This is a genomic window from Bacillus cereus group sp. Bc010 (assembly GCF_027716745.1).
GTDB classification, from domain to species: domain Bacteria; phylum Bacillota; class Bacilli; order Bacillales; family Bacillaceae_G; genus Bacillus_A; species Bacillus_A pacificus.
In genome coordinates this window covers 57,672-173,014 of record NZ_JAQFUY010000003.1, presented here as the reverse complement: position 1 = coordinate 173,014, position 115,343 = coordinate 57,672, and the positions used below count along the sequence as shown (strand labels likewise).

The following is a 115,343-nucleotide window of genomic DNA, read 5'->3' as shown; positions in this document are numbered from 1 at the left end:
AAGTAAGGTTTTAAATGAGTTAGCGGCTCTAGAAAACCAAGAAAAACATACAAATGTCATGTCAACAAATGACATAGTAAATGAAATAGAAGGAAATTATGAACTGTGGGATAATAAACTAAATGAAATTTACAGTACATTAAAAAATACGATGTCCCCTGATGCATTTCAGTCATTAAAAACGAAACAAATTGCGTGGGTTAAAGAAAAGGAAAGTAAGGTTAAAGCAATTGGTACTGATACAAATAACGGGACGATGAGACGTATAGATGCTTCAGAAGAGAAATACAAGATGACAAAAGAAAGATGTTATGAATTAGTGAATGGGTATATGAACTAGTTGGAACGAATATAAAAATGCGTTGCTTATGAGCAACGCATTTTTATATTTAAGCTTTTAATTTCATTACAGTATCAGCATCCGGTGTAACATATACGGTTTGCTGATTGTCGTACGTAACAAAACCAAGTTTTGCACCACTCGGTTTTTTCACATGGCGTATTTTGGTGAAATCAACAGGTACAGAACTAGACTCTTTTGCTTTACTGTAATAAGCAGCAATTTTGGCAGCTTCTAGTAAAGTTTCTTCAGCAGGTTCTAAAGAACGAATGACAACGTGAGAACCAGGTATGTCTTTCGTATGTAACCAAATTTCATCACGACGGGCAAATTTCGTTGTTAAATAATCATTTTGCTTATTGTTTTTACCGACGAAAATCTCTGTGCCATCACTTGCTACATATTTATCTAATACTGGTTTAGTAGGCTTTTTCTTTCCGTTTTTCGTTTTACGATTGCGCATATAACCTTCTTCAGCTAATTCCTCACGAATTTCTTCAATATCTTTTGAAGAAGCAGCTTCCATTTGTTGAAGTAAGCTATCAAAATAAAGAATTTCTTCCTTTGTTTTTTCGATTTGTTCTTCTACAACAACAACTGAATTTTTCGCTTTTTGGTACTTTTGGAAATAGCGTTGTGCATTTTCAGATGGCGTTTTTAAAGGATCTAATGCGATCTTTACAGTTCCGCCATTTTCATCATAATAGTTAACGACTTCAATATCTTTATCGCCTTTTTTCAAAGCGTACATATTGGCTGTAAGTAGTTCGCCAAATAGTTGATATTTATCTGCTTTTCCAGCATCTTGTAATGTTTTTTCTAGTTTAATGAGTTTTTTCTCATTTTTATTTTTTTCGTTTTGCATAAAGCGCTCTAAATCATGAGCTTGTTGTTTTACACGGTCACGCTCTGCTTTTCCAAAAAAGAAACGGTCTAGCAATTCACTAACAGATGAGAATGTCTTGTCTTCTCCAGCTAAGTGCGCAAGAGGGAAAAGATAAAAGAATTCTTTCCCATTTGAAGTAGTCATTGTTGGTGAATATGTATGAGTTAATAATGGTTTTTGTATGGAGAAAAATGCGTTAGCTAATGCTTTTTCATTTACCATACCTGCTTTTTTCACTACTTCTTTTGCGAATAATGGTGATATTCCGGTAAAGGTTCCGACTAGCTGTTTATCCATGTTTCCAGATAGAAAGTCTAGCGGTCTAATAAATTCATCATTTGTTTCGATCTGAAGTGGGTTAATTTTATGTTGTGCCGGTGGTGCAATATATTCAGCTCCAGCGTATACAGTTCGATGTCGGTTTACTGCTAAGGAAACGTGTTTTAAGCTATCTAAAATATTGTTTGTTTTTGTATCTACTAAAATGATGTTACTATGTCGTCCCATAATTTCAATTACTAATGTTTTTAGCGATTCATCACCAATTTCATTTCTGCTACGAACGGTAATTTGAATAATACGCTCTAAATCAATTTGTTCAATTTTTTCAATAAATCCACCTTCTAAATGCTTACGAAGAAGCATACAGAACATTGGTGGAAGTGCAGGTGAATCATAATTTTGATTTGTTAAGTGTAAACGTGCATATGTCGGATGAGCGGAAAGAATCAGTTTTTGATTTTTTCCGTTTGCTCGAATATGTAATAAAATCTCGTATTTTGAAGGTTGGTATATCTTAGAAATTCTTCCTGTGTAAAGAGAATTTGCAATTTCATGCGTAATCGCTCTTGTAAATAATCCATCGAATGCCATAAAAACACTCCTTTCTAACTAAAAGTTAATTATAGCATTTTTTTGGACGAGGCTGAATAAGCTTTCAATAGAGTATGTCTGGAATCAGGAGGTCGATAGCAGGATGAACTGGTATGGAATGCGTGCACATGAAGTGGAAGAAAGAACGAATACAAATGTGAAGGTTGGACTTACAGAGAAAGAAGCAGAAGGGCGAATAAAAAAATTTGGTACAAATGAACTAGATGAAGCGAAAAGGCCTTCTGCACTAATGGTATTTTTGGCGCAATTTAAAGATTTTATGGTGCTTGTTTTGTTTGGTGCAACAATCGTTTCGGCTTTTTTAGGGGAATACATTGATTCTATTGCGATTGTGGCAATTGTTATTATCAATGGTATTCTCGGATTTTTTCAAGAAAGAAAGGCTGAAAAGTCATTGGAAGCTTTAAAAGAGCTAGCCGCCCCGCAAGTAACTGTACTGCGAAATGGAAAGTGGGTAAAGGCACCGTCTAAAGCACTCGTTTTAGGTGATATTATTAAATTTTCTAGTGGCGATCGTGTTGGAGCTGATGTACGTCTTGTTGAGGCGTCGAGTTTATATATTGAAGAATCGGCTTTGACAGGAGAGTCAGTACCCGTGCAGAAGAAAGTAGAAGCATTGCAAGGGCAAGATGTTTCAATTGGTGATCAAAAAAATATGGCTTTTATGGGTACGATGATTACACGAGGGTCTGGAACAGGAGTCGTTGTAGCAACGGGTATGAATACAGCGATGGGACAAATTGCAAATATGTTACAAAATGCAGAGCAGATGGAAACACCACTGCAAAGAAGATTAGAGCAACTCGGAAAAATATTAATTATTGTGGCTCTTGTTTTGACAGCGCTTGTCGTGTTAGCTGGTGTGTATCAAGGGAATGAAGTGTATCATATGTTTTTAGCGGGTGTGTCGCTAGCTGTTGCTGCTATTCCAGAAGGATTGCCAGCAATTGTTACAGTAGCCTTATCACTTGGTGTACAGCGTATGATAAAAAAGAGAGCAATTGTAAGAAAGTTACCAGCAGTAGAAACATTAGGTTGCGCTTCTGTTATATGCTCTGATAAAACAGGAACGATGACGCAAAACAAAATGATGGTAACACATATGTGGTCAGGTGGAGAGTTGTGGAAAGTGACAGGCCAAGGATATGAACCTAATGGCTCGTTTATGAAAGGTGAAAAAGAAATTAATCCAGCTAAGACGAAATCACTTTATCAACTACTTACATTTGGTTCGTTATGCAATAACGCAAATATTATTCAAAAGAAAAAGGCGTATGTATTAGATGGAGATCCAACTGAGGGAGCGCTTGTAGCTGCAGCAATGAAAGCGGGGATAACGCGTGAGGCGCTGAAAGGGAAATTTGAAATTATCCGTGAATTTCCGTTTGATTCAACTCGAAAAATGATGAGTGTTATTGTACGAGATCGAGAGGGTAAAAAGTTTGTCGTTACGAAGGGAGCACCAGATGTCCTTCTGCAAATGAGTCAAACGATTTTATGGGGGGATAAGCAGCAACCATTAAGTGAGTTGTATAGAAAAGAAGTACAGGCGGCTATTCATAGCTTAGGTAGTCAAGCACTTCGAACAATTGCAGTTGCTTTTAAGCCTTTAAAAGTAACAGACTCAATTGAACATGAAAGAGACGTTGAAAAAGATTTTATGTTAGTTGGAATACAAGGAATGATTGATCCGCCAAGACCAGAAGTAGAGCAGGCAGTAAAAGAGTGCAGAGAAGCTGGTATTCGAACGGTGATGATTACAGGTGATCATAAAGTGACTGCAATGGCGATTGCAGAACAATTAAGCATTTTACCACCAGGTGGACGCGTTGTTGAAGGGGTAGAACTCGCAACTATGGATGTAGAAGAATTAGAAAATGTTGTAGAAGATACGTATGTATTTGCTCGTGTATCACCAGAACATAAATTAAAAATTGTTAAGGCGTTGCAAAATAAAGGACATATAGTGGCGATGACAGGTGATGGAGTAAACGATGCTCCGGCTATAAAAACTGCGGATATTGGGATAGCGATGGGAATTACAGGGACAGATGTTGCAAAAGAAGCTTCTTCTCTCGTATTGCTGGACGATAATTTCGCTACGATAAAATCAGCAATTAAAGAAGGTAGAAATATATACGAGAACATACGTAAGTTTATTCGTTATTTATTAGCATCGAACGTTGGAGAAATTTTGGTCATGTTATTTGCAATGTTACTTGCACTACCGCTGCCGATGGTTCCAATTCAAATTTTATGGGTGAATTTAGTTACTGACGGTTTACCGGCGATGGCGTTAGGTTTGGATAAGGCCGAGGGAGACGTGATGAAGAGAACGCCGCGTCATCCGAAAGAAGGGGTATTTGCTAGAGGGCTTGCCTGGAAAATTATAAGTCGTGGCTTTCTAATTGGGGCAGTGACGCTAGTAGCATTTATTATTGCGTATAATCAACATCCAAATGAACTGAAATATGCACAAACTGTAGCGTTTGCAACATTGGTACTTGCTCAGCTGATTCATGTATTTGATTGCCGAAGTGAGCATTCTGTTTTCCACCGCAATCCGTTTGGAAATGTGTATTTAGTAGGAGCGGTTATCATTTCATTACTACTCATGCTAGTCGTTATATATTATCCACCGTTACAACCGATTTTTAGCACGATGCCAATACAAGCGAGAGATTGGTTGTTAATTGGAGGTTTATCGTCAATTCCGACCTTCTTATTAGTAGGCTCTTTATTAACAGGGAAAAAAGGGAAGAAGGAAAAGCCAATATTATATAAGAAGGGATTAAACTTGAAATAGTCAATGATATGAAAATGTGATATAATTTACAGAAGGTAGTAGAGCCTTGTCTCTATTACCTTTTTCATTGAGTTATTTCATGGCTTGGATGTGATAAAAAATGATTTGTAGTATGACAGGATTTGGAAGGTCGAAAGTAGAGAGTGATACTTTTCAAATTACAGTAGAAATGAAATCGGTGAACCATCGTTTTCTAGAGATGAGTATTCGACTACCGAAGCAAATGATGGTATTTGAAGACAAAATTCGTAAAATAATTGCACAGCAAGTTCGCCGTGGACGTATTGAAGTGTCTATTAGTATAGCGGGTGAAGGGCTTGTTGAAAGAAAATTAAGTGTGAATTGGTCGCTTCTTGAGCAGTACCAATCAATTATGGAAGATATAAAAGGAAAATTTCAATTACAAGATTCTATTACACTCGAGCAATTAATGGCAATGCCAGAAGTAACAGCGATTGAAGAGGTAGAAAACGTAAATGAACAATTTGAGAACAGTTTATATGAGGCTGTTCGCCAAGCTGCTCATATGTTAAAAACGATGAGAGATGGCGAAGGAGAACGATTACATAAAGATATAGCGTATCGCTTACAAGAGATTCACAATTGTGTAAATGCTATTATTCCGCATGCACCAATTGTTACACAAAAATATCGTGAACGATTAGAAAATCGCTTAAAGGAATTACATAATCAAGATCTAGATGAACAAAGATTGCTAACAGAAGTTGCAATCTTTGCTGAGCGTTGTGATATTCACGAAGAGTTAGTTCGTTTGCAAAGTCATTTAGAACAATTCCGTGAAACACTGCAGATTGAAGAGCCTGTTGGAAGGAAAATGGATTTCATCGTGCAAGAGATGCATAGAGAAATTAATACGATTGGTTCTAAGGCAAATGACTTAACAATTTCAAAATATGTTGTAGAAATGAAAAATAACCTTGAAAAAATTCGTGAACAAGTACAAAATATTGAGTAGCTTTCAAAAAATATATAAAGTTATACGTGGTGGAGAAATCGGATAGACTTACTAGGAGGCGCAAACTATGGCCATGCGGTTTTTAAATATTGGATACGGAAATATTGTATCTGCTCATCGAATTATTGCTATTGTAAGTCCGGAGTCAGCTCCTATTAAACGAACAGTACAGGAAGCACGCGAACATAATGCTTTGCTTGATGCTACGTATGGGAGAAAAACAAGGGCGGTTATTGTTATGGATGATGGGCATGTTGTATTAAGTCCAATTCAGCCAGAGACGATTGCACATCGTTTGAATAATAAAGAAGATTTAAGTGAGGAAGGGTAGGTTTTACATATTTATGAGAAGTAGAAGAGGATTGCTCATCGTTCTTTCAGGACCTTCTGGGGTTGGTAAAGGAACGGTTCGAAAAGAGCTGTTTAGTCATGAGGATACACGTTTTCAGTATTCCATTTCAGTAACGACACGTAAGCCGCGTGAAGGTGAAGTGGATGGTGTGGATTATTTCTTTAAAGAGAGAGAAGAATTTGAGGAAATGATTCGTAATGAAAAATTACTTGAGTGGGCTGAGTTCGTAGGTAATTATTACGGAACACCAATTGACTATGTTGAAAAAACATTACAAGAAGGAAAAGATGTATTCTTAGAAATTGAAGTGCAAGGAGCAATTCAAGTTAAGAAAGCTTTCCCAGAAGGTGTATTTATTTTCTTAGCACCTCCAAGTTTATCTGAACTAAAGAACCGAATTGTCGGTCGTGGTACAGAAACTGAAGATGTTATTGAAAATCGTTTAACGGTAGCGAAAGAAGAAATTGATATGATGGACGCTTACGACTACGTTGTAGAAAACGACCAAGTTGAACTAGCTTGTGAAAGAATTAAAGCAATTGTGGTTGGCGAACATTGCCGCCGCGAAAGAGTAGCAAAATATTATAAAGAAATGACGGAGGGTCTATAATTATGTTAAATCCATCAATTGATTCATTATTAACAAAAATCGATTCTAAATATACACTTGTAACAGTGGCTGCAAAACGTGCGCGCGAAATGCAACTTGCTAATAACTGTGTTGTAGAAAAACCAGTTTCTCATAAATGTGTAGGTAAAGCATTAGAAGAAATCGATATTGAAGCGTTAAGCTACGTACCAAGTGAAGATAAAGTAACTGAATAAGACTTTGTCTTCGACAATTTAAAACATAGACTTTATAATTTTCTATGTAACGGTAACAACCTATTTACAAGTAGGTTGTTATTTTTTTACGGTAGGGAAGAAATATTGATACTGATGAGCTGATAATCTTGTTTCAGTATGATAAGTTTGAAAAAGAAAGAGGACGAGCCATATGCTAAAAGGGAAAAAGATACTTTTATGTGTAACAGGAGGCATTGCGGTCTTTAAAGCGGCTGCGTTAACGAGTAAATTGACACAATCTGGTGCTATTGTAAAAGTAATGATGAGTGAGTCGGCAATGAAATTTGTTACACCTCTTACATTCCAAGCGCTTTCTCGCCATGATGTATATACGGATACATTCGATGAGAAAGACTCAGCTGTTATTGCTCATATCGATTTAGCAGATTGGGCAGATGTTGTACTTGTTGCACCTGCTACAGCCAATTGTATTGGAAAGTTAGCTAACGGTATTGCAGATGATATGATTACAACTACTTTGTTAGCTACTACAGCCCCAGTGTGGATTGCACCTGCTATGAATGTGCATATGTATGAAAATAAAATTGTTCAAAAAAATATGATGACGTTAAAAACGTTAGGGTATACATTTATTGAGCCCGGAGAAGGTTTTTTAGCGTGTGGTTATGTAGCGAAAGGAAGATTAGAAGAACCTGAAGCGATTATCGCACGGTTAGAAGAGGCTTTTTCAGAACAAAAACCATTACATGGAAAAAGAATATTAATAACTGCTGGTCCAACGCGTGAAAAGATTGATCCAGTTCGTTTTATGACCAATTTTTCTTCTGGAAAAATGGGATATGCGATTGCGGAAGTGGCAGCGAACTTAGGTGCTGACGTCATACTCGTTTCGGGACCGACAGCATTACATCCACCATTACATGTAACTACGGTGCAAGTGGAATCTGCGCAAGATATGTTAGAGGCGGTTATTCAACATTATGAAGACGTAGATGTTGTTATTAAAACAGCAGCAGTTGCAGATTATCGCCCGAAATACGTTCATGATAATAAAATGAAAAAGAAAAATGGCGATGCTGTAATTGAACTTGAGAGAACAGTAGATATTTTAAAAACGTTAGGTGAGATGAAGGACAAACAGTTACTTATCGGTTTTGCGGCTGAAACGACAAACGTAGAGGAATATGCAACGAAAAAGTTACGTGAGAAAAATGCGAATATGATTGTTGCAAACGACGTAAAGGCGCAAGGAGCTGGATTTGGTACAGATACGAACATTGTAACAATGTATAGAAAAGATGGAGAAGTTATAGAGTTGCCACTTTTAACGAAGAAAGAGGTTGCTCGTGAAATATTAAAGCAAATTGAAATGATGTTAGAAGATGATCGTCTATGAAATTTGCAAGTGTAATTGTTGATGTACCTGCACGTCAGACAGATCGACCATTTGATTATATTATCCCTAAAAAATGGGAAGATATTGTCCAGACAGGCATGCGTGTAGTAGTTCCGTTTGGCCCAAGGAAATTGCAAGGTTTTATTATTGGGATTAAAGATTCTGTTGAAGTAGAAAGTAAGAAGTTAAAGACAATCCATGAAATTTTAGATGTAACACCCGTTTTAAATGAAGAGTTGTTAAAGCTAGGGTATTGGCTTACAAGTGAAACGTTATGTTATATGATTTCAGCTTTTCAAGTTATGCTTCCAACGGCGATAAAAGCAACATATAAAAAACGTCTACAGCTTCGCAAACAAGAAGAAGTAGCACCTGAACTACTGTTTTTATTCCAGGACAGAGAAGCGATAGATTGGGAAGCGATTGAGACGCAACCACATCTATACCGCACGATTCAACAAGAAATTAAACATGGCACGATTGAAGTTGTTTATCAAGTAAAAGATAAAGTACAAAAGAAGAAACAAAGAGTCGTTCAACCGGAGTTGTCAGAAGATAAATTAGAATTAGCAGCATTTGAACTGAAAAGTAAAAAACAACAAGATGTCCTCTATTATTTTGTGGAAAATTATAAAAGTGTACCGTTGAAAGTAATAACAGAAGAGTTACAAATAACAGATGCTCCAATTAAAGCACTTGTTAAAAAGGGACTACTCTCAGAAAAGTATGTGGAAGTGTACCGAAATCCGTATGACGATGACGATTTTGAACAAACGAAACCATTCCCACTTACTGAGGAACAAAAGCAAGTTATTACACCGATTTTATCATCAATTACAAATGAAACTTACAATCCATTTTTACTATATGGTGTTACAGGAAGCGGAAAAACAGAAGTATATTTACAATCTATAGCAGCGGTGCTCGAGAAAGGAAAAGAAGCTATTGTACTTGTTCCTGAAATTGCACTAACGCCTCAGATGGTAGATCGTTTTAAAGGTAGATTTGGCTCACAAGTTGCAGTTCTTCATAGTGCGCTGTCTGTTGGAGAAAAATATGATGAATGGCGTAAGATTTTAAGAAAAGAAGTGAAAGTCGTAGTTGGTGCACGTTCAGCTGTATTTGCTCCTTTTGAAAATTTAGGGATTATTATTATTGATGAGGAACATGAATCGAGCTATAAGCAAGAAGATAATCCGAGGTATCATGCAAGGGATGTAGCTGTGTGGAGAGGACAATATCATAAATGCCCTATCGTTCTTGGTAGTGCAACACCGACGCTTGAATCGTTTGCAAGAGCGAAAAAAGGTGTGTATGAATTACTGACGATGGAAAAACGTATGAACGAACAAGCTTTACCGACAGTAGAGATTGTTGATATGCGTGAAGAACTTCGTGACGGGAATCGCTCCATGTTTTCAAAGGCGCTGCATGAAAAAATAGCAGATCGGTTAGAAAAGAAAGAACAAATGGTGCTCTTTTTAAATAGAAGAGGTCATTCTACATTTGTTATGTGCCGTGATTGCGGGTATGTTGTACAATGTCCGCATTGTGATATCTCGCTGACATATCATAAAATGAACCATCGTTTAAAATGCCATTATTGCAGTTACGAAGAAAATATGCCGACTGCGTGTCCTGCTTGTCAAAGTACATACATTCGTTTCTTTGGTACAGGTACGCAAAAGGTAGAAGAAGAAATTACAAAACTATTTCCAGAGGCACGAGTCATTCGAATGGATGTAGATACGACGAGTCGTAAAGGGATGCATGAGAAATTATTAAAGGCGTTCGGGGAAGAAAAAGCAGATATATTACTTGGAACACAAATGATTGCAAAAGGATTAGATTTTCCGAAAGTAACGCTTGTTGGTGTTTTAACTGCTGATACGATGCTTCATTTACCTGATTTCCGGGCGAGTGAAAAGACTTATCAGTTATTGACGCAAGTAAGTGGACGAGCAGGCCGACATGAATTGCCAGGGGAAGTTATCATTCAAACGTATACGCCAGAACATTATAGTATAGAGTTAGCAAAGAACCAACAATATGATGTGTTTTTTGACCAAGAAATGCAAATGAGGCGAACGAGACAATACCCACCTTATTACTATGTTGTACTTGTGACGGTATCTCATCCGGAATTATTAAAGGCAGTACAAGTGACGGAAAAAATTGTCGGTCATTTACGGACGCACTGTTCGCAGCAAACGATGGTGTTAGGACCGGTTGCTTCAGCAATTCCAAGGATAAAAGATAGATATCGTTATCAATGCATGATAAAATACAAACGGGAACCAAACTTAAAGAACGTGCTCAAAATGGTAAATGAACATTATCAAGCAGAAATGCAAAAAGAGCTACAAATCTCAATTGATTTTAATCCAACAATGTTAATGTAGCGGAGGGAAATATGGCAGTTTTAGAAATAGTAAAGCATCCAAATGAAGTGTTAGAAACACCGTGTGAAAGAGTAATTAACTTTGATAAAAAGTTAGTGAAATTGTTGAAAGATATGCATGAAACAATGTTAATTGCGGACGGAGTCGGTTTAGCTGCGCCTCAAGTAGGGGTAAGCTTGCAAGTGGCGGTAGTTGATATCGGTGATGATACTGGGAAAATTGAGTTAATCAATCCATCGATATTAGAAAAACGTGGTGAACAAGTAGGTCCCGAAGGCTGTTTAAGCTTCCCGGGACTTTATGGTGAAGTGGAACGTGCGGATTATATTAAAGTGCGTGCGCAAAATCGCAGAGGTAAAGTATTTTTATTAGAAGCAGAAGGGTTTTTAGCGCGTGCAATTCAACATGAAATCGATCATTTACACGGTGTGTTATTTACATCGAAAGTGACAAGATATTATGAGGAAAACGAATTAGAATAGGTATTAAAAGGAGCGGTTTTTAAATGATAAAAGTAGTATTTATGGGAACACCGGACTTTTCAGTGCCGGTGCTTCGTCGTCTTATTGAAGATGGCTATGATGTAATAGGTGTTGTGACGCAACCAGATCGTCCGGTAGGCAGAAAGAAAGTATTAACACCTACACCTGTTAAAGTGGAAGCAGAAAAACATGGTATTCCAGTGTTACAACCGTTAAGAATTCGTGAAAAAGACGAATATGAAAAAGTACTGGCATTAGAGCCGGATTTAATTGTAACAGCTGCGTTCGGTCAAATTGTACCAAATGAAATTTTAGAAGCACCGAAGTATGGATGTATTAACGTCCACGCTTCTTTACTTCCTGAACTTCGTGGTGGTGCACCAATCCATTATGCAATTATGGAAGGGAAAGAAAAAACAGGTATTACAATTATGTATATGGTAGAAAAATTGGATGCTGGTGATATTTTAACGCAAGTAGAAGTGGAAATTGAAGAGCGTGAAACGACAGGCTCGTTATTTGATAAGTTAAGTGAAGCAGGGGCACATCTTTTATCTAAAACAGTACCTTTACTAATTCAAGGTAAGTTAGAACCAATTAAACAAAGCGAGGAAGAAGTAACGTTTGCATATAATATAAAACGTGAGCAAGAGAAAATTGATTGGACAAAAACAGGTGAAGAAGTATACAATCACATTCGCGGATTGAATCCATGGCCAGTTGCTTATACAACTTTAGCAGGACAAGTTGTTAAAGTATGGTGGGGAGAAAAAGTACCTGTAACGAAATCAGCTGAAGCAGGTACGATTGTTGCAATTGAAGAAGATGGTTTCGTTGTAGCAACTGGTAATGAAACGGGTGTTAAAGTTACAGAATTGCAACCTTCTGGTAAAAAGCGTATGAGTTGTTCGCAATTTTTACGTGGCACAAAACCTGAAATTGGAACGAAGTTAGGAGAAAATGCATGAGACAAAATGTTCGTGAATTAGCTCTTGATGGTTTAATTCAAGTAGAAAAAAGTGGTGCATACAGTAACTTACTTTTAAATAATCTAATTGAAAAAAGTACAATTGATAGAAAAGATATTGGTTTATTAACTGAAATTGTATATGGAACAATTCAACGTCGTGACACATTAGATTATTATTTACAGCCTTTTTTAAAAAAGAAGGTTGAAGCGTGGGTAAGAGTATTGCTTCGCTTATCTTTATATCAAATGATTTATTTAGACCGAGTGCCCGAAAGAGCGGCTATTCATGAAGCAGTTGAGATTGCAAAGCGTCGCGGGCATAAAGGAATTGCTGGTATGGTGAACGGTGTATTACGTTCGATTCAAAGAGAAGGTGTACCTTCTGTAGATGAAATCAAAGATCCAGTAGAACGCTTGGCAATTGCAACAAGTCATCCAGTTTGGCTTGTCCAAGAATGGGCTTCAGAATATGGTTTAGAAACTGCTGAGAAAATGTGTGAAGTGAACATGTTACCGCCTGTACCAACAGCGCGTGTAAATGTTGATAAAATAACAGTAGAAGAAGCAATTACATTATTAGCTAGTGAAGGTATAGAAGCGAAGCGTGGCGATTTATCAGATGATGCAATTCAAATTGAAAAAGGAAATGTAGCGCACACAGATGCGTTTAAAAAAGGTTTTCTTTCTATTCAAGATGAAAGTTCTATGCTGGTAGCACGTGCCTTAGAACCAGATGAGGGAGATGTAGTTCTTGATAGTTGTGCTGCTCCAGGTGGAAAAACAACGCATATTGCAGAGCGATTAAAAGGAACTGGTCAAGTCATGTCCCTTGATTTACATGCGCACAAAGTACGTTTAATTAAACAACAAGCAGAGCGACTTGGTCTAGGAAATGTCGAAACAAAGGCATTAGATGCTAGAAAAGTACAAGAACACTTTGCAAATGAAACGTTTGATAAAATATTAGTAGATGCCCCATGTTCTGGATTTGGTGTAATTAGACGTAAGCCTGATATTAAGTTAGGTAAAGATAAAGGCGATAGTGAAAGATTATCGACGATTCAACTTGCAATACTAGAAAAAATCGCACCGTTATTAAAACAAGGTGGTCGCCTTGTTTATAGTACGTGTACAATTGAGAAAATAGAAAATGAACAAGTAATAGAACGATTTTTACAAGAGCATCCTGAGTTCGAGTGGGATACTACGATAAAAGAGCGTATGCCAGAAAAGCTAAGTCCGTATATTGATGAAGGTCAAGTACAAATTTTACCGCATTATTTTGCAACAGATGGCTTTTATATTGCTTGTTTAAGGAAGAAGGTGTAGCATCGTGGAAACGACTGTGAGAAAACAAAAGAAAAATTTAGAAACGAAAAAACCATCAATTTACTCTTTACAACTTCATGAAATGCAAGATTGGTTAAAGGAGCAAGGAGAACCAAAGTTCCGTGCTGGACAAATTTTTGATTGGTTATATAAAAAACGTGTAAAAAATTATGAGGATATGTCAAACCTTTCTAAAGGATTGCGTGAAAAATTGTCGAATTCCTTTGATATTACTACTTTAAATACGTTAGTAAAACAAACGTCTTCGGATGGAACAATTAAATTCTTATTCCAATTATATGATGGATATTCTATTGAAACGGTATTAATGCGACATGAATATGGAAATTCCATTTGTGTAACAACACAAGTAGGTTGTCGTATTGGGTGTACGTTCTGTGCTTCAACGCTTGGCGGTTTAAAGCGAAACTTAGAAGCTGGAGAAATTGTAGCACAAGTAGTAGAAGTGCAACGTGCACTTGATGAATCAGAAGAACGTGTAAGTTCTCTTGTCGTTATGGGAATTGGAGAACCATTTGATAACTACGATAATTTAATGGGATTCTTACGCATCATTAACCATGAAAAAGGACTTCATATTGGTGCGAGACATATGACAGTTTCGACAAGTGGAATCATCCCGAAAATTTATAAGTTCGCTGAAGAAGATTTACAAATTAATTTTGCGATTTCACTGCATGCTCCAAACTCAGAATTACGTTCAAAATTAATGCCGATTAACCGTGCTTATAAGCTACCAGATTTGATGGAAGCTATTAAATACTATGTAAATAGAACAGGGCGTCGTATTACTTTTGAATATGGACTATTTGGAGGCGAAAATGACCAAGTTGAGCACGCTGAAGAGCTTGCTGCGCTCTTGAAAGGTGTAAAATGTCATGTGAACTTAATTCCGGTAAACTACGTACCTGAACGTGATTATGTACGTACGCCACGTGAACAAATTTTCTTATTTGAAAAAACGTTAAAAGATCGTGGAGTAAATGTAACGATTCGCCGTGAACAAGGTCATGATATTGATGCAGCCTGCGGTCAGTTGCGTGCGAAGGAGCGCAAAGAAGAGACGAGGTGACGAGATGAAAGCCGTGTTTCTATCAGATAAAGGAAAAGTTCGTCAACATAATGAAGATAGTGCAGGAGTTTTTCACAATTTAGATGGAAATATTTTAGCGGTAGTAGCAGATGGAATGGGAGGTCATCGAGCTGGTGATGTAGCTAGCTCGATGACCATTCAATTATTCCATGATTATTGGAAGCAAACGCATAATATGAACGAGCCAAAAAAAGTAGAAGAGTGGTTACATACTAGCGTTGGGATTATTAATGAGCGTATATATGAATACTCTAAGCAACATGTAGAATGTAACGGGATGGGAACAACACTTATAATAGCGATTTGTACACCAAATTTTGTGACGATAGGTCATATAGGAGATAGTCGTTGTTATATGGTATCAGAGGGGGAAATCTCGCTTGTAACGGAAGATCACTCACTTGTCAATGAACTTGTGAGACATGGTGAAATTTCAAAAGAAGACGCAGAATATCACCCGAAAAAGAATGTTTTGTTAAGGGCATTAGGAACAGAAGAGAAAGTCGGATTAGATGTGAAAACATTAGTGCTAGAGGAAGATGATCAGTTACTTCTTTGCTCTGATGGACTATCTAACAAAGTTTCTATTGCTGATATGCAACAAGTTTTACAGTTAAATGAACAGCTAGAAACTAAGGGACAACGTCTCATTCAATTGGCGAATGATCGTGGCGGGGAAGATAATATCACCCTTGTTCTCATTGATTATGCGGGTTCGACAAACGAAAGTAGGTGAAGTGCAACGTGCTGATTGGAAAACGCTTAAATGACCGTTATAAGCTACTGAAAATGATTGGTGGCGGTGGAATGGCCAATGTGTATTTAGCTCATGATGATATACTAGGCCGAGATGTAGCGGTGAAAATATTAAGACTCGACTATTCAAATAACGAAGAGTTTATTAAACGTTTCCATCGAGAAGCGCAGTCTGTTACAACGTTGTCGCATCCAAATATTGTGAATATGTATGATGTCGGAGAAGAAGATGGTATATATTATCTTGTAATGGAGTATGTACCAGGACAAACATTGAAGCAATACATAATTGAGAGAGGGATGTTACCGATAGGAGAAGCTCTTGATATTATGGAGCAGTTAACATCCGCCATGGCACATGCCCATCATTTTGAAATTGTGCACCGCGATATTAAACCGCACAATATTTTAATTCGAGCTGATGGAGTAATAAAAGTAACAGATTTTGGAATTGCGACAGCTACAAGTGCAACAACAATTACACATACAAATTCAGTACTCGGTTCGGTGCATTATTTATCACCAGAACAAGCGCGCGGCGGGATAGCAAATAAACAATCAGATATTTATTCCCTAGGGATTGTTATGTTTGAGTTGTTAACAGGAAGACAACCGTTTTCTGGTGAATCTGCTGTTGCTATAGCTTTAAAACATTTACAAAGTGAAATTCCGTCTCCGAGAAGATGGAATGAACATATTCCGCAAAGTGTCGAAAATATTATATTAAAGGCAACTGCGAAAGATCCGTTTCATCGATATCAATCTGCCAATGCGATGAAACGAGATATTGAAACTGCGCTATATCCAGAGAGGATAAATGAGCAGCCATTTTACATACCGGAAGATATGGAAGCGACAAAAGCGATTCCGATTATTCAACAAGAACAATTATTCGAAAATGTTACTGATGAAACAATTGTTTTAACAGGAAGTAAAGTGGATGAACAGACAAGAAAAGAAGAAACGGATTTAAATAAGAAGAAAAAACGAAGTAATAAATGGCTCAAAATCTTAATTACAACATTTTTACTTTTAGCGATCGGAATAACGTTAGCCCTTACTGTTATTCCAGGATTCTTTATTCCAAAAGATGTAAAAGTCCCTGATGTGTCTGGTATGAAATATACGACTGCAGTAAATACATTAGTTGAAAAGGGTTTTGAGGTTACGGAACCTAATATTGTATATACAGATGATGTAGAGGTCGGTGGTGTTCTAAAAACAGACCCCGCGGCCGGAAGAGTCGTGAAAGAGAACTCTAAAATTACTATCTATCAATCGGGTGGGAAAAAGAAAAATAAGATGAGTGATCTCACAGGAAAAGATTTTGAGAGCATAAGGTCTGAATTAGAAGAAAAATATAAACAAGTTACAATAAATTATATTGAAAATGATAGACCAAAAGGTGAAATCGTTGAGCAAATTCCGACGCCGGATCAAATGGTAGTAGAGGCGGAACAAGACTTGAAAATTTGGGTAAGTAAGGGTCCATATCAAATTAGACCAGGTGACTTTTCAGGATGGACTGAAAATAGTGTCAATGGTTATTTGAATGAGAGGAAACTAACTCCAGATATAAAACGAGAGTATTCTGATACTGTTGATAAAGGACTTGTAATTTCGCAATCTCCAAAACCAGGAACGCCGTTAAAAGAAGGAGATAAAGTGACGATTGTCATCTCAGAAGGTCCTAAGCCGAAAGTAACGAAAACAGTGAAAGTAGATAATATTTCTATTCCGTATGAGTCTTCTATAATAGGTGAGAAAAAACCGCAAACGATAGAAATTTATAAAGAAGATATGCAACAAAAAATGGATAGACCAATTGAAACTAGAACAATTTCAGAGTCGGCAACTATTTCATTAGAATTTGTAATTCAAGAAGGTACAAAAGGACATTATAAAATTGTACGAGATGGTGTAACGATTATTGACAAAGAAGTACCATATCCAACTCAATAATAATGAATTCCATTTTCTTTTTAGAGAGAATGGAATGTATTACTTCTGCCTGTTATGCTGTCTACATATAGTGGACTGTATAACAGGCAAAAATATATGATTCAAAAAGATATAAAAGTGATACTGTTATAAATAATATTTTAAATTTGATGGTAGATTAAATATATTAATGTGTATATATGACGGGTTTTGAAATCTTTATTTAAAGAATGATAATCCATTCAATATGAATTACAGCTTCACTTTATACAGAATAAAGGAGAATTATATGCCAGAAGGAAAAATTGTAAAAGCTCTAAGTGGATTTTATTATGTGCAGCATGAAGAAGGGATTACACAATGTCGCGGGCGTGGTGTATTTAGAAAAAATAAAATTACACCACTGGTAGGAGACCAAGTTGTTTTTCAGGCTGATAATCCAAGTGAAGGATACGTGCTTGAAGTATTTGATCGAAAAAATGAACTTGTCAGGCCTCCTATTGCTAATGTTGATCAAGCAATTCTTGTTTTTTCAGCAGTAGAACCAGATTTTAATCCGGGACTGTTAGATCGATTTTTAGTGCTGATTGAATATCATAACATTAAGCCGATTATTTGCATTAGTAAGATGGATTTAGTGGATGAAAAAATGAGAGAGACTGTTGAATCTTATGCAAATGACTATCGTGAGATGGGATATGATGTATTATTTACTTCTATAAATACATCGGAAAGTATTGATATTTTAAAACCGTTCTTAGAAGGTTGTGTTTCCGTTGTTGCGGGACAATCTGGTGTTGGAAAATCTTCTATGCTTAACGTCTTACGTCCAGAATTAGAACTGAAAACGAATGATATTTCCTCACATTTAGGACGCGGGAAACATACGACAAGACACGTAGAATTAATTGCGATTGGAAGCGGACTAGTTGCAGATACACCTGGTTTTAGTTCACTCGATTTCATAGATATAGAGGTAGAAGATCTTACATATTGTTTTCCAGAGTTGAAAGAAGCGAGCCAATACTGTAAATTTAGAGGGTGTACACATCTTTCTGAACCGAAATGCGCTGTGAAGGCTGCGGTTGAAGAGGGGAAGATTACAGAATATCGTTATAAGAATTACAAACAATTTGTAGAAGAAATTAGAGAGAGAAAGCCGAGGTATTAGTTATGATTAAAATTGCACCATCGATCTTATCAGCAGATTTTTCAAAATTAGGGGAAGAGATTAAAGATGTAGAAAAAGGCGGAGCGGATTACATTCACGTCGATGTAATGGATGGACATTTCGTACCAAATATTACGATTGGACCATTAATTGTAGAAGCAATTCGTCCGATCACATCGTTACCGTTAGATGTACATTTAATGATTGAAAATCCTGATAACTATATCCCGACTTTCGCAAAAGCGGGAGCGGATATTATTACTGTTCATGTAGAGGCGTGCCCTCATTTACATCGTACAATTCAGTTAATTAAATCTCATGGCATTAAAGCAGGAGTTGTATTAAATCCGCATACGCCAGTTTCAGTGATTGAGCATGTATTAGAAGATATTGATATGGTATTACTTATGACAGTAAACCCTGGATTTGGTGGGCAGAAATTTATCCATTCTGTATTACCGAAAATTAAACAAGTTGCAGAAATGGTTAAAGAGCGCAATCTAGAAGTAGAAATTGAAGTTGATGGTGGTGTAAACGCTGAAACAGCAAGACTTTGTGTAGAAGCAGGAGCAAATGTACTTGTAGCTGGGTCAGCAGTATACAATCAAAAAGACCGCGGTGAAGCAATTCGTGTCATTCGTGGATAATGAATGAACGAGTCTTTATCCCAGTGAATCTTCTAGTGTAGTAAGTTTTCACTATTTATAAAGGATAGAGAAAAAATATGTAAAAAGGCAATCTACCGAATGGCAGATTGCCTTTTTACAATAGAAGGGGAAGGAAACATGATTATTCATATTTTAGCGGGAGGACCTGCGGAATATTGTGCAGATTTTTCTCCATATGAAAATGAGAAAGTAGTGTGGGCGGCAGTTGATAGAGGAGTATATCGTTTATTAAAAAGAGGTATTATTCCTGCTGTTGCGTTTGGAGATTATGACTCGGTTACTGAAGAAGAATTAGCATGGATGGGGCAACAAACAAATGATTTACATATTGTTCCTCGTGAAAAAGATCAAACGGATTTAGAAATTGCGATTAACTGGGCGTTAGAACAAAAGCCGGCACTCATTCGTATTTTTGGTGCTACTGGCGGAAGACTTGATCACGGTTTAGCGAATATACAAATGCTTTTAAAAGGATTAGAAGTAGGAATAGAGATGTGTATTGTAGACAATCAAAATGAAATAAGTGTAAAAAGAGTGGGTACACATATAATTGAAGAAAATAAAAATTTCCCTTATGTATCTTTTGTGCCTGTTACTGAAATAGTGGAAGGGATTACATTACTTGGTTTTAAATATCCTCTAACGAATAAAAAAATAGAGTGGGGATCAACACTTTGTATTAGTAATGAACTCGTTGAGGAAAAAGGTACTTTTTCATTTACTTCTGGCATATTAATGGTGATAAGAAGCACTGATTAAAGAAACAATTTTGCTCCTTACATCATATAGTGACCAAGTGGAGTAATGGGGATTAGGAGGGAAACCATGAGATTTTATACAATTAAGTTACCTAAATTTCTTGGTGGAATTGTTCGTGCCATGTTAAATACCTTCAAAAAAGATTAAAAAAAGCACCTATTACCGGTGCTTTTTCCATTGGTATAGTAAAAAAAGAGCCTAGAGGCTCTTTTTTTTATTATTAAACACGTTCGATTTTGCCAGATTTTAATGCTCTAGCAGAAACGTAAACACGTTGAACTTTTCCGTCGATGCGTACGCGAACTTTTTGAAGGTTAGCGCCCCACTTACGTTTTGTAGCGTTCATTGCGTGAGAACGAGAGTTACCAGAACGAGCTTTTCTTCCAGTAATAGCACAAACACGAGCCATTTATATTTCCCTCCCTTGATACCTTACCATACGTAATTTTTCAATGTTAGTCTTTTATGCGATGCTAAAAACACTACTATAATTTAACACAACTAAAAAGAGAATGCAACACTGTAGAAAAAAGAAATCAAGAAAAATTACTTGACACTATATGTCAATGAAGAAAAGTTGAAATCAAGAAAAATTGCTTGACATATTATAGTGATACATGTTGTATAATAACAATGGACTATTTTGCTCATCATAAAAAAGTGTAGTTTTCAACATAAAATATGAGAGTGAAAAAGAAAGAACGATGGAATTTTCTTTAAAAAGATTATATGATAGTAACTAAAGTAGTCTAACTCACTTTCACCATTTATGAAGGGGGAAAACGAGATGTCAATTGAAATTAAAACGAAGTACGGTCAAATTGATATTAGTACAGATGTAATTGCAACAATTGCTGGAGGTGCCGCGGTAGATTGCTACGGTATCGTAGGTATGGCATCAAAAAATCAGTTAAAAGATGGATTAACAGACATTTTACGAAAAGAAAATTTCACTAGAGGTGTTATTGTTCGTAAAGATGAAGATGAAGTACATATTGATATGTATATTATTGTGAGCTATGGTACGAAAATTTCAGAAGTAGCACATAACGTGCAGACGAAAGTGAAATATACATTAGATCAAACTGTAGGACTAGCAGTAGATTCTGTAAACATCTACGTACAAGGAGTTAAAGTAATAAACTTGTAATGTGCATTAAGGAGGAAAATCTGTGTCAATTCAAAAAATTGATGGAAAACGTTTATCACAAATGATCATTCAAGGAGCGAATAATTTAACAAATAATGTTCAGCTTGTTGATGCATTAAACGTATTTCCAGTTCCAGATGGCGATACCGGTACAAACATGAACTTATCTATGACTTCAGGCGCACGTGAAGTGAAAGCAAATCCTTCACAACATGCTGGTAAAGTCGGCGTAAGTTTAGCCAAAGGATTATTAATGGGAGCTCGTGGTAACTCTGGAGTTATTTTATCTCAGTTGTTCCGTGGTTTCTCGAAATCCATTGAACAAAAAGAAGAATTAACAACAGTTGATTTTGCTGCAGCTTTAGAAGCTGGAGTAGAGGCGGCTTACAAAGCGGTTATGAAACCGATTGAAGGAACGATTTTAACGGTTGCAAGAGAAACGGGTAAATATGCAGTAACAGTTGCGAAAAAACAGCGCGACTTTGTTTTGTTTATGGAAGACGTTGTGAAAGAAGCAAATGCATCGTTAAATCGTACGCCAGATTTATTACCTGTATTAAAACAAGTTGGCGTTGTAGATAGCGGTGGTAAAGGTCTTGTAGTAGTTTACGAAGGGTTTTTAGCTGACTTAAAAGGAGAAACGATTTCTTCTGATGCACCTGCCCAACCATCTATGAATGAAATGGTACGCGCAGAACATCACCGTAGTGTACAAAGCCAATTGAGTACAGAAGATATTAAGTATGGATATTGTACGGAGTTCATGGTGAAATTAGAAGCTGATAAAGTGAAAGAACATAATTTCTCTGAACAAAAATTCCGTGAAGATATTAGTGTGTATGGTGATTCACTACTAGTTGTATCTGATGATGAAATTGTAAAAGTTCATATTCATGCAGAGCATCCTGGAGACGCTATGAACTACGGACAACGTTACGGTAGTTTAATCAAGATTAAAGTAGAGAATATGCGTGAACAGCATACTGCTTTATTAGATGAGCCTGCTATGATGCCTGAGCCAACTAGCCAGCCTAAAGAGAAACAACCATATGGTATCGTAACTGTAGCTATGGGATCTGGTATTAAAACTTTATTTGAAAGCATTGGCGCGACGAAAGTTATCGAAGGTGGCCAAACGATGAATCCAAGTACTGAGGATATCGTGAAGGCGATTGAAGAAGCAAACGCTGAAAAAATCATTATTTTACCGAACAACGGGAATATCGTAATGGCAGCAGAACAAGCAGCGTCAGTTGTGGATCAAGAAGTGATTGTAGTTCGTTCAAAAACAGTTCCTCAAGGTATGGCTGCAATGTTAGCATTTAATCCAGTTGGAACGCTAGAGGAAAATGAAGAAAACATGAAAGAAGCTTTATCTCATGTGAAAACAGGTCAAATTACGTATGCTGTACGTGATACGGAAATTGATGGTGTGGCAATTCAAAAAGATGATTTCATGTGTATCGCAGATGGAAAAATCGTATCAACAAATGCTGAAAAAGTAGGAGCTGCGAAGCAATTACTGGAAGCACTAATTGATGAAGATTCTGAAATCGTAACGATTCTACAAGGTGAAGATGCAACTGATGAAGAAGTAGCTGAATTAGTTGAGTTTGTAGAAGAGAATTTTGAAGATGCAGAAGTAGAAGTACATGCTGGAAACCAACCGGTGTATTCTTTCATCTTCTCTGTAGAATAAGAAAAAAATTCGTTTTGAAAATAAATGGATTACTTACTTGCTAATGGATAATAAGTAGTAATATGAAGTTTATTACTAGTTTTTATTCAAAAGGCTAGCATATTGAAGATAAAAAAGAGCCTTGCTGCTAATAGTGAGGCTCTTTTCTTTCGTGTTGTTTATGAGGGATTTGAGTAGTTTCTCTTAGAATGCCTATGATAGAATATATATGGTGAAAGAGAGCGATTACAGATGTCAATCATGTTAATGGATAATGAATCAAAAAATAATGTGACGGAGCGTGAGAATCTTGAATGAAGTTGTACAAGTTCCTGTTACGGATGTAAAGGGAATCGGAGGAGAAACATCTGAATTACTACACGAGATGGGAATTTATACAGTTTCTCATCTATTAGAACATTTTCCGTACCGTTATGAAGACTATGCGATGAAAGATCTTGCAGAAGTAAAGCATGATGAACGTGTAACAGTTGAGGGAAAAGTTCATAGTGCTCCTTTACTGCAATATTACGGGAAGAAGAAGTCGCGTCTTACGGTTCGTGTCCTCGTAGGTCGTTATTTAATTACAGCTGTATGTTTTAATAGGCCGTACTATAAGCAGAAGTTAAATTTAGATGAAACGGTAACGATTACTGGAAAATGGGACCAGCATCGTCAAACGATTGCGGTATCAGAACTTCATTTTGGACCGGTTGTACGTCAACAAGAAGTGGAGCCTGTGTACTCAGTGAAAGGGAAACTTACAGTAAAACAGATGCGCCGTTTTATTGCACAAGCGTTAAAGGAGTATGGAGACTCTATAGTTGAAGTGTTACCAGATGGATTGCTAAGTCGGTATAAATTACTGCCACGTTATGAAGCGCTTCGGGCTTTGCATTTTCCATCGGGGCAGGAAGACTTGAAGCAAGCGCGTCGCCGGTTTGTATATGAAGAGTTTTTCTTATTTCAGTTGAAAATGCAAACGTTACGAAAAATGGAGAGGGAAAATTCGAAAGGGACGAAAAAAGAAATTCCTTCAGAAGAATTGCAAGAGTTTATCGATGCACTTCCGTTTCCATTAACTGGTGCGCAAAGCCGAGTTGTAGATGAAATTATGAAAGATATGACATCTCCTTATCGAATGAATCGTCTGTTGCAAGGTGATGTAGGTTCTGGTAAAACGGTGGTCGCTGCAATTGGTCTTTATGCAGCGAAATTAGCGCATTATCAAGGTGCTTTAATGGTTCCAACAGAAATTTTAGCAGAACAACATTATCAATCGCTCGCAGAGACGTTCTCGCACTTTGGTATGAAGGTTGAATTGTTAACAAGTTCAGTTAAAGGTGTGAGACGCCGAGAGATTTTGGCAAAATTAGAACAAGGAGAAATAGATATCCTTGTTGGAACACATGCTTTAATTCAAGATGAAGTTATCTTTCATAGGTTAGGTCTCGTGATTACTGATGAACAACATCGATTTGGCGTAGCGCAGCGACGAGTTTTACGTGAGAAAGGTGAAAGTCCAGACGTATTATTTATGACAGCGACCCCGATTCCACGTACGTTAGCAATTACTGCATTTGGAGAGATGGATGTTTCTATAATCGATGAGATGCCAGCTGGTAGAAAGGTAATTGAAACATACTGGGCAAAACATGACATGTTAGATCGTGTTCTCGGTTTTGTAGAGAAAGAGATAAAAAAAGGAAGACAAGCATATGTTATTTGTCCTCTAATTGAAGAATCTGAGAAACTTGATGTACAAAATGCAATCGACTTACATAGTATGCTGACTCATCATTATCAGGGGAAATGCCAAGTCGGATTAATGCATGGAAGATTATCATCTCAAGAAAAAGAAGAGATAATGGGGCAATTTAGTGAAAATAAAGTGCAAATTCTTGTGTCGACAACAGTTGTTGAGGTGGGTGTGAACGTACCGAATGCGACTGTAATGGTTATTTATGATGCAGAGCGTTTCGGTTTATCACAGCTTCATCAGCTAAGAGGACGTGTTGGGCGTGGTAGTGAACAATCGTATTGTTTATTAATAGCAGACCCTAAATCAGAAACAGGAAAAGAAAGAATGCGCATAATGACTGAAACAAATGATGGATTTGTATTGTCAGAAAAGGATTTAGAATTACGAGGTCCTGGAGATTTCTTTGGGAGTAAGCAAAGTGGTTTACCAGAATTCAAGGTTGCTGATATGGTACATGATTATCGGGCGCTAGAAACAGCTAGACAAGATGCGGCGTTACTAGTAGATTCAGAAGCGTTTTGGCATAATGATCAATATGCGTCGTTGCGTACGTATCTTGACGGGACAGGTGTGTTCCAGGGAGAGAAGCTCGATTAAAGGGAGGCAACAAAAGTTTTTGTTGCATTCTACTTTTAATGATTATATACTACTGTTAGTACCTAGTCATAAAAATGGATGGTGCGGTATGAAAAAAAGAAGAAGTAAAAAAGAAAGACAAGAATTATTACAACAAACGATAGAAACGAATCCTTTTATTACGGATGAAGATTTAGCAGAAAAATTTCAAGTGAGTATACAAACCGTACGTCTTGATCGTATGGAATTATCTATTCCTGAATTAAGAGAAAGAATTAAACATGTAGCTACAAAGCAACATGAAGAAGATGTGAAATCTTTACCGTTAGAAGAGGTTGTCGGAGAAATTATTGATATAGAATTAGATAGACATGCGATTTCTATTTTTGAAGTGAAGGTAGAACACGTATTTAAAAGAAATCAAATTGCCCGTGGGCATCATTTGTTTGCACAAGCAAACTCACTAGCTGTTGCAGTTATTGATGAAGAATTAGCTTTAACTGCAAAGTCTACCATTCGATACATTCGTCCTGTAAAATTAGGAGAGCGTGTTGTTGCAAAAGCGCGCGTGGAAGATGTAGAGAATGATAAAGGGCGGACGGTTGTCAAAGTGCGTAGCTTTGTTGGAGAAGAACTTGTTTTTACAGGCACTTTTGAAATGTATCGATCTAGTAATTATAGTGAGGAAGGTAACAACTTATGAAAATCGCAATAGATGCAATGGGCGGCGATCGTGCTCCAAAGGCTGTCGTACTAGGAGCAATGAAAGCTATTAAGGAATATTCTGATTTACATATTACGTTAGTGGGGAAAGAAGAGGAAATTCGTCAATACTTAACGAGTGAAGAACGAATTACTATACTTCATACAGACGAAAAAATTGAATCGACAGATGAACCAGTAAGAGCGGTTCGTCGAAAAAAACAAGCTTCAATGGTACTTGCGGCGCAGCAAGTGAAAGACGGTGTAGCGGATGCTTGTATATCAGCTGGTAGTACAGGAGCTTTAATGGCGGCTGGATTGTTTGTTGTAGGTCGTATGGAAGGAATTGAGCGACCAGCTTTATCCCCTACAATGCCAACTGTTGATGGAGAAGGTTTTGTTATGTTAGATGTTGGAGCGAACGTTGATGCAAAACCGATTCATTTATATCAATATGCAGTAATGGGATCTGTATATGCTGAGAAAGTAAGAGGAATTAAAAATCCTCGCGTTGGACTTTTAAACGTTGGAACAGAAGATGGTAAAGGTAACGAGCTTTCAAAACAAGTCTTTGCAATGCTTAAAGATGCCCCAATTAATTTCGTTGGGAACGTTGAATCAAGAGATTTATTGCAAGGTGTAGCAGATGTTGTTGTATGTGATGGTTTTACAGGGAATGTAGCACTGAAATCATTAGAAGGAACAGCACTTGCATTATTCTCTATGTTAAAAGAGCAGTTAATGAGTTCGTTTACGAGCAAATTAGCAGCAGCGGTATTAAAGCCAAAACTTATGGTATTAAAAGATAAAATGGATTATTCGGAGTATGGAGGAGCGGCATTATTTGGATTGAAGGCTCCTGTCATTAAGGCTCACGGTTCTTCCAATGACCAATCGATATTTAGTGCGATTCGTCAAACGAGAGAAATGGTAGCGAAAGAAGTTATTCCTACTATTTCAAGCGTAATGGAGAAAGAGCCACTCCAATAAGAGGAGGATTTGAAATGGGAAAACTAGCATTTCTTTTTCCGGGCCAAGGTTCACAGGCAGTTGGAATGGGTAAACAGTTAGCAGAGAATAATAAAGAGGTTGCAAATGTATTTGCAAAAGCAGATGAGGTGTTGCAAGACTCACTTTCAGAAGTGATTTTTGAAGGGCCGCAGGAAAAGCTTACGTTAACAACAAATGCGCAACCTGCTTTATTAACGACGAGTTTTGCTATTTTGACAGCTTTAAAAGAGTATGATATTACACCAGACTTTGTCGCAGGGCATAGTTTAGGTGAGTATAGCGCTCTTGTAGCAGCGGGTGCATTAACTTTTGAGGATGCAGTATATGCTGTAAGGAAACGTGGGGAATATATGGAAGAAGCTGTTCCTGGCGGAGAAGGTGCAATGGCGGCTATTTTAGGTGCTGATCCACATATGCTGAAACAAGTTACAGAAGAAGTAACAAGTGAAGGATATGCAGTACAAATTGCTAATATGAATAGTACGAAGCAAATTGTGATTTCTGGAACAAAGCAAGGAGTCGAGATTGCTTCTCAAAGAGCGAAAGAAAATGGTGCAAAGAGAGCAATTCCGCTTAAAGTAAGTGGACCGTTTCACTCTGCGCTTATGAAGCCAGCGGCGGAGAAATTCCAAAGTGTCTTAAATGAAATTACAATTCAAGATACGAATATTCCGGTAATCGCAAATGTAACAGCAGACGTTATTACAAGTGGTGCACATATTCAAGAAAAGTTAATCGAGCAGCTCTATTCGCCTGTCTTATGGTATCCATCCATTGAATATATGGTGAGTCAAGGGGTAGATACATTTATTGAGATTGGACCTGGGAAAGTACTTGCTGGACTTATGAAGTCAATTGATTCATCAGTGAAAGCATACGCGATATACGATGAAGAGACATTACAAGATACCATTTCGAATTTGAGAGGAGAAAGTTGATGTTAAAAGGGAAAGTAGCATTAGTAACGGGTGCTTCACGTGGAATTGGTCGTGCAATTGCGATTGATTTAGCAAAACAAGGGGCAAATGTTGTAGTAAATTATGCTGGTAACGAGCAAAAGGCAAATGAAGTAGTTGATGAAATAAAGAAATTAGGTTCGGATGCAATTGCAGTAAGAGCAGATGTTGCAAATGCTGAAGACGTTACAAATATGGTGAAACAAACTGTAGATGTATTTGGACAAGTTGATATTCTTGTAAATAATGCAGGTGTAACAAAAGATAATTTATTAATGCGTATGAAAGAAGAAGAATGGGATACAGTTATTAATACAAACCTAAAAGGTGTATTCTTATGTACAAAGGCAGTATCTCGATATATGATGCGTCAACGTCATGGACGTATTGTAAATATCGCTTCTGTTGTCGGAGTAACGGGAAACCCAGGACAAGCAAACTATGTTGCTGCTAAAGCGGGTGTAATCGGATTAACAAAAACATCAGCAAAAGAGCTAGCAAGCCGCAATATTACTGTAAATGCAATTGCTCCTGGATTTATTGCGACAGATATGACAGACGTATTAGATGAAAATATAAAAGCTGAAATGTTAAAATTAATTCCTGCGGCTCAGTTTGGTGAAGCGCAAGATATCGCAAATGCTGTAACGTTTTTTGCTTCTGATCAAAGCAAATATATTACAGGTCAAACGTTAAATGTTGATGGCGGTATGGTAATGTAATAAAAGAATCGATTTCAGCTAGTTTTTTTGGACAATATTTAATATAATATTTGAGGGGAGGTGAATGGAATGGCAGATGTTTTAGAGCGTGTAACAAAAATTATCGTTGATCGTTTAGGAGTAGAAGAAACAGAAGTAGTACCAGCTGCAAGCTTCAAGGAAGATTTAGGAGCAGACTCCCTAGATGTAGTAGAACTTGTAATGCAATTAGAAGACGAATTCGAAATGGAAATTTCTGATGAAGATGCTGAAAAGATTGCTACTGTTGGCGATGCTGTGACTTACATAGAGAGTCATCTATAATGCTTGAATGAAGTCCCGTTTTTTAGCGGGGCTTCTCGGCTTATATCTGGAGGGACCTATGCCGTACCGTAAATATAGAGAAAAAAAATACGAAACAAAATATCGTGAAGCGTTTAAAGTATTTCAAGAAAAAATAGGTATTACGTTTACAGATGAAAAATTATTGATTCAAGCATTTACGCATTCATCGTATGTGAATGAGCATCGAAAAAAACCGCATGAAGATAATGAGCGTCTCGAATTCCTTGGAGATGCAGTATTGGAACTTACTGTATCGCAGTATCTGTTTCAAAAATATCCGACAATGAGCGAAGGAGAGTTAACAAAACTACGTGCAGCTATTGTATGTGAACCATCTCTTGTTCGTTTTGCAAACGAGTTGTCATTTGGTAGCCTAGTTTTATTAGGAAAAGGTGAGGAAATGACAGGCGGACGTGAACGACCAGCTTTATTAGCGGATGTCTTTGAAGCGTTTATTGGTGCCCTTTATCTTGATCAAGGGCTAGAAACAGTATGGGGCTTCTTAAAAGAAATTGTATACCCTAAAATTAATGAAGGTGCTTTTTCTCATGTGATGGATTATAAGAGTCAATTACAAGAGTTGATTCAGCGTGATGGTAGTGGCAATATTGAGTATCAAATTTTGCAAGAAAAAGGACCGGCTCACAATCGAGAATTTGTGTCACGTGTTACGTTAAATAACGTGGCCTTAGGTCTTGGTAGTGGCAAGTCGAAAAAAGAAGCAGAGCAACAAGCTGCTGCAGAAGCGTTGAAAAAGTTAAAAGAACAACTATAAGGAATCCCCCTTTGAATGAGGGGGATTCCTTGTGCATAGAATGAAACTTTCTTTTCGTTTATAAATGTAAGGAAATGAAATCCGTATAATCGTTTGTTTTTGTATAAACAACATTTATAGCAACGGAGAATAGGAGGAAGGCCTTTCGTGTTTTTAAAAAGATTAGAAATAGCAGGATTTAAGTCTTTTGCTGAGCGTGTATCTGTCGATTTTGTCCCAGGTGTAACGTCTGTAGTAGGACCTAATGGAAGCGGGAAAAGTAATATTACTGATGCCATTCGTTGGGTACTTGGTGAACAATCGGCAAAATCATTACGTGGTGCAAAGATGGAAGATATTATTTTTGCAGGTAGTGATACGAGAAGAGCGGTTAATGTTGCTGAAGTAACATTAACTTTAAATAATGAAGATCAACGTTTACCGATTGAATATAATGAGGTGTGTGTAACGCGTCGTGTATCTCGTTCTGGTGATAGTGATTTTTATATTAATAAACAATCATGCAGGTTGAAAGATATTATCGATTTATTTATGGACTCTGGTATGGGAAGAGAAGCTTTTTCGATTATTAGCCAGGGGAAAGTTGAAGAAATTTTAAGTAGTAAATCAGAAGAACGTCGTGGTGTATTTGAAGAAGCGGCGGGAGTGTTGAAATACAAACTTCGTAAAAAGAAAGCTGAAGGTAAATTAGCAGACACACAAGAAAACTTAAATCGTGTACAAGATATAATTCACGAATTAAGTAGTCAAGTAGAACCTTTAGAAAGACAAGCTTCTATTGCAAAGGATTATCTCGAGAAAAAAGAAGAATTAGAGAAAGTAGAAGCGGCGCTTATTGTACATGAAATTGAAGAATTACATGAGAAATGGGAAGCGCTTCGAAATCAGTTTGGGCATAATAAAAACGAAGAAGCGAAAATGTCAACGCATTTACAAAAAGGTGAAGAAGAGCTAGAAGAATTACGAGGCCAATTACAAGCAGTAGATGAGTCTGTAGATTCCCTGCAAGAAGTACTTTTACTTTCTAGTAAAGAGCTAGAAAAGTTAGAAGGACAGCGTGAGCTATTAAAAGAGAGAAAGCAAAATGCAACGACGCATTGTGCACAACTCGAACAGTTAATTGTTGAATTAACAGAGAAAGCTACAAGTTATGATGGTGAGATTGAATCGAGTACAGAAGTATTGATGCAATTTGTAAATCATGTAAAAGAGTTGGAGACGAAATTGCATGACAATGAGCAATTACTTGCAACGTTTGCTGACAATTTAGAAGAGCAAATTGAGAATTTAAAAGGTGACTATATTGAACTTTTAAATCAACAAGCTAGTCATCGTAATGAGTTATCTATGATTGAAGAACAATCTAAACAACAAAACTCAAAAAATGAACGCCTTGATGAAGAAAATGCGAAATATGTAGAAATGCGTATGGAAATTACAGCGAAAAAGACAAAACTTGTGGAAAGTTATGAACAAGTAAAAGAAAAAGTAGCTGGAATCCTTTCGAATATACAAAAGACAGAAGCGGCACTTGGGAAATGCAAGGCGCAGTATAGTGAAAACGAAACAAAACTGTATCAAGCATATCAATTTGTACAACAGGCACGTTCTCGAAAAGAAATGCTAGAAGAGATGCAAGAGGACTACTCTGGTTTCTATCAAGGGGTACGTGAAGTATTAAAAGCTAGAGAAAATAGGTTGCAAGGTATTGAGGGTGCTGTTGCAGAACTGCTAACGGTACCGAAAGAATATGAAATTGCAATGGAAATTGCTCTAGGTGCAGCGATGCAGCATATAGTTGTACAAAAAGAAGAACATGCTCGTAATGCAATTGCGTTTTTAAAACAAAATAAACATGGACGAGCAACGTTTTTACCGCAAGCTGTTATTAAAGGTAGATCGTTATCATTTGAGCAATTACGTATTGTAAATCAGCACCCATCGTTTGTAGGTGTGGCAGCAGAACTCGTGCAATATAACAATAAATATGAAAATGTAGTTTCAAATTTATTAGGTACTGTTATTGTTGCAAAAGATTTACGCGGAGCGAATGAGTTGGCGAAACAATTGCAATACCGTTATCGCATTGTAACAATCGAAGGTGATGTAGTAAACCCTGGCGGTTCTATGACGGGTGGAGCGGTAAAACAGGCGAAATCATCTTTATTAGGACGTCAACGTGAACTAGAAGAGTGGACGAGTAAGTTAACTGATATGGAAGAGAAAACAACGAAGTTAGAAAACTTTGTTAAAGCAGTAAAACAAGAGATTCAAGAAAAAGAAGTGCAAATACGCGAACTAAGGCAAAGTGTAGAAGCAGAGCGTGTAGATGAACAGAAATTAAGAGAAGAAATTAGTCGCTTAGAATTAGAAGAACATCGTATTAATGATCGTTTATCTATTTACGATTTAGAGATTGAAGGGTTCTTGCAAGACCAAGTGAAAATGCAAGGCCGTAAAGAAGAGTTAGAAAAGATTTTGGCGACTCTTCAGGCAGAGATTACGGAATTAGATAGCAAAATCACAGCTTTAACAAAACAAAAAAGTGAGCAACATTCTTCGAAAGAAAAAGTTCAAAAAGAAATGACTGAGTTAAAAGTGTTAGCAGCTGAAAAGCAACAACGCTTATCTAATCAAAAAGAAAAAGTAGAACGATTGACGAAGGAAAAAGAAGAAACCGATGCAACGCTTGTCAAAACGAAAGAGGATTTAGCATTCTTAAAACAAGAAATGACATCGAATTCAAGTGGTGAAGAACAAATTACGAATATGATTGAGAAGAAAGCATATGATCGTAATCAAACTTCAGAGTTAATTCGCTCTCGTCGTGAACAACGTGTATCGTTACAAGAGAGAGTAGAACAGTTAGAGCGTAACCTGAAAGAAACAACAGGTAAACATAAATACATTCTTGAGATGTTGAAAGATCAAGAGGTAAAAATAAACCGACTTGATGTAGAGTTAGAAAATAGATTACAACATTTACGTGAAACATATACGATTTCATTTGAAGCGGCAAAACTGAAGTATACAATGGTGATGCCTGCTGAGGATGCACGTAAAAAGGTGAAACTAATTAAACTCTCCATCGAAGAGCTAGGTACAGTAAACTTAGGAGCAATTGATGAGTATGAGCGTGTGGCAGAGCGTCATACATTCTTACTAGAGCAAAAAGATGATCTAGAAGAAGCAAAAACGACATTGCACCAACTTATTACTGAAATGGATGAAGAAATGAAAAAACGCTTTTCTACTACGTTTGAAGGAATTCGAATGGAGTTTCAATCGGTGTTCTCTGAATTATTTGGAGGCGGTAGAGCGGATTTAGTTATGACGAATCCAGAGGACTTATTAAATACGGGTATTGATATCGTAGCGCAACCGCCAGGGAAGAAACTGCAAAACTTAGGTTTACTTTCAGGTGGAGAGCGTGCTTTAACGGCAATTGCGCTGCTATTTGGTATTTTAAAAGTGCGCCCAGTCCCATTCTGTGTATTAGATGAGGTAGAGGCTGCTCTTGATGAGGCAAACGTTGCCCGTTTTGCTCAGTATTTAAAGAAATTTAGTGATGAGACACAGTTTATTGTAATTACACATAGAAAAGGTACAATGGAAGAGTCTGACGTATTGTACGGTGTAACAATGCAAGAGTCAGGGGTATCTAAACTTGTTTCGGTTCGTTTAGATGATGGAGAAGAACTAGTTGCAAGCAAATAGAAAGGATGGGACAGTATGAGCTTTTTTAAAAAACTAAAAGAAAAAATTTCAAAACAAACAGATACGGTAACAGAGAAGTTTAAACAAGGATTAGAAAAAACGAGAAATTCGTTTGCAGATAAAGTAAATGATTTAGTCTTTCGTTACCGTAAAGTAGATGAAGATTTCTTCGAAGAATTAGAAGAAATTTTAATCGGTGCAGATGTTGGCGTTTCGACAGTGATGGAATTAATCGACCAGCTGAAAGAAGAAGTGCAACGCCGTAATATTCAAGATCCAAAAGAAGTACAAGCTGTTATTTCGGAAAAATTAATAGAAATTTATAAAGGTGACAGCGATTTTACTAATGAAATTAATGTGCAAAAGGATGGCTTGACAGTTGTTTTATTTGTTGGTGTGAATGGTGTAGGTAAAACGACAACAATTGGTAAGATGGCTCATAAGTTTAAATCAGAAGGTAAGTCTGTCTTATTAGCAGCAGGAGATACATTCCGTGCTGGAGCGATTGAACAATTAGAAGTATGGGGCGATCGCGTTGGGGTAGAAGTGATTAAACAAGGATCAGGGTCTGATCCAGCAGCGGTTATGTATGACGCTGTACAAGCTGCAAAAGCACGTAAAGTAGATGTATTACTATGTGATACAGCAGGACGTTTACAAAATAAAGTAAACTTAATGAAAGAGTTAGAGAAGGTAAAGCGTGTAATTGAGCGTGAAGTACCAGGAGCTCCTCATGAAGTATTGCTTGTTATTGATGCAACAACAGGACAAAACGGTTTAAGTCAAGCGAAAACATTCCGTGAAGCAACGAATGTGACTGGTATTGTTTTAACGAAGTTAGATGGAACTGCTAAAGGTGGTATTGTATTAGCAATTCGTAACGAAATGGATGTACCGGTGAAATTCGTTGGATTAGGAGAGCAAATGGATGATTTGCAACAGTTCGATCCAGAACAATATGTATATGGTTTATTTGCGAACTTAGTAGAAACAGAAGAAGTATAAGTGAAAGAAGCGGTATTTTCCGCTTCTTTTTCTATAAAAACATGCGATGTTAAGAAAAAAACTTGACACTCTTTTGTACTCCATGTAAACTAATTCATGTAAAGGGAAATCACTTAACAAAGGATGATCCAACATGCTCGAAAAAACAACGAGAATGAACTATTTATTTGATTTTTATCAATCGTTGTTAACGCAAAAACAAAGAAGTTATATGTCGCTTTATTATCTAGATGATTTATCTCTTGGTGAAATTGCGGAAGAATTTGATGTAAGTCGCCAAGCCGTGTATGATAACATTAAACGGACTGAAGCGATGCTTGAAGAATATGAAGAAAAATTAGTATTACTTCAAAAGTTTCAAGAGCGACAGCGACTTGTTGCAAAGCTAAAACAGCTAATCAGCGAAGAAGAGCATGTGAATGAAGAAATGAAACAAGTTGTTGAAGCTATCGAAAAATTAGATTAGGAGGGCGGCAATATGGCATTTGAAGGATTAGCCGACCGACTTCAACAGACGATGCAAAAAATCCGCGGCAAAGGAAAAGTTTCTGAAGCCGATGTGAAAGAAATGATGAGAGAAGTTCGTCTAGCTCTTTTAGAAGCGGACGTTAACTTTAAAGTAGTAAAAGATTTTGTAAAGCGTGTATCTGAACGTGCTGTCGGACAAGATGTAATGAAAAGTTTGACACCTGGACAACAAGTAATTAAAGTTGTACAGGAAGAACTTACAGAACTTATGGGCGGAGAGCAAAGCAAAATTGCTGTTGCTAATAAGCCACCGACTGTTATTATGATGGTTGGTCTGCAAGGTGCAGGTAAAACAACGACGACAGGTAAGCTTGCGAATTTGCTTCGTAAAAAGCATAATCGTAAACCAATGCTTGTTGCGGCGGATATTTACCGTCCTGCAGCGATTAAACAGCTTGAAACATTAGGGAAGCAATTGGACATGCCTGTATTCTCTTTAGGAGATCAAGTAAGTCCTGTTGAAATTGCGAAACAAGCGATTGCAAAAGCGAAAGAAGATCATCATGATTATGTTTTAATTGATACAGCAGGTCGCCTGCATATTGATGAAGAACTAATGGATGAATTAGCGAAAGTGAAAGAAGTTGCGAAACCGGATGAAATTTTCCTTGTTGTCGATGCGATGACAGGACAAGACGCGGTTAATGTTGCACAAAGTTTCCATGAACAGTTAGGTTTAACAGGGGTTGTATTAACGAAGCTGGATGGTGATACGCGCGGTGGTGCGGCATTGTCTATTAAAGCTGTTACAAATACGCCAATTAAATTTGCTGGTATGGGTGAAAAACTAGATGCACTTGAAGCGTTCCATCCAGAACGTATGGCATCCCGTATTTTAGGGATGGGAGACGTCTTAACATTAATTGAAAAAGCGCAAGCTACAGTTGATGAAGAGAAAGCAAAAGAACTTGAGCAAAAAATGCGTACGCTTTCGTTTACACTTGACGATTTCCTAGAACAACTTGGACAAGTGCGTCAACTTGGCCCGCTTGATGAATTGTTAGGAATGCTTCCTGGTGCAAATAAAATTAAAGGGCTGAAAAATGCACAAGTTGATGAAAAACAAATTGGGCATATTGAGGCAATTATTCGTTCTATGACTAAATTAGAGCGAGAACAACCGGAAATAATCAATGCTAGTCGCAAAAAACGCATTGCCAAAGGTAGCGGTACAACGGTACAAGAAATCAATCGTTTAATCAAGCAATTTGATGATATGAAAAAGATGATGAAAACGATGACTGGAATGCAAAAAGGTAAGAAAAAAGGACTAGGTGGATTGAAGTTTCCATTCATGTAAGGAAAAAAGATGGCTCTGTTAAGAAAAAATACTTTACAAAGCAATAGTCTTTTTGCTAATATAATTATCTGTGTGAAATAAATTCGGAGGTGCTTTATAAATGGCAGTTAAAATTCGTTTAAAACGTATGGGAGCTAAAAAAACTCCTTTCTATCGTGTAGTTGTTGCAGATTCTCGTTCTCCTCGTGACGGACGTTTCATTGAGGAAATCGGTACTTACAATCCGGTTGCTCAACCAGCTGAAGTTAAGATCAACGAAGAAGCAGCATTAAAATGGTTAGGAAATGGTGCTAAACCATCTGATACAGTTCGTAACTTATTCTCTAACCAAGGTATCATGGAGAAATTCCACTTATCTAAACAAGGTAAGTAATTGAGGCAATGACTATGAAGAAGTTAGTCGAGACGATTGTCAAGCCTCTTGTCGATTATCCTGAAGATGTAAAAGTTACACAGGAACTTTACAACGGAGAGATAAAGTATCGATTAACTGTACATCCTGAGGATGTTGGAAAAGTCATTGGAAAACAAGGGAAAGTTGCGAAAGCAATTCGAATGCTCTTGTATTCAGTGGGACATCACAATAGTGAAAAAGTAACACTGGAAATTCAATAAACGTAAAAAGGGCGAGGAGTTATTTCCTCTCCCTTTTTTAACATTTAAAGAGAAATTGCATGTTCCATATGTGAAATGGGGATGCTTAATTTATATAGAAACCAGGGGTGACATACTGTTTATGACAAAATGGTTTAACGTAGGGAAAATTGTAAATACTCATGGCGTAAAAGGAGAAATTCGTGTGGTTTCTCGTACTGATTTTCCAGAAGAGCGATATAAGGTAGGGAATACGTTATACATATCGAATGAAAAAGGTGGAGAGCCTTTCCCAGTAAAGATTACTTCTCATCGTCAACATAAAACATTTGATTTATTGACATTTGAAGGATATGGGAATGTAAATGAAGTAGAACAGTTTAAAGGTTCTCTTTTAAAAGTACCTGAAGATCAATTAGGCGAACTAGCTGAAGGCGAATACTACTATCATGAAATTATTGGTTGCAACGTTGTAACGGAAGAAGGAGAAGCGTTAGGGACAATAAAAGAAGTTTTATCTCCTGGTGCAAATGATGTTTGGGTAATTAAACGTCCAAAAGGTCAAGATCTGTTAATTCCTTATATTGATGATGTTGTACTTCAAGTTAACATTGAGAATAAATTAGTAACCATTCATGTAATGGAAGGGCTACTATAATGAAAATTGACATTTTAACTTTGTTTCCAGATATGTTTACAGGTGTGTTTGGATCTTCAATTTTAAAGAAAGCACAAGAAAAAGAAGCGGTAGAGCTCCGTGTTGTCAATTTCCGCGATTATACAACGAGTAAGCATAATAGTGTGGATGATTATCCGTATGGTGGCGGCGCTGGGATGGTGTTAACTCCTCAGCCTATTTTTGATGCTGTAGAAGATTTAACGAAAGAAACGGAGCGGAAGCCGCGAGTTGTCTTAATGTGTCCGCAAGGTGAAAGGTTTACTCAGAAGAAAGCGGAAGAGCTTGCAGAGGAAGAACATGTAATCTTTGTATGTGGGCATTATGAAGGATATGACGAACGAATTCGTGAACATCTCGTAACAGATGAGATTTCTATCGGTGACTATGTATTAACGGGTGGAGAGTTAGCCTCTATGGTTATAACTGATAGTGTCGTACGTCTCCTTCCAGGAGTACTAGGAAATCATGCTTCACAAGTCGAGGATTCGTTTAGTACAGGTTTATTAGAGCATCCTCATTATACACGTCCAGCTGATTTTCGTGGTATGAAAGTGCCAGATGTATTAATGTCGGGAAATCATAAAAATATTGATGAATGGCGACATAAAGAATCGTTGCGTCGTACGTACACGCGTAGACCGGATTTACTAGAAGAACGAGAATTGTCTAAGCAAGAAAAGAAGTGGCTAGAACAGATTAAAGAAGGCAAATAAGTGCTTGATATATTTTCTATTGCAACAGCCTTAGCAATATGCTATTATAACACTTGTGCTGCTGAAATCAGTAGCCGTATTAACGATGTTCCGCTGTAATTTATTTAGACTTTATAAGAGCATCTGTTTAAAGGAGAGAATTTAATATGCAACAATTAATCGCAGAAATTACAAAAGGCCAATTAAAAACTGACCTTCCTTCATTCCGTCCTGGAGACACTTTACGTGTACACGTAAAAGTAGTTGAGGGAACTCGTGAAAGAATTCAGCTTTTCGAAGGTGTTGTAATTAAACGTCGTGGTGGCGGAATCAGTGAAACATTCACAGTTCGTAAGATTTCTTACGGTGTAGGTGTAGAGCGTACATTCCCAGTTCACACGCCAAGAATCGCGAAAATCGAAGTACTTCGCCGTGGTAAAGTACGTCGTGCTAAGTTATACTACTTACGTAACCTTCGCGGTAAAAAAGCACGTATTAAAGAAATTCGATAAGACATGTATGGGAGCTTGTAAATGCACAAGCTCCCTTTTTCCAATCTATATAAAATTTTGATATAATACGATCAGCTTACATAATCGTGGAGGGGAAAAGCATGAAGAAAGAAAAGAGTTCACTTTGGGAATGGATCAAGGCAATTTTGATAGCTGTTGTATTAGCAGGTGTTATTAGACAGTTTTTCTTTGCGCCAATTCTCGTAGATGGAGTATCGATGGCGTCTACATTACATGATCGCGATCGAATGATTGTTAATAAAATTGGTTATCACATAGGAGATCCGAAACGATTTGATATTATTGTATTCCGAGCAACGGAAGATAAAGATTATATTAAGCGTATTATCGGCCTACCAGGCGATGAAATAGAGTATCGTAATGATAAACTATATGTTAACGGAAAGGCTTATGAGGAGCCGTATTTAGACAAGCAGAAAAAACAAATTGCTGACGGACCGCTTACATATGATTTCACTCTTGAAGAAATGACAGGGAAGAAAACTGTTCCAGAAGGTCAATTATTTGTTTTAGGCGATAATCGTCGTTTTAGTAAAGATAGCCGTTCGATTGGTACAATTTCAATGGACCAAGTGATTGGAAAGGCAAATATACTATATTGGCCGTTAAAAGATGCTCGTATTGTGAAATAAAAGAAAAAGAAGGTGGCAACATGGTAATTCAATGGTTCCCGGGACATATGGCAAAGGCTAGACGCCAAGTAACAGAAAAATTAAAGTTAATTGATGTTGTAATTGAGCTTGTAGATGCTCGATTACCTTTATCTTCTCGAAATCCGATGATCGATGAGATTATTACACATAAACCGAGGCTTGTTGTTTTAAATAAAGCGGATATGGCAGACGATCGTTTAACAAAGCAATGGATCGCATATTTTAAAGAAAAAGGCCATATGGCAATTTCAATTAACGCACAGGCTGGACAAGGCATGAAGGAAATTGCGGCGGCTTGTAAAGTGTTAGTGAAAGAGAAATTCGATAAAATGGTTGCAAAAGGTATTAGACCGAGAGCGATTCGTGCATTAATTGTAGGGATACCGAATGTTGGTAAATCTACGTTGATTAATAAGTTAGCGAAGAAAAATATTGCTAAAACAGGGGATCGTCCTGGTGTGACAACAGCTCAGCAATGGATTAAGGTTGGGAAAGAAATGGAGTTGTTAGATACGCCAGGTATTTTATGGCCTAAATTTGAAGACCAATTAGTTGGGTTACGTCTAGCTACGACTGGTGCAATTAAAGATTCTATTTTAAATCTACAAGACGTAGCTGTTTATGCGCTACGTTTTATGGAGAAACATTACCCAGACCGATTAAAAGAGCGCTATAATTTAAATGACATTCCAGAAGACATCGTGGAGTTATTTGATGCGATTGGAAAAAATAGAGGCTGTTTAATGGGCGGCGGAATGATTGATTATGATAAAACATCTGAACTTATACTTCGTGAGCTTCGTGGTGGCAAACTTGGGAAAATGACGTTTGAAACACCAGAAGAGTTTGCGGAGCAGACAGAAGATGCAGAAAAAGTAGAAGAAGTATAAGACGTGCGTTTGTACGTCTTTTCTTTTTTGTATATAAAGGGAGTGGCATGAATGCAAAAAGTGACTATTCAAGAGGCGGAACATCTACTACAAGAAATTATGAGTGAAGAGGACGACCGCTTTCAAATATTAATAAAAGATGAACGTAAAGGGGTACAAAAGCTCATTTCTAAGTGGTATAAACAAAAAGAGTTAGCGCAAAAGGAAAAAGAAAAATTTCTAGAAATGTCTAAGTATGAAAATGCGTTACGTGAAAAAGGTCTCACATATATCGCAGGTATAGATGAAGTAGGTCGTGGACCGTTAGCTGGGCCTGTTGTGACGGCAGCTGTCGTTCTTCCTGAGGATTTTTATATTCCAGGGTTAAATGACTCGAAAAAGTTGAGTGAAGCGAAACGTGAGCGTTTTTATGATGAAATTAAAGCGCAAGCAATTGCAATTGGAGTTGGAATTGTATCACCGCAAGTTATTGATGAAATAAATATTTATCAAGCGACGAAACAAGCGATGTTAGATGCTGTAGCGAATTTATCTTGTACACCACAATATTTATTAATTGATGCGATGAAACTCCCTACACCAATTCCGCAAACATCTATTATTAAAGGTGATGCAAAAAGTATTTCTATTTCAGCTGCATCTATTATTGCGAAAGTAACGAGAGATCGTATGATGAAAGAGCTTGGAGAAAAGTATCCTGCATATGGATTTGAACAACATATGGGATATGGCACAAAACAACATTTAGAAGCGATTGAAGCGCATGGCATATTAGAAGAACATCGAAAATCGTTCGCGCCAATTAAAGATATGATTCAAAAATAAGCTGCGAAAACGCAGCTTATTTTGTATTTTGACATATAAACATTACTATTTTCCAAAAAGAATAAAGCGATTTCAGTTTTCTGACACTTTATTGTAGACAGCGTGCCAATCATCTTATACAATGGCAATGTAATGTTTTTTAAACATTAAAAAACTTTTCGAGTAAAACAGGAAAACAGGGGAGGATGGGACCATGAATATCCATGAGTACCAAGGTAAGGCAGTCCTTAGAAGCTATGGGGTTAGCGTTCCGAACGGGAAGGTTGCATTTACAGTAGAAGAAGCTGTAGAAGCGGCGAAAGAATTAGGAACGGATGTATGTGTAGTGAAAGCACAAATTCACGCTGGTGGACGCGGCAAAGCTGGCGGAGTAAAAGTTGCAAAAAATTTAGATGAAGTTCGTACATATGCAGAGAGCATTTTAGGAACTACACTTGTGACACATCAAACAGGTCCTGAAGGTAAGGAAGTAAAACGCTTACTTATCGAAGAAGGTTGCGATATTAAAAAAGAATATTATGTAGGTCTTGTTTTAGACCGTGCAACTTCTCAAGTTGTTTTAATGGCTTCTGAAGAAGGCGGAACAGAAATTGAAGAAGTAGCAGAAAAAACACCTGAAAAAATCTTTAAAGAATATATTGATCCAGCAGTAGGCTTACAAGGCTTCCAAGCACGCCGAATTGCATTTAACATCAATATTCCAAAAGAGCTTGTAGGACAAGCTGTGAAGTTTATGATGGGCTTATACCGTGCTTTTATCGAAAAAGATTGCTCTATCGCAGAGATTAACCCACTTGTTACAACAGGTGATGGTAAAGTTATGGCATTAGATGCGAAATTAAACTTTGATTCTAATGCTTTATATCGCCATAAAGACATTTTAGAACTTCGTGACCTTGATGAAGAAGATGCAAAAGAAATCGAAGCTTCTAAATATGACTTAAACTACATTCCTTTAGATGGAAATATCGGTTGTATGGTTAATGGTGCAGGTTTAGCGATGGCTACTATGGATATCATTAAACATTACCATGGAGATCCAGCTAACTTTTTAGATGTTGGTGGCGGTGCGACAGCTGAAAAGGTTACAGAAGCATTCAAAATTATCCTTTCTGACAAAAATGTAAAAGGTATCTTCGTTAACATTTTTGGTGGCATTATGAAGTGTGATGTTATTGCAGAAGGTGTTATTGAAGCAACGAAACAAGTAGGTCTTGAATTGCCTTTAGTTGTACGTCTTGAAGGTACAAACGTAGAGTTAGGTAAGAAAATTTTAAATGAGTCTGGCTTAAATATTGTTGCAGCAGAATCTATGGCAGACGGTGCACAAAAAATTGTTTCACTAGTGGGCTAATAGAAAGCGGGGGAGAAAAATGAGCGTATTAGTTAATAAAGATACAAAAGTTATTGTTCAAGGTATTACAGGTTCTCAAGGGTTATTCCACACAAAGCAAATGATAGAATACGGTACGAAAATTGTCGGTGGTGTAACGCCAGGTAAAGGTGGCACTGATATTGAAGGTGTACCAGTATTTGATACTGTAGAAGATGCAGTGAAAGCAACAGGCGCAAACGCTTCAGTTGTATACGTTCCACCCGCTTTTGCGGCTGATGCAATTATGGAAGCAGTTGATGCAGAAATTGATTTAGTAGTATGTATTACTGAAGGAATTCCTGTATTAGATATGGTAAATGTAAAGAGATATATGGCTGGTAAACATACACGTTTACTTGGACCGAACTGCCCAGGTGTTATCACACCTGATGAATGTAAAATTGGTATTATGCCAGGATACATTCATAAAAAAGGTCATGTAGGTATCGTATCTCGCTCTGGTACATTAACGTATGAGGCTGTACATCAGTTAACACAAGAAGGTATTGGTCAATCTACGGCTGTAGGTATCGGCGGAGACCCTGTTAACGGTACAGACTTTATTGACGCGTTAAAAGCATTTAATGAAGATGAAGAAACACACGCTGTAATTATGATTGGTGAAATCGGTGGTACAGCGGAAGAAGAGGCAGCTGAATGGGTAAAAGCTAATATGACAAAACCTGTTGTAGGCTTCATTGGCGGCCAAACAGCGCCTGCTGGCAAACGTATGGGTCATGCTGGTGCAATCATTTCTGGCGGCAAAGGAACTGCTGCAGAAAAGATTAAAACGATGGAAGCTTGTGGTATTAAAGTAGCGGAAACTCCAGCAGTTATGGGTGAAACGCTAATCTCTGTCTTAAAAGAAAAAGGTCTATTTGAGACTTGTAAAAACTACTAATCTGTTGAAAGACACCTTCTTGCTTGAAGGTGTCTTTTTACAAACTTCTTGTTAACATAATAAAAATTATGGGTAAGGAGAATTGTGATGAAAAGAGAACGATTATTACATCTTCATTACTTGTTAGCAGACCATTGGAAGGCGATAGAGAGGCTATTACATGTCGATCCAGAATTGAAGGAAATATACAATTTTAATGCAAAACAAATTGAATGTTACACTGGAATATCCTCGAAAAAATCTTCAGAATTAGTAAATTTTCTTCAAAGTTCAAATCTCCCACAATATATATCTTATTTAGAGAAAAATCGATTCTTTTATATGACAATATGGGATGAAGATTATCCAAAATTATTACGTGAAATACAAGATCCTCCCTTTGTATTATATGGAAAAGGAGAGAAAGATTTTCTTAATAAAGCGAATAAATTAGCGGTTGTTGGAACAAGAGAACCGAATTTATATGGATATGAAAGTTTGAAATTTATTTTACATCCATTATTAGAAAAGGAATGGCTTGTTGTCAGTGGATTTGCAAGAGGGATAGATGCGATGTCTCATGAAATTACAGTAAGACGGCATTGCCCAACAATCGCGATACTAGGACATGGATTATCGTATATATATCCAAGAGAGAATCGATATTTATATGAAGTGTGGAATGAATATATATTGTTATTAACAGAGTATCCGCCGCACTATGCACCGAAAAAATGGTATTTTCCAAAAAGGAATCGGATTATTAGTGGCATAAGTAAAGGTGTTTTAGTTGTAGAAGCGAAATCGAGAAGTGGAACACTTATTACCGCAGACCTTGCTCTAGAGCAAAATAGAGAGGTATTTGCACTTCCTGGACCTATATTTATAGATAGTGCATCAGGAACAAATCATCTCATTCAACAAGGAGCGAAACTAGTAAGAAATGCAGAAGATATACTGGAAGAGATTTTAAATTAACCTTATATTTTTATGTTTTTATTAAACAATTATTGACAAATGGTAGATAGGCACTGTATGGTATATTCATTCTTGATTGACAAAAACAAGAGAAATCAATAAGATTAATGAAGACTTGAATCCACCTCTTAAGGAGGCACTAGCATGTCAGATTACCTCGTAATCGTGGAGTCGCCTTCTAAGGCGAAGACCATTGAGAAATATTTAGGGAAAAAATACAAAGTTGTCGCGTCTATGGGACACGTTCGCGATTTACCTAAAAGCCAAATGGGGATAGAAGTAAAGAACAACTTCACCCCGAAGTATATTACCATTCGTGGTAAAGGTCCCGTCTTAAAAGACTTAAAATCAGCAGCAAAAAAAGCAAAGAAAGTCTATCTCGCGGCCGATCCAGACCGCGAAGGGGAAGCTATTGCTTGGCATTTAGCCAATACGTTAAATGTGGACGTTGAATCAGATTGCCGAGTTGTGTTTAATGAGATTACAAAAGATGCAATAAAGGAATCCTTTAAACATCCTCGCGCGATTAACATGAATTTAGTAGATGCACAACAAGCAAGACGTATACTAGATCGTCTTGTTGGTTACAATATTAGTCCTTTATTATGGAAGAAAGTAAAAAAAGGATTAAGTGCAGGACGCGTACAATCTGTAGCAGTTCGTTTAATTATCGAACGTGAAAGAGAAATTCAAAGTTTCGAGCCTGAAGAATTCTGGACAATTAAGACAGAATTTGTGAAAGGGAAAGACACATTTGAAGCAAGCTTTTACGGTGTAGATGGTGAAAAGGTTCAATTAACGAATGAAACACAAGTGAATGAAATAATTGAACGGCTGAAAGATAATGCGTTCTCAGTTGAAAATGTAACGAGAAAAGAGCGAAAACGTAATCCGGCATTACCATTTACAACATCTTCCTTGCAACAAGAGGCGGCGCGTAAGTTAAACATGCGAGCAAAGAAAACGATGATGCTTGCGCAGCAATTGTATGAAGGAATTGATCTTGGAAAACAAGGAACTGTAGGTCTTATTACGTATATGAGAACTGATTCAACACGTATCTCAGAAACAGCTCAAACAGAGGCACGTACGTACATTACTGAGGCGTTTGGTACGGAATACATAGGAACAGAAAAGAAGAAAGAAACGAAGAAGTCGAACGCACAAGATGCGCATGAGGCAATTCGTCCTACTTCGGTAATGAGAAAGCCAGAGGAACTAAAGAGTTTCTTAAGTCGTGATCAACTTCGATTGTATAAATTGATTTGGGAGCGATTTGTTGCAAGTCAAATGGCGTCTGCTATAATGGATACTGTGACAGCGAGACTCATTAATAATAATGTTCAGTTCCGTGCAAGTGGATCGGTTGTAAAGTTCCCAGGATTTATGAAAGTGTATGTAGAGTCGAAAGATGATGGGGCTGAAGAAAAGGATAAGATGTTGCCACCTTTAGAAGTAGGGGAAACCGTATTTTCGAAGGATTTAGAACCGAAGCAACACTTTACACAACCTCCGCCGCGCTATACAGAGGCTCGTTTAGTAAGAACACTTGAAGAGCTTGGAATTGGAAGACCGTCGACTTACGTACCGACACTTGAAACGATTCAAAAACGTGGATATGTAGGTTTGGATAATAAACGCTTCGTTCCAACTGAACTAGGTGAAATAGTAATTGAACTTATTTTAGAGTTTTTCCCAGAAATTATTAACATTGAATTTACTGCTAACATGGAGCAAAGCCTCGATGAAGTAGAAGAAGGAAATGCGAATTGGGTAAAAATTGTTGATGATTTCTACGTAGGATTTGAACCGCGTTTAGAAAAAGCGGAAAAAGAAATGCGTGAAGTGGAAATTAAAGATGAACCAGCTGGGGAAGATTGTGAATTATGTAATCACCCAATGGTCTTTAAAATGGGTAAATACGGGAAATTTATGGCTTGCTCGAATTTCCCAGATTGTCGTAATACAAAACCGATTGTGAAAGAAATCGGTGTTACTTGTCCGAAATGTGATAAAGGTCAAATTATTGAGCGTCGTAGTAATAAAAAGAAACGTCTTTTCTATGGGTGCGGTACGTATCCAGAGTGTGACTTTGTATCTTGGGATAAGCCGATTGGCCGTAAATGTCCGAAGTGTGAAGGTATGCTAGTAGAGAAGAAGTTGAAAAAAGGCGTACAAGTACAATGTATTTCGTGTGATTATGAAGAAGAACAACAAATGTGAGCGTAACTGCTCACATTTTTTTCGGGAAGAAAAGGAAAGGTGATAAATATATGACAACACAAGTAGTAAATGTCATTGGCGCAGGTCTTGCAGGAAGTGAAGCAGCTTACCAAATTGCAAAACGTGGTGTCCAAGTAAGATTATACGAAATGAGACCGGTAAGGCAAACGCCAGCTCATCACACAGATAAATTTGCAGAATTAGTATGTAGTAACTCGCTTCGCGCAAACACATTAACAAATGCTGTTGGTGTTATTAAAGAAGAAATGCGTTTAATGGATTCTGTTATTATTCGTGCAGCTGATGAGTGTTCTGTACCAGCAGGAGGGGCTTTAGCGGTAGATCGTCATGAATTTGCGGCAAAAGTAACGGAATATGTGAAAAATCATCCGAACGTAACTGTGGTGAATGAAGAAATTACTAAAATTCCAGAAGGTCCTACTGTTATCGCGACAGGTCCACTTACGTCGCCTGATCTTTCTGCGCAATTAAAAGAATTAACGGGTGAAGACTACTTTTATTTCTATGATGCAGCAGCACCGATTGTTGAGAAAGACAGCATTGATATGAATAAAGTGTATTTAAAATCTCGTTACGATAAAGGTGAAGCGGCATATTTAAACTGTCCAATGACGGAAGAGGAATTTGACCGTTTTTACGAGGCTTTAATCGCTGCTGAAACAGTACCTTTAAAAGAATTTGAAAAAGAAATTTTCTTTGAAGGTTGTATGCCAGTAGAAGTTATGGCAAGTAGAGGAAGACAAACACTAGTATTTGGACCGATGAAACCTGTTGGATTAGAAGATCCGAAAACAGGGAAAACGCCATATGCTGTTGTTCAGTTACGCCAAGATGATGCAGCGGGAACGTTATACAATATCGTAGGTTTCCAAACGCATTTAAAATGGGGACCGCAAAAAGAAGTGTTACAGTTGATTCCAGGACTGGAAAACGCAGAGATTGTACGTTATGGTGTAATGCATCGTAATACGTTTATTAATTCACCTAACTTGCTTCGTCCAACATACCAATATAAACAACGTGATGATTTATTCTTCGCTGGTCAAATGACTGGAGTGGAGGGATATGTTGAATCAGCGGCTTCAGGATTGTTAGCAGGTATCAACGCTGCTCGACTTGTAAAAGGTGAAGAGCCGGTTGTATTACCACCTGTAACTGCGATGGGAAGTATGGCGAATTATATTACTGCGACAAATGCAAAAAACTTCCAACCGATGAATGCAAACTTCGGTCTGTTTGCACCGTTAGAGAAGAAAATTAAAAAGAAAGCAGAACGTAATGAAGCCTATGCAACACGCGCTTTAGAAACGATTCGAAATTTTGTAAATATTTAGTTAAATTTCTTGCAAAGGCTACTAAGTTGTGATACGATTTAGTAGCCTTTATTGAGGTGAATTGTGTGAATGTGAAGAAATTGTTACAATTATTCGTTGGATATTTACAAATTGAAAGAAATTATTCAAAATATACAATTGCAAGTTATCAAAATGATTTAGAACATTTTGTGCAATTTATGGAGCGAGAAGGCATATCCTCTTTTTTAGATATTACATACGCGGATGTTCGTTTGTACTTAACGACGTTGCACGATGAAAAGTTAGCCCGTAAATCTGTCGCAAGAAAAGTATCAAGCTTACGAAGTTTATATCGTTTTTTGATGCGTGAAGGTTATCGGAAAGATAATCCGTTTGCACTTGCGTCACTCCCCAAAAAAGAATTGTCAATCCCAAAGTTTTTATATGCTGAAGAATTAGAGGAATTATTTGAAGTTTCTGATGCGGGAACCCCGTTAGGTCAAAGGAATCAAGCTTTATTAGAGTTGATGTATGCGACCGGGATCCGTGTGAGTGAATGTGTCAATTTACAACTTACCGATATTGACTTTGCGGTGGGGACAATTTTAGTAATGGGAAAAGGAAAAAAACAAAGGTATATTCCGTTCGGGAGCTATGCACAAGATGCTTTAATTACTTATATAGAGAACGGGAGAAAACAGTTAGCCAAGAAAACTGAAGAACAATCTCATATGGTATTTTTAAATGCGAAAGGCACGCCGCTGACAAGTCGAGGAGTACGCTATGTATTAAATGAACTCATTAAGAAAGCTTCACTGACAATGCGTATAAGTCCTCATATGTTAAGGCATACATTTGCTACACATATGTTAGATGAAGGGGCAGATTTACGTACTGTACAGGAGCTACTCGGTCATGAAAATTTGTCTACGACACAAATTTATACGCATGTCTCTAAAGAAAGATTGCGTTCTGTCTACATGAAGCATCACCCACGGGCATAAATTGCTTTTAAAGCTATAAAAACATATAAAGGAGTTTTTTCTATGGGAAATTTCCACGCTACAACGATATTTGCAGTTCATCATAATGGAGAATGTGCAATGGCTGGAGATGGCCAGGTGACAATGGGAAATGCTGTTGTAATGAAACATACAGCTCGTAAGGTTCGTAAACTTTTTCAAGGGAAAGTTTTAGCTGGTTTTGCAGGTTCAGTTGCTGATGCATTTACTCTTTTTGAAATGTTTGAAGGGAAATTAGAAGAGTATAATGGAAACTTGCAGCGTGCTGCTGTTGAGATGGCGAAGCAATGGCGCGGTGACAAAATGTTACGTCAGCTAGAAGCGATGCTCATTGTCATGGATAAAACAACTATGCTCCTTGTTTCAGGTACGGGAGAAGTGATTGAACCGGATGATGGTATTTTAGCAATTGGATCTGGCGGAAATTATGCGCTTTCAGCAGGTCGTGCTTTAAAACAATATGCAAGTGAACATTTAACAGCGAAGCAAATTGCGAAAGCGAGTTTAGACATTGCAGGCGATATTTGTGTGTATACAAACCACAATATAATTGTGGAAGAATTGTAGAATCGTAAGGGAGGCATTTTATATGCATTTACATTTTACTCCGCGTCAAATTGTGGAAAAATTAGATCAATACATTATCGGTCAAAAAGATGCGAAGAAAGCGGTTGCTGTAGCTTTAAGAAATCGATACCGCCGAAGTAAATTAGCTGAAAATCTACGTGATGAAATTGTACCTAAAAATATTTTAATGATTGGACCGACAGGTGTTGGTAAAACAGAGGTAGCACGACGAATGGCGAAACTCGTTGGAGCACCTTTTATTAAGGTTGAAGCTACGAAATTTACAGAAGTTGGATATGTAGGTAGAGATGTAGAATCGATGGTACGTGACCTTGTGGAAACGTCAGTTCGCATTGTGAAAGAAGAAATGGTAGTAAAAGTACAAGACAAAGCAGAAGAACAAGCGAACCAACGTCTTGTTGAAATTTTAGTACCGAGTCCGGAGAAGCAATCTGGATTTAAAAACCCATTAGAAATGCTATTTGGTGGCGCTCAAAATTCGAATCAAACAACAGATTCACAGGAAGATGTTGAAATCGAAAAGAAACGTCAAGATGTGGAAAGAAAGCTTGCTGCAGGACTTCTTGAAGATGAAATTGTATCGATTGAAGTGACTGAACAACAGTCTTCCATGTTCGATATGCTGCAAGGAACTGGCATGGAACAAATGGGGATGAATTTCCAAGATGCATTAGGAAGTTTTATGCCGAAAAAAACAAAAAAACGTAAACTTTCTGTAAAAGAAGCAAGAAAAGTCTTGACAAATGAGGAAGCACAGCGCTTAATTGATATGGATGAAGTTACACAAGAGGCTGTTTATCGTGCTGAACAGCTCGGGATTATTTTTATCGATGAAATTGACAAAATTGCTGGTAAGCAGTCGAATAGTGTAGATGTATCACGTGAAGGTGTGCAACGTGACATTTTACCAATTGTAGAAGGATCAAATGTTGCGACAAAATACGGATCAGTAAAAACGGATTATATTTTATTCGTTGCAGCTGGAGCGTTTCATATGTCTAAACCGTCAGATTTGATTCCGGAATTACAAGGGAGATTTCCGATTCGAGTAGAATTAACAAAATTATCGACGGATGATTTTGTTAAAATATTAATCGAGCCTGACAATGCGTTAATTAAACAATATATTGCTTTATTAGCGACTGAAGGTATAGAAATTGAATTTTCAGACGAAGCTATTCGTAAGATTGCTGAGATTGCTTATCAAGTTAATCAGGATACAGATAATATTGGAGCAAGAAGACTTCATACGATTATGGAGAAGCTCCTTGAAGATTTATCGTTTGAAGCATCTGAAATTACGTTAGAGAAAATAACGATAACGCCTCAATACGTTGAGGAAAAATTAGCAACGATTGCTAAAAATAAAGATGTGAGCCAGTTTATTTTGTAATAGTGTCATCAGGTGACTCGCCCTAGTTTCCAAGTGATGAAAAAATATGTGAGTAACATGTAGGAGGAACTTTTGAAATGGAATTATTAGCAAAAACAAGAAAATTAAATGCGTTATTACAGAGCGCAGCAGGAAAGCCTGTAAACTTTAGAGAAATGTCTGACACAATGTGTGAAGTAATCGAAGCGAACGTATTCGTAGTAAGCCGTCGTGGTAAATTACTAGGTTATGCAATTCACCAACAAATCGAGAATGAGCGTATGAAACAAATGCTTGCAGAGCGTCAATTCCCAGAAGAGTATACACAAAGCTTATTCAACATTACAGAAACATCTTCAAACTTAGATGTAAACAGTGCTTACACAGCATTCCCAGTAGAAAATAAAGAATTATTTGGTCAAGGCTTAACTACAATCGTACCGATCGTTGGTGGCGGTGAGCGTCTAGGTACATTAGTTTTAGCTCGTCTTGGTCAAGAGTTCTTAGATGATGATTTAATTCTTGCTGAGTACAGCTCAACTGTTGTAGGTATGGAAATTTTACGTGAAAAAGCAGAAGAAATTGAAGAAGAAGCACGTAGCAAAGCTGTTGTTCAAATGGCGATCAGCTCATTATCTTACAGTGAGTTAGAAGCAATCGAGCACATCTTCGAAGAATTAAACGGAACAGAAGGTTTACTTGTTGCAAGTAAAATTGCTGACCGTGTAGGAATCACTCGTTCGGTAATCGTAAATGCACTTCGTAAATTAGAAAGTGCTGGTGTAATTGAGTCGCGTTCTTTAGGTATGAAAGGAACATACATTAAAGTATTAAACGACAAATTCTTACATGAACTTGCTAAATTAAAAACAAACTAATTTATAAAACTCTTCTCATTTTTTGAGGAGAGTTTTTTTGTATAACAGATTGATGTTGTTCGTACATAGCGTCATAATCGCATTTTTTTGAAAAGCCATGAATTGCATTTCACTTTTTGCTTAAAAGAAATGCAGGTTGGTAATACTAGAATTCGAGTATGAACAAAGAAAGTTTTACATTGTTCGCATTTTCGACTTGATTGTAATATTTCAGTATGATATAGTAAGCAGTGGTGTCAGTACAAAGTACACACGTTTACTGATTTAAGTGTTGGTGCTACGTTTGTAGTTTCGCTTAGAGATGAAGTAAACGGAGGATATCAAAAACCATTTAGGAGGAACTATATTATGTCAGTAATTTCTATGAAGCAATTGCTTGAAGCTGGTGTTCATTTCGGACATCAAACTCGTCGTTGGAACCCAAAAATGAAGCGTTACATTTTCACAGAGCGTAACGGTATCTACATCATCGACTTACAAAAAACTGTGAAAAAAGTTGAGGAAGCTTTCAAAGTTATGCGTGACATCGCTGCTGAAGGCGGAGACATCTTATTCGTAGGTACTAAAAAACAAGCACAAGAAGCTATTAAAGAAGAAGCAACTCGTGCTGGTATGTACTTCGTTAACCAACGTTGGTTAGGTGGAACTTTAACTAACTTCCAAACAATCCAAAAGCGTATCAAGCGTCTTAAAGACATCGAAAGAATGCAAGAAGATGGTACTTTCGAAGTACTACCTAAGAAAGAAGTTGTTCAACTTAAAAAAGAGTTAGAGCGTCTTGAGAAATTCTTAGGCGGTATTAAAGATATGAAAGGTCTTCCAAGTGCATTATTCGTAGTAGACCCTCGTAAAGAGCGTATTGCAGTTGCTGAAGCACGCAAATTACACATTCCAATCATCGGTATCGTTGATACAAACTGTGATCCAGACGAAATCGATCACGTTATCCCAGCGAACGATGATGCAATTCGTGCTGTAAAACTTCTTACATCTAAAATGGCAGACGCGATCCTTGAAGCAAAACAAGGTGAAGAAACTGTTACTGCGTAACAAAGTTGGAAAGGTGATAAGGGGTTCGGCCTTTTATCACCTTTTTTAAGGTATAAACACCTTTATAAAAGGTATAAATACATATTTTAGGAGGATGAAAAGTATGGCAATCACTGCACAAATGGTAAAAGAATTACGTGAAAAAACTGGCGCAGGTATGATGGACTGCAAAAAAGCTTTAACAGAAACTAACGGCGACATGGAGAAGGCAATTGACTTCTTACGTGAAAAAGGTATCGCGAAAGCTGCTAAAAAAGCAGACCGCATCGCTGCTGAAGGTTTAACTTTCATCGAAACAAACGGTAACGACGGTTTAATCTTAGAATTAAACTCTGAAACTGATTTCGTTGCGAAAAACGAAGGTTTCCAAACATTAATTAAAGAATTAGCTGCTCACTTATTAGCTAAGAAACCTGCTAACGTTGAAGAAGCTATGGCTCAAACAATGGAAAACGGTAAAAAAGTTGAAGAGCACATCAACGAAGCAATCGCTAAAATTGGTGAAAAGCTTACACTTCGTCGTTTCGAAATCGTATCAAAAACTGATGCAGATGCATTCGGTGCTTACCTACACATGGGTGGACGCATTGGTGTTCTAACAGTTCTTGAAGGTTCTACTGATGAAGCGGCTGCTAAAGACGTAGCAATGCACATCGCTGCAGTTAACCCTAAATACATCGATCGTGATGCTGTAACAGCTGAAGAAGTTGAGCATGAGCGTCAAGTATTAACACAACAAGCATTAAACGAAGGCAAGCCTGAAAAAATCGTTGCAAAAATGGTTGAAGGCCGTCTAGGCAAATTCTTCGAAGAGATTTGCTTACTTGACCAAGCATTCGTTAAAAACCCTGATATGAAAGTTCGTCAATTCGTTGAGTCTAAAGGCGCAACATTAAAAGGATTCGTTCGCTACGCTGTTGGTGAAGGTATCGAAAAACGCGAAGACAACTTTGCTGAAGAAGTAATGAACCAAGTAAAAGGTAGTAACTAATACAGATTAGGGAACACATTGTGTTCCCTTTTTTAAAATAAAGATGTAAGCAATTGGAGGTTCATTATGAGTAAACCGAAATATAATCGTGTCGTTTTAAAGCTGAGTGGAGAAGCTTTAGCTGGCGAGCAAGGATTTGGAATCAACCCAGCTGTTATTAAGTCAGTTGCGGAACAAGTGAAAGAAATTGCAGAACTAGATGTAGAGGTTGCTGTTGTTGTTGGCGGCGGTAACATTTGGCGTGGAAAAATTGGAAGTGAGATGGGCATGGATCGTGCAGGAGCGGATTACATGGGCATGTTAGCGACAGTTATGAATTCATTAGCTCTTCAAGATAGCTTGGAGAACATCGGAATTCAAACTCGCGTACAAACTTCAATTGAAATGCGTCAAGTGGCAGAGCCTTACATTCGTCGTAAAGCAGTTCGTCACTTAGAGAAAAAACGTGTTGTTATCTTCGCAGCAGGTACTGGTAACCCATACTTCTCTACAGATACAACGGCAGCATTACGTGCGGCGGAAATTGAAGCTGACGTAATTTTAATGGCGAAAAACAATGTGGATGGCGTATATAATGCAGATCCATCTATTGACCCAACAGCTACGAAATACGAAACACTTACTTACTTAGATGTATTAAAAGAAGGTTTAGGTGTAATGGATTCTACAGCTTCTTCTCTATGTATGGATAATGATATTCCATTAATTGTATTCTCAGTTATGGAAAAAGGGAATATTAAACGTGCCGTGTTAGGCGAAAATATCGGAACAGTTGTAAGGGGGAAATAAATATGGGACAACAAGTATTGAAGTCTGCAAATGAAAAAATGGAAAAAGCGGTTGCTGCTTATTCACGCGAATTAGCAACAGTTCGCGCTGGTCGTGCAAACGCGTCTGTATTAGATAAAGTACAAGTTGATTACTATGGTGCACCAACACCAGTTGTGCAATTAGCGAACATTACAGTTCCAGAAGCACGTTTACTTGTAATTCAACCGTATGATAAAACTTCTATCGGTGATATCGAAAAAGCAATTTTAAAAGCAGATTTAGGCTTAAACCCTTCTAATGATGGAACTGTAATTCGTATTGCATTCCCTGCATTAACAGAAGAGCGTCGTCGTGATCTTGTAAAAGTTGTGAAAAAATATGCTGAAGAAGCAAAAGTTGCTGTTCGTAACGTACGTCGTGACGGTAACGATGATCTTAAGAAGCTTGAAAAAGCTGGCGAGATTACAGAAGACGATTTAAGAGGATATACTGAAGATATCCAAAAAGAAACAGATAAATATATTGCAAAAGTTGACGAAATCGCAAAAAACAAAGAAAAAGAAATCATGGAAGTGTAATAGCGATACTTTCGCAAATATGACCCTCTTCTTAAGGGGGTCTTTTTACACTTTTAGGCATACGTCTGCTTGTTGGAGGGTATGAATGATGTTTAAAAACTTTCCTTTTTTTAAAGGTAAAAAGGACACATCGTTTGATCATCTCGTTGAAGAAGTGAAAAAAGGATACATCCCAGAACATATTGCCATCATTATGGATGGTAATGGAAGGTGGGCAAAGAGGAGAGCGATGCCTCGTATTGCGGGACATCATGAAGGCATGCAAGTTGTAAAGAAAATCACAAAATTTGCAAGCAAACTTAATGTGAAAGTATTAACTCTTTATGCTTTTTCAACTGAGAACTGGAAAAGACCGAAAAAGGAAGTTGATTATTTAATGAAGCTTCCAGAAGAATTTTTAGGTACATTTTTACCAGAATTGATTGAAGAGAACGTACAAGTCCGTGTAATAGGGCAACAAGATCGTCTTCCTACGCATACACGCAGAGCGATGGAGAAGGCCATGGAAGAGACGAAAGAGAATACGGGATTAATTCTGAATTTCGCGTTAAACTATGGAAGTCGAGATGAAATCGTTTCTGCTGTGCAACATATGATGAAAGATCGTGAGGAAGGAAAAGTTCGTGTTGAAGATGTAAGCGAAGAAATGCTTTCTTCCTACTTAATGACGAGTTCTTTACCTGACCCAGAGTTGTTAATCCGTACGAGCGGAGAGCTACGTATTAGTAATTTCATGTTATGGCAAATTGCATATTCGGAATTTTGGTTTACAGATGTGTATTGGCCAGATTTTACCGAGGAACATTTGCTAAATGCGATTACAGACTTTCAGCATAGAGGGCGCAGATTCGGAGGCGTGTAGAAAGAGAGGGTTTGGTAGTGAAACAGAGAATTATTACTGGAGTGGTTGCTGCCGCGCTATTCATTCCCATCGTAATTTACGGTGGCGTGCCTTTTACGGTTTTAGTGTATGCACTTGCTTCTATAGGTTTATATGAATTAATTCGTATGAATAAGCTTACGCTTATTTCAGTACCAACAGTTTTAGCTGCAGTATTATTATGGATTATTTTAATTCCAAGTAGTGCATCAGAACTGTTTACTTGGATTGGATTAGGTAAATTAGAAATCACATTTGTGATTGTTCTATTACTTTTATCATATACAGTCCTTTCTAAGAATACATTTACTTTTGACAATGCTTCATTTTTACTAATGGCAACAACATATGTTGCAATGGGATTCTTATATTTGAATGAAACGAGAATTTTAGGAATTAAATATGTGTTTTGCGCATTATTTGTTATATGGGCTACTGATTCAGGCGCATATTTCGTAGGAAAAGCATTAGGAAAAAGAAAGTTATGGCCAGAAATTAGTCCAAATAAAACGATTGAAGGTTCATTAGGCGGCATCGTTTGTGGAATTATTGTAGCGCTTGTTTACAACATGTTTTTCCCAGTGGAATCGAATGTAGTAATTTTAATTGTGCTGACAATTATCATTTCTATTTTTGGACAAATTGGTGATTTAGTACAATCTGCATTTAAACGTCATTATGGCGTAAAAGATTCAGGTACAATTTTACCTGGACATGGTGGTATATTAGATCGAACAGATAGTTGGTTATTCGTTTTACCAATTCTCTACTTCTTATTACAATACAATTAATAAATGAACGAGGGGTTGGAGTCATGAAAAACATTAGTTTATTAGGTGCAAGCGGATCAATTGGTACACAAACTTTAGATGTATTACGCTCGCACCCAGACCAATTCCGTCTCGTTGCTTTTTCTGTAGGGAAAAATATTGACTACGCAGTAAAAGTCATTCAAGAATTTTCTCCGCAAATTGTCTCTGTGCAAAGAGAGGAAGATGTTTTAAAATTACAAGCTGTCTCTGGTAATACAAAAATTGTATATGGTAGTGAAGGACTTTTAGAAGTAGCATTACATCCAGATGCGGAGATCGTAGTAAATGCTGTTGTAGGTAGCGTAGGGTTGTTACCAACACTTCGTGCAATTGAGGCGAAAAAAACAATTGGAATTGCAAACAAAGAAACGTTAGTAACTGCAGGGCATCTTGTAATGGAAGCAGCGCGAAAACATAATGTTTCGTTACTTCCAGTAGACAGTGAACATTCAGCTATTTTTCAATGCTTGAATGGTGAAAATGAAAAAAGAATTTCTCGACTAATTATAACGGCTTCTGGTGGAAGTTTCCGTGATAAAACGAGAGATGAATTGTATCATGTGACCGTAGAAGATGCGCTTCGACATCCAAACTGGTCAATGGGTTCGAAAATTACAATTGATTCTGCTACAATGATGAATAAGGGGCTAGAAGTAATTGAAGCACATTGGCTTTTTGGTATCCCTTACGAGCAAATCGATGTTGTTTTACATAAAGAAAGTATTATTCATTCTATGGTTGAATTTGAAGATCGTAGTGTGATGGCACAGCTTGGCTCACCTGATATGCGAGTACCAATTCAATACGCACTTACATATCCTGATCGATTGCCTCTTTCAGACACAAAGCAGTTAAATTTATGGGAAATGGGTACATTGCATTTTGAGAAAATGAACCAAGAACGTTTCCGTTGCTTGCGCTTTGCGTATGAAGCTGGAAAAACAGGTGGAAGTATGCCGGCTGTAATGAATGCAGCGAATGAAGTAGCTGTTGAAGCTTTTTTACAAAAGAGAATTGGTTTCTTAACAGTGGAAGACCTCATTGAAAAAGCAATGAACCATCACAATGTCATTGCACGTCCGAGCTTAGAGGAAATTCTGGAAATTGATGCAACCACAAGACGGTTTGTGATGGAACAAATTTAGCAAAGGTGGTATGGAATTGAATACAGCGATTGCCTTTATATTAATTTTCGGTGCACTCGTATTTTTCCATGAGCTAGGGCATCTATATTTCGCAAAAAGAGCAGGTATTTTATGCCGTGAGTTTGCGATTGGTTTTGGTCCGAAAATATTCTCATTTGAAAAGAATGAAACGGTGTATACGATTCGATTATTGCCCCTTGGTGGCTATGTAAGAATGGCTGGCGAGGATGCAGATACAGTTGAGTTAAAGCCTGGGAAAAAGGTTGGCCTTGTATTAAACGAAAAAGACGAAGTTGTAAAATTAGTTTTTGATGGATATGAAAAGTATCCAAATGTTCGCGTGATTGAAGTGGAACAAGCTGATTTAGAGCATAATTTAACAATTTCGGGTTATGAAGAGTACGAGGAAGAGCTTCAAACATTCCGAGTGAATGAAAAGGCTCGTATTATTACTGCCGGTGAAGAAATTCAAATTGCTCCGTATAATAGACAGTTTGGCTCTAAGAAATTAGGTCAACGTGCTTTAACGATCTTTGCGGGTCCTGCAATGAATTTCATTTTAGCATTTGTTATTTTTGTGATTCTTGGATTTGTACAAGGTGTTCCTGTTGACAAACCAATGGTCGGAAAAGTGATGGAGAATAGTGCGGCAGAGCAAGCTGGATTAAAAGAAAATGATACAATTCAAGCTATTGATGGGAAAAACACAAGTACATGGAAAGATGTTGTTACCATTGTACGTGAAAATCCGAATAAAGAAATTACGTTACAAGTAAAGCGTGATAGTGAACAGTTTAATGTGAAAGTAACGCCAACGCTTGATAAAGAAGGTAAAGAAGAAGTTGGTAGAATCGGTGTTTACTCTCCTGTAGAAAAAACAGTGATGGGTTCTATTAAATCAGGTTTTGAACAAACATACCAATGGACGAAACTAATTTTTGAGTCTCTTGTGAAATTAGTAACCGGCCAATTCTCTATTAATGAGTTGTCAGGTCCAGTAGGAATTTATAATCTAACAGATCAAGTTGTAGATTATGGATTTACGCGTGTATTAAGTTTAGCAGCCGTTTTAAGTATTAACCTTGGTTTATTTAACCTACTACCAGTTCCTGCTTTAGACGGTGGACGTTTGTTCTTCTTCTTAATTGAGGCGTTACGCGGGAAACCAATTGACCGTCAAAAAGAAGGAATGGTTCACTTTATTGGTTTTGCATTATTAATGTTACTTATGTTAGTAGTAACTTGGAATGACATTCGTAAGTTTTTCTTGTAAAATAAAGTGAAACTTATAATGAAATAGAGCTCGTAGAATAAAATCCCTCACCTAACTCGAGGTGAGGGGTTTTCCTGCGTATAAGAGTAAAATGAAGAGGTGCGAATAAATGAAACAAAGTATGGTATTTAGTCCTACATTACGTGAAGTTCCAGCTGATGCTGAAATTAAGAGTCATCAGTTATTACTTCGTGCAGGTTTTATGCGTCAAAATGCTTCTGGTATTTATAGCTTTTTACCATTTGGATTAAAAGTGCTACACAAAGTAGAACGAATCGTTCGAGAAGAAATGGAGCGCGCAGGTGCTGTAGAATTATTAATGCCAGCGATGCAAGCTGCAGAATTATGGCAAGAGTCAGGTCGTTGGTATTCTTACGGATCTGAATTAATGCGTATGAAAGATCGTAATGCTCGTGAATTTGCATTAGGAGCGACACATGAAGAAGTAATTACGGATCTTGTACGTGATGAAGTGAAATCATATAAAAAATTACCGTTAACATTATATCAAATTCAAACAAAATTCCGTGATGAACAAAGACCTCGTTTCGGTTTATTACGTGGAAGAGAGTTTCTAATGAAAGATGCATACTCTTTCCATGCTACACAAGAGAGCTTAGATGAAGTGTACGATCGCTTATACAAAGCATACTCTAACATTTTCGCTCGTTGTGGCTTGAATTTCCGTGCGGTTATTGCTGATTCAGGAGCAATGGGCGGAAAAGATACACATGAATTTATGGTATTATCTGATGTTGGTGAAGATACAATTGCATACTCTGATACATCTGATTATGCAGCGAACATCGAAATGGCTCCTGTTGTAGCTACGTATACGAAGAGTGACGAAGCAGAAAAAGCGCTTGAAAAAGTAGCAACACCAGACCAAAAAGCAATTGAAGAAGTATCTGCCTTCTTAAACATCGAAGCTGAAAAGTGCATTAAGTCTATGGTATTTAAAGTAGATGAGAAATTAGTAGTTGTACTTGTTCGTGGTGATCATGAAGTAAACGATGTAAAAGTGAAAAATGTATACGGTGCTTCCGTTGTTGAGCTTGCCTCTCATGAAGAAGTAAAAGAATTATTAAATTGTGAAGTTGGTTCATTAGGTCCAATTGGTGTAACAGGTGATATTGAAATTATTGCTGATCACGCTGTAGCATCGATTGTCAACGGATGTTCAGGAGCTAACGAAGAAGGGTTCCATTATGTAAATGTAAATCCAGAACGTGACTTTAAAGTAAGTCAATATACGGATTTACGATTCATTCAAGAAGGAGATCAATCTCCAGACGGAAACGGAACAATTCTTTTCGCACGCGGAATTGAAGTTGGTCATGTATTCAAATTAGGAACTCGTTATAGTGAAGCAATGAACGCAACATTCCTAGATGAAAACGGAAAAACACAACCACTTATTATGGGTTGTTACGGCATTGGTGTGTCTCGTACAGTGGCAGCAATTGCAGAGCAGTTTAATGATGAGAACGGTTTAGTTTGGCCAAAAGCTGTTGCACCGTTCCATGTGCATGTAATTCCAGTAAATATGAAATCTGATGCACAACGTGAAATGGGTGAAAACATCTATAACTCATTACAAGAGCAAGGATATGAAGTATTACTAGATGATCGTGCAGAACGTGCAGGCGTTAAATTTGCTGATGCTGATTTATTCGGCCTTCCAGTTCGCGTGACAGTTGGTAAAAAAGCAGACGAAGGTATTGTAGAAGTGAAAGTACGTGCTACAGGTGAGTCTGAAGAAGTGAAAGTAGAAGAGCTTCAAACATATATTGCTAATATTTTAAAATAAGAAGAGGTACCTCATAACGAGGTACCTTCTCTTTCTTTGTAAACGTATTTTGTAAAAGAAGAAGGGAGAAATCTTTCTTTGTAGTACGTTTCAATTTATAATAGCAAATGGAAGGAGAGTGCTTATGTCTTTAACAAATGAACAACAAGAGCGATTTCAAATTTTGCTCCAGCAGTTGCAAATACCAGAAGACCTTATAAATCAATATTTACAAGGCGGTGGCATTGAAAAGCTAGTTATTGATAAAGCGAATAAAAGTTGGCATTTTGACTTACAAGTGCCGCGTATTTTGCCTACAGAATTATATGAATTGCTAGAAACAAAGCTTAAGCAATCATTTTCTCATATTGCAAGAACAACATTTGCATTAGAAACAGAGAACAAACAATTTACTGAAGAAGAAGTGAGGGCGTATTGGCCACTTTGTACGGAACGAATTACATTTTCACCTATGTTTGCTTATTTAAAGAAGCAGCTTCCGCAGGTTAATGGAGTGAAGTTACTTATAAATGTGAATAATGAGCTGGAATCTACTGCTTTAAAGAAAAACGTTGCGAAACCAGTAGGGGATCAATACGAGGCTTTTGGATTCCCGCGTTTCCAGCTAGACACACATATACAGCAAAATACAGAAGAAATGCAAAAGTTTCGTGAGCAAACGCAGCAAGAGGACCGCGAGCGTGTTATACAAGCTATGGAAGAAATGGCGAAGAAGCAAGCTGAAGAAAGTAGCGTTGTGCATGAAGGACCGATCACACTCGGGTATCTTATTAAGCCAGATGAAGAGATTACACCGATGCGAGAAATTCAAGATGAAGAAAGAAGAAAAACAGTTCAAGGATATGTCTTCCATGTGGAAACGAAAGAGCTTCGTAGTGGACGTACGTTATTAACTTTAAAAATAACGGATTATACAGATTCGATTATGATCAAAATGTTCTCACGTGATAAAGAAGATATTCCAATGCTACAATCCTTGAAAAAAGGAATGTGGGTGAAGGCTCGTGGTTCTGTTCAAAATGATACATTTGTTCGAGATTTAGTAATGATTGCAAATGATATTAATGAAATAACAGGACCGTCTCGTAAAGATAAAGCACCAGAAGGCGAAAAACGTGTAGAGCTGCATCTTCACACGCCAATGAGTCAAATGGATGCTGTTACTCCAGTTTCTAAGCTTGTTGCTCAAGCAGGTAAATGGGGGCATGAGGCTATTGCCATTACAGACCATGCTGTTGCACAGTCATTCCCAGAAGCATATTCAGCTGGGAAAAAAGCCGGAATTAAAGTTATATATGGTGTGGAAGCAAACTTAGTGAATGACGGTGTACCAATAGCGTATAACGAAGCGCATCGTTTACTTGCAGAGGAAACGTATGTTGTTTTCGACGTTGAGACGACAGGTTTATCAGCTGTATATGATACAGTTATTGAGTTAGCTGCTGTAAAAGTAAAAGGCGGCGAAATTATTGGCCGCTTTGAATCTTTTGCAAATCCGCATCAACCATTATCGGCAACGATCATTGAATTAACAGGTATTACAGATGATATGTTAACCGACGCACCAGAAGTGGACGAAGTGTTTAAAAAGTTTGAAGAATGGATGGGCGACCATACACTTGTTGCTCATAACGCAAGCTTCGATATGGGCTTTATTAACGTAGGATTTAAAAAAGCTGGTTTAGAAAAAACAAAAAATCCAGTAATAGATACGTTAGAGCTTGCACGATTCTTATTCCCAGAAATGAAAAATCACCGTTTAAATACGTTGTGTAAAAAGATGGATATCGAATTAACGCAACATCACCGTGCAATTTATGATACAGAAGCAACGGGATATTTACTTGTAAAAATGTTAAAAGAGGTAATTGAAAAAGGTTTTGAATATCACGATCAATTAAACGATAGTATGGGACAAGGGGATGCATATAAACGCGGGCGTCCAAGTCATATGACATTACTTGCTACATCGGATGTTGGATTGAAAAATTTATATAAACTTGTTTCATATTCTCATTTAAATTACTTTTACCGTGTACCACGAGTACCAAGATCACTATTAAAAAAGTATCGTGAAGGTATTTTAGTAGGAACGGCTTGTGATAAAGGTGAAGTGTTTGAGGCGATGATGCAAAAAGCTCCTGAAGAGGTAGAAGAAATTGCGCAGTTCTACGATTACATTGAAGTAATGCCACCAGAAGTGTTACGTCATTTAGTAGAGCGTGAACTCGTTCGAGATGAGGGACAATTAAAAACAATCATTTCTAACTTAGTAAAACTAGGTGAGACGTTAGATAAACCAGTTGTTGCTACCGGAAACGTACATTATTTAGATCCAGAAGATGCAATGTATCGTAAAATTTTAGTAAGTTCACAGGGTGGAGCGAATCCGTTAAACCGACATTCATTACCACCTGTACATTTCCGTACAACGGATGAAATGTTAGAGTGTTTCTCATTTTTAGGTGAAGACGTAGCGAAAGAAATTGTCGTAACGAATACACAAAAGATTGCATCATTAATTGGTGATGTTCATCCAGTAAAAGATGATCTATATACACCGAAAATTGAAGGTGCAGATGATGAAACGCGTGATATGAGTTATAAAATGGCGCGTAGCATTTATGGTGAAGAGTTACCTGAAATAGTAGAAGCCCGTTTAGAAAAAGAATTAAAAAGTATTATTGGTCATGGATTCGCCGTAATCTATTTAATTTCACATAAACTTGTGAAAAAATCATTAGTAGACGGATATCTAGTAGGTTCGCGTGGATCGGTAGGTTCATCATTCGTTGCAACGATGATGGAAATTACAGAAGTAAACCCATTACCACCACATTATGTATGTCCGAAGTGTAAGCAATCAGAATTCTTTAATGATGGTTCTGTAGGGTCTGGTTTCGACTTACCGGATAAAGAATGTCCTACATGTAATGTTCCATACGTAAAAGATGGACATGATATTCCGTTCGAAACGTTCCTTGGATTTAAAGGAGATAAGGTACCCGATATCGATTTGAATTTCTCCGGGGAATATCAACCACGTGCCCATAACTATACGAAAGTACTGTTCGGTGAAGATTATGTATATCGTGCAGGAACGATTGGTACAGTTGCGGAAAAAACGGCTTATGGATATGTAAAAGGTTATGCGAACGATCATAACTTGACGATTCGAAATGCAGAAATTGATCGCTTAGTAGCAGGATGTACCGGTGTAAAACGTACAACAGGACAGCATCCAGGTGGTATTATCGTTGTGCCAGATTACATGGACATTTTTGATTTCTCACCGATACAGTATCCGGCAGATTCAATAGGGGCTGAGTGGAGAACGACACACTTTGACTTCCACTCGATTCATGATAATTTATTGAAACTTGATATACTAGGACACGATGATCCGACAGTTATTCGTATGTTACAAGATTTAAGTGGTATTGACCCGAAAACAATCCCAACGGATGATCCAGAAGTAATGAAAATTTTCTCAGGGCCAGAATCGTTAGGCGTAACGGAAGAACAAATTAACTGTAAAACAGGTACACTTGGTATACCAGAGTTTGGTACGAAATTCGTAAGACAGATGTTAGAAGAGACGAAACCGACGACATTCTCAGAGTTAGTCCAAATTTCTGGATTATCACATGGTACGGACGTATGGCTAGGTAATGCAAACGAATTAATTTATAACGGTACATGTACGCTGAGTGAAGTTATCGGTTGTCGTGATGACATCATGGTATATTTAATCTATCAAGGTTTAGACCCATCATTAGCCTTCAAAATCATGGAGTCAGTACGTAAAGGTAAAGGTGTACCAGAAGAATGGGAAGAGGACATGAAAAATAATAATGTACCAGGTTGGTATATTGATTCATGTAAGAAGATTAAGTACATGTTCCCTAAAGCCCATGCGGCTGCATACGTACTTATGGCCGTGCGTATTGCATACTTTAAAGTACATTTCGCGCTTCTATTCTATGCGGCATACTTTACCGTTCGTGCAGATGACTTTGACGTAGAAGCGATGGCGAAAGGTTCAGCATCTATACGTGCAAGAATTGATGAAATTGCGCAAAAAGGTTTAGATGCAGCGCCGAAAGAGAAGAGTTTATTAACGGTACTAGAAATGACACTTGAAATGTGTGAGCGTGGATACTCATTCCAAAAGGTTGATTTGTATCGTTCACATGCAACAGACTTTATTATTGATGGAGACTCATTAATTCCTCCATTTAATGCGGTACCTGGTCTTGGTACGAACGCAGCTTTAAGTATTGTGGAAGCTCGTAAAAATGGAGAATTCTTATCAAAGGAAGACTTGCAGCAGCGTAGTAAGGTTTCGAAAACAATTATTGAGTACTTAGATAGTCAAGGTTGTTTAGGTGATTTGCCGGATCAAAACCAGTTATCACTGTTCTAATAGGTAGGAAAAGTCTTTGCAAATCAACATTTGCTATGGTATACTATTAACCGAGATAACCATGTCATGTATATTGTGTGAAAAAAAGAGTGGGGAAACCCACTCTTTCGTGTTACTATCTACATTTTATTGATGTGGAGAGGTAAGAAATTTCTGTCGTATATACATATTTTGTTACAAGTTTTACTTCTTAAATTTGGTAATACTAAGACAGATATTCCCTGCTTAACGGCAGGGGCTTTTGTTAGCTAACGAGAAAGAATAAGATAGACCGTTCTATGGGCGGGGTCTTTTCTTGTAAATGGTACATGGCGGCAGGAAGGAGGCTGTTTATGGATAAGAAAGTCACAGAAGTTGTAGAAGCATTTGCGCAGCCAATCGTTGAAGAGTTAAATCTTGAACTTGTAGATGTAGAGTATGTGAAAGAAGGACAAGACTGGTTCTTACGCGTATTCATCGATTCTGAAAAGGGAGTCGACATTGAAGAATGCGGTGCGGTGAGTGAACGTTTAAGCGAAGCTTTAGATAAAGAGGATCCAATTCCTCATCTTTACTTTTTGGATGTGTCATCTCCTGGAGCAGAACGCCCATTAAAGAAAGAGAAAGACTTCCAGCAAGCGGTAGGAAAACAAGTGGCAATTAAAACATATGAGCCGATTGATGGTGAAAAGATGTTTGAAGGAAAAATGCTTTCCTACGATGGTACTACAATTACACTATTATTAACAATTAAAACACGTAAAAAAGAAATCCAAATTCCAATGGACAAAGTTGCAAATGCGCGACTTGCTGTTACGTTTTAGTTAGAAGGGGGATCTTCATGAGCACTGAGTTGTTAGATGCCTTGCTCGTATTAGAGTCAGAAAAAGGAATTAGTAAAGATATTATTATTGATGCGATTGAAGCAGCGTTAATCTCTGCTTATAAACGCAATTTTAACCAAGCACAAAACGTTCGTGTGAGCTTTAACCCACAAGTGGGAACAATCCAAGTTTTAGCACGTAAAGACGTTGTTGATAATGTGTTTGATCCACGTCTTGAAATTTCTGTTGAAGAAGCAAGACAAATTAATCCAAACTATCAAGATGGTGACGTACTAGAAATTGAGGTAACGCCAAAAGATTTCGGTCGTATTGCAGCACAAACTGCAAAACAAGTTGTAACACAACGAGTGCGTGAAGCAGAGCGTGGTGTTATTTACTCTGAGTTTAGTGATCGTGAAGAAGATATCATGGTTGGTATCGTACAACGTCAAGATGCTCGTTTCATCTATGTAAGCTTAGGGAAAGTAGAAGCTTTATTACCTGTAAGTGAGCAAATGCCGAACGAACAGTACAAACCACATGATCGTATTCGCGTATTCATTACGAAAGTAGAAAAAACAACAAAAGGACCACAAATTTACGTATCACGTACACATCCTGGTCTTTTAAAACGTTTATTCGAAATGGAAGTTCCTGAAATTTATGATGGAACGGTTGAAATTCGTTCTGTAGCACGTGAAGCAGGAGATCGTTCTAAAATCTCTGTACATGCAGAGAACATTGATGTGGATCCAGTAGGTTCTTGTGTAGGACCGAAAGGACAACGTGTACAACGCATTGTAGACGAACTAAAAGGTGAAAAGATTGACATCGTTCGCTGGTCAAATGATCCAGTAGAATATGTTGCCAATGCTTTAAGCCCATCACAAGTTGTTAAAGTGCTTGTAGATGAAGAAGAAAAAGCAACAACTGTTGTTGTTCCAGACCACCAACTGTCATTAGCTATCGGTAAACGTGGACAAAATGCACGTCTTGCAGCTAAATTAACAGGTTGGAAAATTGATATTAAGAGTGAGTCTGATGCGAAACAACTTGGAATTGTAACAGAAGAAGATAGCGTAGTCGCATTCGGATTCGATTCAGTTGAAGACGAAATCGAGTAGAGGTGATGAGTATGAGCAATCGAAAAGTTCCGTTACGAAAATGTGTTGCAACGCAAGAAATGAAATCAAAACGAGAGCTCGTTCGCATTGTTCGTTCCAAAGAGGGAGAAGTGTCTATTGATTTAACTGGAAAGAAATCAGGACGAGGTGCTTATTTATCAAAAGATAAAGAAAGCATTCTTCAAGCTCAAAAGAAAAATGTTTTGGAACATCATCTAAAAGCGAAAATCGACAGTTCTCTTTATGAAGAACTTCTTGAGCTTGTTGAGAAGGAGTCGAAATAAGTGTCCGATTGGAAATCGTTTTTAGGACTAGCAAACCGGGCTCGAAAAATTATTTCGGGTGAAGAACTCGTTTTAAAGGAAGTACGAAGTGGCAAAGCAAAACTTGTGTTGCTATCTGAAGATGCGTCAGTAAATACTACAAAGCGTATTACGGATAAAACGACGTACTACAACGTACCAATGAGAAAGGTCGAAAATCGACAACAATTAGGGCATGCGATTGGGAGAGATGAGCGAGTCGTTGTAGCTGTGTTAGATGAAGGCTTTGCGAAAAAGCTGCGTAGCATGCTCGATACAAATTACCGGGGGTGAAGGTATGAGTAAAATTCGAGTGCATGAATATGCGAAAAAACATAATATCTCAAGTAAAGATCTTATGACAAAACTAAAAGAAATGAATATCGAGGTTTCGAATCATATGACAATGTTAGACGATGAAGTAGTAAACAAATTAGATAATGAGTATCAAACTGAAAAACCTTCTGTTGCAGATGAGTTTGAAGTAGAAGAAAAAGTTGTTCGTAGTAAAAAGAACAGCAATAAGAAAAAGAAAAAAGGCAAAGGAAACGAAGACAAGCGTCAAGAGAACTTTGCTGGAAGACAACAAACACAAACTGTAGAAACACCAGATAAAATTACTTTCTCTGGAAGTCTTACAGTAGGTGATCTTGCTAAGAAATTAAGTAAAGAGCCATCTGAAATTATTAAAAAGCTCTTCATGCTTGGAATTATGGCAACAATTAACCAAGACTTAGATAAAGATACAATTGAGTTAATTGCTAACGACTACGGTATTGAAGTAGAAGAAGAAGTAATTGTAAGCGAAACTGAGTTTGAAACATTCATCGATGAGCAAGATGATGAAGAGAACTTAAAAGAGCGTCCAGCTGTAGTTACAATCATGGGACACGTTGACCATGGTAAAACAACATTGCTTGACTCTATCCGTAACTCTAAAGTAACTGCTGGTGAAGCGGGTGGAATTACTCAGCATATTGGTGCATACCAAGTTGAAGTAAATGACAAGAAAATTACATTCTTAGATACACCTGGTCACGCGGCGTTTACAACGATGCGTGCTCGTGGTGCACAAGTAACGGATATTACAATCCTTGTTGTTGCAGCTGATGACGGTGTTATGCCACAAACAGTTGAAGCAATTAACCATGCGAAAGCAGCAGGAGTACCAATTATTGTTGCTGTGAATAAAATGGATAAACCAGCTGCGAACCCTGATCGCGTAATGCAAGAACTAACAGAATATGAATTAGTTCCAGAAGCATGGGGCGGAGACACAATTTTCGTACCAATTTCTGCGATTCAAGGTGAAGGAATTGACAATTTACTAGAAATGATTCTTCTTGTAAGTGAAGTAGAAGAGTATAAAGCAAATCCAAACCGCTATGCAACTGGTACTGTAATTGAAGCCCAACTTGATAAAGGTAAAGGAACTATCGCGACATTACTTGTTCAAAACGGTACGCTTCGAGTAGGAGATCCAATCGTTGTTGGAACTACATTCGGTCGTGTTCGTGCAATGGTAAGTGATATTGGTCGTCGTGTAAAAGTTGCTGGTCCATCAACTCCTGTTGAAATTACAGGTTTAAACGAAGTACCACAAGCAGGAGATCGTTTCATGGCATTCGCTGATGAGAAGAAAGCTCGTCAAATCGGTGAATCACGTGCACAAGAAGCGCTACTTGCTCAACGTGGTGAGAAATCTAAATTAAGCCTTGAAGATTTATTCCAACAAATCCAAGAGGGCGATGTAAAAGAAATTAACTTAATTGTGAAAGCGGACGTACAAGGTTCTGTAGAAGCAATGGCAGCATCACTACGTAAAATTGATGTTGAAGGTGTTAAAGTTAAAATTATCCATACAGGCGTAGGTGCGATTACAGAATCTGATATTATTTTAGCTTCTGCATCTAATGCAATTGTAATTGGATTTAACGTACGCCCAGATGTAAATGCGAAGCGTACAGCTGAATTAGAGAACGTTGATATTCGTTTACACCGCATTATTTATAAAGTAATCGAAGAGATCGAAGCAGCGATGCAAGGTATGCTAGATCCAGAATTTGAAGAAAAAGTAATCGGTCAAGCAGAAGTACGTCAAACGTTTAAAGTAACAAAAGTTGGAACAATCGCAGGTTGTTACGTAACAGATGGTAAAATTACACGTGATAGCGGCGTGCGTATTATCCGTGATGGTGTGGTAATCTATGAAGGTCAACTTGATACGTTAAAACGTTTCAAAGACGACGTAAAAGAAGTTGCTCAAAACTATGAGTGTGGTATTACAATTGAGAAATACAACGATCTTAAAGAAGGGGACATCATTGAAGCGTACATTATGGAAGAAGTGAAGCGATGATTATCGCTTCTCTCTCATTCGAGTGTATGATTTACGATGTGCATTCTTTAAAAGAGAAACGAGCAATTTTGCAACGGGTGTTAACTCGTGTGAAACAGCGTTATAACGTAGCTGTTTCAGAAGTAGGGCATCAAGATGTATGGCAACGTACAGAAATTGCGATTGTTTCCGTATCCTCAAATCGTGTTATTTGTGAAAAAGAAATGAATCGTGTACTTGAGTATATCGATTCATTTCCTGAAATTGAACGTACGATAACACAATTGGAATGGTATTGAATGAGGTGAAGAGTTATGAAATTACGTGCAAACCGTGTAGGCGAGCAAATGAAAAAAGAATTAGGCGACATCATCAGTCGTAAAATTAAAGATCCACGTGTCGGATTTGTTACTGTAACAGATGTACAAGTGAGTGGAGATTTACAAATTGCTACAGTATATATTTCTGTTTTAGGTGATGAAGAACAGAAAGAAAGTACATTAAAAGGTTTAGCGAAGGCAAAAGGCTTCATTCGTTCAGAAATTGGCCAACGTATTCGTCTTCGTAAAACGCCTGAAATTTCCTTTGAATTTGATGAATCTATCGGATATGGTCATCGAATTGATACACTTTTACATGAAATTAATAAAGAAGGTAAACGTGAAGAATAATGGATAGACATTTGTCTATCCATTTTTTCAATGTAAAATAAGTTTTAGGTAATGATTATGAAAGAATTACGATGAGGTGAACATATATGGAAGGTGTAGTATTATTACATAAGCCAAAAGGCATGACATCACACGATTGTGTATTTAAATTAAGAAAGATATTGCGTGAAAAACGAATTGGTCATACAGGAACATTAGATCCAGATGTAACAGGAGTATTGCCTATTTGTGTTGGACGAGCAACGAAGATTGCACAATTTTTAACAAGTGAAACGAAAACATATGAAGGTGAAGTAACATTAGGGTTTTCAACAACAACTGAAGATGCTTCAGGTGAAGTTGTGGAAACGAAACATGTAGATCGTGTTATTACTCGTAAAGAAGTGGAAGAGGTTCTTGCCGCATTAACAGGTACGATTGAGCAAATGCCTCCGATGTTTTCGGCTGTAAAAGTTAACGGGAAAAAATTATATGAATATGCAAGAGCAGGACAAGAGGTTGAACGTCCAGTTCGTACAATTACAATTCATGAATTTGTATTACTAGATGACCGTGAAGTGTTTGAAGGAGAAAATATTTCATTCCGTTTCCGTGTAACGTGTAGTAAAGGCACATATGTAAGAACATTAGCGGTAATGATTGGTGAAAAACTTGGTTTTCCATCACATATGTCTCACCTTGTAAGAACGGCTTCAGGTGAATTTGTATTAGAAGATTGCATATCATTTGAAGAAATTGAAGAAAACGTGCAAAATGGAACAGTAGAGTCTATCTTCATTTCAATTGATGAAGCGTTAAGTAAGTTCCCGAAAATGGTTGTAGATGAAAAGCAAGCAGAAAAAATAAAAAATGGTATGTTCTTAAAAAATGAATTGCAAATAACGGCGCCATTTATAACAGTGTTTGATAAAAACGATCGTTGCCTTGCAATTTATGAGCACCATCCAAAACACCCTGGTATGCTAAAGCCGATGAAAGTACTTGTGAATAATCAAGAACTAAAGCTATAATGAATTATTGGAAGGATTATTACAGAAAAAGGTGAATTCAAGCGTGAAACTTATTCATTTAACTCATCCACATGAACAAAATAAATTAGAATTACCACCTACTGTAATGGCATTAGGATTTTTTGATGGCATTCATTTAGGACATCAATGTGTGATTCGAACTGCGAAACAAATAGCGGATGAACGAGGATATAAAAGTGCAGTGATGACATTTTATCCGCATCCATCTGCTGTTTTAGGTAAAAAGGAAGCGCATGCGGAGTATATTACACCAATGTGTGATAAAGAAAAAATAGTCGAGAGTTTAGGAATCGATATATTATATGTTGTTAAATTCGATGAATCATTTGCAGGCTTATTGCCACAACAATTTGTAGATGATTATATTATTGGTTTAAATGTAAAACATGTAGTAGCAGGATTTGATTATTCATATGGACGTTTAGGAAAAGGAAAGATGGAGACTTTACCATTTCATGCAAGAGGGGAGTTTACACAGACTGTGATTGAAAAAGTTGAATTTCAAGAAGAGAAAGTAAGTTCTACGGCATTACGAAAGTTAATTCGAAATGGCGAAATGGAGCAAATTCCATCTATTTTAGGTAGAGCATATACAGTAGGAGGAACGGTTGTACACGGTGATAAACGTGGACGTCAAATTGGTTTCCCAACAGCTAATGTAGGTTTAAGTGATGAGTATCTATTACCACCTGTAGGTGTTTATGCAGTGAGATTAAAAGTTCACGATGAATGGTACGATGGTGTATGTAATATTGGATATAAACCAACCTTTAAAGAAGATGAGCGCCAACTATCTATTGAAGTGCACTTACTTGAATTTAACAAAGACATATATGATCAAAATGTTACAGTAGAGTGGCATATGCGTATAAGAGAAGAGAAGAAATTCAATGGCATCGATGAGTTAGTTGAACAAATCGCTAAAGATAAGAAAACAGCACAAGAATATTTTGCGAACGAAAAGAATATACTTGCTTTTTCAAATGAAAAGTAGTATTCTATGTTATGTACTTTATGACAACCATTGCTTGGCATTGCGACTCACCGACGCTTGCTAGGTAATCGGGGGTTTAATTAATAGGAGGTGAAATAGGATGGCTTTAACACAAGAGCGTAAAAATGAAATCATTGCACAATTTAGAACTCATGAGACTGATACTGGTTCTCCAGAGGTTCAAATTGCTGTCCTAACGGAGCAAATTAACACTCTAAACGAGCACTTACGTACTCACAAGAAAGATCATCATTCACGTCGTGGTCTATTAAAGATGGTTGGTAAACGTCGTAACTTACTAACTTACCTTCGTAATAGCGATATCACACGTTACCGTGAATTAATCACAAAGCTTGGCTTACGTCGATAGTCAAAGAAGCGGGAATATTCCCGCTTTTTTGTTAGGTAAAAATATATCTTCTACTCTTTATAGCTTACTTCATTTTCGGTAATACTAGAGGTAGAATATTGTGATATACTATCCATTTACATAGAAGAATTGAATACTTTAAATTGAGAGGGGTACTTAAATGAGTCAAGAAAAGCAAGTCTTCTCGATAGATTTAGCTGGTCGCCAGCTAACAGTTGAAACAGGTCAGCTTGCAAAGCAAGCGAACGGAGCAGTATTAGTAAGATATGGCGATACAGCGGTTCTATCTACAGCAACTGCATCAAAAGAAGCAAAAAATGTAGATTTCTTCCCACTTACAGTAAACTATGAAGAGCGTTTATATGCAGTCGGAAAAATTCCTGGCGGTTTCATTAAACGTGAAGGTCGTCCAAGTGAAAAAGCAATTTTGGCAAGTCGTTTAATCGACCGTCCAATTCGTCCACTTTTCGCAGATGGTTTCCGTAACGAAGTACAAGTTGTCAGCATCGTAATGAGTGTTGATCAAGATTGTTCTTCTGAAATGGCAGCTATGCTTGGTTCTTCATTAGCGTTATCGATTTCAGACATTCCATTTGAAGGTCCGATCGCGGGTGCAACAGTTGGTCGTATTAACGGCGAATTCGTTATCAACCCAACAGTAGAACAGCAAGAACAAAGTGATATTCACCTTGTTGTAGCTGGTACGAAAGATGCAATTAACATGGTTGAAGCAGGAGCAGATCAAGTGCCTGAGGAAACAATGTTAGAAGCAATTATGTTTGGTCATGACGAAATTAAACGTCTAATTGCATTCCAAGAAGAGATTGTACAAGCTGTAGGTAAAGAGAAATCAGAAGTGAAACTTTATGAAGTTGACGCTGATCTTAACCAATCTGTACGTGAAATGGCTGAGAAGGATATGCATTCTGCAATTCAAGTACATGAGAAACATGCACGTGAAGATGCAATTAACGAAGTGAAAAAGCGTGTAATTGAGCATTACGAAGCGCAAGAAGCTGATGCTGATACATTAGGACAAGTAAATGAGATTTTATATAAAATTGTAAAAGAAGAAGTACGTCGTCTTATTACAGTTGAGAAAATCCGCCCAGATGGCCGTAAAGGTGACGAAATCCGTCCATTAGCATCAGAGGTTGGCATTTTATCTCGTACACACGGTTCTGGTTTATTCACACGTGGACAAACACAAGCATTAAGTATTTGTACATTAGGCGCATTAGGCGATGTGCAAATTTTAGATGGCCTTGGTGTAGAAGAATCAAAACGCTTTATGCACCATTACAATTTCCCATCATTTAGTGTTGGTGAAACAAGACCAATGCGTGGACCAGGTCGTCGTGAAATTGGTCACGGTGCACTAGGAGAACGTGCTCTTGAGCCTGTAATTCCGTCTGAAAAAGATTTCCCATACACAGTCCGTCTTGTATCTGAAGTATTAGAATCAAATGGTTCTACTTCACAAGCGAGTATTTGTGGTAGTACTTTAGCAATGATGGATGCTGGTGTTCCACTTAAAGCTCCAGTTGCAGGTATTGCAATGGGCCTAGTTAAATCAGGTGAGCATTACACAATTTTAACTGATATTCAAGGTATGGAAGATCATTTAGGTGATATGGACTTTAAAGTAGCAGGTACAGCACACGGTGTAACTGCACTACAAATGGACATTAAAATCGATGGTCTATCTCGTGAAATTTTAGAAGAGGCATTACAACAAGCGAAAGTTGGTCGTATGCACATTCTAGATCATATGTTATCTGTAATTGCAGAGCCACGCACTGAATTATCAGCGTACGCTCCAAAGATTATTACAATGACAATTAACCCAGATAAAATCCGTGACGTTATCGGACCAAGCGGTAAACAAATCAATAAAATTATTGAAGAAACTGGCGTTAAAATTGACATCGAGCAAGATGGTACAGTATTCATTTCTTCAATAAATCAAGAAATGAACGACAAAGCTAAGAAAATTATCGAGGATATCGTTCGCGAAGTACAAGTAGGGGAAATCTACGAAGGAAAAGTGAAACGTGTTGAGAAATTCGGTGCTTTCGTTGAATTATTCAGCGGTAAAGATGGATTAGTTCACATTTCTGAACTTGCACTTGAGCGTGTAGGTAAAGTAGAAGACGTTGTGAAAATCGGTGATGTAATTACAGTTAAAGTTATCGAGATTGACAAGCAAGGTCGCGTGAATTTATCTAGAAAAGTATTGCTAAAAGAAGAGCAAGAAAAAGAAGCTGCTAAAGAAGAAAACAAACAAGAGCAGCAATAAGTAAAAGCCAGTTTAACTGGCTTTTTTTGTTATGTAAAAATATGATTTGCATATATTTTTATGTCAGTATAGGTATAGTTTTCATTATAACGCTCAAATTAACAAAGATAAGAAGGAAAATGGTTTTTTATATAGTTAATGGGAGGGTTTATATGAAAACTCGTATATTGGCATACATATGTATATTCTTTTTATATGTCAGTGCAGGTTCTTATTCTGTTTTTGCACAGGATCACTTATATGAAGAAATTCAAAAGCATGCAAAACAATATGAGATTGCACCGCAAAATGCGATGATTGATAAGATATGGAAAGCAACACCAGGATATAATGGAAGACAAGTTGATATGGAAGCATCCTATAACAATATGAAGAAATTAAAGCAGTTTGATCAAAAACATCTTGAATTCAAGGAAGTATCACCGAGTGTCCACTTAGAAGATTTATCACCAGCACCAATTTATAGAGGTCATCCGGATAAAAAGATGGTCGGGTTAACAATAAATGTGGCATGGGGAAATGAGTATTTGCCTCGTATATTAGAAATATTGAAAAAACATGATGTGAAGGCGACCTTCTTTTTAGAAGGACGTTGGGTGAAAGAAAATTTACGATTTGCAAAAATGATTGTCGATGCAAAGCAAGAAGTTGGAAATCATTCTTACACACACCCTAATATGAAAACATTATCGTCTGATGAAATAAGAGATCAGTTACAAAAAACAAATCGAATGATCGAAGCAGCTACGAATCAAAAGGTAAGATGGTTTGCACCGCCGAGTGGAAGTTTTCGGGATGAAGTGGTGAAAATTGCAGATGATTTTCAAATGGGAACGATTATGTGGACTGTTGATACAATTGATTGGAAGCGACCTGAGCCAGGTGTACTATTGCAGAGAGTAATGAGAAAAATACATCCAGGTGCTATCGTATTAATGCATCCTACTTCGTCCACAACAGAAGCATTAGATACAATGATTACAAAATTGAAGGAACAAGGATATAAAGTAGGGAATATAACAGAATTACTGGATGAAAAACGTGTGGATTAAATACATTTGCATGACATTCATCCTTAAACTTGTTATCATTAAATAATAGCACTTATTTAGAGAAACTGGCATTAGGAGGAAAGTTTTTGATTAAAAAATATACTTGTAAAAATGGTGTAAGAATAGTTATGGAGAATATACCAACTGTAAGATCGGTTGCGATTGGTATTTGGATCCATGCAGGATCAAGAAATGAAAATGAAAAAAATAACGGGATTTCTCACTTTTTAGAGCATATGTTCTTTAAAGGAACAGAAACACGTAGTGCACGTGAAATTGCAGAATCATTTGATAGCATTGGCGGACAAGTGAATGCTTTTACTTCAAAAGAATACACTTGTTACTATGCAAAAGTGCTAGATGAGCATGCTAAATATGCTCTAGATGTATTAGCAGATATGTTCTTTAATTCAACATTTGATGAAGAAGAACTGAAAAAAGAGAAGAATGTCGTATGTGAAGAAATTAAAATGTACGAAGATGCTCCAGATGATATTGTGCATGATATGTTAACGAAAGCAACATATGAAACGCATCCGCTTGGATACCCTATTTTAGGAACAGAAGAAACGCTTAATACGTTTACAGGTGATACGCTACGTCAATATATTAAGGATCATTACACACCTGAAAATGTAGTTGTATCAATTGCAGGAAATATTGATGAAGCCTTTTTACAAACAGTAGAGCAATATTTCGGTAGTTATGAAGGAACGACAAACCGTGAACAAGTACATAGCCCAATTTTCCATTTTAATAAGGTAGCACGTAAAAAGGAAACAGAACAAGCTCATTTATGTTTAGGATATAAAGGCTTACAAATGGGACACGAAGATATTTATAACTTAATTGTATTAAATAACGTTTTAGGCGGTAGTATGAGTAGCCGTTTATTCCAAGAAGTACGTGAGCAACGCGGGTTAGCTTACTCAGTATTCTCTTACCATTCTTCTTATGAAGATACAGGTATGTTAACGCTGTATGGCGGAACAGGTAGCCAACAATTAGATACACTGTATGAAACAATGCAAGAAACATTAGAAACATTAAAAAATACAGGTATTACAGAAAAAGAGCTTATGAATAGTAAAGAGCAATTAAAAGGAAACTTAATGTTAAGTTTAGAAAGTACGAATAGTCGTATGAGCCGTAATGGTAAAAATGAATTGCTACTTCGTAAGCACCGTTCACTTGATGAGATTATTGAAAGTGTAAACACGGTAACAAAAGAAAATGTAGATGAGTTAATTCGTAACATGTTTACAGATGAATTTTCTGCAGCATTAATTAGTCCAGATGGAAAACTTCCAAAAGGAATAAAACTGTAATTACCATATATGATTTAAAAATAACCGTATCTCTTTTAAATGAGATACGGTTATTTTTTGTGGGTATATAGAATAGGTACTAATTATGGATAACTTAAATGAATAATTTGGGTAGGGGGAGAGAGTATGCGATTAAGTGAACTAAGTGGGAAAGAAATTGTTAATTTAGAAAGAGCAGAAAAAATGGGGGTTTTAGGCTATGTGGATTTAGAGATTGATGAGAAGGATGGACAAATACAGGCTCTTATTATACCTGCTGGGAAATGGGGAGGTTTTAAAAAGGAACCACAAGAAATAAGAGTCGCATGGAGTCAAATAAAAAAAGTGGGTCATGATATGATTCTTTGGGATATTACAAATCGTTCAAATTCGAAGTGAAAGATGGCCATTTTGGTCATCTTTTTTGTACATTTTACTCAGAGCAAAATCCAACATAATGTCTTTTCCTACGCCGAATTTTGAGGTGGGGCCTTCCTGCATACAAATAGGGGGATACATGATGGGTGCTTTTTGTTTTTCAATCACCTAAAACTCGTACATTACATATGATGTGGAGGAAAAAGAAAAAGTAGGCACTTTTCTTATAAATGACAGAAAAAGAAGGTGAATTAGGGAATGTTGACTGAGATGCATATTGCTGTCATAGGAGGAGATGCAAGACAGCTAGAAGTAATTCGCAAGCTCGTTGAATTGGATGCGAAACTTTCATTGATAGGGTTTGATCAGTTAGACCATGGCTTCACAGGGGCAGCAAAAGAAAGTATACAAAATTTAGATTTCACTTCTGTAGATGCAATTATTTTGCCAGTTGCAGGTACAAATGCCAAGGGAGAAGTAGATACTATTTTTTCAAATGAAAAAGTTTCTATAACGAAAGAACAAATTGAAAATACACCAGAACATTTTACTATATATTCAGGTATTGGTACGCCTTACTTGGAAAATCTCGTATCTACTACAAACCGTAAACTAATTAAATTATTTGATCGTGATGATGTGGCAATCTACAATTCTATACCAACTGTAGAAGGTACATTAATGATGGTAATTCAACATACCGACTATACAATTCATGGTTCTAATGTAATGGTTTTAGGATTTGGTAGAACAGGGATGAGCGTTGCCAGAGCATTTCAATCATTAGGAGCCCATGTCAAAGTTGGAGCAAGACGATCAGAACATATTGCACGTATTACAGAAATGATGTTTTCTCCTTTTCATATGCAGGACATTGAGAAAGAAGTAGGGGATATCGATATTGTCATTAATACAATTCCTCATCTCGTTGTGACAGCGAATGTCATTTCAAAAATGCCAGCTCATACGTTAGTAATTGATTTAGCTTCTAAACCAGGTGGTACCGACTTTAGATATGCGGAAAAAAGGGGAGTTAAAGCGCTGTTAGCACCTGGATTACCAGGTATTGTTGCTCCAAAAACAGCAGGACAAATTTTAGCGAACGTTCTTTCTCAGTTATTAGCAGAAGATGTAATCGCAAGAAAGGAGAATGGGGAATGAATTTAAAAGGGAAAAGAATAGGGTTTGGTTTTACTGGTTCACATTGTACGTACGAAGAAGTAATGCCTCATTTAGAAAAGTTAATTGCTGAGGGAGCTGAAGTGCGTCCAGTTGTTTCTTACACTGTTCAATCAACAAATACGAGATTTGGAGAAGGGGCAGAGTGGATTAAAAAGATTGAAGAAGTAACAGGTTTTAAAGCGATTAATTCAATCGTTGGCGCAGAACCGCTAGGACCTAAAATTCCACTAGATTGTATGGTAATTGCACCACTAACAGGAAATTCTATGAGTAAATTTGCTAATGCAATGACAGACTCTCCGGTATTAATGGCAGCGAAAGCGACGCTAAGAAATGGTAAGCCCGTCGTATTGGCTGTTTCGACGAATGATGCGTTGGGGCTTAATGGGGTAAATCTCATGCGCCTAATGGCTACAAAAAACATCTACTTCGTCCCATTCGGTCAAGATGCACCAGAGAAAAAACCAAATTCAATGGTAGCTCGCATGGAGTTACTGGAAGATACAGTATTAGAAGCGCTGCAAGGGAAGCAATTGCAACCGGTTGTCGTAGAAAAATTCAGATATATGAATTAAAAAACGAAAAAAAACGGACAATTTTCGATGAAACCATCATTCTTACTGTAGAATATGATAAAATTAACGTTATTAAGATTAGAAGGGGTATTGTATACTCCTTCTCATTCTAAGTTATAGAAGGATTGGTATCTAGAAAGGGGCATAGTGATGGAAAAGCAAAAAACTTTTCATGTCGCTGTAGTTGGAGCAACCGGCGCAGTTGGTGAACAAATGTTAAATACTTTAGAGAAACGAGAATTTCCAATTGGGAAGTTAACGTTACTTTCATCTAAACGATCTGCAGGTAAGAAACTTGTATTTAAAGGCGAAGAATTTACAGTTCAAGAGGCAACTCCTGAAAGTTTTGAAGGAGTAGATATCGCACTATTTAGTGCTGGTGGATCTGTATCAAAACAATTAGCGCCAGAAGCAGCAAAGCGCGGTGCGATTGTTGTTGATAATACAAGTGCATTCCGTATGACAGAAAACGTGCCACTTGTTGTACCTGAAGTAAATGAAAACGACTTAAAAGAACATAACGGTATTATTGCAAATCCAAACTGTTCTACAATTCAAATGGTAGTAGCTCTTGAGCCAGTTCGTCAGCAATATGGTTTAAAACGAGTAATCGTTTCCACATATCAAGCTGTATCAGGTGCTGGTGCGGCAGCGATTGAAGAACTTCATGAACAATCACAAGCAATCTTAAATGGTGAAGAAGTAAAGGCGAATGTTTTACCTGTATCAGGTGATAAGAAACATTTCCCGATTGCTTTCAACGCGATTCCACAGATTGATAAGTTCCAAGATAATGGATTTACATTTGAAGAAATGAAAATGATTAATGAAACGAAAAAAATTATGCATATGCCAGAGCTAGAAGTAGCGGCAACATGTGTACGTTTACCAGTTGTATCAGGTCACTCTGAGTCTGTTTACATTGAAGTAGAAAAAGAAGGCGTAACAGTAGAGGAATTAAAGAACTTACTTGCAAATGCGGAAGGTATCGTTCTGCAAGATAACCCAGAAGAGCAATTATATCCAATGCCAGCTACTGCAGTAGGTAAAAACGAAGTATTCGTTGGAAGAATTCGTAAAGATTTAAATAACGATAAAGGATTCCATCTTTGGGTCGTATCTGATAACTTATTAAAAGGCGCTGCATGGAATTCTGTTCAAATTGCAGAGCGCTTAGTAAAATTACAATTAGTGTAAACGGCTAAGAGAAGGTGCAAAATATGAAAATTATTGTTCAAAAATTTGGTGGCACATCTGTACGTGATGAAAATGGACGTAAGCATGCGCTTCATCATATAAAAAAATCGCTAGATGCGGGTTATAAAGTAGTGAGTGTCGTATCTGCTATGGGTCGTAAAGGTGAACCATATGCAACTGATACGTTGTTAAGTCTTGTAAATCAAGAGGAATCTCACATTTCTAATCGTGAGCAAGATTTATTATTATCATGCGGAGAATTAATCTCAGCAATCGTTTTCTCTAACATGTTAAATGAGAACGGTATAAAAGCAGCGGCATTAAATGGTGCACAAGCTGGTTTTGTAACAAATGATGATTTTACAAATGCTAAGATTATTGAAATGAATTGTGATCGTATACACGAAGAGCTAGAAAATGTAGATGTAATCGTTGTGACAGGATTCCAAGGACAAACGAAAAAAGGTGATACGACAACACTTGGACGCGGAGGTAGTGATACTTCAGCTTCAGCTTTAGGTGTTGCGCTTCATGCTGAATATATCGATATCTTCACAGATGTAGAAGGTGTGATGACTGCAGATCCTCGCATTGTAAAAGATGCACGTCACCTTCAAACTGTAACGTATAACGAAATTTGTAACATGGCATACCAAGGTGCAAAAGTCGTTCATCCACGTGCAGTTGAAATTGCGATGCATGCAAAAGTACCGCTTCGTGTACGTTCTACGTACTCTGATAGTGAAGGTACGCTTATTTCAGCATCTGACGGCGCTACAAAAGGCCGTGATGTAGAAGAACGTCCTGTTACAGGTATTGCACATGTATCAAATGTGACGCAAATTAAAGTACTTGCAAAAGAAACAGCATATGATTTGCAGCAGCATGTGTTTAAAGAAATGGCGAATGAAGGAATCAGTGTCGATTTAATTAACATTTCACCTACTGGGGTAGCTTATACGGTGAGTGATAATGTATCAAATCGTGCAGTTGAACTATTACAAAACCTTGGATATGAGCCAATTGTGACAGAGCATTGTGCGAAAGTATCTATTGTAGGAGCTGGAATGGCAGGATACCCAGGGGTTACTGCGAAAATCGTTACAGCTTTAGCTGAAAAAGGTATTCAAATTCTGCAATCAGCAGATAGCCATACGACAATTTGGGTTCTTGTAAAAGAAACTGATTTAGTGGAGGCTGTAAATGCATTACATAGTGCGTTTGAGCTTTCAAAAGAAAAGCAACTGGAACAATAAGGAGTGAGACCATGATAGATTTTGGGACAATTGCAACCGCGATGGTAACACCGTTTGATATAAACGGCAATATCGATTTTGCAAAGACAACGAAATTGGTAAATTATTTAATTGATAACGGTACAACAGCAATCGTGGTAGGAGGAACGACAGGAGAATCTCCTACATTAACTTCAGAAGAAAAAGTAGCGTTATATCGCCATGTCGTATCTGTTGTCGATAAAAGGGTGCCCGTAATCGCTGGAACAGGTAGCAATAATACGCATGCTTCTATTGACTTAACGAAAAAAGCAACAGAGGTTGGTGTTGATGCAGTAATGCTAGTAGCACCGTATTATAACAAACCGAGTCAAGAAGGAATGTATCAGCACTTTAAAGCAATTGCTGAAAGCACGCCACTTCCGGTTATGCTATATAACGTTCCAGGACGATCTATTGTACAAATCTCCGTTGATACAGTTGTTCGTTTATCAGAAATAGAAAACATTGTTGCGATTAAAGATGCAGGCGGCGATGTGTTAACAATGACAGAAATCATTGAAAAAACAGCGGACGACTTTGCAGTATACAGCGGTGATGACGGTTTAACGTTACCAGCTATGGCAGTTGGAGCGAAAGGTATCGTTTCTGTAGCATCTCATGTTATCGGAAATGAAATGCAAGAAATGATTGCAGCGTTCCAAGCAGGTGAATTTAAGAAGGCGCAAAAATTACATCAATTACTTGTAAGAGTAACGGATTCATTATTTATGGCGCCAAGCCCAACACCAGTAAAAACAGCATTACAAATGGTTGGATTAGATGTAGGTTCTGTACGTTTACCACTTCTTCCGTTAACAGAAGAAGAAAGAGTAACGTTACAATCTGTTATGCAATCTATCCCTCGTTAATAAAAATGACCTAGTGTAGAACTAGGTCATTTTTTATTTGTATGAAAGTCTTTTCCTCTCTTTTCTTATCTTATCTATATATGTTTTTATAAGATCATTAACTGGTCTTTCATTATATATTGCAACATGTAAAAGAAAATAATCGTAACCCTTTAAAAGAATTAAAAAGTCATAGTTATTATAGAATGAACACTTGTATAAACGTATTAAAATACCAATTCTATTTTTCGGATAAATTGCTTCAAATATGACGTAATTCATAAAAAAAACTTCATTTTATAAGTTTTTTGTTCAATTCTAGAAAAATAAGTCTTGAAAATCTATATTATGAAATGAATTTAGAGTATTTATAGCTATTTCTTCAAAACGATATGGGGTACGAAATCGGAGTAAATATAAAGGACATCAGTTCGATAAGTTTGTTGGGAATGCGTTCTTTTCCTTTTTCTTTCGCACGATTTAACTTGTGTTCTATTTCTTGTATCAGGTATAATATGGCTAAGTAGCTTAGTACGGGTATGCTTAGCAAAATTGGTAAAAATTATAATTTGATTACATTTTCATATCATATCGAATAAGATATTTGATTTATATAATGAAAGAGAGGTGAAACCTGGTTTAAAAAATAAACAAGGACATGATATCGCATAACGGTAAGGACATTCGTCTTGGACGGTGAATATATGGTGGTTGTAGAGTTTCCCCTGGTGTCTCTGCAATTTTAGTGAAATCAGTGTTTGAAAGATTTTTAAACCAGGCAACAACATGAAGAGAAAAGAGAATGAGTCTGTTAAAGTATTTGCTCTTGGTGGAGTAGGTGAAATCGGGAAAAACATGTACTGTGTTGAAATTGATTCTGAAATCTTTATTGTAGATGCAGGGTTAATGTTCCCGGGAGATGAAATGTTTGGAATTGATATCGTTATTCCTGATATTACATATTTAGTAGAAAACCAAGAGCGAGTAAAAGGTTTATTTATTACTCACGGTCATGAAGATCATATTGGTGGCATTGTTTACGTACTTCGTAAATTATCAATTCCAGTGTATGCAACGAAATTAACGGTAGGACTTATACAAGAAAAACTTGGCGAAGCGGGTATGTTAGGCCGTGTAGATTTAAAAACAATCGATTCAAATTCAACAGTAGAATTTAATACTACAACGGTGTCGTTCTTTGGAACAACACATAGTATTCCAGATTCTGTTGGTGTTTGTTTCCATACATCAAAAGGTGCAATCGTATATACGGGAGACTTTAAATTCGATCAAACTCCAATTGGAAATAGTGGAGCAGACCTTGGGAAAATGGCTCAAATCGGAAATGAAGGCGTTCTATGCTTATTATCTGATAGTACAAATGCTGAGCGTCCAGGCTATACAGGTTCTGAAAAAGAAGTTGGTGTAGAAATTTCTAAAGTGTTCTACGGTGCAGAAGGACGTATTATCGTTGCTTCATTTGCATCGAATGTACATCGTATTCAACAAGTATTTGATGCAGCTGCTGAAACAGGACGAAAAGTAGCGGTTGTAGGACGTAGTATGGTGAAAGTGGTAGATATCGCAAGACGTCTTGGTTATTTAGATGTTCCAGAAGGTATGGTTATTTCACTACAAGAAGTAGACAATTTCCCAGAGAAAAAGGTAGCTATTTTAACGACAGGTAGCCAAGGTGAACCGATGGCAGCCCTTTCTAGAATGGCAAAGCAAGCTCATAAACAAATTTCAATTCGTAAAGGTGATACGGTTATTATCGCGGCATCTCCAATTCCAGGTAATGAAATATCTGTATCGAAAATTATTGATTTGTTATTTAGAGCGGGAGCTGAAGTTGTTTATTACGGTGAAAGAAAAGTTCACGTTTCAGGTCACGGTAGCCAAGAAGAATTAAAATTAATGTTAAATTTAATGAAACCGAAATATTTTGTACCCGTACATGGTGAGTTCCGTATGCAAAAAGCACATGCATACTTAGCTGAAGATGTAGGTATTGCAAGAGAAAATATCTTTATTGTAGAAAAAGGCGATGTAATTGGTTTTGGTGACGATGAAGCGAACTTAGTTGGCAAAGTGCAAGCTGGCAATGTGTTAATTGATGGATTAGGTGTAGGTGATGTTGGTAATATCGTTCTTCGAGATAGAAAAATGTTATCTCAAGATGGAATATTAGTAGTTGTTGTAACACTGGGTAAAGATGAAAAGAAAATTATCTCTGGTCCAGAAATCATTTCACGTGGATTTGTATATGTACGTGAATCAGAAGCGTTAATTGACCGTTCTACAGAGATTGTACGTATGATTGTTGAGCAATCAATTAAAGAATATTCAATTGAATGGTCTATGTTAAAACAAAATATTCGTGAATTATTAGGACAGTTCTTGTACGAAGAGACGAAGAGAAAACCTATGATTTTACCGATTATTATGGAAGTATAAAAAAGATCACCTTTACGGGTGATCTTTTTTCTTTTTCACTCTATCGAATGAAATTTATAACTTAAGAAATACTAGTTATATACGAGTGAAAGGGGATGCGATATGACAGAACGTGATCGTTATACAAATGAAGAGAAAGAGGCTGAGCCGAAAGAAACCGGAAAAGAAGCTTCAATAGTGGAAAAAATTCAGCAGCTTGGACAAACGAATGTACCGCAAATGAATGAATCACGTATTCATTGTTTAACAATTGTTGGACAGGTGGAAGGTCATGTTCAGTTGCCACCGCAAAATAAAACAACGAAATATGAGCATATTATTCCGCAAATTGTTGCGATTGAACAAAATCCGAAAATTGAAGGCTTGCTTTTAGTGTTAAATACAGTTGGAGGTGACGTTGAAGCTGGGCTAGCAATTTCTGAGATGGTCGCTTCACTTTCAAAACCGACAGTATCTTTAGTTTTAGGTGGAGGGCATTCTATCGGTGTACCGATTGCCGTTTCTACAGACTATTCATTTATTGCAGAAACTGCGACGATGACAATTCATCCGATTCGTCTAACAGGTCTTGTTATAGGTGTGCCACAAACATTTGAGTATTTAGATAAAATGCAAGAAAGAGTCATTCGCTTTGTGACGAAGCATTCGAAAGTAACGGAAGATCGTTTTAAAGAGCTTATGTTTGCGAAAGGGAATTTGACGCGAGATATTGGTACGAATGTAATTGGTGGAGATGCAGTGAAGTATGGTCTTATAGATGATGTCGGTGGTATCGGAAATGCGATTCGAAAATTAAACGAATTAATAGATGGTCGCGCGGATGATCATGCAGAAGGGACAATGTTACAATGATTTTATATACAATTATGCCAGAGCAACTCGTGTATCCAGCCGATTATTCGCAATGTGAAAGTCAAAAAGTCGTAAATATAAATGGTGTTGAATTAATGGTTTCAGAAGAAGAACATGGGTATTATTCTATTGTACGCGTGTTAAGTACGGATCCGCTTCACTACTTAGAGTTTGAGCCGGGACAGAAAATAACCTTTTAGCAAAAAGAAGGATTTTGTTTAGAAGCTATGGTATAATATAAAAAACAAGACGGTTGAGCAGCCATGAGAGGGCTGCTTTCTTCTGTTTATTTAACATTTTACAAGAAGTGTAAAAATAGAAGATATAAAGACCTGAAAAAATAGAGAAAACAAACATATAAGCAGAGTTTTTTAGGAAGTTTTACTTATATGTAGATCACGAGGTGAAGAAATGGCAAAACAAAAGCAAAGAGGGACGAAGGCAAAGACAAGACGTACGATAAAGCCAACTTTGTATTATGAAATCGTCGGTTTAACTCTTTTTGCACTTTCAATCATTACGATTTTACAGCTAGGCGTTGTAGGAAAATCGTTTGTGTTATTTTTTCGCTTCTTCTTTGGTGAGTGGTACATAATTGGTGTGTTAGGTGTAATAGCTTTATCCGTTTCATTCGTTATAAAACGTGGATGGCCGAACCTTTTAAATAAACGGTTAATCGGTTTTTATTTAATAGTATTGGCGATATTAATGTTTAGTCATATTACATTATTTAACCTTCTTACGAAAGATGGAGCAGTGCAAAATACTTCTGTTATTGTAAGTACGAAAGATAATTTCTTTCTTGAAATGAAAAAAGGGCCAGATAGCGTTCATTTAGGTGGTGGCATGTTTGGTGCACTTATGTTCGCGACTTGTTACTTCTTATTTGACGAAGTAGGAGCTTATATTATTGGTATTATTTTAGTTATTCTCGGTATACTTTGTATAACAAATAAGCATATTGGAGAAGTGTTAGCTCCAGTTGGCAGAATTCTTAGAAGTCAATTTCAAGTGATGCAAGGGGACTATAAAGATTGGAGAGCCAAAAGAACGGCTGAACAAACAGAAAAGAAAAAAACAACAAGAAGCACAAGGAGCAAACGCGCTGCAGAACATGAAGAAATTATTGAGCCGATGGAAGAAATCTCAATTGATCCTCCGATTATTTCGAATTTCACTGAGAATTATCCTGTAAATGAAGAAGAGGATAAACGAATTGAAGTAGAGGAAGAAGAGTTAATCACTTCACCGTTTATTGAAGAGGCTCCACCAGTTGAAGAGCCGAAGAAAAAGCGTGGAGAAAAAATCGTTGAATCGCTAGAGGGGGAAACACAAGCACCTCCTATGCAATTTTCAAATGTAGAAAATAAAGATTACAAGCTTCCTGCGCTTGATATATTGAAATTTCCAAAGAATAAGCAAGTTACAAATGAAAATGCGGAAATTTATGAGAATGCTCGTAAATTAGAACGTACTTTCCAAAGTTTTGGAGTGAAAGCGAAAGTAACAAAAGTACATAGAGGTCCTGCAGTTACAAAATATGAAGTGTATCCTGATATGGGAGTAAAGGTAAGCAAAATCGTCGGTTTAAGTGATGATTTAGCACTTGCGTTAGCGGCGAAAGACATTCGTATTGAAGCGCCTATTCCCGGGAAATCAGCTGTAGGAATTGAAGTTCCGAACTCAGAAGTCTCTATGGTAACGCTTAGAGAAGTTCTTGATTCTAAAGCTAACAATCATCCGGAAGAGAAGTTGTTAATAGGTCTTGGACGAGATATTACAGGTGAAGCTGTATTAGCCCGTTTAAATAAAATGCCCCATTTGCTAGTGGCAGGTGCGACAGGTAGCGGGAAAAGTGTATGTATTAACGGTATTATTGTTAGTATTTTAATGCGTGCAAAACCACATGAAGTAAAATTAATGATGATTGATCCGAAAATGGTAGAGTTAAATGTATATAACGGTGTGCCTCATTTGTTAACACCAGTTGTAACGGATCCGAAAAAGGCATCGCAAGCATTGAAAAAAGTTGTGAGTGAAATGGAGCGCCGTTATGAATTATTTGCTCATAGTGGCACGCGAAATATTGAAGGATATAATGACTATATAAAAGAGCATAATAATCAATCAGAAGCGAAACAACCCGAATTACCTTATATTGTCGTAATTGTGGACGAGTTAGCAGATTTAATGATGGTTGCTTCATCGGATGTAGAGGATGCGATTATGCGTCTAGCGCAAATGGCTCGTGCTGCCGGTATTCATTTAATTATTGCAACGCAGCGTCCGTCAGTTGATGTCATTACGGGAGTTATTAAAGCAAATATTCCATCACGTATTGCATTCGCTGTATCTTCTCAAACAGACTCTCGTACAATTCTTGACGGCGGTGGTGCAGAGAAACTGCTAGGTCGTGGAGATATGCTATTTATACCAATTGGTGCATCGAAGCCCGTACGTGTACAAGGTGCGTTTTTATCAGATGATGAAGTTGAGAGAGTTGTAGAATATGTTATTGGTCAACAAAAAGCGCAATATCAAGAAGATATGATTCCGCAAGATGTTCCTGATACGAAGCAGGAAGTAGAAGATGAATTATATGATGAAGCAGTTCAGCTCGTAGTGGAAATGCAAACAGCATCGGTTTCTATGTTACAACGTAGGTTTAGAGTTGGTTATACACGTGCTGCCCGTTTAATTGATGCAATGGAAATGAATGGTGTAGTAGGTCCGTATGAAGGTAGTAAACCACGTGAAGTGCTCATTAATGATGTACAAGAAAAAAGTTCATAAAAAAAGCCTAATTGTTTTTACAATTAGGCTTTTTTATATGCTGGTTTTGTTATATACTATATTCAGCAATAAAGAAAGGGCTTACATTTAAGGCGATTCTTTAGAATACGAATACTTTGGTGTGGTTTTTTGTGAACGTTCGATATTTAATGTAGAAAATTGTTAAATTTTGTTGACACGTATGGGAGCAAGTGGTAAGATTACTTCGAAAAGAATCACTGCCTCATATAATCTTGGAGATAAGGTCCATAAGTTTCTACCTGGCAACCATGAATTGCTAGACTATGAGGGGAAAAGTGTGTAACAAAGGATGTAAGAGATCTTTGTGCCGAACTTTTTCTCGCTATGAGGAATGTTTGTGGTGCAAAGTTTTTTTTATGCAGTAAAGAGTGAAAATTTCATCTTAAAAAATTATTAATATTTATTCGACAATTATGCCTGTTTTTAGTATTTAGCAATTTTTATTATGTTGTAAGTTGAAAAAAGAGAAAAGAAGTCTTACATCAGAGGTCGAATAATTGAAATGCGGGGGAGTCTTATGTCAGTAAAATCCGATAGTCGTCACCTATATTTACGGGTGATTGATCACATCAAAGAAAAAATTAAAGATGGGGCTTACAAAGAAAGACAAAAGTTACCATCAGAGTTTGATTTAGCGAAAGAACTTGGCGTAAGTAGAGCGACTTTAAGGGAAGCGCTGCGTATTTTAGAAGAAGAAAATGTTGTCATTCGCAGACATGGTGTAGGAACATTTGTAAATGCAAAGCCGTTATTTTCTTCTGGGATTGAACAACTTTCTAGTATTACAGATATGATTTCTAGTGTGGGGAAAACACCAGGAACTATCTTTTTATCATCATCTACAACAAGTTTAACAGAGGAAGAAAAAGAGAAGTTTAATAGTGAAGATGGTTTTAATGCAGTGATGATTGAGCGTGTGCGTACAGCAGATGGGGAACCTGTTGTATATTGTATCGATAAACTTGCAAAAGAGATATTGCCAGATTTATCGGGATACAACGAAGAATCATTGCTTACAGTGATACATAACAATACGCACAAACGTATCACATACGCAGTTGCTCACATTGAGCCGATTGGCTATCATCCGAAAATCTCACCGATTTTGGAATGTGAACCGGAAACGGCACTGCTAGTGTTAAAACAAATGCACTATGATCAAAATGATGAGCCAATCTTATATTCTATCAATTATTTTAGAGCTGATAAGTTTAGCTTCCACGTATTAAGAAAACGTATGTAGGTGAGTTCCTTTTTAGGGAGGTGACAGCAAGAAGTTAGGGACAGCAGCGTATAAAAAAATAGACAAATCATTTCAGGAGGGGTTTCTAGTATGAAGAAAAAAACAGGTCTTTTATTATCATTAACATTAGCAGCAAGTGCGGTGTTAGGTGCATGTGGTAACTCGGATAAAGCGAGTAGCGACAAAAAAGAGTTTAAAGTTGGTATGGTTACAGATGTTGGGGGCGTTGATGACAAATCATTTAACCAATCAGCTTGGGAAGGTTTAACGAAGTTCGGTAAAGACAATGACTTAAAGAAAAATGAAGGATATCGTTATCTTCAATCTAGTAAAGATGCGGATTATATCCCGAATTTAACGAAATTTGCGAAAGATCATTATAACACAACATTTGGTATTGGTTACTTAATGGAAAAATCAATTGCAAAGGTAGCTGAACAATATCCAAAAGAGCAATTTGCGATTGTAGATACAGTTGTAGAGAAGCCGAACGTAACAAGTATTACATTTAAAGACCATGAAGGTTCATTCCTAGTTGGTGCTGTAGCAGCGATGACGACAAAATCAAATAAAGTTGGGTTTGTTGGTGGTGTAAAAAGCCCATTAATTACAAAATTTGAATCAGGCTTTAAAGCTGGTGCAAAAGCAGTAAATCCAAATATCGAAATCGTATCACAATATGCTGATGCGTTTGATAAACCAGAAAAAGGCTCTGTATTAGCTTCAGCAATGTACGGTGGTGGAGTTGACGTAATTTACCATGCTTCAGGTGCAACTGGTAACGGTGTATTCACAGAAGCGAAAAACCGTAAGAAAAAAGGTGAAAACGTTTGGGTAATCGGTGTTGACCGTGACCAAAATCAAGAAGGTATGCCTGAAAACGTAACTTTAACATCAATGGTAAAACGTGTTGATATTGCAGTAGCAAAAGTAGCACAAGAAGCGAAAGATGGTAAATTAAAAGGCGGTAAAGTAGAAGAATTCGGATTAAAAGATGACGGTGTTGGTATTGCGAAAACTACTGACAATGTGAAAAAAGTAAATCCAGAAATCTTAACAAAAGTAGAAGAGTTTGAGAAGAAAATCACTGACGGTGAAATTAAAGTCCCTGCAACTGACGAAGAATATAAAACATATGAAGCTTCTCTAAAGAAATAATAATAGAGAAATAGCAAAGGTTAGTTCGTAGAACTAACCTTTGCATATATATAAATACTTTTAATAGAGTGTAATTAGGGAGTGTTCCCTGCTAAAAGGAGGAACAAAATGGAATACGTAATTGAGATGAACAATATTACAAAAGTATTCCCAGGCATTGTAGCGAATGATGATATTACGCTGCAAGTAAAACAGGGAGAAATACATGCTTTACTTGGAGAAAATGGTGCAGGGAAATCCACATTGATGAATGTACTATTTGGTTTGTACCAACCAGAACAAGGTGAAATTAAAATTAAAGGAAAACCTGTAAAAATTACAAATCCGAATATAGCAAATGACCTTGGTATTGGGATGGTCCATCAGCATTTTATGCTTGTTCATAATTTTACAGTTACAGAGAATATTATTCTTGGAAATGAGCCGAAGAAAAACGGGAAAATTGCTGTTGAAGAGGCGGCAAAAGAAATTAAGCAATTATCTGAACAGTATGGTTTGGCTGTTGATCCACATGCGAAAATTGAGGATATTTCTGTTGGGATGCAGCAAAGGGTTGAAATATTAAAGACTCTTTATCGTGGTGCTGAGATTTTAATATTTGATGAGCCAACCGCGGTGTTAACTCATCAAGAAATTCATGAGTTGATTCAAATTATGAAAAAGCTTGTGCAAGAGGGGAAATCTATTATCCTTATTACACATAAGTTGAAAGAAATTATGGAAGTTTGCGATCGTTGTACAATTATTCGTAAAGGTAAGGGGATTGGTACTGTTGATGTAGCGGAAACGGATGAGCATAAACTTGCAGAGTTAATGGTCGGACGTCAAGTGAATTTTAAAACAGAAAAAATAGAAGCTAAACCAATGGAAGAAGTACTATCTATTGCAAACCTAATTGTTCATGATACGCGCAAGTTACCTGCTGTAAAAGGCCTTGACTTAACTGTTCGTGCAGGAGAAATCGTTGGGATTGCAGGGATTGATGGGAATGGTCAAAGTGAATTAATAGAGGCGATTACTGGTTTACGAAAAGTTGAGTCAGGTTCTATTGCAATTAAAGGAAAAGAAATAACGAATTGGCCTGTTCGAAGAATAACAGAAGAGGGGATTGGTCATATTCCTGAAGACCGTCATAAACACGGACTTGTTCTCGATTTTTCTGTTCGGGACAATATTGTTTTACAAACATACTATAAAAATCCATTTTCAAAGAAAGGGATTTTAAATTTTAGTAAAATTACAGAAAAAGCGAAAGCACTTATTGAACAGTTTGATGTACGTACACCTAGTGAACAAACGTTAGCTCGCGCTCTATCTGGTGGAAACCAACAAAAGGCAATTATTGCACGTGAGGTAGATCGTAATCCAGATTTATTAATTGCAGCACAGCCAACACGTGGTTTAGATGTAGGTGCGATTGAATTTATTCATAAAAAATTAATTGAGCAGAGAGATAATGGTAAGGCAGTATTACTTTTATCTTTAGAGCTGGATGAAATTTTAAATGTAAGTGATCGAGTGGCTGTTATATATGAAGGGAAAATTGTAGCGATTGTCGATGCGAAAGAAACAAATGAACAACAGCTTGGATTATTAATGGCCGGCGGGACAGGGAAAGAGAAGGTGAACACAAATGGCTAAAAAATTTTTAACAGAACGAACAATTAATATTTTAGTACCTGTGTTATCCGTAGTTTTCGGTTTACTTGTTGGTGCCATTGTAATGTTAGTTAGTGGATATGATCCAATTGTTGGATATGCCGCGCTTTGGGAAGGGATGGTTGGCAATCCACAAGCTATCGGTGAGACGTTGCGTACAATGATTCCGCTTGTATTAGCTGGTCTTTCAGTAGCATTTGCATTTCGTACAGGTCTTTTCAATATTGGAGTGGAAGGACAATTATTAGTTGGGTGGCTTGCTGCTGTTTGGTTTGGATATGCAGTGTCGTTACCAGCAATTTTGCATATTCCGTTATCTATTTTAGTGGCAGCAATTGTCGGCGGTTTATGGGGGGTTATACCTGGATATTTAAAAGGGAAACTTAAAGTAAATGAAGTAATTGTTACAATTATGATGAACTACATTGCACTTTATGTTACGTATGATCTTATTAAACGTTTTATCCACGAAGGTAATGAAAAATCTTATGACGTACAAGCAAGTGCTTCGTTAGCTTCTGATTGGTTATCTTCATTGACAGATGGATCTCGTTTACACTGGGGAATTGTTGTGGCTATTATCATTGCGATTGTAATGTGGTTCTTATTAGATAGAACAACGTTAGGGTATGAATTAAAATCGGTTGGTTTTAACCAAAATGCCTCTCAATACGCAGGAATGAAAGTATCGCGTAATGTTGTATTATCAATGACAATTGCTGGTGCTTTTGCAGGAATTGGTGGAGCTATGGAAGGATTAGGGACATTCCAAAGTATGACAGCAATGTCTTCGTTTACTGGTATTGGATTTGATGGGATTGCGGTAGCACTTTTAGGCGGAAATAATCCATTTGGTATACTATTAGCAGCTTTACTGTTTGGTGGTTTGAAAAGTGCAGCACCACAAATGAATTTCGAAGCAGATGTACCTTCGGAGTTAATTAACGTTATTATTGCATGTATTATTTTCTTTGTAGCGTGCAGTTATGTTTTACGCTGGGCACTTACACGCATGAGCAAGGAGGGGAAATAAATGAGCTTTTTAGATATTTTAGCCATTCTTGTGACGGGTACGTTATATACGGCAGCGCCACTTATTTTTACGGCGTTAGGTGGAGTGTTCAGTGAACGTTCTGGAGTTGTAAATATAGCGTTAGAAGGTTTAATGTTATTTGGTGCATTTATTGGTATTGTTACAACGTTATTAATGGGTGATACGTGGGGGTCGATGACTCCTTGGATTGCATTATTATTTGCAGCAATTGGTAGTGGATTGTTTGCACTTCTTCACGCAGTAGCATCCATTACATTCCGTGCAGATCAAGTAGTAAGCGGAGTAGCAATTAACTTCTTAGCACTTGGTTTAACAGTATTTGCGATTAAGAAAATCTTTGGCAAAGGACAAACTGATTTCATTCAATACCGCATTGAAAAAATCGATGTTCCGGGTCTTTCGGATATTCCGGTAATCGGAAAAATCTTTTTCTCTAATGTACCGTTAACATCATATATTGCTATTATTTTAGCGTTTGTCGTTTGGTATATCATTTATAAAACGCCGTTCGGTCTTCGTCTTCGTGCGGTTGGTGAGCATCCAATGGCAGCGGATACGATGGGGATTAACGTATATAAAATGCGTTATATTGCAGTTGCTATATCTGGAATGTTTGCAGGAGTTGGTGGAGCGGTCTTCGCTATGTCGATTTCTGGTAACTTCTCAGGTGCTACAATTACTGGACAAGGTTTCTTAGCGTTAGCAGCAATGATTTTCGGTAAATGGAATCCACTCGGTGCTCTTGGAGCGGCTCTGTTCTTCGGATTTGCTCAATCATTAGGAATAACAGGTGGTACAATTCCAGTACTAAAAGAAATTCCAAGTGTATTCTTAACGATATTACCGTATGTATTCACAATATTAGCGCTTGTTGGTTTTGTAGGTCGTTCTGAAGCTCCGAAAGCATTAGGAACTCCTTATGAAAAAGGAAAACGATAAGTATAAAAAAAGCTCGCACATTAGTGCGGGCTTTTTTACATAGACTATATTTAATACGGAATTTTACTATGTTCCTTACATATTACAGTTTTTAGAAAGGGCCTAATGTAAGTATAGTGAGGAAGAAAAGTTGATTTTTTATTTCTAAAAACTGTATATTGAAGAGGAATATTCCTATATACGTAAAGGAGGGCTATAAATGAAACTGATGGAACAACAGTTACATGAGCTAGGTGGTTTACGAGTACATATTATTCCAACTGATAAATATAAAACAAATACATTTGTATTTCGTTTGAAAGCACCTTTAAATGAGGAGACGGTGACAGAGCGTGCCCTATTGCCATACGTATTGCAAAGTGCGACAGAAAAGCTTCCTTCTGTAATTCGTCTTCGTCAATATTTAGAAGAATTATATGGATCTTCTTTGGCAGTAGATGTAAGTAAAAAAGGAGAAGACCATATCATCTCTATTTATGTAGACATTGCAAATGAAGTATATTTACATGATGCACCACCGTTATTTGAAAAAGCGCTTTCTATGTTATCTGATATCGTTTTGCATCCAGCGACAGAGGGGAATGGTTTTCTACCTTCTATCGTGGAAAGTGAAAAGAGAGCGCTCTTGCAACGAATTGAAGCGACTTATGATGATAAAATGCGTTATGCAAACGAGCGTTTAATTGAAGAAATGTGCAAAGTAGAACCGTATCGTTTAAGCGCAAATGGGAAAAAAGAGAGTGTTTCTTCTATTACAAATGAAAGTTTGTATCAATATTATCAAAAAGTGTTAGCAGAGGATGAAATGGATCTATACATTATTGGTGATATTTCAGAAAACGCAGTTGATCTTGTAAGTAAGTATTTTTCTATTTCAGCACGTCCTGTGAGGGAAAGAAATGTACTTCTTCATAAGAGAAATAATGAAGAAAAAGAAGTTGTGGAAAAACAAGAATTAAAACAAAGTAAATTACACATCGGTTATCGTACATTTATTACGTATAAAGACGAAGATTATTTTGCGCTGCAATTGTTCAATGGATTGTTTGGAGGATTTTCTCATTCGAAGTTATTCGTTAACGTTCGTGAAAAAAATAGTTTAGCGTACTACGCAGCATCTCGCTTTGAAAGTCATAAAGGTTTATTATTTGTCATGTCAGGAATCGAAGCGAAAAATTATGAAAAAGCGGTTGAGATTATTAAAGAGCAAATGCTTGCAATGCAAAATGGTGATTTTTCTGAAGAAGAGATGCATCAAACGAAAAGTGTTATTCGAAATCAAATATTAGAAGCAATTGATACACCGCGCGGATTTGTGGAAATGCTGTATCATGGTATTATTTCAGATCGTACGCGTCCGGTTGAAGAATGGCTTACAGGTATTGAAAGTGTGACGAAAGAAGAGATTGTGAAAGTTGCTAAAAATATTGAACTAGATACAATTTACTTTTTACAAGGAACGGAGGGAGAATAAATGGAGAAAATTGTTTATGAGCAATTAAAAGAGACACTCTATTATGAAAAACTTCCTAATGGATTAGATGTATATATTTTACCGAAGCAAGGATTTAATAAAACATTTGCAACGTTTACGACAAAATATGGTTCTGTGGATAATACATTCGTACCACTAGGTAAAGAAGAGATGATTCGTGTGCCGGATGGGATTGCTCATTTTCTTGAGCATAAATTATTTGAAAAAGAAGATCACGATGCGTTCCAATTGTTTAGTAAACAAGGGGCATCGGCAAATGCTTTCACATCATTCACAAGAACAGCTTACCTTTTTTCATGTACATCAAATGTAGAACAAAATTTAAATACATTGTTAAATTTCGTACAAGAGCCTTACTTTTCTGAAAAAACAGTTGAAAAAGAGAAGGGTATCATTGGGCAAGAAATTCAAATGTATCAAGATAATCCAGATTGGCGCTTATATTTTGGGTTAATTGATAGCTTGTTTGTAAAGCACCCGATTAAAATTGATATTGCGGGTACAATCGAGTCTATTAGTAAAATTACGAAAGACCTACTATATGAATGTTATGAAACGTTTTATCATCCAAGTAATATGTTAATGTTTGTTGTAGGTGCAATCGATCCAGAGAAAACGATGGATTTGATACGTGAAAATCAAGCGAAAAAAGATTATAAAAATCAACCGGAAATAGTACGTTCATTCGAAGAAGAACCAGATGAGGTAAATGAAAAGAAGAAAATTATTTCAATGCCTGTACAAACACCGAAATGTTTAGTTGGTATTAAAGCGACAAACTTAAAAGAAAAAGGAGAAGCCCTTTTAAAACAAGAAATTGCGCTTACGTTACTTTTAGATTATTTATTTGGGAAAAGTTCTGTTCATTACGAATCTTTATATAATGAAGGACTCATTGATGATTCGTTCTCGTATGATTATACGGAAGAGAATAACTTCGGTTTTGCAATGGTTGGCGGCGATACGAAGCAACCTGATGAACTGGAAGAGCGTTTGAAAGGTATTTTATTAAACACAAATTATGATCAATTAGATGAGGCGGCATTAGAACGAGTAAAGAAAAAGAAAATAGGTGGCTTTTTACGCTCCTTGAATTCACCAGAATATATTGCAAATCAATTTACACGATATGCGTTTAATGAATCGAGTCTGTTTGATGCATTGACTGTATTAGAAAGTTTAACGGTTCAAGATTTACAAGAAGTAGCAAAATTATTATTATCAGAAGAAAAAATGAGCGTTTGTCAAGTTTTACCGAAAAAATAAAAGGTTTCACAATAATACCCTCATCTTATCATTGATAAATTGTAAGATGAGGATATTATTTATTTGTGGGGAAAAGATTTTTTGAGATAAGAGAGGAATTGTATGAAAAAGTATGCATTAGTAACTGGAGGAAGCGGAGGGATTGGCTCTGCTATTTCGAAACAATTAATTCAAGATGGATATACAGTATATGTTCATTATAATAACAGTGAAGAGAAAGTGAATGAGTTGCAGAAAGAATGGGATGAAGTAATTCCTGTTCAAGCGAATTTAGCTTCTACTGATGGGGCAGAGCAATTGTGGAAACAAATTGAACATCCTCTTGATGTTATCGTATATGCAGCTGGGAAGAGTATATTTGGACTCGTAACAGATGTAACGAACGATGAATTGAATGATATGGTAGAACTTCAAGTGAAGAGTATCTATAAATTATTATCAATGGCACTGCCTTCAATGATTCAGCGGAGAAGTGGTAATATTGTACTTGTTTCGTCTATATGGGGACAAATTGGTGCATCATGTGAAGTGCTTTACTCGATGGTAAAAGGTGCGCAAAATTCATATGTGAAAGCTTTAGCAAAAGAAGTTTCATTAAGTGGAATAAGGGTGAACGCGGTGGCGCCAGGTGCAATTGAAACGGAAATGTTAAACGTATTTTCAGAAGAGGATAAGAATGAAATTGCAGAAGAGATTCCGTTAGGTAGGCTGGGATTGCCAGAAGAAGTAGCAAAAACAGTGTCGTTTCTTGTATCTCCAGGTGCATCTTATATAACGGGACAAATTATCGGAGTGAACGGCGGTTGGCATTGTTAAAAATTTCTTACATAAAAAATGAAAAACTGTACAAATTAAGCATGATTCTATTACTAAGTAGTGAGGTGCTTACACATGTCAGTTTTAGATAATTTTGATCAATGGAAGAGCTTTTTAGGAGAACGTTTAGAGCAAGCGCAAGGAAAAGGTCTTGATGGTGGTGCTGTATCAGATATGGCATTTCGTGTTGGTGACTATTTAGCGAATGAAGTAGAAGCACGCAACGATCAAGAGAAACTATTAGCTGAGCTTTGGAAAGTTGCTGACGAACAAGAGCAACATACAATCGCAAACTTAATGGTAAAGTTTGTACAACATAAGTAAAAAATAGAGAGGAGATTCTCCTCTCTATTTTTTTTTGTATAATAATTGAAAGGGATAGATTATACATTTAGCTTCCCTATTAAGGTGAAATCATATAATATAGTACGTAGGTGTAAAGTAAGCAAGGGGAGTGATCTTGGATGATTGAATGGTATTTTGAATATGAAATACATAAAAACCGACCTGGCTTGCTTGGTGACGTTTCTTCGTTAATCGGTATGCTCGGCATTAATATTGTCACAATTAATGGTGTAGATAATGCAAGGCGTGGATTACTCCTTATGTGTGATAATCAAGAGCAAATCTCTAGACTTGAATCAATTTTAAATACGATGGATAACATAACGGTAACGAAATATCGTCCGCCAAAGCTAAGAGATAAGCTAGCGGTTAGACATGGTAGGTACATACAACGAGATGCAGATGATAAGAAGACATTTCGGTTTGTGCGTGATGAATTAGGGTTACTTGTAGACTTTATGGCTGAAATAATGAAAAAAGAAGGCCATAAGCTAATTGGTATACGAGGAATGCCTCGTGTTGGAAAAACAGAATCCATTGTTGCCGCAAGTGTTTGTGCAAATAAAAGATGGTTATTTGTATCGTCTACTCTTATTAAGCAAACTGTTCGTAGTCAATTGATTGAAGATGAGTATAGCGACGACAATATTTTCATCTTAGATGGAATCGTGTCAACAAAGCGTGCTAACGAAAGGCATTGGCAGCTTGTTCGTGAAATTATGAGATTGCCTGCAACGAAAGTTGTGGAACATCCTGACGTATTTGTGAGTCAGTCAGAATACACATTGGATGATTTTGATTATATTATCGAGTTGCGTAACGATTATGATGAAGAGATTCAATATAATTTAGTAGATGAAATTGAGCAAGGTACGCAAAATAATTTCTCTATGTTTGACTTTTAAAGAAATATTGAGGTGTTAGTAGTGACAGAATTAGGACAAAAGCTGAAAGAAGCAAGAGGAACGAAAGGCTTGTCTATTGATCAGCTGCATGAGATTACAAAAATTCAAAAACGCCATTTAGTAGCGATTGAGGAAGGCAATTATGATGTATTGCCAGGAGCTTTTTATGCGCGTGCATTCATTAAACAATACGCAGATGCGGTTGGATTAAATGGAGAAGAACTGCTTGTGGAATATCAGAGTACGATACCGCAATCTGAAAAACGTGACGTTCCACAAGTATCAACTGGACAAAAAACGCAAGAAACAATGCAAAAGTCTTCATCATGGCCAATTGCAGATCATATGCCAAAAATCTTAGTTGCGCTGTTAGTTATTGCAATTGGAGTAGTAATTTGGTTTGTTTTCCAAGCGTTGACTGGAAAAGATGATGAGAAAGTTCCGAATGCTCAAAGCGAGAAAATTGAAGTTAAAAAAGCGGAAAACTCTCCGTTAGATACGAAAAAAGATGAAGTGAAAGCGGAAGAGCCGAAAAAAGAAGAACCGAAAAAAGAAGAGCCAAAGAAAGAAGAACAACCAGCGCAACAAACGGGACAACAAGAAATCAAAGTAATTGGGACAACTGGTAAGGAATCCACTTTGGAAATTCATAATAATAAAACGTTAGAACTAGAAATTACAACAAAAGGCGCAAGTTATGTAGGTATTAAAAATGAGGCAGGAAATGATATCTTTAGTGGAACAATAGAGGAAGGTCAAACTCAAAAATATGATTTATCAACAGCGAAAGTGGTAAACCTTAATATAGGAAGTGCACCGAATGTTGAATTTAAATTAAATGGCCAAGTCGTTACATTCCCGTTGAATCCAGAAGAGAATTATCATCAAAAATTCTTGATTAAAAATCTAGGGATAGAGCAACCTGCACAATAACAGTCATCGCTTCGATGACTTTTTTCAATGAACAAATGTTTTTGATATGATGGAGGAATAGCTGTGAATTTACCAAATAAAATTACAATATCTAGAATCTGCTTAATTCCAATTTTTATGGTAATTATGTTAGCGCCCTTTGATTGGGGTTCATACACAATTGGTGATGTTAATTTACCAATTCAACATTTAGTAGGAGCGCTTATCTTTATTGTTGCTTCGGCTACAGATTGGATTGATGGACATTACGCAAGAAAGTATAATCTTGTAACGAATTTAGGGAAGTTCCTTGACCCGTTAGCTGATAAATTACTTGTTTCAGCGGCACTTATCACGTTAGTTGAGATGCAATACGTACCTGCTTGGATCGTTATTGTCATTATAAGCCGTGAGTTTGCGGTAACTGGTTTACGTCTTGTACTTGCTGGAACAGGGGAAGTAGTTGCGGCAAATCAACTAGGGAAAATTAAGACGTGGACACAAATCATCGCGATTGCGGCATATTTATTACACGATGTGCCTTTAAATTTAATCCATATTCCAGTTGCTGATATTTTTATATGGATTGCATTAATTTTTACTGTTATTTCAGGATGGGATTATTTCTGGAAAAATAGAGCTGCTTTTGTAAACTCAAAATAGAAGTTTATGGGGGGAATTGGGATGAAAGCTGAAATTATTGCGGTTGGAACAGAATTATTACTTGGACAAATTGCAAATACAAACGCCCAGTTTTTATCTGAAAAGTTAGCTTCAATTGGCATTAATGTGTACTACCATACTGTAGTTGGAGATAATAACAAACGATTACAGCAGGCGATTGAAGTTGCAGAAGAGCGTGCGGACATGCTTATTTTTACAGGTGGATTAGGCCCGACAAAAGATGATTTGACGAAGGAAACAATTGCGTCTAGCTTAGGGGAAGAGCTTGTATATGACGAAAATGCATTAGCATTAATAAGCGATTATTTTAAGCGTACAGGTCGTGAGTTCACTGAAAATAATAAAAAGCAGGCACTCGTTTTGAATGGGGCAAATGTATTTGCAAATGATCACGGTATGGCACCTGGTATGGGGTTAAATAAGAACGGAAAAGTTTATATTTTATTACCAGGACCACCGAAAGAGATGAAGCCAATGTATGTAAGTTATGTAGAGCCTTTTTTACGTAACTTTACAACAGGAGAAAACATTTATTCTCGCGTGCTTCGCTTCTTCGGAATTGGAGAATCTCAATTAGAGGTGAAAGTTCAAGATTTAATTGATGGACAAACGAATCCGACAATTGCCCCGCTTGCCAATGATGGAGAAGTGACATTACGTTTAACTGCTAAACATCAAAATGTTGATGAAGCAGAGAAACTCATTCAGCATGTGGAAGATTTGATTTTAGAAAGAGTAGGAGAGTTTTTCTACGGGTATGACCAAGAGTTTCTGCATTATAAGGCGATAGAGTTATTGAAGAAAAAAGGATTAACTTTAGCGTGTGCGGAAAGTTTAACAGGTGGTCTCTTCGGTAATCAAGTAACAGAAAGTGCTGGTGTATCTTCCGTATTTAAAGGCGGTGTCATTTGTTATCATAATGATGTGAAGCAACATGTATTACATGTACCTGAGGAAGTGTTGTCTACTGACGGTGCAGTTAGTAAAGAATGTGCTCGTTATCTTGCTGAAAATGTTAAAGAATTATTAAAAGCGGATATCGGAATTAGTTTCACTGGGGTAGCAGGACCAGATGCTTCAGAACATAAAGAGCCGGGAACTGTATTTGTTGGATTGGCGATTAAAGATGAACCAACTGTAGTCTTTCCTCTAAATTTAAGCGGAAGTCGTCAACAAATTAGGGAACGCTCAGCAAAATATGGATTTTATCATTTGTATAAAAAGCTAGAAGAGATATAAGTCTCTTTTAGCTTTTTTTAATGGTTAAATGCGGTTATATTTAATGGAAAATAAAAAAATCGAATAAATGTTCGATTTTTGTTGGCAAATTGAATTGAAAATAGGTATAATAAGATTAGCAATTCAGTTAAGGAGGAATTTTGAATGAGTGATCGTCAAGCAGCGTTAGATATGGCGTTAAAACAAATAGAGAAGCAATTCGGTAAAGGTTCAATTATGAAATTAGGAGAACAAGCAGAGCGTAAAGTTTCTACGGTTTCTAGTGGTTCTTTAGCACTAGATGTGGCACTAGGAGTAGGCGGATACCCACGTGGCCGTATTATCGAAATTTACGGACCTGAAAGTTCAGGTAAAACAACAGTTTCATTACATGCAATTGCAGAAGTACAGCGCCAAGGTGGACAAGCGGCGTTCATCGATGCTGAGCATGCAATGGATCCTGTATATGCACAAAAATTAGGTGTTAACATCGATGAATTACTATTATCACAACCTGATACAGGGGAGCAAGGTTTAGAAATCGCAGAGGCACTTGTACGAAGTGGTGCGGTTGATATTATCGTAATTGACTCTGTAGCAGCTCTTGTACCAAAAGCTGAGATTGAAGGAGACATGGGTGACTCACACGTAGGTTTACAAGCTCGTCTAATGTCTCAAGCACTTCGTAAACTTTCAGGTGCAATTAATAAATCAAAAACAATCGCAATCTTTATTAACCAAATTCGTGAAAAAGTTGGGGTTATGTTCGGAAATCAACTACAAGTTGCTTAATCGTAAAGATTAAGGAGTTTACCATGGGTTTCCCTTGCTAGTGATAGCATGTTAAAAAACCTTGTGAACCTTATTGCCTAAGGGTGTAACTATTCATATAGTTGCTAACGGTGAAGCCCACCATTATTTAGGGTAATACCGTGCCAAGCTCCATAGTGATATGGGGAAGGTGTAGAGACTACCGAAAAGGACTTTTAGTTAACTGAGTAGGGTACGGCAGATGATAGGCTACTGCTGGAAGTGCAAGGCTCTCTGTAAAGAGATGAAGAGATAGTCCGGACTATAGAGATGGAAAATCTATAGATAGTGCCAGAAACAACTCCAGGTGGTCGTGCGTTGAAATTCTATTCAACTGTTCGTCTTGAAGTACGTCGTGCGGAGCAATTAAAACAAGGTAACGACATTGTTGGTAATAAAACAAAAGTAAAAGTAGTTAAAAATAAAGTGGCACCACCATTCCGTGTTGCGGAAGTTGATATTATGTACGGAGAAGGTATTTCAAGAGAAGGTGAAATCTTAGATATGGCTTCTGAACTTGATATCGTTCAAAAGAGTGGTGCTTGGTACTCTTATAATGAAGAACGCTTAGGACAAGGTCGTGAAAATTCGAAGCAGTTCTTAAAAGAAAATACGGATTTAAGAGAAGAAATTGCCTTCTTTATTCGTGAGCATCACGGAATTAGCGAAGATTCAGGTGCTGAAGATATGGAAGATCCAAGTCTTCTTGATTAAAGTGGGATAAAAGACACGGCTTCGTGTCTTTTATTTTTGTATCATTATGAAAGCGTTGTATATTGTTGGAGATAAAATATTTAATCCATCTAAAAGATTATGTGTACAGAGGGATATATGCGTGTTTTACATGAATAAACTGGAATTTACTAAGGTTTTCCAGGATAATATGCTCTCTGCTTTTTACATTCCTATATAAATTAGAGCTGAAGGTAAAGAAAGTAAAAGTAGACAACGCTTGACAATGAAAATTGCGATAGATACAATGAGAATGTATATTTTTTCTTATATACGAAACACTCTTCTCAAGAAGAGAAGTAATATTCGGAGTAAGATTTAAATCTTGCCGAAATAATAATATGACATTTTAATTGTGAAATGAAGAAAGTCCCTTAAAAAAGCGGGACGACGGTCTTTGCTGTATGTTGGTATTCAATGTACATGCCGACAGTCTTTTTTCATTCATAGCAAGGGGAGGTGAAATCATGAGTAGTACAGTTTGGATACTCATCTCCATTTTGCTTGCAACAGTCGGTGCAGTTGTTGGCTTTTTTGTTCGAAAGTCTATTGCTGAAGCGAAGATTAATGGTGCAGCCAATGAAGCGAAACGTATTCTAGACGAAGCGAATCGTGAGGCTGAAGCACTTAAGAAAGAAGCGCTTTTAGAAGCAAAGGATGAAATTCATACACTTCGTACAGAAGCTGAATTAGAAATTCGTGACCGTAGAAGCGAATTACAAAAACAAGAAAATCGTTTAATGCAAAAAGAAGAGAACCTTGATCGTAAAGACGAAACGCTCGATAAACGCGAGCTACAGTTAGAAAAGAAAGAGGAATCTCTTGTAGCGAGACAACAACAGATTGAAGAGTTGGAAAGCAAAGTGGGAGAGTTAGTTCAAAAGCAACAAACAGAATTAGAGCGCATTTCCAATCTGACACGCGAACAAGCGAAAGCAATTATTCTTGGTAAAGTAGAAAGTGAAGTTTCTCATGAAATTGCCGTAATGGTAAAAGAAAGTGAAGTTCGTGCGAAAGAAGAAGCAGATAAGAAAGCAAAAGAGATTTTATCTCTTGCAATGCAGAGATGTGCAGCTGATCATGTTGCTGAAACAACCGTTTCGGTTGTAAATCTTCCAAATGACGAAATGAAGGGACGTATTATCGGACGTGAAGGTCGAAATATTCGTACGTTAGAAACGTTAACAGGTATTGACCTAATTATCGATGATACACCAGAAGCGGTTATCCTATCTGGATTCGACCCAATTCGTCGTGAAACAGCTCGTATCGCTCTTGATAAACTAGTACAGGACGGACGTATTCACCCAGCGCGTATTGAAGAGATGGTCGAAAAATCAAGACGTGAAGTGGACGAGTATATTCGCGAAGTCGGAGAGCAAACAACATTTGAAGTGGGTGTTCACGGATTACATCCAGATTTAATTAAGATTTTAGGTCGTTTAAAATACCGTACAAGTTACGGGCAAAACGTCTTAAAACACTCTATGGAAGTGGCATATTTAACTGGACTTATGGCAGCAGAGCTTGGTGAGGATGAAAAACTAGCAAGACGTGCTGGTCTATTACATGATATCGGTAAAGCGATTGACCATGAAGTAGAAGGTAGCCACGTTGAAATTGGTGTTGAACTCGCAACGAAATATAAAGAGCATCCTGTAGTTATAAACAGTATTGCATCTCACCACGGAGACACAGAACCAACTTCTATCATTGCAGTTTTAGTTGCAGCAGCAGATGCATTATCAGCTGCAAGACCTGGAGCTCGTAGTGAAACACTTGAGAACTATATTCGTCGTCTTGAAAAGTTAGAAGAGATTTCAGAGTCTTATGAAGGCGTAGAAAAATCTTTCGCAATTCAAGCAGGACGAGAAGTTCGTATTCTGGTAAAACCAGATACAATTGATGATTTAGAAGCTCATCGTTTAGCTCGTGATATTCGAAAACGCATTGAAAATGAACTGGATTACCCAGGGCATATTAAAGTAACTGTTATTCGTGAAACACGTGCAGTGGAATACGCAAAATAAAGTGGTGAAACACCACTTTATTTTTTTGTGTTGGAATTGGTTAAAATAAAGGAAATTAGTTATACCTAGCATACAAGTGAAACAAACTTATAATAAATATATTGTAAGATAATTACTTGAAGCTATAGTAATAAAAAATGTAGTACATAGGAAGGGTAAGACATATGAGAATATTATTTGTTGGGGATGTAGTAGGATCTCCTGGTAGAGGTATGATTCAACAATACGTACCGGCATTAAAGAAGAAATATACACCTACAGTAACCATTATTAATGGAGAAAATGCAGCAGGTGGACGTGGAATTACGGAAAAAATATATCGAAACTTTTTAGAATGCGGAGCACAAGCGGTTACACTTGGAAATCACGCTTGGGATAACCGTGAAGTATTTGAATTTATTGATGATGCAAAATATCTTGCGAGACCAGCTAACTTCCCAGAAGGAACTCCAGGAAAAGGGCTTATTTTTGTGAACTGTAATGGAACAGAAGTTGCAGTTATTAACTTACAAGGACGTACGTTCCTTCCTCCAATTGATTGTCCATTCCGTAAAGTGGATGAATTAATTAACATTGCGAAAAAACGTACGAATATTATTTTTGTTGATTTCCATGCGGAAACTACAAGCGAAAAACAAGCGTTAGGTTGGTATGTAGATGGTCGTGCTACAGCGGTAGTAGGTACACATACGCATGTTCCTACAGCAGATAATCGCATTTTACCAAGCGGAACGGCATATATCACAGATGTTGGTATGACAGGGCCGTACGATGGAATTTTAGGTATGGACCGAGAAGCAGTATTGAAGAAGTTTTTAACAAACTTACCAGTACGATTTGAAGTGACAAATGGTAGAACACAATTAAGTGCAGTGCTAATTGATGTGGATCCTAATACAGGAAAAGCTAAGAAAATTGAGCGTATCTTAATTAATGATGATCAGCCATTTTTTGAGTAATTTCCATTAAAATTTAGATAAGTTATTATTTTTTAATTTTTTAGAAAAATTACAGAAATTTAGCAGGAATACGTGTCATTCCTCGTGAATATAAGTTAAAGTGAAATAATTGCTAATACTTTTTATAGAAACGAGGAGGAAACGCGGAATGGAAATATTAAAAGTTAAAGCAACGTCGGTCCCTAATTCTGTAGCTGGTGCACTTGCAGGTGTTATTCGCGAACGCGGAACAGCAGAAATTCAAGCCATTGGTGCAGGTGCATTGAACCAAGCGGTAAAGGCAGTAGCAATTGCAAGAGGATTTGTAGCGCCTAGTGGTTTGGACTTGATTTGTATCCCAGCGTTTACGGATATTATGATTGATGGGGAAGAGCGTACAGCAATAAAATTAATTGTAGAACCTCGTTAAGTTTAAACAACCTGTTTGCAGTATGCAAACAGGTTGTTTTTATAATGGAGGAATGGAAATGAAAATATTTGATGCCCATTGTGATGTACTCTTTCAGTTATGGAATGCGAAGGGGAAAAAGGATTTTAAACATGATTCGCAATTACATATTACGTTTGAACAGTTAAAGAGAAGAAAAGGAAGTATACAATGTTTTGCTATATATGTTCCAGAAATAGTGGCGTATGAAAAAAGATTTGAAGTGGCATTACAAATGGTAGATATTTTTTATAATGAAATTTTATCACTACCGGGTGTAAAGTTTATTCGAACAAAAGATGATATGAACATGTTAAAACAAGACGAGATTGGAGCGATATTAACACTAGAAGGATGCGAAGCACTTGGAAAAGATGAAATGAAATTACGGTTGTTTTATCGCCTAGGAGTACGTTCTTTTGGGCTAACATGGAATTATGCCAATTTATTAGCTGATGGTGCACTAGAGATGCGTGGGGCAGGTTTAACGACTTTTGGTAAACATGTTGTACAAGAACTGAATGCATTACATGTATGGACTGATGTTTCTCATTTGAATGAAAGAAGTTTTTGGGATGTGATTGAAATTGCAAGAAATCCAATTGCCTCCCACTCAAATTGTAGGAAACTTTGTCAGCATCCACGTAATTTAAATGATGAACAAATTAAAGTTCTTATAAAGCGAAATAGCGTGATTGGTGTTACTTTTGTACCACAGTTCCTAACAAGTGAAAAACAAGCGAATATAACAGATATAATAAGACATATCGAATATATTTGTTCGTTGGGGGGAGAGAACAATATAGGATTTGGTTCGGATTTTGATGGGATATTAGAAACGGTTGTAGATGTATCAGCGTATGGAGATTATGAAAATGTAATTAACGAGCTTTGTAAACACTATGCTGCATCTACTGTAGAGCGATTTTTATATGACAATTTTGTTGAACATATAAGCTTTTAAAATTTTTGTTTTAAAAATCCAGAAAAATTAGAATTAATTCATTTGATATTATTGCTTTTTTTAAGACCTAATACTAGAATGAAAAACAAAATAGCTTTATACTAAAGATTCAGGGAAATCAGAAGAGGCATAATTTGCGTCCATTGTAGTTTATTTGCATAAAAAATGCTAAACTATTACTGTAAAAAAATACACTACAATGAATGCAGCCAAAAGGGGTGTAGGAGATGATTAGTCAACTTTCATGGAAAGTTGGAGGCCAACAAGGTGAAGGAATTGAAAGTACAGGAGAAATCTTCTGTATTGCATTAAACCGATTAGGATATTACCTATACGGTTACCGCCACTTCTCATCACGTATAAAAGGCGGCCATACAAATAATAAAATTCGTGTAAGTACAACAGAAGTACGCGCGATCTCAGATGATTTAGATATTTTAATTGCTTTTGATCAAGAAACAATTGATTTTAACTTCCACGAATTACGTCCAGGTGGGATTGTAGTTGCAGATGCGAAATTTAATCCGACAATACCTGACAATACAGATGTAAATCTATATGTGATACCGTTTACAGATATTGCTTCAGAATTAGGCACATCATTAATGAAAAACATGGTTGCTGTTGGAGCATCAAGTGCGGTATTAGGATTAGATGAAACAGCTTATTTAGATGTTGTTGAAGAGATCTTTGGTCGTAAAGGAGAGCAAGTCGTTCAAAAGAACATGGACGCAATTAAGCGCGGCTCTCAATATATGAAAGAGTTACTAGGTGAAAAAGTAAACATGATGCAGCTTGAAAAAGCTGATGGTCAGAAACGCATGTTTATGATTGGGAACGATGCAATTGCATTTGGTGCAGTAGCTGGTGGTGCTCGCTTTATGTCTGCATATCCAATTACACCTGCATCAGAAATTATGGAATACTTAATTAAAAAATTGCCAAAAGTCGGCGGAACAGTAATCCAAACTGAGGATGAAATCGCAGCTTGTACAATGGCAATCGGTGCAAACTATGCTGGTGTTCGTACATTAACTGCGTCTGCTGGTCCAGGTCTATCTTTAATGATGGAAGCAATCGGTTTAGCAGGTATTACAGAAACGCCATTAGTAATTGTTGATACACAACGCGGTGGCCCAAGTACAGGATTACCAACGAAACAAGAGCAGTCTGATTTAATGGCAATGATTTACGGTACGCACGGTGAAATTCCCAAAATCGTAATGGCGCCAAGTACAGTGGAAGAAGCTTTCTATGATATTGTAGAAGCGTTTAACTTATCTGAAGAATATCAAGTACCTGTTATTTTCTTAACAGATTTACAGCTTTCTTTAGGGAAACAGACAGTAGAACCACTTAAGTTAGATAAAGTGGAAATTCGTCGCGGTAAGCTTGATTTAGAAGCGGAATTACCAGAACGTGAAAATAAAGCATACTTCAAGCGTTATGAAGTAACAGAAGATGGCGTTTCACCACGTGTTTTACCTGGTATGAAAAATGGTGTTCACCATGTTACAGGTGTAGAACATGATGAAACGGGTAAACCATCTGAATCAGCTATAAACCGTAAAGATCAAATGGACAAACGTTTCCGTAAAATGGAGAACTTGAAGTTTAATACCCCTGTTTATAAAAATGTTAAGCATGAAGAAGCAGACGTATTGCTTGTTGGATTTAACTCAACTCGTGGTGCGATCGAAGAAGCAATGGAACGCTTAGAACAAGAGGGTATGAAAGTAAACCATGCTCATGTGCGTTTAATTCACCCGTTCCCAACAGCTGAAATCGATCCACTTGTGAAAAATGCGAAGCGTGTTGTAGTGGTAGAAAACAATGCAACAGGTCAACTTGCTAACATTATGAAAATGAATCTTGGTAACGGTGAGAAAATTTCTAGTCTTTTAAAATATGATGGGAACCCATTCTTGCCGAAAGAGATTTACAACGAATGCAAAAAAGGGGTTGTATTAAATGGCAACATTTAAGGACTTTCGTAACAGTGTAAAACCAAACTGGTGCCCAGGTTGCGGAGACTTCTCAGTGCAAGCTGCAATTCAACGTGCGGCAGCTAACGTTGGCCTAAATCCAGATGAACTTGCTGTTATTTCTGGTATCGGCTGTTCAGGTCGTATTTCAGGATATATTAATTCATATGGTGTGCATAGTATTCATGGTCGTGCCCTGCCAATTGCGCAAGGTGTGAAAATGGCAAACCGTGATTTAACAGTTATCGCATCAGGTGGTGACGGTGATGGATTTGCGATTGGTATGGGACATACGATCCATTCTATTCGTCGTAACATTGACATTACGTACATCGTAATGGATAACCAAATTTACGGATTAACAAAAGGGCAAACTTCACCACGTAGTGAAGCTGGATTCAAAACGAAAAGTACACCACAAGGTTCAATTGAACCGTCACTAAATGTTATGGAAATGGCTTTAACAGCTGGTGCGACATTTGTGGCGCAAAGCTTTTCAAGTGATTTAAAAGAATTAACACAAATTATTGAAGCTGGTATTAATCATAAAGGATTTTCATTAATTAACGTGTTCAGCCCATGTGTTACTTACAATAAAGTAAATACTTACGATTGGTTTAAAGAGAATTTAACAAAACTAAGTACAGTAGAGGGATATGATCCGTCTAATCGCATGATGGCTATGCAAACATTAATGGAAAATAACGGATTAGTAACTGGTTTAATTTATCAAAATACAGCGCAACCTTCATACCAAGAACTAGTAAAAGGATATAGTGAGAAGCCTTTAGTGCAATCTGATTTAAATATGGATCAGAAAATGTTTGATGAACTTGTTGCTGAATTTATGTAATATAAGAAGAGGAGGTTGCCATTTGGCAACCTTTTTTTATGAGTGAAAATAAGGTAGCCTTGTTTACTTAGAAAATTCAGAATGGTACAATAATATGTAAATCGTTGTATGGAAATGGTAAGTTCATTGCTAATAAAATGTAAGATAAGACAGCGCCAATTTTTTGTTAAAATTGGCGAAACGCTTCATACTATGGTAATGTTTATAGGGATAAAGCAATATGCTTTTTAGTAGGACAAAAAGAAATATAAAAAGGGAATGTCTATTTGTGTGGGGAAGACTTCATTCTTATAGATGATTAGATTGGTTACTCAAGTTTCAAAGGACAAGTTATCTCTCAAGCTATCTAACCATTTTTGAGGTGGGTCTAAGCGCATTAAAATGGACTATAAAGTGTGTATAGTTAAGGGTGAAAGGAGATTACCGATGAACGAGCAACAACGATTAGCAAGTCAACAAGCAAATTCCTCTAAGAAAAAAGAAGAGAAAGATTATAGTAAATACTTTGAAAGTGTATACCAACCACCTTCCTTAAAAGAGGCGAAAAAGCGAGGGAAAGAAGAAGTTAAAATTGAACGGGATTTTGGCTTACCTGAAGAGTTTCGCAATTTCGGTACAGGAAGAAAGTTCTATATTCGTACATATGGTTGTCAAATGAATGAGCATGATACAGAAGTAATGGCGGGTATTTTCACTGCACTTGGATATGAACCAACCTTTTCAACTGAAGAAGCAGATGTAGTATTATTAAATACTTGTGCTATTCGTGAAAATGCTGAAAATAAAGTGTTCGGTGAACTAGGGCATTTAAAGGCGCTAAAACGAAGAAATCCTGATCTTTTAATTGGTGTATGTGGTTGTATGTCTCAAGAGGAATCTGTTGTAAATAAAATTATGCAAAAAAATCAGCATGTAGATATGGTGTTTGGAACGCATAATATTCATAGATTACCGTACATTCTAAAAGATGCAATGTTCTCGAAGGAGACGGTAGTTGAAGTTTGGTCCAAAGAAGGAGACGTAATTGAAAATCTTCCGAAAGTACGTCGTGGTGATATTAAAGCTTGGGTAAATATTATGTATGGCTGTGATAAGTTCTGTACATATTGTATCGTACCGTATACACGCGGAAAAGAGCGAAGCAGACGTCCAGAAGACATTATCCAAGAGATTCGTCATTTAGCTGCGAATGGTTATAAAGAAATTACGTTACTTGGACAGAACGTAAATGCATATGGTAAAGACTTTGAAGATATAGAATACGGTCTTGGCGATTTAATGGACGAACTCCGTAAAGTTGATATTGCCCGTATTCGTTTTACAACGAGCCATCCACGCGATTTCGATGATCACTTAATTGAAGTGCTTGGAAAAGGTGGCAACTTAGTAGAACATATTCACTTACCAGTTCAATCTGGAAGCACAGAAATGTTAAAAATTATGGCGCGTAAATATTCACGTGAGCATTATTTAGAGCTTGTAAGAAAAATTAAAGAAGCAATTCCAAATGCGGTATTAACAACTGATATTATCGTCGGTTTCCCGAATGAAACAGATGAGCAATTTGAAGAAACGATGTCGTTATATCGTGAAGTAGGGTTTGATACTGCCTTTACCTTTATTTATTCTCCGCGTGAAGGTACACCAGCTGCAAAAATGAAAGACAATGTACCGATGGAAGTAAAGAAAGAACGTCTGCAACGCTTAAATGCATTAGTAAATAAATTGGCAATTGAAAAGAATAATCGTTATAAAGGTCAAATTGTAGAAGTGTTAGTTGATGGGGAAAGTAAAAATAATCCAGAAGTACTTGCAGGTTATACTCGTACGAATAAACTTGTAAATTTCGTTGCTCCAAAGTCTTTAATTGGTCAGCTTGTGAAAGTAAAAGTAACGGATGCAAAAACTTGGTCTCTTAACGGAGAATTAGTTGAAGAGCCGATTGAGGTGGAATAATAGATGAAAGTATATTCGAAAGATGAAATTGTTGAGCAAGCGAAAGAATTAGCAAAAATGATTTCTGAAACAGAAGAAGTTGATTTCTTTAAGAAAGCAGAGGCGCAAATTCATAAAAATGAAAATGTGAAGCGCGCAATTGATGAAATTAAAGCACTGCAAAAACAAGCAGTAAACTTGCAACATTACGGGAAATGGGAAGCTTTGAAAAAAGTAGAAGCTGAAATTGATGCCCTGCAAGATAAGTTAGATAGTATCCCAGTTGTACAAGAATTTAAATCTTCACAAACATATGTAAATGACTTACTACAGCTAGTTGCAAGTACGATTTCTAACAACGTAACAGATGAAATATTAATTTCAACTAATGGCGATGTATTGAAGGGTGAAACGGGCGCAGCGGTAGAAAGTAAAAAAGGAAATTGTGGTTGTTAAAGAGATGTCGAATTGACATCTCTTTTTTTAGTGGATTAAACGTAAGTTCTTCTCAAAAAAAGAATGACACATTCCGCTATTGTCACGCATATGATTAAGTGAATAGTGATTGAGGAGGGTTACGAATGTCCGAATTTAGAGAGATTATTACAAAAGCAGTGGTTGGAAAAGGACGTAAGTATACAAAGTCAACGCATACATGTGAATCGAATAATGAGCCAACAAGTATTTTAGGGTGCTGGGTAATTAACCACTCGTACGAAGCAAGAAAGAATGGAAAACATGTGGAAATTGAAGGTTTCTACGATGTGAACACTTGGTATTCATTCGATGGCAATACAAAGACAGAAGTTGTAACAGAACGTGTAAACTACACAGATGAAGTAAGCATTGGATATCGTGATAAAAACTTTTCTGGTGATGATTTAGAAATTATTGCTCGTGTCATTCAGCCACCAAATTGTTTAGAAGCTCTTGTATCACCAAATGGTAATAAAATTGTTGTAACGGTAGAACGTGAATTTGTAACAGAAGTAGTTGGCGAAACGAAAATTTGTGTAAGTGTAAACCCTGAAGGTTGTGTAGAATCAGATGATGCTTTCCAAATTGAAGATGATGAGTTTGAAGAGTTAGATCCGAACTTTATCGTTGATGCAGAAGAAGAGTAATAGAAAGCTAGGGAGAAGTTCTTCCTAGCTTTTTACTTTACATAAGTGGTGCTTAGATGAACATGATTGCTAATGAAATGTGCTATAATGAAGAAAGACTCCTGAAATAGGAGATAAGAGTGTCCGTGAAATGTGACATATATGAATATAGATTATTATGTAAGAATTATGGAGGATAAGTATGACGCAATATACGCCTATGATACAGCAATATTTAAAAGTTAAGGCAGACTATCAAGATGCCTTTTTATTTTTCCGCTTAGGTGATTTTTATGAAATGTTCTTTGAGGATGCGGTTAAAGCAGCCCACGAACTTGAAATTACATTAACGAGCCGAGACGGTGGTAGTAGTGAACGTATACCGATGTGCGGTGTACCGTATCATGCGGCTAAAAACTATATTGAACAACTTGTTGAAAAAGGATATAAAGTAGCGGTTTGTGAGCAAGTAGAAGACCCAAAAACAGCTA

General features: G+C 37.1%; 106 protein-coding genes, 2 pseudogenes and 1 riboswitch (2 of these 109 cut by a window edge). Of the genes and pseudogenes, 106 read left to right on the top strand and 2 right to left on the bottom strand.

Features of this window, described 5'->3' with window-relative positions:
* Positions 1-340 carry the 3' portion of a lysozyme inhibitor LprI family protein gene (locus tag PDQ68_RS06260; RefSeq protein WP_061183961.1) on the top strand. 842 nt of this gene lie to the left of the window's left edge, so only the last 340 of its 1,182 coding nucleotides appear in the window; the start codon falls outside the window, past its left edge; its stop codon occupies positions 338-340.
* A 49-nt stretch (positions 341-389) separates the two neighbouring features.
* Here PDQ68_RS06260 and PDQ68_RS06255 read toward each other — a convergent pair whose 3' ends face one another.
* Positions 390-2,099, bottom strand: coding sequence for an Rqc2 family fibronectin-binding protein (locus PDQ68_RS06255; RefSeq protein WP_049110777.1), 1,710 nt, complete (start codon positions 2,097-2,099; stop codon positions 390-392).
* A gap of 103 nt (positions 2,100-2,202) precedes the next feature.
* Here PDQ68_RS06255 and PDQ68_RS06250 point away from each other — a divergent pair, with 103 nt between their 5' ends.
* The 17 genes from PDQ68_RS06250 (at position 2,203) to spoVM (ending at position 20,196) form a co-directional block, all read left to right on the top strand.
* Positions 2,203-4,926, top strand: coding sequence for a calcium-translocating P-type ATPase, SERCA-type (locus PDQ68_RS06250; protein WP_001104744.1), 2,724 nt, complete (start codon positions 2,203-2,205; stop codon positions 4,924-4,926).
* Positions 4,927-5,026: 100 nt separating this feature from the next.
* Positions 5,027-5,902: a YicC/YloC family endoribonuclease gene (locus PDQ68_RS06245; protein ID WP_000564120.1), complete on the top strand. Its 876-nt coding sequence runs from the start codon at positions 5,027-5,029 to the stop codon at positions 5,900-5,902.
* Between the two features lie 67 nt (positions 5,903-5,969).
* Positions 5,970-6,233 (top strand): extracellular matrix/biofilm regulator RemA, encoded by a 264-nt coding sequence (gene remA, locus PDQ68_RS06240; protein WP_001251456.1) that lies wholly within the window; start codon positions 5,970-5,972, stop codon positions 6,231-6,233.
* Between the two features lie 13 nt (positions 6,234-6,246).
* The gene (gmk, locus tag PDQ68_RS06235) at positions 6,247-6,864 is read left to right on the top strand and encodes a guanylate kinase (RefSeq protein WP_001257738.1); all 618 of its coding nucleotides are present in this window, start codon (positions 6,247-6,249) and stop codon (positions 6,862-6,864) included.
* A 2-nt stretch (positions 6,865-6,866) separates the two neighbouring features.
* Positions 6,867-7,079 carry a DNA-directed RNA polymerase subunit omega gene (rpoZ, locus tag PDQ68_RS06230; RefSeq protein WP_000933969.1) on the top strand — a complete coding sequence of 71 codons (213 nt, stop codon included), beginning with the start codon at positions 6,867-6,869 and terminating at the stop codon, positions 7,077-7,079.
* Positions 7,080-7,251: 172 nt separating this feature from the next.
* Entirely contained in the window at positions 7,252-8,457 is a 1,206-nt protein-coding gene (gene coaBC / locus PDQ68_RS06225) for a bifunctional phosphopantothenoylcysteine decarboxylase/phosphopantothenate--cysteine ligase CoaBC (protein ID WP_000911756.1), read from the top strand.
* The gene (gene priA / locus PDQ68_RS06220; protein WP_000666730.1) at positions 8,454-10,859 is read left to right on the top strand and encodes a primosomal protein N'; all 2,406 of its coding nucleotides are present in this window, start codon (positions 8,454-8,456) and stop codon (positions 10,857-10,859) included. Before coaBC ends, priA begins: the two co-directional genes overlap by 4 nt.
* Positions 10,860-10,870: 11 nt before the next feature.
* The gene (def, locus tag PDQ68_RS06215) at positions 10,871-11,341 is read left to right on the top strand and encodes a peptide deformylase (protein ID WP_000279468.1); all 471 of its coding nucleotides are present in this window, start codon (positions 10,871-10,873) and stop codon (positions 11,339-11,341) included.
* A 23-nt stretch (positions 11,342-11,364) separates the two neighbouring features.
* Positions 11,365-12,309, top strand: coding sequence for a methionyl-tRNA formyltransferase (fmt, locus tag PDQ68_RS06210; protein WP_016718311.1), 945 nt, complete (start codon positions 11,365-11,367; stop codon positions 12,307-12,309).
* Positions 12,306-13,640, top strand: coding sequence for a 16S rRNA (cytosine(967)-C(5))-methyltransferase RsmB (rsmB, locus tag PDQ68_RS06205; protein WP_016718310.1), 1,335 nt, complete (start codon positions 12,306-12,308; stop codon positions 13,638-13,640). The genes fmt and rsmB overlap by 4 nt, the downstream gene beginning before the upstream one ends.
* A gap of 4 nt (positions 13,641-13,644) precedes the next feature.
* Positions 13,645-14,733 (top strand): dual-specificity RNA methyltransferase RlmN, encoded by a 1,089-nt coding sequence (gene rlmN, locus PDQ68_RS06200; protein ID WP_000450543.1) that lies wholly within the window; start codon positions 13,645-13,647, stop codon positions 14,731-14,733.
* A gap of 4 nt (positions 14,734-14,737) precedes the next feature.
* Positions 14,738-15,490, top strand: a complete 753-nt coding sequence (locus PDQ68_RS06195; protein WP_000648696.1) for a Stp1/IreP family PP2C-type Ser/Thr phosphatase — start codon at positions 14,738-14,740, stop codon at positions 15,488-15,490.
* 8 nt (positions 15,491-15,498) lie between these two features.
* A complete protein-coding gene (prkC, locus tag PDQ68_RS06190; protein ID WP_016718309.1) occupies positions 15,499-17,472 on the top strand; it encodes a serine/threonine protein kinase PrkC in 1,974 nt (657 codons plus the stop codon).
* A gap of 268 nt (positions 17,473-17,740) precedes the next feature.
* Positions 17,741-18,622, top strand: a complete 882-nt coding sequence (gene rsgA / locus PDQ68_RS06185) for a ribosome small subunit-dependent GTPase A (protein WP_001113936.1) — start codon at positions 17,741-17,743, stop codon at positions 18,620-18,622.
* Positions 18,623-18,624: 2 nt separating this feature from the next.
* Positions 18,625-19,269, top strand: coding sequence for a ribulose-phosphate 3-epimerase (gene rpe, locus PDQ68_RS06180; protein WP_000589966.1), 645 nt, complete (start codon positions 18,625-18,627; stop codon positions 19,267-19,269).
* Between the two features lie 99 nt (positions 19,270-19,368).
* Positions 19,369-20,049 (top strand): thiamine diphosphokinase, encoded by a 681-nt coding sequence (locus PDQ68_RS06175; protein WP_029141182.1) that lies wholly within the window; start codon positions 19,369-19,371, stop codon positions 20,047-20,049.
* 66 nt (positions 20,050-20,115) lie between these two features.
* The gene (gene spoVM / locus PDQ68_RS06170; protein ID WP_001213599.1) at positions 20,116-20,196 is read left to right on the top strand and encodes a stage V sporulation protein SpoVM; all 81 of its coding nucleotides are present in this window, start codon (positions 20,116-20,118) and stop codon (positions 20,194-20,196) included.
* A 73-nt stretch (positions 20,197-20,269) separates the two neighbouring features.
* Here the strand turns inward: spoVM and rpmB are convergent, their stop codons facing one another.
* Positions 20,270-20,458, bottom strand: coding sequence for a 50S ribosomal protein L28 (gene rpmB, locus PDQ68_RS06165; protein ID WP_000124776.1), 189 nt, complete (start codon positions 20,456-20,458; stop codon positions 20,270-20,272).
* 378 nt (positions 20,459-20,836) lie between these two features.
* Between rpmB and PDQ68_RS06160 the strand changes: the two genes are divergently transcribed.
* The 88 genes and pseudogenes from PDQ68_RS06160 to mutS all read left to right on the top strand — a co-directional run.
* Complete coding sequence (locus tag PDQ68_RS06160; protein ID WP_000021109.1) at positions 20,837-21,199, top strand: Asp23/Gls24 family envelope stress response protein; 363 nt, start codon at positions 20,837-20,839, stop codon at positions 21,197-21,199.
* A 22-nt stretch (positions 21,200-21,221) separates the two neighbouring features.
* Positions 21,222-22,898 carry a DAK2 domain-containing protein gene (locus PDQ68_RS06155; RefSeq protein ID WP_000027110.1) on the top strand — a complete coding sequence of 559 codons (1,677 nt, stop codon included), beginning with the start codon at positions 21,222-21,224 and terminating at the stop codon, positions 22,896-22,898.
* A gap of 289 nt (positions 22,899-23,187) precedes the next feature.
* Complete coding sequence (gene recG, locus PDQ68_RS06150; protein ID WP_061183962.1) at positions 23,188-25,236, top strand: ATP-dependent DNA helicase RecG; 2,049 nt, start codon at positions 23,188-23,190, stop codon at positions 25,234-25,236.
* Between the two features lie 88 nt (positions 25,237-25,324).
* Positions 25,325-25,918 (top strand): transcription factor FapR, encoded by a 594-nt coding sequence (gene fapR / locus PDQ68_RS06145; RefSeq protein ID WP_000747352.1) that lies wholly within the window; start codon positions 25,325-25,327, stop codon positions 25,916-25,918.
* The gene (gene plsX, locus PDQ68_RS06140) at positions 25,915-26,907 is read left to right on the top strand and encodes a phosphate acyltransferase PlsX (protein WP_061183963.1); all 993 of its coding nucleotides are present in this window, start codon (positions 25,915-25,917) and stop codon (positions 26,905-26,907) included. Before fapR ends, plsX begins: the two co-directional genes overlap by 4 nt.
* 14 nt (positions 26,908-26,921) lie before the next feature.
* Entirely contained in the window at positions 26,922-27,866 is a 945-nt protein-coding gene (gene fabD, locus PDQ68_RS06135; protein ID WP_061183964.1) for an ACP S-malonyltransferase, read from the top strand.
* Positions 27,866-28,606 carry a 3-oxoacyl-[acyl-carrier-protein] reductase gene (gene fabG, locus PDQ68_RS06130; RefSeq protein WP_000911784.1) on the top strand — a complete coding sequence of 247 codons (741 nt, stop codon included), beginning with the start codon at positions 27,866-27,868 and terminating at the stop codon, positions 28,604-28,606. Before fabD ends, fabG begins: the two co-directional genes overlap by 1 nt.
* Positions 28,607-28,675: 69 nt before the next feature.
* Complete coding sequence (gene acpP / locus PDQ68_RS06125) at positions 28,676-28,909, top strand: acyl carrier protein (protein ID WP_000786062.1); 234 nt, start codon at positions 28,676-28,678, stop codon at positions 28,907-28,909.
* A 58-nt stretch (positions 28,910-28,967) separates the two neighbouring features.
* The gene (gene rncS / locus PDQ68_RS06120) at positions 28,968-29,705 is read left to right on the top strand and encodes a ribonuclease III (RefSeq protein ID WP_001146876.1); all 738 of its coding nucleotides are present in this window, start codon (positions 28,968-28,970) and stop codon (positions 29,703-29,705) included.
* A gap of 147 nt (positions 29,706-29,852) precedes the next feature.
* Entirely contained in the window at positions 29,853-33,422 is a 3,570-nt protein-coding gene (gene smc, locus PDQ68_RS06115) for a chromosome segregation protein SMC (RefSeq protein ID WP_000479000.1), read from the top strand.
* Between the two features lie 15 nt (positions 33,423-33,437).
* The gene (gene ftsY, locus PDQ68_RS06110) at positions 33,438-34,427 is read left to right on the top strand and encodes a signal recognition particle-docking protein FtsY (RefSeq protein ID WP_000007647.1); all 990 of its coding nucleotides are present in this window, start codon (positions 33,438-33,440) and stop codon (positions 34,425-34,427) included.
* Between the two features lie 133 nt (positions 34,428-34,560).
* Positions 34,561-34,893 carry a putative DNA-binding protein gene (locus tag PDQ68_RS06105; protein WP_000891062.1) on the top strand — a complete coding sequence of 111 codons (333 nt, stop codon included), beginning with the start codon at positions 34,561-34,563 and terminating at the stop codon, positions 34,891-34,893.
* 12 nt (positions 34,894-34,905) lie between these two features.
* The gene (gene ffh, locus PDQ68_RS06100) at positions 34,906-36,255 is read left to right on the top strand and encodes a signal recognition particle protein (RefSeq protein WP_000863461.1); all 1,350 of its coding nucleotides are present in this window, start codon (positions 34,906-34,908) and stop codon (positions 36,253-36,255) included.
* 100 nt (positions 36,256-36,355) lie between these two features.
* A complete protein-coding gene (rpsP, locus tag PDQ68_RS06095) occupies positions 36,356-36,628 on the top strand; it encodes a 30S ribosomal protein S16 (protein WP_000268750.1) in 273 nt (90 codons plus the stop codon).
* 14 nt (positions 36,629-36,642) lie between these two features.
* Positions 36,643-36,870: a KH domain-containing protein gene (locus PDQ68_RS06090; RefSeq protein WP_000737403.1), complete on the top strand. Its 228-nt coding sequence runs from the start codon at positions 36,643-36,645 to the stop codon at positions 36,868-36,870.
* A 121-nt stretch (positions 36,871-36,991) separates the two neighbouring features.
* Positions 36,992-37,507, top strand: coding sequence for a ribosome maturation factor RimM (gene rimM / locus PDQ68_RS06085; protein WP_000170268.1), 516 nt, complete (start codon positions 36,992-36,994; stop codon positions 37,505-37,507).
* Positions 37,507-38,241 carry a tRNA (guanosine(37)-N1)-methyltransferase TrmD gene (gene trmD / locus PDQ68_RS06080; RefSeq protein WP_016718304.1) on the top strand — a complete coding sequence of 245 codons (735 nt, stop codon included), beginning with the start codon at positions 37,507-37,509 and terminating at the stop codon, positions 38,239-38,241. The genes rimM and trmD overlap by 1 nt, the downstream gene beginning before the upstream one ends.
* A gap of 146 nt (positions 38,242-38,387) precedes the next feature.
* Complete coding sequence (gene rplS / locus PDQ68_RS06075; RefSeq protein WP_001186516.1) at positions 38,388-38,732, top strand: 50S ribosomal protein L19; 345 nt, start codon at positions 38,388-38,390, stop codon at positions 38,730-38,732.
* Positions 38,733-38,833: 101 nt separating this feature from the next.
* Positions 38,834-39,385, top strand: coding sequence for a signal peptidase I (gene lepB / locus PDQ68_RS06070; protein ID WP_000711857.1), 552 nt, complete (start codon positions 38,834-38,836; stop codon positions 39,383-39,385).
* Between the two features lie 20 nt (positions 39,386-39,405).
* Complete coding sequence (ylqF, locus tag PDQ68_RS06065) at positions 39,406-40,296, top strand: ribosome biogenesis GTPase YlqF (RefSeq protein ID WP_000236697.1); 891 nt, start codon at positions 39,406-39,408, stop codon at positions 40,294-40,296.
* A gap of 51 nt (positions 40,297-40,347) precedes the next feature.
* Positions 40,348-41,121 carry a ribonuclease HII gene (gene rnhB, locus PDQ68_RS06060; protein ID WP_001174724.1) on the top strand — a complete coding sequence of 258 codons (774 nt, stop codon included), beginning with the start codon at positions 40,348-40,350 and terminating at the stop codon, positions 41,119-41,121.
* 193 nt (positions 41,122-41,314) lie between these two features.
* On the top strand, positions 41,315-42,475 hold the full coding sequence (sucC, locus tag PDQ68_RS06055) for an ADP-forming succinate--CoA ligase subunit beta (RefSeq protein ID WP_001020785.1): 1,161 nt from the start codon (positions 41,315-41,317) through the stop codon (positions 42,473-42,475).
* Positions 42,476-42,494: 19 nt separating this feature from the next.
* Positions 42,495-43,397: a succinate--CoA ligase subunit alpha gene (gene sucD / locus PDQ68_RS06050; RefSeq protein WP_000115178.1), complete on the top strand. Its 903-nt coding sequence runs from the start codon at positions 42,495-42,497 to the stop codon at positions 43,395-43,397.
* 87 nt (positions 43,398-43,484) lie between these two features.
* Positions 43,485-44,354, top strand: a complete 870-nt coding sequence (dprA, locus tag PDQ68_RS06045; protein WP_061183965.1) for a DNA-processing protein DprA — start codon at positions 43,485-43,487, stop codon at positions 44,352-44,354.
* Between the two features lie 144 nt (positions 44,355-44,498).
* On the top strand, positions 44,499-46,577 hold the full coding sequence (gene topA, locus PDQ68_RS06040) for a type I DNA topoisomerase (protein ID WP_001286972.1): 2,079 nt from the start codon (positions 44,499-44,501) through the stop codon (positions 46,575-46,577).
* Positions 46,578-46,627: 50 nt separating this feature from the next.
* Positions 46,628-47,932 carry an FADH(2)-oxidizing methylenetetrahydrofolate--tRNA-(uracil(54)-C(5))-methyltransferase TrmFO gene (gene trmFO / locus PDQ68_RS06035; RefSeq protein WP_012644562.1) on the top strand — a complete coding sequence of 435 codons (1,305 nt, stop codon included), beginning with the start codon at positions 46,628-46,630 and terminating at the stop codon, positions 47,930-47,932.
* Between the two features lie 65 nt (positions 47,933-47,997).
* On the top strand, positions 47,998-48,897 hold the full coding sequence (xerC, locus tag PDQ68_RS06030) for a tyrosine recombinase XerC (protein WP_061183966.1): 900 nt from the start codon (positions 47,998-48,000) through the stop codon (positions 48,895-48,897).
* 42 nt (positions 48,898-48,939) lie between these two features.
* Complete coding sequence (gene hslV / locus PDQ68_RS06025; protein WP_000526271.1) at positions 48,940-49,482, top strand: ATP-dependent protease proteolytic subunit HslV; 543 nt, start codon at positions 48,940-48,942, stop codon at positions 49,480-49,482.
* A 22-nt stretch (positions 49,483-49,504) separates the two neighbouring features.
* On the top strand, positions 49,505-50,896 hold the full coding sequence (gene hslU / locus PDQ68_RS06020; protein ID WP_270786621.1) for an ATP-dependent protease ATPase subunit HslU: 1,392 nt from the start codon (positions 49,505-49,507) through the stop codon (positions 50,894-50,896).
* A 77-nt stretch (positions 50,897-50,973) separates the two neighbouring features.
* Positions 50,974-51,753, top strand: a complete 780-nt coding sequence (gene codY, locus PDQ68_RS06015) for a GTP-sensing pleiotropic transcriptional regulator CodY (protein WP_000421288.1) — start codon at positions 50,974-50,976, stop codon at positions 51,751-51,753.
* A gap of 348 nt (positions 51,754-52,101) precedes the next feature.
* A complete protein-coding gene (gene rpsB / locus PDQ68_RS06010) occupies positions 52,102-52,803 on the top strand; it encodes a 30S ribosomal protein S2 (RefSeq protein ID WP_000111483.1) in 702 nt (233 codons plus the stop codon).
* A gap of 103 nt (positions 52,804-52,906) precedes the next feature.
* The gene (gene tsf / locus PDQ68_RS06005) at positions 52,907-53,794 is read left to right on the top strand and encodes a translation elongation factor Ts (protein ID WP_001018580.1); all 888 of its coding nucleotides are present in this window, start codon (positions 52,907-52,909) and stop codon (positions 53,792-53,794) included.
* A 66-nt stretch (positions 53,795-53,860) separates the two neighbouring features.
* Positions 53,861-54,583, top strand: coding sequence for a UMP kinase (gene pyrH / locus PDQ68_RS06000; protein ID WP_000042663.1), 723 nt, complete (start codon positions 53,861-53,863; stop codon positions 54,581-54,583).
* A gap of 2 nt (positions 54,584-54,585) precedes the next feature.
* Positions 54,586-55,143 (top strand): ribosome recycling factor, encoded by a 558-nt coding sequence (frr, locus tag PDQ68_RS05995; RefSeq protein ID WP_000531500.1) that lies wholly within the window; start codon positions 54,586-54,588, stop codon positions 55,141-55,143.
* A gap of 85 nt (positions 55,144-55,228) precedes the next feature.
* Positions 55,229-56,005: an isoprenyl transferase gene (gene uppS / locus PDQ68_RS05990; RefSeq protein WP_000971300.1), complete on the top strand. Its 777-nt coding sequence runs from the start codon at positions 55,229-55,231 to the stop codon at positions 56,003-56,005.
* 17 nt (positions 56,006-56,022) lie between these two features.
* Positions 56,023-56,814, top strand: coding sequence for a phosphatidate cytidylyltransferase (gene cdsA, locus PDQ68_RS05985; protein ID WP_000813584.1), 792 nt, complete (start codon positions 56,023-56,025; stop codon positions 56,812-56,814).
* 23 nt (positions 56,815-56,837) lie between these two features.
* Positions 56,838-57,980, top strand: a complete 1,143-nt coding sequence (gene dxr / locus PDQ68_RS05980; protein WP_061183967.1) for a 1-deoxy-D-xylulose-5-phosphate reductoisomerase — start codon at positions 56,838-56,840, stop codon at positions 57,978-57,980.
* Positions 57,981-57,996: 16 nt separating this feature from the next.
* On the top strand, positions 57,997-59,253 hold the full coding sequence (rseP, locus tag PDQ68_RS05975; protein ID WP_001090246.1) for an RIP metalloprotease RseP: 1,257 nt from the start codon (positions 57,997-57,999) through the stop codon (positions 59,251-59,253).
* Between the two features lie 109 nt (positions 59,254-59,362).
* Entirely contained in the window at positions 59,363-61,063 is a 1,701-nt protein-coding gene (locus PDQ68_RS05970) for a proline--tRNA ligase (protein ID WP_000814305.1), read from the top strand.
* Between the two features lie 124 nt (positions 61,064-61,187).
* Positions 61,188-65,489 carry a PolC-type DNA polymerase III gene (locus PDQ68_RS05965; RefSeq protein WP_061183968.1) on the top strand — a complete coding sequence of 1,434 codons (4,302 nt, stop codon included), beginning with the start codon at positions 61,188-61,190 and terminating at the stop codon, positions 65,487-65,489.
* Positions 65,490-65,821: 332 nt separating this feature from the next.
* Entirely contained in the window at positions 65,822-66,292 is a 471-nt protein-coding gene (gene rimP / locus PDQ68_RS05960) for a ribosome maturation factor RimP (protein WP_000359097.1), read from the top strand.
* Positions 66,293-66,309: 17 nt separating this feature from the next.
* Positions 66,310-67,416: a transcription termination factor NusA gene (nusA, locus tag PDQ68_RS05955; RefSeq protein ID WP_000102609.1), complete on the top strand. Its 1,107-nt coding sequence runs from the start codon at positions 66,310-66,312 to the stop codon at positions 67,414-67,416.
* Between the two features lie 11 nt (positions 67,417-67,427).
* Positions 67,428-67,700, top strand: a complete 273-nt coding sequence (gene rnpM / locus PDQ68_RS05950) for an RNase P modulator RnpM (RefSeq protein ID WP_000071128.1) — start codon at positions 67,428-67,430, stop codon at positions 67,698-67,700.
* Positions 67,701-68,012: a YlxQ family RNA-binding protein gene (locus PDQ68_RS05945; protein WP_001286523.1), complete on the top strand. Its 312-nt coding sequence runs from the start codon at positions 67,701-67,703 to the stop codon at positions 68,010-68,012. It abuts the gene before it with no gap.
* Positions 68,013-68,016: 4 nt separating this feature from the next.
* Entirely contained in the window at positions 68,017-70,077 is a 2,061-nt protein-coding gene (infB, locus tag PDQ68_RS05940) for a translation initiation factor IF-2 (protein WP_000036345.1), read from the top strand.
* A complete protein-coding gene (locus tag PDQ68_RS05935) occupies positions 70,074-70,355 on the top strand; it encodes a DUF503 domain-containing protein (protein WP_000582364.1) in 282 nt (93 codons plus the stop codon). Before infB ends, PDQ68_RS05935 begins: the two co-directional genes overlap by 4 nt.
* 15 nt (positions 70,356-70,370) lie before the next feature.
* Positions 70,371-70,727 (top strand): 30S ribosome-binding factor RbfA, encoded by a 357-nt coding sequence (gene rbfA / locus PDQ68_RS05930; protein ID WP_000776443.1) that lies wholly within the window; start codon positions 70,371-70,373, stop codon positions 70,725-70,727.
* A gap of 86 nt (positions 70,728-70,813) precedes the next feature.
* Positions 70,814-71,737, top strand: coding sequence for a tRNA pseudouridine(55) synthase TruB (gene truB, locus PDQ68_RS05925; protein ID WP_000399341.1), 924 nt, complete (start codon positions 70,814-70,816; stop codon positions 71,735-71,737).
* A 43-nt stretch (positions 71,738-71,780) separates the two neighbouring features.
* Positions 71,781-72,752: a bifunctional riboflavin kinase/FAD synthetase gene (ribF, locus tag PDQ68_RS05920; RefSeq protein ID WP_061183969.1), complete on the top strand. Its 972-nt coding sequence runs from the start codon at positions 71,781-71,783 to the stop codon at positions 72,750-72,752.
* A 100-nt stretch (positions 72,753-72,852) separates the two neighbouring features.
* Positions 72,853-73,122 (top strand): 30S ribosomal protein S15, encoded by a 270-nt coding sequence (gene rpsO / locus PDQ68_RS05915; RefSeq protein ID WP_001229392.1) that lies wholly within the window; start codon positions 72,853-72,855, stop codon positions 73,120-73,122.
* A gap of 160 nt (positions 73,123-73,282) precedes the next feature.
* Positions 73,283-75,421: a polyribonucleotide nucleotidyltransferase gene (gene pnp / locus PDQ68_RS05910; RefSeq protein ID WP_000076751.1), complete on the top strand. Its 2,139-nt coding sequence runs from the start codon at positions 73,283-73,285 to the stop codon at positions 75,419-75,421.
* A gap of 152 nt (positions 75,422-75,573) precedes the next feature.
* A complete protein-coding gene (locus PDQ68_RS05905) occupies positions 75,574-76,473 on the top strand; it encodes a polysaccharide deacetylase family protein (protein WP_000857420.1) in 900 nt (299 codons plus the stop codon).
* Between the two features lie 86 nt (positions 76,474-76,559).
* Complete coding sequence (locus tag PDQ68_RS05900; RefSeq protein WP_000592994.1) at positions 76,560-77,801, top strand: M16 family metallopeptidase; 1,242 nt, start codon at positions 76,560-76,562, stop codon at positions 77,799-77,801.
* Positions 77,802-77,927: 126 nt separating this feature from the next.
* Complete coding sequence (locus PDQ68_RS05895; protein WP_061183970.1) at positions 77,928-78,179, top strand: YlmC/YmxH family sporulation protein; 252 nt, start codon at positions 77,928-77,930, stop codon at positions 78,177-78,179.
* A 237-nt stretch (positions 78,180-78,416) separates the two neighbouring features.
* Positions 78,417-79,319 carry a dipicolinic acid synthetase subunit A gene (dpaA, locus tag PDQ68_RS05890; RefSeq protein WP_000954733.1) on the top strand — a complete coding sequence of 301 codons (903 nt, stop codon included), beginning with the start codon at positions 78,417-78,419 and terminating at the stop codon, positions 79,317-79,319.
* Positions 79,316-79,915 carry a dipicolinate synthase subunit B gene (gene dpaB / locus PDQ68_RS05885; protein WP_001049480.1) on the top strand — a complete coding sequence of 200 codons (600 nt, stop codon included), beginning with the start codon at positions 79,316-79,318 and terminating at the stop codon, positions 79,913-79,915. Before dpaA ends, dpaB begins: the two co-directional genes overlap by 4 nt.
* Positions 79,916-80,065: 150 nt before the next feature.
* Positions 80,066-81,112: an aspartate-semialdehyde dehydrogenase gene (gene asd / locus PDQ68_RS05880; RefSeq protein ID WP_000414848.1), complete on the top strand. Its 1,047-nt coding sequence runs from the start codon at positions 80,066-80,068 to the stop codon at positions 81,110-81,112.
* A gap of 23 nt (positions 81,113-81,135) precedes the next feature.
* The gene (dapG, locus tag PDQ68_RS05875) at positions 81,136-82,368 is read left to right on the top strand and encodes an aspartate kinase (protein WP_061183971.1); all 1,233 of its coding nucleotides are present in this window, start codon (positions 81,136-81,138) and stop codon (positions 82,366-82,368) included.
* A gap of 11 nt (positions 82,369-82,379) precedes the next feature.
* Positions 82,380-83,258, top strand: coding sequence for a 4-hydroxy-tetrahydrodipicolinate synthase (gene dapA, locus PDQ68_RS05870; RefSeq protein ID WP_000564761.1), 879 nt, complete (start codon positions 82,380-82,382; stop codon positions 83,256-83,258).
* A 765-nt stretch (positions 83,259-84,023) separates the two neighbouring features.
* Positions 84,024-85,694 (top strand): ribonuclease J, encoded by a 1,671-nt coding sequence (locus tag PDQ68_RS05865; RefSeq protein WP_000823085.1) that lies wholly within the window; start codon positions 84,024-84,026, stop codon positions 85,692-85,694.
* 102 nt (positions 85,695-85,796) lie between these two features.
* Positions 85,797-86,546 (top strand): translocation-enhancing protein TepA, encoded by a 750-nt coding sequence (gene tepA, locus PDQ68_RS05860; RefSeq protein ID WP_000139814.1) that lies wholly within the window; start codon positions 85,797-85,799, stop codon positions 86,544-86,546.
* Positions 86,543-86,746: a YlzJ-like family protein gene (locus tag PDQ68_RS05855; protein ID WP_000605027.1), complete on the top strand. Its 204-nt coding sequence runs from the start codon at positions 86,543-86,545 to the stop codon at positions 86,744-86,746. Before tepA ends, PDQ68_RS05855 begins: the two co-directional genes overlap by 4 nt.
* 211 nt (positions 86,747-86,957) lie before the next feature.
* Positions 86,958-89,339: a DNA translocase FtsK gene (locus tag PDQ68_RS05850; protein ID WP_001118800.1), complete on the top strand. Its 2,382-nt coding sequence runs from the start codon at positions 86,958-86,960 to the stop codon at positions 89,337-89,339.
* Positions 89,340-89,542: 203 nt separating this feature from the next.
* A riboswitch (purine riboswitch) is annotated at positions 89,543-89,644 on the top strand.
* A gap of 233 nt (positions 89,645-89,877) precedes the next feature.
* Complete coding sequence (locus PDQ68_RS05845) at positions 89,878-90,603, top strand: GntR family transcriptional regulator (protein ID WP_000114176.1); 726 nt, start codon at positions 89,878-89,880, stop codon at positions 90,601-90,603.
* A 90-nt stretch (positions 90,604-90,693) separates the two neighbouring features.
* On the top strand, positions 90,694-91,761 hold the full coding sequence (locus tag PDQ68_RS05840; protein WP_000730592.1) for a BMP family lipoprotein: 1,068 nt from the start codon (positions 90,694-90,696) through the stop codon (positions 91,759-91,761).
* 108 nt (positions 91,762-91,869) lie between these two features.
* The gene (locus tag PDQ68_RS05835; protein ID WP_270786618.1) at positions 91,870-93,402 is read left to right on the top strand and encodes an ABC transporter ATP-binding protein; all 1,533 of its coding nucleotides are present in this window, start codon (positions 91,870-91,872) and stop codon (positions 93,400-93,402) included.
* Positions 93,395-94,453: an ABC transporter permease gene (locus tag PDQ68_RS05830; protein ID WP_061183973.1), complete on the top strand. Its 1,059-nt coding sequence runs from the start codon at positions 93,395-93,397 to the stop codon at positions 94,451-94,453. The genes PDQ68_RS05835 and PDQ68_RS05830 overlap by 8 nt, the downstream gene beginning before the upstream one ends.
* The gene (locus PDQ68_RS05825) at positions 94,454-95,413 is read left to right on the top strand and encodes an ABC transporter permease (protein WP_000008842.1); all 960 of its coding nucleotides are present in this window, start codon (positions 94,454-94,456) and stop codon (positions 95,411-95,413) included.
* A gap of 199 nt (positions 95,414-95,612) precedes the next feature.
* Positions 95,613-96,887, top strand: a complete 1,275-nt coding sequence (gene yfmF, locus PDQ68_RS05820; RefSeq protein WP_061183974.1) for an EF-P 5-aminopentanol modification-associated protein YfmF — start codon at positions 95,613-95,615, stop codon at positions 96,885-96,887.
* Positions 96,888-98,174, top strand: a complete 1,287-nt coding sequence (yfmH, locus tag PDQ68_RS05815) for an EF-P 5-aminopentanol modification-associated protein YfmH (protein ID WP_000411947.1) — start codon at positions 96,888-96,890, stop codon at positions 98,172-98,174.
* A 102-nt stretch (positions 98,175-98,276) separates the two neighbouring features.
* Positions 98,277-98,990, top strand: coding sequence for an elongation factor P 5-aminopentanone reductase (ymfI, locus tag PDQ68_RS05810; protein ID WP_000759611.1), 714 nt, complete (start codon positions 98,277-98,279; stop codon positions 98,988-98,990).
* Between the two features lie 75 nt (positions 98,991-99,065).
* Positions 99,066-99,314, top strand: coding sequence for a DUF3243 domain-containing protein (locus PDQ68_RS05805; protein WP_000114454.1), 249 nt, complete (start codon positions 99,066-99,068; stop codon positions 99,312-99,314).
* A gap of 140 nt (positions 99,315-99,454) precedes the next feature.
* Positions 99,455-100,240 carry a DUF3388 domain-containing protein gene (locus PDQ68_RS05800; protein ID WP_000574107.1) on the top strand — a complete coding sequence of 262 codons (786 nt, stop codon included), beginning with the start codon at positions 99,455-99,457 and terminating at the stop codon, positions 100,238-100,240.
* Positions 100,241-100,261: 21 nt separating this feature from the next.
* Positions 100,262-101,173, top strand: coding sequence for a helix-turn-helix domain-containing protein (locus PDQ68_RS05795; protein ID WP_000137481.1), 912 nt, complete (start codon positions 100,262-100,264; stop codon positions 101,171-101,173).
* A 63-nt stretch (positions 101,174-101,236) separates the two neighbouring features.
* Entirely contained in the window at positions 101,237-101,815 is a 579-nt protein-coding gene (gene pgsA, locus PDQ68_RS05790; RefSeq protein ID WP_016718296.1) for a CDP-diacylglycerol--glycerol-3-phosphate 3-phosphatidyltransferase, read from the top strand.
* A 21-nt stretch (positions 101,816-101,836) separates the two neighbouring features.
* Positions 101,837-103,075: a competence/damage-inducible protein CinA gene (gene cinA, locus PDQ68_RS05785; protein ID WP_270786616.1), complete on the top strand. Its 1,239-nt coding sequence runs from the start codon at positions 101,837-101,839 to the stop codon at positions 103,073-103,075.
* A 144-nt stretch (positions 103,076-103,219) separates the two neighbouring features.
* Positions 103,220-103,828: pseudogene (recA, locus tag PDQ68_RS05780) on the top strand (recombinase RecA); the annotation flags it as partial.
* Between the two features lie 327 nt (positions 103,829-104,155).
* Positions 104,156-104,578 (top strand): annotated as a pseudogene (locus tag PDQ68_RS05775) (recombinase RecA family protein); the annotation flags it as partial.
* 485 nt (positions 104,579-105,063) lie between these two features.
* On the top strand, positions 105,064-106,626 hold the full coding sequence (gene rny / locus PDQ68_RS05770) for a ribonuclease Y (RefSeq protein ID WP_061183976.1): 1,563 nt from the start codon (positions 105,064-105,066) through the stop codon (positions 106,624-106,626).
* Positions 106,627-106,790: 164 nt separating this feature from the next.
* Positions 106,791-107,585 carry a TIGR00282 family metallophosphoesterase gene (locus PDQ68_RS05765; RefSeq protein ID WP_001221095.1) on the top strand — a complete coding sequence of 265 codons (795 nt, stop codon included), beginning with the start codon at positions 106,791-106,793 and terminating at the stop codon, positions 107,583-107,585.
* Positions 107,586-107,733: 148 nt separating this feature from the next.
* On the top strand, positions 107,734-107,994 hold the full coding sequence (gene spoVS / locus PDQ68_RS05760) for a stage V sporulation protein SpoVS (RefSeq protein WP_000404341.1): 261 nt from the start codon (positions 107,734-107,736) through the stop codon (positions 107,992-107,994).
* Between the two features lie 58 nt (positions 107,995-108,052).
* The gene (locus PDQ68_RS05755; protein WP_061183977.1) at positions 108,053-108,976 is read left to right on the top strand and encodes a dipeptidase; all 924 of its coding nucleotides are present in this window, start codon (positions 108,053-108,055) and stop codon (positions 108,974-108,976) included.
* Positions 108,977-109,203: 227 nt separating this feature from the next.
* Positions 109,204-110,961, top strand: coding sequence for a 2-oxoacid:acceptor oxidoreductase subunit alpha (locus tag PDQ68_RS05750; protein ID WP_000625421.1), 1,758 nt, complete (start codon positions 109,204-109,206; stop codon positions 110,959-110,961).
* Positions 110,948-111,814 (top strand): 2-oxoacid:ferredoxin oxidoreductase subunit beta, encoded by an 867-nt coding sequence (locus tag PDQ68_RS05745; protein ID WP_000190154.1) that lies wholly within the window; start codon positions 110,948-110,950, stop codon positions 111,812-111,814. Before PDQ68_RS05750 ends, PDQ68_RS05745 begins: the two co-directional genes overlap by 14 nt.
* Positions 111,815-112,240: 426 nt before the next feature.
* Positions 112,241-113,770 carry a tRNA (N6-isopentenyl adenosine(37)-C2)-methylthiotransferase MiaB gene (gene miaB / locus PDQ68_RS05740; RefSeq protein ID WP_001005374.1) on the top strand — a complete coding sequence of 510 codons (1,530 nt, stop codon included), beginning with the start codon at positions 112,241-112,243 and terminating at the stop codon, positions 113,768-113,770.
* Positions 113,771-113,773: 3 nt separating this feature from the next.
* Positions 113,774-114,205 carry a YlbF/YmcA family competence regulator gene (locus PDQ68_RS05735; RefSeq protein WP_000870462.1) on the top strand — a complete coding sequence of 144 codons (432 nt, stop codon included), beginning with the start codon at positions 113,774-113,776 and terminating at the stop codon, positions 114,203-114,205.
* A gap of 125 nt (positions 114,206-114,330) precedes the next feature.
* Entirely contained in the window at positions 114,331-114,873 is a 543-nt protein-coding gene (gene cotE / locus PDQ68_RS05730) for an outer spore coat protein CotE (RefSeq protein WP_001288798.1), read from the top strand.
* Between the two features lie 181 nt (positions 114,874-115,054).
* Positions 115,055-115,343: the 5' portion of a DNA mismatch repair protein MutS gene (mutS, locus tag PDQ68_RS05725; protein WP_061183979.1), read on the top strand. The gene runs 2,390 nt beyond the window's last position; 289 of the gene's 2,679 nt are visible here — the first part of the coding sequence; it begins with the start codon at positions 115,055-115,057; the stop codon falls past the right edge of the window.

Excerpts from the sequence above, each read along its gene's own strand:
- ffh (WP_000863461.1), top strand. The coding sequence starts at position 34,906 with ATGGCATTTGAAGGATTAGCCGACCGACTTCAACAGACGATGCAAAAA.
- PDQ68_RS05745 (WP_000190154.1), top strand. The coding sequence starts at position 110,948 with ATGGCAACATTTAAGGACTTTCGTAACAGTGTAAAACCAAACTGGTGC.
- rnpM (WP_000071128.1), top strand. The coding sequence starts at position 67,428 with ATGAGCAATCGAAAAGTTCCGTTACGAAAATGTGTTGCAACGCAAGAA.
- asd (WP_000414848.1), top strand. The coding sequence starts at position 80,066 with ATGGAAAAGCAAAAAACTTTTCATGTCGCTGTAGTTGGAGCAACCGGC.
- PDQ68_RS06090 (WP_000737403.1), top strand. The coding sequence starts at position 36,643 with ATGAAGAAGTTAGTCGAGACGATTGTCAAGCCTCTTGTCGATTATCCT.
- rbfA (WP_000776443.1), top strand. The coding sequence starts at position 70,371 with ATGAAATTACGTGCAAACCGTGTAGGCGAGCAAATGAAAAAAGAATTA.
- PDQ68_RS05850 (WP_001118800.1), top strand. The coding sequence starts at position 86,958 with ATGGCAAAACAAAAGCAAAGAGGGACGAAGGCAAAGACAAGACGTACG.
- PDQ68_RS06160 (WP_000021109.1), top strand. The coding sequence starts at position 20,837 with ATGTCAATTGAAATTAAAACGAAGTACGGTCAAATTGATATTAGTACA.
- PDQ68_RS06175 (WP_029141182.1), top strand. The coding sequence starts at position 19,369 with ATGGCAGATTGCCTTTTTACAATAGAAGGGGAAGGAAACATGATTATT.
- frr (WP_000531500.1), top strand. The coding sequence starts at position 54,586 with ATGGGACAACAAGTATTGAAGTCTGCAAATGAAAAAATGGAAAAAGCG.
- lepB (WP_000711857.1), top strand. The coding sequence starts at position 38,834 with ATGAAGAAAGAAAAGAGTTCACTTTGGGAATGGATCAAGGCAATTTTG.
- fmt (WP_016718311.1), top strand. The coding sequence starts at position 11,365 with ATGATAAAAGTAGTATTTATGGGAACACCGGACTTTTCAGTGCCGGTG.
- sucC (WP_001020785.1), top strand. The coding sequence starts at position 41,315 with ATGAATATCCATGAGTACCAAGGTAAGGCAGTCCTTAGAAGCTATGGG.
- PDQ68_RS06105 (WP_000891062.1), top strand. The coding sequence starts at position 34,561 with ATGCTCGAAAAAACAACGAGAATGAACTATTTATTTGATTTTTATCAA.
- tsf (WP_001018580.1), top strand. The coding sequence starts at position 52,907 with ATGGCAATCACTGCACAAATGGTAAAAGAATTACGTGAAAAAACTGGC.
- trmD (WP_016718304.1), top strand. The coding sequence starts at position 37,507 with ATGAAAATTGACATTTTAACTTTGTTTCCAGATATGTTTACAGGTGTG.
- rpe (WP_000589966.1), top strand. The coding sequence starts at position 18,625 with ATGATTAAAATTGCACCATCGATCTTATCAGCAGATTTTTCAAAATTA.
- dxr (WP_061183967.1), top strand. The coding sequence starts at position 56,838 with ATGAAAAACATTAGTTTATTAGGTGCAAGCGGATCAATTGGTACACAA.
- gmk (WP_001257738.1), top strand. The coding sequence starts at position 6,247 with ATGAGAAGTAGAAGAGGATTGCTCATCGTTCTTTCAGGACCTTCTGGG.
- PDQ68_RS06255 (WP_049110777.1), bottom strand. The coding sequence starts at position 2,099 with ATGGCATTCGATGGATTATTTACAAGAGCGATTACGCATGAAATTGCA.
- PDQ68_RS05750 (WP_000625421.1), top strand. The coding sequence starts at position 109,204 with ATGATTAGTCAACTTTCATGGAAAGTTGGAGGCCAACAAGGTGAAGGA.
- dapA (WP_000564761.1), top strand. The coding sequence starts at position 82,380 with ATGATAGATTTTGGGACAATTGCAACCGCGATGGTAACACCGTTTGAT.
- rpmB (WP_000124776.1), bottom strand. The coding sequence starts at position 20,458 with ATGGCTCGTGTTTGTGCTATTACTGGAAGAAAAGCTCGTTCTGGTAAC.
- fabD (WP_061183964.1), top strand. The coding sequence starts at position 26,922 with ATGGGAAAACTAGCATTTCTTTTTCCGGGCCAAGGTTCACAGGCAGTT.
- pnp (WP_000076751.1), top strand. The coding sequence starts at position 73,283 with ATGAGTCAAGAAAAGCAAGTCTTCTCGATAGATTTAGCTGGTCGCCAG.
- PDQ68_RS06195 (WP_000648696.1), top strand. The coding sequence starts at position 14,738 with ATGAAAGCCGTGTTTCTATCAGATAAAGGAAAAGTTCGTCAACATAAT.
- coaBC (WP_000911756.1), top strand. The coding sequence starts at position 7,252 with ATGCTAAAAGGGAAAAAGATACTTTTATGTGTAACAGGAGGCATTGCG.
- spoVS (WP_000404341.1), top strand. The coding sequence starts at position 107,734 with ATGGAAATATTAAAAGTTAAAGCAACGTCGGTCCCTAATTCTGTAGCT.
- dpaA (WP_000954733.1), top strand. The coding sequence starts at position 78,417 with ATGTTGACTGAGATGCATATTGCTGTCATAGGAGGAGATGCAAGACAG.
- dapG (WP_061183971.1), top strand. The coding sequence starts at position 81,136 with ATGAAAATTATTGTTCAAAAATTTGGTGGCACATCTGTACGTGATGAA.
- tepA (WP_000139814.1), top strand. The coding sequence starts at position 85,797 with ATGACAGAACGTGATCGTTATACAAATGAAGAGAAAGAGGCTGAGCCG.
- rpsB (WP_000111483.1), top strand. The coding sequence starts at position 52,102 with ATGTCAGTAATTTCTATGAAGCAATTGCTTGAAGCTGGTGTTCATTTC.
- rnhB (WP_001174724.1), top strand. The coding sequence starts at position 40,348 with ATGCAAAAAGTGACTATTCAAGAGGCGGAACATCTACTACAAGAAATT.
- PDQ68_RS05755 (WP_061183977.1), top strand. The coding sequence starts at position 108,053 with ATGAAAATATTTGATGCCCATTGTGATGTACTCTTTCAGTTATGGAAT.
- PDQ68_RS05845 (WP_000114176.1), top strand. The coding sequence starts at position 89,878 with ATGTCAGTAAAATCCGATAGTCGTCACCTATATTTACGGGTGATTGAT.
- PDQ68_RS05965 (WP_061183968.1), top strand. The coding sequence starts at position 61,188 with ATGTCTTTAACAAATGAACAACAAGAGCGATTTCAAATTTTGCTCCAG.
- miaB (WP_001005374.1), top strand. The coding sequence starts at position 112,241 with ATGAACGAGCAACAACGATTAGCAAGTCAACAAGCAAATTCCTCTAAG.
- PDQ68_RS05735 (WP_000870462.1), top strand. The coding sequence starts at position 113,774 with ATGAAAGTATATTCGAAAGATGAAATTGTTGAGCAAGCGAAAGAATTA.
- codY (WP_000421288.1), top strand. The coding sequence starts at position 50,974 with ATGGAATTATTAGCAAAAACAAGAAAATTAAATGCGTTATTACAGAGC.
- priA (WP_000666730.1), top strand. The coding sequence starts at position 8,454 with ATGAAATTTGCAAGTGTAATTGTTGATGTACCTGCACGTCAGACAGAT.
- PDQ68_RS05895 (WP_061183970.1), top strand. The coding sequence starts at position 77,928 with ATGCGATTAAGTGAACTAAGTGGGAAAGAAATTGTTAATTTAGAAAGA.
- uppS (WP_000971300.1), top strand. The coding sequence starts at position 55,229 with ATGATGTTTAAAAACTTTCCTTTTTTTAAAGGTAAAAAGGACACATCG.
- rpsP (WP_000268750.1), top strand. The coding sequence starts at position 36,356 with ATGGCAGTTAAAATTCGTTTAAAACGTATGGGAGCTAAAAAAACTCCT.
- trmFO (WP_012644562.1), top strand. The coding sequence starts at position 46,628 with ATGACAACACAAGTAGTAAATGTCATTGGCGCAGGTCTTGCAGGAAGT.
- PDQ68_RS06250 (WP_001104744.1), top strand. The coding sequence starts at position 2,203 with ATGAACTGGTATGGAATGCGTGCACATGAAGTGGAAGAAAGAACGAAT.
- dpaB (WP_001049480.1), top strand. The coding sequence starts at position 79,316 with ATGAATTTAAAAGGGAAAAGAATAGGGTTTGGTTTTACTGGTTCACAT.
- ftsY (WP_000007647.1), top strand. The coding sequence starts at position 33,438 with ATGAGCTTTTTTAAAAAACTAAAAGAAAAAATTTCAAAACAAACAGAT.
- spoVM (WP_001213599.1), top strand. The coding sequence starts at position 20,116 with ATGAGATTTTATACAATTAAGTTACCTAAATTTCTTGGTGGAATTGTT.
- ylqF (WP_000236697.1), top strand. The coding sequence starts at position 39,406 with ATGGTAATTCAATGGTTCCCGGGACATATGGCAAAGGCTAGACGCCAA.
- rny (WP_061183976.1), top strand. The coding sequence starts at position 105,064 with ATGAGTAGTACAGTTTGGATACTCATCTCCATTTTGCTTGCAACAGTC.
- PDQ68_RS05830 (WP_061183973.1), top strand. The coding sequence starts at position 93,395 with ATGGCTAAAAAATTTTTAACAGAACGAACAATTAATATTTTAGTACCT.
- rpsO (WP_001229392.1), top strand. The coding sequence starts at position 72,853 with ATGGCTTTAACACAAGAGCGTAAAAATGAAATCATTGCACAATTTAGA.
- PDQ68_RS05970 (WP_000814305.1), top strand. The coding sequence starts at position 59,363 with ATGAAACAAAGTATGGTATTTAGTCCTACATTACGTGAAGTTCCAGCT.
- infB (WP_000036345.1), top strand. The coding sequence starts at position 68,017 with ATGAGTAAAATTCGAGTGCATGAATATGCGAAAAAACATAATATCTCA.
- rimP (WP_000359097.1), top strand. The coding sequence starts at position 65,822 with ATGGATAAGAAAGTCACAGAAGTTGTAGAAGCATTTGCGCAGCCAATC.
- fabG (WP_000911784.1), top strand. The coding sequence starts at position 27,866 with ATGTTAAAAGGGAAAGTAGCATTAGTAACGGGTGCTTCACGTGGAATT.
- hslV (WP_000526271.1), top strand. The coding sequence starts at position 48,940 with ATGGGAAATTTCCACGCTACAACGATATTTGCAGTTCATCATAATGGA.
- pyrH (WP_000042663.1), top strand. The coding sequence starts at position 53,861 with ATGAGTAAACCGAAATATAATCGTGTCGTTTTAAAGCTGAGTGGAGAA.
- plsX (WP_061183963.1), top strand. The coding sequence starts at position 25,915 with ATGAAAATCGCAATAGATGCAATGGGCGGCGATCGTGCTCCAAAGGCT.
- yfmF (WP_061183974.1), top strand. The coding sequence starts at position 95,613 with ATGAAACTGATGGAACAACAGTTACATGAGCTAGGTGGTTTACGAGTA.
- rsmB (WP_016718310.1), top strand. The coding sequence starts at position 12,306 with ATGAGACAAAATGTTCGTGAATTAGCTCTTGATGGTTTAATTCAAGTA.
- dprA (WP_061183965.1), top strand. The coding sequence starts at position 43,485 with ATGAAAAGAGAACGATTATTACATCTTCATTACTTGTTAGCAGACCAT.
- PDQ68_RS05935 (WP_000582364.1), top strand. The coding sequence starts at position 70,074 with ATGATTATCGCTTCTCTCTCATTCGAGTGTATGATTTACGATGTGCAT.
- fapR (WP_000747352.1), top strand. The coding sequence starts at position 25,325 with ATGAAAAAAAGAAGAAGTAAAAAAGAAAGACAAGAATTATTACAACAA.
- PDQ68_RS05840 (WP_000730592.1), top strand. The coding sequence starts at position 90,694 with ATGAAGAAAAAAACAGGTCTTTTATTATCATTAACATTAGCAGCAAGT.
- sucD (WP_000115178.1), top strand. The coding sequence starts at position 42,495 with ATGAGCGTATTAGTTAATAAAGATACAAAAGTTATTGTTCAAGGTATT.
- PDQ68_RS05800 (WP_000574107.1), top strand. The coding sequence starts at position 99,455 with ATGATTGAATGGTATTTTGAATATGAAATACATAAAAACCGACCTGGC.
- PDQ68_RS05905 (WP_000857420.1), top strand. The coding sequence starts at position 75,574 with ATGAAAACTCGTATATTGGCATACATATGTATATTCTTTTTATATGTC.
- PDQ68_RS06245 (WP_000564120.1), top strand. The coding sequence starts at position 5,027 with ATGATTTGTAGTATGACAGGATTTGGAAGGTCGAAAGTAGAGAGTGAT.
- rncS (WP_001146876.1), top strand. The coding sequence starts at position 28,968 with ATGCCGTACCGTAAATATAGAGAAAAAAAATACGAAACAAAATATCGT.
- nusA (WP_000102609.1), top strand. The coding sequence starts at position 66,310 with ATGAGCACTGAGTTGTTAGATGCCTTGCTCGTATTAGAGTCAGAAAAA.
- rplS (WP_001186516.1), top strand. The coding sequence starts at position 38,388 with ATGCAACAATTAATCGCAGAAATTACAAAAGGCCAATTAAAAACTGAC.
- PDQ68_RS05765 (WP_001221095.1), top strand. The coding sequence starts at position 106,791 with ATGAGAATATTATTTGTTGGGGATGTAGTAGGATCTCCTGGTAGAGGT.
- cotE (WP_001288798.1), top strand. The coding sequence starts at position 114,331 with ATGTCCGAATTTAGAGAGATTATTACAAAAGCAGTGGTTGGAAAAGGA.
- PDQ68_RS05805 (WP_000114454.1), top strand. The coding sequence starts at position 99,066 with ATGTCAGTTTTAGATAATTTTGATCAATGGAAGAGCTTTTTAGGAGAA.
- yfmH (WP_000411947.1), top strand. The coding sequence starts at position 96,888 with ATGGAGAAAATTGTTTATGAGCAATTAAAAGAGACACTCTATTATGAA.
- PDQ68_RS05865 (WP_000823085.1), top strand. The coding sequence starts at position 84,024 with ATGAAGAGAAAAGAGAATGAGTCTGTTAAAGTATTTGCTCTTGGTGGA.
- cinA (WP_270786616.1), top strand. The coding sequence starts at position 101,837 with ATGAAAGCTGAAATTATTGCGGTTGGAACAGAATTATTACTTGGACAA.
- def (WP_000279468.1), top strand. The coding sequence starts at position 10,871 with ATGGCAGTTTTAGAAATAGTAAAGCATCCAAATGAAGTGTTAGAAACA.
- acpP (WP_000786062.1), top strand. The coding sequence starts at position 28,676 with ATGGCAGATGTTTTAGAGCGTGTAACAAAAATTATCGTTGATCGTTTA.
- PDQ68_RS05855 (WP_000605027.1), top strand. The coding sequence starts at position 86,543 with ATGATTTTATATACAATTATGCCAGAGCAACTCGTGTATCCAGCCGAT.
- hslU (WP_270786621.1), top strand. The coding sequence starts at position 49,505 with ATGCATTTACATTTTACTCCGCGTCAAATTGTGGAAAAATTAGATCAA.
- PDQ68_RS05825 (WP_000008842.1), top strand. The coding sequence starts at position 94,454 with ATGAGCTTTTTAGATATTTTAGCCATTCTTGTGACGGGTACGTTATAT.
- PDQ68_RS05835 (WP_270786618.1), top strand. The coding sequence starts at position 91,870 with ATGGAATACGTAATTGAGATGAACAATATTACAAAAGTATTCCCAGGC.
- rimM (WP_000170268.1), top strand. The coding sequence starts at position 36,992 with ATGACAAAATGGTTTAACGTAGGGAAAATTGTAAATACTCATGGCGTA.
- ymfI (WP_000759611.1), top strand. The coding sequence starts at position 98,277 with ATGAAAAAGTATGCATTAGTAACTGGAGGAAGCGGAGGGATTGGCTCT.
- remA (WP_001251456.1), top strand. The coding sequence starts at position 5,970 with ATGGCCATGCGGTTTTTAAATATTGGATACGGAAATATTGTATCTGCT.
- rpoZ (WP_000933969.1), top strand. The coding sequence starts at position 6,867 with ATGTTAAATCCATCAATTGATTCATTATTAACAAAAATCGATTCTAAA.
- rsgA (WP_001113936.1), top strand. The coding sequence starts at position 17,741 with ATGCCAGAAGGAAAAATTGTAAAAGCTCTAAGTGGATTTTATTATGTG.
- truB (WP_000399341.1), top strand. The coding sequence starts at position 70,814 with ATGGAAGGTGTAGTATTATTACATAAGCCAAAAGGCATGACATCACAC.
- topA (WP_001286972.1), top strand. The coding sequence starts at position 44,499 with ATGTCAGATTACCTCGTAATCGTGGAGTCGCCTTCTAAGGCGAAGACC.